Origin of the sequence: Paenibacillus haidiansis, assembly GCF_036553665.1 — a bacterium.
Lineage (GTDB): Bacteria > Bacillota > Bacilli > Paenibacillales > Paenibacillaceae > Fontibacillus > Fontibacillus haidiansis.
Genome location: NZ_JAZHPZ010000007.1, coordinates 55637 through 170979, shown reverse-complemented (window position 1 = coordinate 170979; position 115343 = coordinate 55637). Strand labels below are relative to the sequence as shown.

At 53.8% G+C, this 115343-nt stretch carries 106 protein-coding genes, 1 pseudogene and 1 riboswitch (2 of these 108 running past the window's edge); of the genes and pseudogenes, 84 read left to right on the top strand and 23 right to left on the bottom strand.

Going from position 1 to position 115343, the window contains the following annotated elements:
• The 3 genes from V3851_RS15830 to V3851_RS15820 all read right to left on the bottom strand — a co-directional run.
• Window positions 1-620: the 5' portion of a glycosyltransferase WbsX family protein gene (locus tag V3851_RS15830; protein WP_331847524.1), read on the bottom strand. 445 nt of this gene lie to the left of the window's left edge; 620 of the gene's 1065 nt are visible here — the first part of the coding sequence; the start codon lies at window positions 618-620; its stop codon lies beyond the left edge, outside the window.
• A gap of 135 nt (window positions 621-755) precedes the next feature.
• Window positions 756-1925: a MalY/PatB family protein gene (locus V3851_RS15825; protein WP_331847523.1), complete on the bottom strand. Its 1170-nt coding sequence runs from the start codon at window positions 1923-1925 to the stop codon at window positions 756-758.
• Between the two features lie 85 nt (window positions 1926-2010).
• On the bottom strand, window positions 2011-2574 hold the full coding sequence (locus V3851_RS15820; RefSeq protein WP_331847522.1) for a beta-class carbonic anhydrase: 564 nt from the start codon (window positions 2572-2574) through the stop codon (window positions 2011-2013).
• A 143-nt stretch (window positions 2575-2717) separates the two neighbouring features.
• Here V3851_RS15820 and V3851_RS15815 point away from each other — a divergent pair, with 143 nt between their 5' ends.
• The 22 genes from V3851_RS15815 (at window position 2718) to glnA (ending at window position 31152) form a co-directional block, all read left to right on the top strand.
• A complete protein-coding gene (locus V3851_RS15815) occupies window positions 2718-4235 on the top strand; it encodes a carboxypeptidase M32 (RefSeq protein WP_331847521.1) in 1518 nt (505 codons plus the stop codon).
• Window positions 4236-4385: 150 nt separating this feature from the next.
• Complete coding sequence (locus tag V3851_RS15810; protein ID WP_331847520.1) at window positions 4386-5384, top strand: ABC transporter substrate-binding protein; 999 nt, start codon at window positions 4386-4388, stop codon at window positions 5382-5384.
• A 35-nt stretch (window positions 5385-5419) separates the two neighbouring features.
• Complete coding sequence (locus V3851_RS15805; protein WP_331847519.1) at window positions 5420-6205, top strand: ABC transporter ATP-binding protein; 786 nt, start codon at window positions 5420-5422, stop codon at window positions 6203-6205.
• Between the two features lie 97 nt (window positions 6206-6302).
• Window positions 6303-7049 carry an ABC transporter permease gene (locus tag V3851_RS15800; protein WP_331847595.1) on the top strand — a complete coding sequence of 249 codons (747 nt, stop codon included), beginning with the start codon at window positions 6303-6305 and terminating at the stop codon, window positions 7047-7049.
• A gap of 1094 nt (window positions 7050-8143) precedes the next feature.
• The gene (locus V3851_RS15795; RefSeq protein WP_331847518.1) at window positions 8144-9127 is read left to right on the top strand and encodes an aromatic acid exporter family protein; all 984 of its coding nucleotides are present in this window, start codon (window positions 8144-8146) and stop codon (window positions 9125-9127) included.
• 167 nt (window positions 9128-9294) lie between these two features.
• On the top strand, window positions 9295-9843 hold the full coding sequence (locus V3851_RS15790) for an RNA polymerase sigma factor (protein WP_331847517.1): 549 nt from the start codon (window positions 9295-9297) through the stop codon (window positions 9841-9843).
• Window positions 9816-11489 carry a DUF4179 domain-containing protein gene (locus V3851_RS15785; RefSeq protein ID WP_331847516.1) on the top strand — a complete coding sequence of 558 codons (1674 nt, stop codon included), beginning with the start codon at window positions 9816-9818 and terminating at the stop codon, window positions 11487-11489. Before V3851_RS15790 ends, V3851_RS15785 begins: the two co-directional genes overlap by 28 nt.
• A 142-nt stretch (window positions 11490-11631) precedes the next feature.
• Window positions 11632-12177 carry an outer spore coat protein CotE gene (gene cotE, locus V3851_RS15780; RefSeq protein ID WP_331847515.1) on the top strand — a complete coding sequence of 182 codons (546 nt, stop codon included), beginning with the start codon at window positions 11632-11634 and terminating at the stop codon, window positions 12175-12177.
• Window positions 12178-12344: 167 nt separating this feature from the next.
• Window positions 12345-13805, top strand: coding sequence for a putative amidoligase domain-containing protein (locus V3851_RS15775; protein WP_331847514.1), 1461 nt, complete (start codon window positions 12345-12347; stop codon window positions 13803-13805).
• 73 nt (window positions 13806-13878) lie between these two features.
• Window positions 13879-16701 carry a DNA mismatch repair protein MutS gene (gene mutS / locus V3851_RS15770; protein ID WP_331847513.1) on the top strand — a complete coding sequence of 941 codons (2823 nt, stop codon included), beginning with the start codon at window positions 13879-13881 and terminating at the stop codon, window positions 16699-16701.
• Between the two features lie 354 nt (window positions 16702-17055).
• Entirely contained in the window at window positions 17056-19176 is a 2121-nt protein-coding gene (gene mutL, locus V3851_RS15765) for a DNA mismatch repair endonuclease MutL (protein ID WP_331847512.1), read from the top strand.
• A 16-nt stretch (window positions 19177-19192) separates the two neighbouring features.
• Entirely contained in the window at window positions 19193-19972 is a 780-nt protein-coding gene (locus V3851_RS15760; RefSeq protein WP_331847511.1) for a class I SAM-dependent methyltransferase, read from the top strand.
• Window positions 19962-20936: a tRNA (adenosine(37)-N6)-dimethylallyltransferase MiaA gene (miaA, locus tag V3851_RS15755; protein ID WP_331847510.1), complete on the top strand. Its 975-nt coding sequence runs from the start codon at window positions 19962-19964 to the stop codon at window positions 20934-20936. Before V3851_RS15760 ends, miaA begins: the two co-directional genes overlap by 11 nt.
• A gap of 25 nt (window positions 20937-20961) precedes the next feature.
• Window positions 20962-21201 carry an RNA chaperone Hfq gene (hfq, locus tag V3851_RS15750; protein WP_331847509.1) on the top strand — a complete coding sequence of 80 codons (240 nt, stop codon included), beginning with the start codon at window positions 20962-20964 and terminating at the stop codon, window positions 21199-21201.
• Between the two features lie 159 nt (window positions 21202-21360).
• Window positions 21361-24036 carry a transglycosylase domain-containing protein gene (locus V3851_RS15745; RefSeq protein WP_331847508.1) on the top strand — a complete coding sequence of 892 codons (2676 nt, stop codon included), beginning with the start codon at window positions 21361-21363 and terminating at the stop codon, window positions 24034-24036.
• Window positions 24037-24219: 183 nt separating this feature from the next.
• Window positions 24220-24795: a ribonuclease FAU-1 family protein gene (locus tag V3851_RS15740; protein WP_331847507.1), complete on the top strand. Its 576-nt coding sequence runs from the start codon at window positions 24220-24222 to the stop codon at window positions 24793-24795.
• Window positions 24782-25462 (top strand): YdcF family protein, encoded by a 681-nt coding sequence (locus V3851_RS15735; RefSeq protein ID WP_331847506.1) that lies wholly within the window; start codon window positions 24782-24784, stop codon window positions 25460-25462. The genes V3851_RS15740 and V3851_RS15735 overlap by 14 nt, the downstream gene beginning before the upstream one ends.
• A 105-nt stretch (window positions 25463-25567) precedes the next feature.
• Entirely contained in the window at window positions 25568-26545 is a 978-nt protein-coding gene (locus V3851_RS15730) for an AAA family ATPase (protein WP_331847505.1), read from the top strand.
• Window positions 26546-26563: 18 nt separating this feature from the next.
• Window positions 26564-27874, top strand: a complete 1311-nt coding sequence (gene hflX, locus V3851_RS15725; protein WP_331847504.1) for a GTPase HflX — start codon at window positions 26564-26566, stop codon at window positions 27872-27874.
• A gap of 111 nt (window positions 27875-27985) precedes the next feature.
• Window positions 27986-29239: a methionine gamma-lyase family protein gene (locus tag V3851_RS15720; protein ID WP_331847503.1), complete on the top strand. Its 1254-nt coding sequence runs from the start codon at window positions 27986-27988 to the stop codon at window positions 29237-29239.
• Between the two features lie 155 nt (window positions 29240-29394).
• Window positions 29395-29805 (top strand): MerR family transcriptional regulator, encoded by a 411-nt coding sequence (locus V3851_RS15715; protein ID WP_331847502.1) that lies wholly within the window; start codon window positions 29395-29397, stop codon window positions 29803-29805.
• Between the two features lie 18 nt (window positions 29806-29823).
• Window positions 29824-31152, top strand: coding sequence for a type I glutamate--ammonia ligase (gene glnA, locus V3851_RS15710; protein ID WP_331847501.1), 1329 nt, complete (start codon window positions 29824-29826; stop codon window positions 31150-31152).
• Between the two features lie 90 nt (window positions 31153-31242).
• Here glnA and V3851_RS15705 read toward each other — a convergent pair whose 3' ends face one another.
• Window positions 31243-31428, bottom strand: coding sequence for a YjfB family protein (locus V3851_RS15705; protein ID WP_414859326.1), 186 nt, complete (start codon window positions 31426-31428; stop codon window positions 31243-31245).
• A 380-nt stretch (window positions 31429-31808) separates the two neighbouring features.
• Complete coding sequence (lexA, locus tag V3851_RS15700) at window positions 31809-32435, bottom strand: transcriptional repressor LexA (protein WP_331847500.1); 627 nt, start codon at window positions 32433-32435, stop codon at window positions 31809-31811.
• 282 nt (window positions 32436-32717) lie between these two features.
• On the opposite strand from lexA, the gene V3851_RS15695 reads away from it, so the two are divergent.
• The 24 genes from V3851_RS15695 to V3851_RS15580 all read left to right on the top strand — a co-directional run bounded on the left by V3851_RS15695 (window position 32718) and on the right by V3851_RS15580 (window position 56794).
• Entirely contained in the window at window positions 32718-32993 is a 276-nt protein-coding gene (locus V3851_RS15695) for a LysM peptidoglycan-binding domain-containing protein (RefSeq protein ID WP_331847499.1), read from the top strand.
• 156 nt (window positions 32994-33149) lie between these two features.
• On the top strand, window positions 33150-33323 hold the full coding sequence (locus V3851_RS15690) for a DUF896 domain-containing protein (protein WP_331847498.1): 174 nt from the start codon (window positions 33150-33152) through the stop codon (window positions 33321-33323).
• A gap of 56 nt (window positions 33324-33379) precedes the next feature.
• Window positions 33380-33916: a hypothetical protein gene (locus tag V3851_RS15685; protein WP_331847497.1), complete on the top strand. Its 537-nt coding sequence runs from the start codon at window positions 33380-33382 to the stop codon at window positions 33914-33916.
• Between the two features lie 53 nt (window positions 33917-33969).
• Window positions 33970-34764, top strand: coding sequence for an HAD family hydrolase (locus tag V3851_RS15680; protein WP_331847496.1), 795 nt, complete (start codon window positions 33970-33972; stop codon window positions 34762-34764).
• A 76-nt stretch (window positions 34765-34840) separates the two neighbouring features.
• On the top strand, window positions 34841-35257 hold the full coding sequence (locus V3851_RS15675; RefSeq protein ID WP_331847495.1) for a FixH family protein: 417 nt from the start codon (window positions 34841-34843) through the stop codon (window positions 35255-35257).
• 151 nt (window positions 35258-35408) lie between these two features.
• Window positions 35409-38846, top strand: coding sequence for a methionine synthase (gene metH, locus V3851_RS15670; protein WP_331847494.1), 3438 nt, complete (start codon window positions 35409-35411; stop codon window positions 38844-38846).
• Between the two features lie 123 nt (window positions 38847-38969).
• Complete coding sequence (gene rnz / locus V3851_RS15665; RefSeq protein ID WP_331847493.1) at window positions 38970-39899, top strand: ribonuclease Z; 930 nt, start codon at window positions 38970-38972, stop codon at window positions 39897-39899.
• A gap of 204 nt (window positions 39900-40103) precedes the next feature.
• Window positions 40104-40910 carry a TIGR01457 family HAD-type hydrolase gene (locus V3851_RS15660; protein WP_331847492.1) on the top strand — a complete coding sequence of 269 codons (807 nt, stop codon included), beginning with the start codon at window positions 40104-40106 and terminating at the stop codon, window positions 40908-40910.
• Window positions 40911-40945: 35 nt separating this feature from the next.
• Entirely contained in the window at window positions 40946-41764 is an 819-nt protein-coding gene (locus V3851_RS15655) for an Fpg/Nei family DNA glycosylase (protein ID WP_331847491.1), read from the top strand.
• The gene (locus tag V3851_RS15650; protein ID WP_331847490.1) at window positions 41754-42608 is read left to right on the top strand and encodes a deoxyribonuclease IV; all 855 of its coding nucleotides are present in this window, start codon (window positions 41754-41756) and stop codon (window positions 42606-42608) included. Before V3851_RS15655 ends, V3851_RS15650 begins: the two co-directional genes overlap by 11 nt.
• Before the next feature lie 37 nt (window positions 42609-42645).
• Entirely contained in the window at window positions 42646-42987 is a 342-nt protein-coding gene (locus tag V3851_RS15645; RefSeq protein WP_331847593.1) for a cyclic-phosphate processing receiver domain-containing protein, read from the top strand.
• A 2-nt stretch (window positions 42988-42989) separates the two neighbouring features.
• Complete coding sequence (locus V3851_RS15640; protein WP_331847489.1) at window positions 42990-44087, top strand: SAM-dependent methyltransferase; 1098 nt, start codon at window positions 42990-42992, stop codon at window positions 44085-44087.
• A gap of 185 nt (window positions 44088-44272) precedes the next feature.
• Window positions 44273-45811 carry a serine/threonine protein kinase gene (locus tag V3851_RS15635; RefSeq protein WP_331847488.1) on the top strand — a complete coding sequence of 513 codons (1539 nt, stop codon included), beginning with the start codon at window positions 44273-44275 and terminating at the stop codon, window positions 45809-45811.
• Window positions 45812-46717, top strand: coding sequence for an SAF domain-containing protein (locus tag V3851_RS15630; RefSeq protein WP_331847487.1), 906 nt, complete (start codon window positions 45812-45814; stop codon window positions 46715-46717).
• The gene (locus V3851_RS15625) at window positions 46714-47409 is read left to right on the top strand and encodes a hypothetical protein (RefSeq protein ID WP_331847486.1); all 696 of its coding nucleotides are present in this window, start codon (window positions 46714-46716) and stop codon (window positions 47407-47409) included. Before V3851_RS15630 ends, V3851_RS15625 begins: the two co-directional genes overlap by 4 nt.
• A complete protein-coding gene (locus V3851_RS15620) occupies window positions 47406-48266 on the top strand; it encodes a hypothetical protein (protein WP_331847485.1) in 861 nt (286 codons plus the stop codon). The genes V3851_RS15625 and V3851_RS15620 overlap by 4 nt, the downstream gene beginning before the upstream one ends.
• A gap of 2 nt (window positions 48267-48268) precedes the next feature.
• On the top strand, window positions 48269-50143 hold the full coding sequence (locus tag V3851_RS15615; protein ID WP_414859325.1) for an ATPase, T2SS/T4P/T4SS family: 1875 nt from the start codon (window positions 48269-48271) through the stop codon (window positions 50141-50143).
• Window positions 50144-50423: 280 nt separating this feature from the next.
• Window positions 50424-52220, top strand: a complete 1797-nt coding sequence (locus V3851_RS15610) for a hypothetical protein (RefSeq protein ID WP_331847483.1) — start codon at window positions 50424-50426, stop codon at window positions 52218-52220.
• Window positions 52221-52250: 30 nt separating this feature from the next.
• Window positions 52251-52742: an ABC transporter permease gene (locus V3851_RS15605; protein ID WP_331847482.1), complete on the top strand. Its 492-nt coding sequence runs from the start codon at window positions 52251-52253 to the stop codon at window positions 52740-52742.
• A gap of 22 nt (window positions 52743-52764) precedes the next feature.
• The gene (locus V3851_RS15600; protein WP_331847481.1) at window positions 52765-53253 is read left to right on the top strand and encodes a hypothetical protein; all 489 of its coding nucleotides are present in this window, start codon (window positions 52765-52767) and stop codon (window positions 53251-53253) included.
• Window positions 53254-53270: 17 nt separating this feature from the next.
• Window positions 53271-53825 carry a hypothetical protein gene (locus V3851_RS15595; protein WP_331847480.1) on the top strand — a complete coding sequence of 185 codons (555 nt, stop codon included), beginning with the start codon at window positions 53271-53273 and terminating at the stop codon, window positions 53823-53825.
• Window positions 53812-54801 carry a hypothetical protein gene (locus V3851_RS15590; RefSeq protein ID WP_331847479.1) on the top strand — a complete coding sequence of 330 codons (990 nt, stop codon included), beginning with the start codon at window positions 53812-53814 and terminating at the stop codon, window positions 54799-54801. Before V3851_RS15595 ends, V3851_RS15590 begins: the two co-directional genes overlap by 14 nt.
• A 145-nt stretch (window positions 54802-54946) precedes the next feature.
• On the top strand, window positions 54947-55978 hold the full coding sequence (locus V3851_RS15585) for a thiazole biosynthesis adenylyltransferase ThiF (protein ID WP_331847592.1): 1032 nt from the start codon (window positions 54947-54949) through the stop codon (window positions 55976-55978).
• 141 nt (window positions 55979-56119) lie between these two features.
• Window positions 56120-56794: a response regulator transcription factor gene (locus tag V3851_RS15580; protein WP_331847478.1), complete on the top strand. Its 675-nt coding sequence runs from the start codon at window positions 56120-56122 to the stop codon at window positions 56792-56794.
• Window positions 56795-56889: 95 nt separating this feature from the next.
• On the opposite strand, the gene V3851_RS15575 is transcribed toward V3851_RS15580, so the two are convergent.
• Window positions 56890-57396: a C40 family peptidase gene (locus tag V3851_RS15575; protein ID WP_331847477.1), complete on the bottom strand. Its 507-nt coding sequence runs from the start codon at window positions 57394-57396 to the stop codon at window positions 56890-56892.
• Window positions 57397-57676: 280 nt separating this feature from the next.
• On the bottom strand, window positions 57677-58318 hold the full coding sequence (locus tag V3851_RS15570) for a thiamine diphosphokinase (RefSeq protein WP_331847476.1): 642 nt from the start codon (window positions 58316-58318) through the stop codon (window positions 57677-57679).
• Between the two features lie 132 nt (window positions 58319-58450).
• Between V3851_RS15570 and V3851_RS15565 the strand changes: the two genes are divergently transcribed.
• Together V3851_RS15565 and V3851_RS15560 are read left to right on the top strand one after the other, a co-directional pair.
• Complete coding sequence (locus V3851_RS15565; protein ID WP_331847475.1) at window positions 58451-59086, top strand: trimeric intracellular cation channel family protein; 636 nt, start codon at window positions 58451-58453, stop codon at window positions 59084-59086.
• 143 nt (window positions 59087-59229) lie between these two features.
• Window positions 59230-60717 carry an IS1182 family transposase gene (locus V3851_RS15560; protein WP_331847474.1) on the top strand — a complete coding sequence of 496 codons (1488 nt, stop codon included), beginning with the start codon at window positions 59230-59232 and terminating at the stop codon, window positions 60715-60717.
• Window positions 60718-60835: 118 nt separating this feature from the next.
• Here the strand turns inward: V3851_RS15560 and V3851_RS15555 are convergent, their stop codons facing one another.
• Window positions 60836-61564, bottom strand: a complete 729-nt coding sequence (locus V3851_RS15555) for an alpha/beta hydrolase (protein WP_331847473.1) — start codon at window positions 61562-61564, stop codon at window positions 60836-60838.
• A 255-nt stretch (window positions 61565-61819) separates the two neighbouring features.
• Here V3851_RS15555 and pdhA point away from each other — a divergent pair, with 255 nt between their 5' ends.
• The 5 genes from pdhA (at window position 61820) to V3851_RS15530 (ending at window position 67557) form a co-directional block, all read left to right on the top strand.
• Complete coding sequence (gene pdhA, locus V3851_RS15550) at window positions 61820-62887, top strand: pyruvate dehydrogenase (acetyl-transferring) E1 component subunit alpha (protein ID WP_331847472.1); 1068 nt, start codon at window positions 61820-61822, stop codon at window positions 62885-62887.
• A 35-nt stretch (window positions 62888-62922) separates the two neighbouring features.
• A complete protein-coding gene (locus V3851_RS15545; protein ID WP_331847471.1) occupies window positions 62923-63900 on the top strand; it encodes an alpha-ketoacid dehydrogenase subunit beta in 978 nt (325 codons plus the stop codon).
• Window positions 63901-63940: 40 nt separating this feature from the next.
• Window positions 63941-65251: a dihydrolipoamide acetyltransferase family protein gene (locus tag V3851_RS15540; RefSeq protein WP_331847470.1), complete on the top strand. Its 1311-nt coding sequence runs from the start codon at window positions 63941-63943 to the stop codon at window positions 65249-65251.
• A gap of 6 nt (window positions 65252-65257) precedes the next feature.
• The gene (lpdA, locus tag V3851_RS15535; RefSeq protein WP_331847469.1) at window positions 65258-66673 is read left to right on the top strand and encodes a dihydrolipoyl dehydrogenase; all 1416 of its coding nucleotides are present in this window, start codon (window positions 65258-65260) and stop codon (window positions 66671-66673) included.
• A gap of 185 nt (window positions 66674-66858) precedes the next feature.
• Window positions 66859-67557 carry a hypothetical protein gene (locus V3851_RS15530; protein WP_331847468.1) on the top strand — a complete coding sequence of 233 codons (699 nt, stop codon included), beginning with the start codon at window positions 66859-66861 and terminating at the stop codon, window positions 67555-67557.
• A 68-nt stretch (window positions 67558-67625) separates the two neighbouring features.
• Here V3851_RS15530 and V3851_RS15525 read toward each other — a convergent pair whose 3' ends face one another.
• Entirely contained in the window at window positions 67626-68804 is a 1179-nt protein-coding gene (locus V3851_RS15525; protein WP_331847467.1) for a GGDEF domain-containing protein, read from the bottom strand.
• A 113-nt stretch (window positions 68805-68917) separates the two neighbouring features.
• Here V3851_RS15525 and V3851_RS15520 point away from each other — a divergent pair, with 113 nt between their 5' ends.
• Window positions 68918-69265, top strand: coding sequence for a cupin domain-containing protein (locus V3851_RS15520; protein WP_331847466.1), 348 nt, complete (start codon window positions 68918-68920; stop codon window positions 69263-69265).
• 62 nt (window positions 69266-69327) lie between these two features.
• Here V3851_RS15520 and V3851_RS15515 read toward each other — a convergent pair whose 3' ends face one another.
• Both V3851_RS15515 and V3851_RS15510 read right to left on the bottom strand, forming a co-directional pair.
• Window positions 69328-71847, bottom strand: coding sequence for a DsrE/DsrF/DrsH-like family protein (locus V3851_RS15515; protein WP_331847465.1), 2520 nt, complete (start codon window positions 71845-71847; stop codon window positions 69328-69330).
• Window positions 71844-72134, bottom strand: coding sequence for an ArsR/SmtB family transcription factor (locus tag V3851_RS15510; protein ID WP_331847464.1), 291 nt, complete (start codon window positions 72132-72134; stop codon window positions 71844-71846). Before V3851_RS15510 ends, V3851_RS15515 begins: the two co-directional genes overlap by 4 nt.
• A 195-nt stretch (window positions 72135-72329) precedes the next feature.
• Here V3851_RS15510 and V3851_RS15505 point away from each other — a divergent pair, with 195 nt between their 5' ends.
• Window positions 72330-73184, top strand: coding sequence for an undecaprenyl-diphosphate phosphatase (locus V3851_RS15505; RefSeq protein WP_331847463.1), 855 nt, complete (start codon window positions 72330-72332; stop codon window positions 73182-73184).
• 57 nt (window positions 73185-73241) lie between these two features.
• Here V3851_RS15505 and V3851_RS15500 read toward each other — a convergent pair whose 3' ends face one another.
• Together V3851_RS15500 and V3851_RS15495 are read right to left on the bottom strand one after the other, a co-directional pair.
• The gene (locus V3851_RS15500) at window positions 73242-73877 is read right to left on the bottom strand and encodes a LysE family translocator (protein WP_331847462.1); all 636 of its coding nucleotides are present in this window, start codon (window positions 73875-73877) and stop codon (window positions 73242-73244) included.
• 28 nt (window positions 73878-73905) lie between these two features.
• Window positions 73906-74334: an Lrp/AsnC family transcriptional regulator gene (locus tag V3851_RS15495; protein ID WP_331847461.1), complete on the bottom strand. Its 429-nt coding sequence runs from the start codon at window positions 74332-74334 to the stop codon at window positions 73906-73908.
• A 203-nt stretch (window positions 74335-74537) separates the two neighbouring features.
• Between V3851_RS15495 and V3851_RS15490 the strand changes: the two genes are divergently transcribed.
• The 6 genes from V3851_RS15490 to V3851_RS15465 all read left to right on the top strand — a co-directional run bounded on the left by V3851_RS15490 (window position 74538) and on the right by V3851_RS15465 (window position 81012).
• On the top strand, window positions 74538-74999 hold the full coding sequence (locus V3851_RS15490; RefSeq protein WP_331847460.1) for a GNAT family N-acetyltransferase: 462 nt from the start codon (window positions 74538-74540) through the stop codon (window positions 74997-74999).
• A gap of 38 nt (window positions 75000-75037) precedes the next feature.
• On the top strand, window positions 75038-75466 hold the full coding sequence (locus V3851_RS15485; RefSeq protein WP_331847459.1) for an NUDIX hydrolase: 429 nt from the start codon (window positions 75038-75040) through the stop codon (window positions 75464-75466).
• Window positions 75467-75590: 124 nt separating this feature from the next.
• On the top strand, window positions 75591-76385 hold the full coding sequence (thyA, locus tag V3851_RS15480) for a thymidylate synthase (RefSeq protein WP_331847458.1): 795 nt from the start codon (window positions 75591-75593) through the stop codon (window positions 76383-76385).
• Window positions 76386-76432: 47 nt separating this feature from the next.
• A complete protein-coding gene (locus V3851_RS15475; protein ID WP_331847457.1) occupies window positions 76433-76933 on the top strand; it encodes a dihydrofolate reductase in 501 nt (166 codons plus the stop codon).
• A gap of 138 nt (window positions 76934-77071) precedes the next feature.
• Window positions 77072-78559, top strand: coding sequence for a glutamate synthase subunit beta (locus V3851_RS15470; protein WP_331847456.1), 1488 nt, complete (start codon window positions 77072-77074; stop codon window positions 78557-78559).
• A gap of 182 nt (window positions 78560-78741) precedes the next feature.
• The gene (locus V3851_RS15465; RefSeq protein ID WP_331847455.1) at window positions 78742-81012 is read left to right on the top strand and encodes a type IA DNA topoisomerase; all 2271 of its coding nucleotides are present in this window, start codon (window positions 78742-78744) and stop codon (window positions 81010-81012) included.
• Between the two features lie 83 nt (window positions 81013-81095).
• Here V3851_RS15465 and V3851_RS15460 read toward each other — a convergent pair whose 3' ends face one another.
• Window positions 81096-81872: an HAD family hydrolase gene (locus tag V3851_RS15460; protein ID WP_331847454.1), complete on the bottom strand. Its 777-nt coding sequence runs from the start codon at window positions 81870-81872 to the stop codon at window positions 81096-81098.
• Between the two features lie 39 nt (window positions 81873-81911).
• Window positions 81912-82826, bottom strand: a complete 915-nt coding sequence (locus V3851_RS15455) for an ArsR/SmtB family transcription factor (RefSeq protein ID WP_331847453.1) — start codon at window positions 82824-82826, stop codon at window positions 81912-81914.
• Between the two features lie 271 nt (window positions 82827-83097).
• Between V3851_RS15455 and V3851_RS15450 the strand changes: the two genes are divergently transcribed.
• From V3851_RS15450 to V3851_RS15430, 5 genes are read left to right on the top strand one after another with little or no spacing between them, the layout of a single operon-like run.
• The gene (locus tag V3851_RS15450; RefSeq protein ID WP_331847452.1) at window positions 83098-83832 is read left to right on the top strand and encodes a phosphonate ABC transporter ATP-binding protein; all 735 of its coding nucleotides are present in this window, start codon (window positions 83098-83100) and stop codon (window positions 83830-83832) included.
• A 10-nt stretch (window positions 83833-83842) separates the two neighbouring features.
• Window positions 83843-85105 carry a hypothetical protein gene (locus V3851_RS15445; RefSeq protein ID WP_331847451.1) on the top strand — a complete coding sequence of 421 codons (1263 nt, stop codon included), beginning with the start codon at window positions 83843-83845 and terminating at the stop codon, window positions 85103-85105.
• 36 nt (window positions 85106-85141) lie between these two features.
• Complete coding sequence (locus V3851_RS15440) at window positions 85142-85840, top strand: response regulator transcription factor (protein ID WP_331847450.1); 699 nt, start codon at window positions 85142-85144, stop codon at window positions 85838-85840.
• Window positions 85837-87288 (top strand): sensor histidine kinase, encoded by a 1452-nt coding sequence (locus V3851_RS15435; RefSeq protein ID WP_331847449.1) that lies wholly within the window; start codon window positions 85837-85839, stop codon window positions 87286-87288. The genes V3851_RS15440 and V3851_RS15435 overlap by 4 nt, the downstream gene beginning before the upstream one ends.
• On the top strand, window positions 87285-87827 hold the full coding sequence (locus V3851_RS15430; RefSeq protein ID WP_331847448.1) for a GNAT family N-acetyltransferase: 543 nt from the start codon (window positions 87285-87287) through the stop codon (window positions 87825-87827). The genes V3851_RS15435 and V3851_RS15430 overlap by 4 nt, the downstream gene beginning before the upstream one ends.
• A gap of 54 nt (window positions 87828-87881) precedes the next feature.
• Here V3851_RS15430 and V3851_RS15425 read toward each other — a convergent pair whose 3' ends face one another.
• Complete coding sequence (locus V3851_RS15425) at window positions 87882-89102, bottom strand: glucose-1-phosphate adenylyltransferase (RefSeq protein ID WP_331847447.1); 1221 nt, start codon at window positions 89100-89102, stop codon at window positions 87882-87884.
• 194 nt (window positions 89103-89296) lie between these two features.
• On the opposite strand from V3851_RS15425, the gene glgB reads away from it, so the two are divergent.
• Window positions 89297-91228, top strand: coding sequence for a 1,4-alpha-glucan branching protein GlgB (gene glgB, locus V3851_RS15420; RefSeq protein WP_331847446.1), 1932 nt, complete (start codon window positions 89297-89299; stop codon window positions 91226-91228).
• Complete coding sequence (gene glgA, locus V3851_RS15415) at window positions 91225-92664, top strand: glycogen synthase GlgA (protein WP_331847445.1); 1440 nt, start codon at window positions 91225-91227, stop codon at window positions 92662-92664. Before glgB ends, glgA begins: the two co-directional genes overlap by 4 nt.
• A gap of 70 nt (window positions 92665-92734) precedes the next feature.
• Here the strand turns inward: glgA and V3851_RS15410 are convergent, their stop codons facing one another.
• Entirely contained in the window at window positions 92735-94480 is a 1746-nt protein-coding gene (locus V3851_RS15410; protein WP_331847444.1) for an alpha-glycosidase, read from the bottom strand.
• Window positions 94481-94857: 377 nt separating this feature from the next.
• On the opposite strand from V3851_RS15410, the gene V3851_RS15405 reads away from it, so the two are divergent.
• The 4 genes from V3851_RS15405 (at window position 94858) to V3851_RS15390 (ending at window position 98182) form a co-directional block, all read left to right on the top strand.
• The gene (locus V3851_RS15405) at window positions 94858-95688 is read left to right on the top strand and encodes a transporter substrate-binding domain-containing protein (protein WP_331847443.1); all 831 of its coding nucleotides are present in this window, start codon (window positions 94858-94860) and stop codon (window positions 95686-95688) included.
• A gap of 99 nt (window positions 95689-95787) precedes the next feature.
• The gene (locus V3851_RS15400; RefSeq protein ID WP_331847442.1) at window positions 95788-96450 is read left to right on the top strand and encodes an amino acid ABC transporter permease; all 663 of its coding nucleotides are present in this window, start codon (window positions 95788-95790) and stop codon (window positions 96448-96450) included.
• The gene (locus V3851_RS15395; RefSeq protein WP_331847441.1) at window positions 96437-97159 is read left to right on the top strand and encodes an amino acid ABC transporter ATP-binding protein; all 723 of its coding nucleotides are present in this window, start codon (window positions 96437-96439) and stop codon (window positions 97157-97159) included. Before V3851_RS15400 ends, V3851_RS15395 begins: the two co-directional genes overlap by 14 nt.
• Window positions 97160-97318: 159 nt before the next feature.
• A riboswitch (cyclic di-AMP (ydaO/yuaA leader) is annotated at window positions 97319-97498 on the top strand.
• Between the two features lie 3 nt (window positions 97499-97501).
• Entirely contained in the window at window positions 97502-98182 is a 681-nt protein-coding gene (locus V3851_RS15390; RefSeq protein WP_331847440.1) for a 3D domain-containing protein, read from the top strand.
• 49 nt (window positions 98183-98231) lie between these two features.
• Here V3851_RS15390 and V3851_RS15385 read toward each other — a convergent pair whose 3' ends face one another.
• The gene (locus tag V3851_RS15385) at window positions 98232-99071 is read right to left on the bottom strand and encodes a polysaccharide deacetylase family protein (protein WP_331847439.1); all 840 of its coding nucleotides are present in this window, start codon (window positions 99069-99071) and stop codon (window positions 98232-98234) included.
• A gap of 178 nt (window positions 99072-99249) precedes the next feature.
• Between V3851_RS15385 and V3851_RS15380 the strand changes: the two genes are divergently transcribed.
• The 5 genes from V3851_RS15380 to mobB are packed head-to-tail and all read left to right on the top strand — an operon-like array spanning window position 99250 to window position 103080.
• Complete coding sequence (locus V3851_RS15380; protein ID WP_331847438.1) at window positions 99250-99945, top strand: dihydroorotate dehydrogenase electron transfer subunit; 696 nt, start codon at window positions 99250-99252, stop codon at window positions 99943-99945.
• Complete coding sequence (locus V3851_RS15375) at window positions 99942-100874, top strand: dihydroorotate dehydrogenase (RefSeq protein WP_331847437.1); 933 nt, start codon at window positions 99942-99944, stop codon at window positions 100872-100874. Before V3851_RS15380 ends, V3851_RS15375 begins: the two co-directional genes overlap by 4 nt.
• A 39-nt stretch (window positions 100875-100913) precedes the next feature.
• Entirely contained in the window at window positions 100914-101255 is a 342-nt protein-coding gene (locus V3851_RS15370; protein WP_331847436.1) for an aspartyl-phosphate phosphatase Spo0E family protein, read from the top strand.
• Complete coding sequence (locus V3851_RS15365; RefSeq protein WP_331847435.1) at window positions 101252-102529, top strand: molybdopterin molybdotransferase MoeA; 1278 nt, start codon at window positions 101252-101254, stop codon at window positions 102527-102529. The genes V3851_RS15370 and V3851_RS15365 overlap by 4 nt, the downstream gene beginning before the upstream one ends.
• A complete protein-coding gene (mobB, locus tag V3851_RS15360) occupies window positions 102526-103080 on the top strand; it encodes a molybdopterin-guanine dinucleotide biosynthesis protein B (protein WP_331847434.1) in 555 nt (184 codons plus the stop codon). Before V3851_RS15365 ends, mobB begins: the two co-directional genes overlap by 4 nt.
• A gap of 60 nt (window positions 103081-103140) precedes the next feature.
• On the opposite strand, the gene xerS is transcribed toward mobB, so the two are convergent.
• The 3 genes from xerS to V3851_RS15345 all read right to left on the bottom strand — a co-directional run bounded on the left by xerS (window position 103141) and on the right by V3851_RS15345 (window position 105541).
• Window positions 103141-104223: a tyrosine recombinase XerS gene (gene xerS / locus V3851_RS15355; RefSeq protein ID WP_331847433.1), complete on the bottom strand. Its 1083-nt coding sequence runs from the start codon at window positions 104221-104223 to the stop codon at window positions 103141-103143.
• A gap of 20 nt (window positions 104224-104243) precedes the next feature.
• Window positions 104244-104903 carry a spermine/spermidine synthase domain-containing protein gene (locus V3851_RS15350; RefSeq protein WP_462686685.1) on the bottom strand — a complete coding sequence of 220 codons (660 nt, stop codon included), beginning with the start codon at window positions 104901-104903 and terminating at the stop codon, window positions 104244-104246.
• Between the two features lie 227 nt (window positions 104904-105130).
• A complete protein-coding gene (locus tag V3851_RS15345; protein ID WP_331847431.1) occupies window positions 105131-105541 on the bottom strand; it encodes a MarR family winged helix-turn-helix transcriptional regulator in 411 nt (136 codons plus the stop codon).
• A gap of 150 nt (window positions 105542-105691) precedes the next feature.
• On the opposite strand from V3851_RS15345, the gene V3851_RS15340 reads away from it, so the two are divergent.
• Window positions 105692-106927: an MFS transporter gene (locus tag V3851_RS15340; protein WP_331847430.1), complete on the top strand. Its 1236-nt coding sequence runs from the start codon at window positions 105692-105694 to the stop codon at window positions 106925-106927.
• Between the two features lie 152 nt (window positions 106928-107079).
• Here V3851_RS15340 and V3851_RS15335 read toward each other — a convergent pair whose 3' ends face one another.
• Entirely contained in the window at window positions 107080-107355 is a 276-nt protein-coding gene (locus V3851_RS15335; RefSeq protein WP_331847591.1) for a (2Fe-2S) ferredoxin domain-containing protein, read from the bottom strand.
• Window positions 107356-107707: 352 nt separating this feature from the next.
• Here V3851_RS15335 and V3851_RS15330 point away from each other — a divergent pair, with 352 nt between their 5' ends.
• The 3 genes and pseudogenes from V3851_RS15330 (at window position 107708) to V3851_RS15320 (ending at window position 111476) form a co-directional block, all read left to right on the top strand.
• Window positions 107708-108799 (top strand): DUF3900 domain-containing protein, encoded by a 1092-nt coding sequence (locus V3851_RS15330; RefSeq protein WP_331847429.1) that lies wholly within the window; start codon window positions 107708-107710, stop codon window positions 108797-108799.
• Window positions 108800-109683: 884 nt separating this feature from the next.
• A pseudogene (locus tag V3851_RS15325) lies at window positions 109684-111230 on the top strand (2-isopropylmalate synthase).
• 24 nt (window positions 111231-111254) lie between these two features.
• Window positions 111255-111476 (top strand): hypothetical protein, encoded by a 222-nt coding sequence (locus tag V3851_RS15320; protein WP_331847428.1) that lies wholly within the window; start codon window positions 111255-111257, stop codon window positions 111474-111476.
• A gap of 57 nt (window positions 111477-111533) precedes the next feature.
• On the opposite strand, the gene V3851_RS15315 is transcribed toward V3851_RS15320, so the two are convergent.
• On the bottom strand, window positions 111534-112460 hold the full coding sequence (locus V3851_RS15315; RefSeq protein ID WP_414859324.1) for an L-lactate dehydrogenase: 927 nt from the start codon (window positions 112458-112460) through the stop codon (window positions 111534-111536).
• 342 nt (window positions 112461-112802) lie between these two features.
• On the opposite strand from V3851_RS15315, the gene V3851_RS15310 reads away from it, so the two are divergent.
• The 3 genes from V3851_RS15310 to V3851_RS15300 form a co-directional block, all read left to right on the top strand.
• The gene (locus tag V3851_RS15310; RefSeq protein ID WP_331847426.1) at window positions 112803-113669 is read left to right on the top strand and encodes a polysaccharide deacetylase family protein; all 867 of its coding nucleotides are present in this window, start codon (window positions 112803-112805) and stop codon (window positions 113667-113669) included.
• A gap of 65 nt (window positions 113670-113734) precedes the next feature.
• Window positions 113735-115030 (top strand): WD40/YVTN/BNR-like repeat-containing protein, encoded by a 1296-nt coding sequence (locus V3851_RS15305; protein WP_331847425.1) that lies wholly within the window; start codon window positions 113735-113737, stop codon window positions 115028-115030.
• 168 nt (window positions 115031-115198) lie between these two features.
• A protein-coding gene (locus V3851_RS15300; protein ID WP_331847424.1) for a hypothetical protein crosses the window boundary here: on the top strand, window positions 115199-115343 show its 5' portion. The gene runs 47 nt beyond the window's last position; 145 of the gene's 192 nt are visible here — the first part of the coding sequence; it begins with the start codon at window positions 115199-115201; its stop codon lies beyond the right edge, outside the window.

Below are 115343 nucleotides of genomic sequence, written 5' to 3'. Positions count from 1 at the left end.
GGATTTGTCAGGGGGAAGCCGCCCAGGGTCCGGACAAAATAAATCCCGTTCAGCCCGTTTTGCCGGGCCAGCCGGTTCCAGCAGTCGAGCATCTCCGTGCAGCGCGGAATATCTCCCGGCCTGTAAATGACAAAGAGCGGCTTACCGTCGACGCGGATATATCGTTCGTCGCGGAATGCGGTGAGCAGCTCATAGAAATGCTGTGTCCACTCATTTTCATCGCCATAGGTTTGCTCCATTAAGATTTGATGCGGTCCGCCGTCCCATTTGCGGGTCCAGGATTCGTTGGCCCAAGACAGGCAAAAGGGGAGATCGGGGGCACCGAGCCGGAGTATTTGCTTTAGCGGCTGCTCCAGCAGCTGCTTGCCGTTAAACCAATAGTGATAATAGCAGAACCCGTAAATGCCGTAGCTTTGGGCAAGAAGCGCCTGCCAATGCCGTGCCGACGAATCGGTCAGGTTATAATAATAATTCTCGTACGGCACCTTTGGCTGCCGGTGGCCCGGATAAAGCGGCCGGGCTTTGCTGGTGTTGGTCCACTCGGTAAACCCGGTTCCCCACCAGGCATCATTTTCGACAATGCGATGAAACTGGGGCAGATGAAAAGCGATGAGCTTCAAGCCGTGAATCACCTCCAGGTGCGTTGATTCTGGATATTTTATGTGCCCGGGAAATATTTGTATCGGACAAATGTACAGCACGCCAAAAAAAGATCAATCCGTTTTCGGATTGATCTTTCTTACGCTTGGCTTGCTTTAATTGGCTCGGGATTGAATCGCGGAGGCAAACCGGTTAAGCGCCTCGGCAAGCAGATCGCGCGGGCAGGCCAGATTGATGCGCAGAAAGCCTTCGCCTTCTTTGCCGTATTGGGACCCTTCGTTGAAGGCGATTCTCGCCTCCTTGTACATCAGCCGCTTCAATTCGGCCGGGGGCAGGTTCAGCTCACGGCAATCCACCCACAGCAAATAAGTGCCTTCGGACACAATCGGGGTAAGTGCCGGCAGTTGTTCGGACAAGAAGGAGACGGCGTATTCCTGATTGGACTGAACATAGGCCAGCACGGCTTCGAGCCAAGGCTCGCTTTCGTTATAGGCGGCGATCGTCGCCGGAGGGCCGAAGAAATTGACGGAACTTAGCGCCAATGCTTGAATCCGGTCATCGAATTGCCGCTTCAGCTTCGGATTGGAAATGACCGCAAATGAAGTGGACAGGCCCGGAATATTGAAGGTTTTGGACGGAGCCAGGCAGGTGATCGTAATGTCCGCAAAAGCTTCCGAGAGCGAGGCGAACGGATAATGCTTGTGCTCCGGAAACACGAGATCGCAATGAATCTCGTCGGCAACGACTTTGACGCCGTATTTGACGCACAGGTCGCCGAGACGTACAAGCTCTTCTTTGGTCCATACGCGGCCGCCGGGATTTTGGGGGCTGCAGAGAAGGAGAAGCTTGGCTCCGCCCCGCATCAGAGCTTCCAGACGCCCATAATTCATCTCATAGCGTCCGTTCGACAGCAAGAGCGGACTTTCGGCCAGTTTGCGGCCATTTTTCAGGATCACATCATAAAAAGGGCTGTATACCGGAGATTGCAGAATGATTTCATCTCCGGGATTCGTCAAGGACTGTACGGCGAGGCTTAGTGAAGGGACGACACCCGGTGAATCGGTAATCCAGCCTGCTTCGATATTCCAGTCATGACGGCGCCGGAACCATCCGGTAATGGCATTTTCATATTCATCGGTACGGATCGTGTATCCGTATATCCCTTCCAAGGCGCGTTCGCTTACCGCCTTAACGATCGCGGGCGAACATTTGAAGTCCATATCGGCGACCCAGAGCGGCAGAACATCCGGATCACCAAACCCCTGATCCCATTTCAGGGACTGGGTTCCCCGGCGCCGGGGAAGTTCGTTCAAATCTATCGTCATGTCTATCTGTTCTTCCTTTCGGGCTAAGTTTCAAAAAAGGACGCGAGCCGCTAATGGCCCGCGCCAAGTAGAAAGAGATGTCCAATTAAGAATCGTAGCCGTCAACGACGAGCTCAAGCTCTCCGGTAGTGGAGTCGATAAGCAGGCCATGAACGGGTACATTGGGGGGAAGTAGTGGATGATTTTTAACAATCTCCACAGTATGGATTACCCCTTCTTTCTCGTTGTCAAACCCGCGCAGCCACTTCTTCAGTCGAATTCCCGAATGCTCCAGCGTATTCAGAACATCATCGGAAATGCCGCGCTCTCTCATGGAACCGATCATATGGTCGGCGTTCAGCGACGCCATCCCGCAGCCGGTATGGCCGATAATGAAAACTTCCTCCGCCTGAAGCTCGTAAAGTGCGACAAGCAAAGAACGCATGACGCTCCCGAACGGCTGCGAGATGACGGCGCCGGCGTTTTTGATAATTTTGGCGTCTCCATTGCGCAAATTAAGGGCTTTAGGAAGCAGCTCGACCAGTCTTGTGTCCATACAGGTGACGATCGCCATTTTTTTCTGAGGAAACTTGTCCGTAATATATGCCTCGTATTCCTTTTTGGCTACAAAATTGCGGTTAAATTCTAAGATGGTTTGAAGTCTGCTCACGCTGATCTTCCTCCTTTGTGATTATTGTGGCATGTTTCCTTGATGAAATTCAAAAAAAGTTCATCTTAAAATTTGATTATACGTTTTGTAAAAAGTATCATCAAGAGGAATGGGTAATTTCATCAATGGAGGTGGAACTTGTCATGAAACAAGAAACGGCTGACAAATGGAAATCATTTCTAGAGCTGCTGCGCAAAATTCAAGGCTATCAAGAAGCGGTAGCGCTCATGCATTGGGATCTTCGTACAGGCGCCCCCAGAAAAGGGGCTGAAGCGCGTTCGGAAACGATCGGCCTGCTCTCGACGGAAGCTTTTAAATTGCAGACCTCCGCGGAGATGGGGCAATATTTGAGCTATCTCAATCACGATACGGTTCTGGGGGAATTGGACGAAACGGGACGGCGGCTGGTGGAGCTGGTCCAGAAGGAATACGACCTCAATGTGAAAATTCCGCCTGCCAAGTATCAGGAATATGTGGAATTGACGGCGCATGCCGAAACGGTGTGGGTCGATTTCAAGGAAAGCGGCGACTTTGCCGGCTTCGAGCCTTATTTGACCCGGATTATCGAGCTGACTCAGGAATTCATCGACTATTGGGGACCGAAAGAAACGCGCTACGACACGCTGCTCGATATGTATGAGCCCGATTTGACCGTAGCCAAGCTCGACCAGGTGTTCGGTCAATTGCGCGACCGCCTTGTCCCGGTTGTCGATGCCATCACGTCGGCGCCACATCAGCCGCAGTTTCCGTTCCTGAATCAGCTCTATGACAAAGAGCAGCAGAAGAAGTTCGGCATTTACCTGCTGGAGCAGATCGGATACGATTTCGAGGGCGGACGGCTCGACGAGACGATGCACCCGTTTGAGACCACCCTGAATCAAGGCGATGTGCGCATTACCACGCATTACCATCAGGATGATGTCTTGAGCGCGATTTTCAGCAACCTACATGAGGGCGGACACGCGCTGTACGAACAAAATGTCGGCAAGGAACTGGCGGGAACGCCGTTGAGCCAAGGGACGTCGATGGGGATCCACGAATCCCAGTCGCGGTTCTGGGAAAATTTCGTCGGCCGCAGCCGTCCTTTCTGGGACCGCTACTACGCCAATATGCAGCAGCATTTCCCGGAACAGCTCAAAGATGTGACCGCGGATGAATTTTATCGCGCCGTCAATCGGGTGGAAAATTCCCTGATCCGCATCGATGCGGACGAACTGACCTACAATTTGCACATCATCATCCGCTATGAAATCGAAAAGATGATTTTCAACGAAGGGCTCCCGGTCAGCGAACTGCCGAGAGTATGGAACGAGAAGTATCAGGCCTACCTTGGGCTTACTCCGCCGAACGACGGGCTCGGCGTGCTGCAGGACGTGCACTGGTCGGGCGGCAGCTTCGGTTATTTCCCTTCATATGCGCTCGGCAATATGTACGCGGCACAAATCACGAACACGCTCAAGAAGGAATTGCCGCAGTTTGAAGGCTTTATCGCCGAAGGAGACTTCGCGCCGATCCGGGAATGGCTGACTGAGAAGATCTACAAATACGGAAAATGCCTGAAACCGGCTGAAATCATTATGAACGTGACCGGGGAAGAGCTGAATCCGGACTATTTGGCCGATTACCTGGAGCAAAAATTCAAAGGCATTTACGGACTGTAAGCCACTTCCGGCTTGCTGTCCGGCATTAGAGGCTGTCCCGCCCGGGGCAGTCTCTTTTTGCGTTGTGATCGCGCCCGCTAACCTTTTGTTAGGCCCCCGCATACATTGTAAACAAACACTTATAATTTTTGTATGAAAGAGGTGAGTGGCATGTTGTTTAAGCGAATTTCGGTGCTGGGGCTGGCGCTGGTGATTCTGCTTGCGGGCGCATTAAGCGGCTGCGGCGGAAAGGATGCGAAAACCGTCAAGATCGGCGAGGTTACCCGCTCCGTCTTTTATGCTCCGCAATATGTGGCGCTGGAGAAAGGCTTCTTTAAGGAGGAAGGCCTGGACGTGGAGCTGCAAACTACGGCGGGCGGCGATAAAACGATGACCGCCTTGCTGTCGGGCGCGATCGATGTGGCGCTGGTCGGAGCGGAAACCTCGATCTATGTTTTTCAGCAGGGGGCCGAGGACCCGGTCATTAACTTCGCCCAATTGACCCAAACCGACGGCACATTCCTGATGGCAAGGGATCAGGAGGCGGGGGATTTTGACTGGGAGGATCTGAAGGGCAGTGTGTTCCTTGGCCAGCGTAAAGGCGGCATGCCGCAGATGGCGGGCGAATTTACGCTCAAAAAGCATGGCATCGATCCCCAGGCCGATCTGGAATTGATTCAAAATATCGAGTTCGCGAATATCGCCGCGGCGTTTGCCTCCGGCACGGGACAATATGTGCAGCTGTTCGAGCCGCAGGCCTCGATCTTCGAACGGGAAGGCAAAGGGCATGTGGTCGCTTCCTTCGGAACGGAGAGCGGCAAGCTTCCATATACGGTGTTTATGACCAAACAGAGCTATATAAACAAAAATAAAGAAACCGTGCAGAAGTTCACGAATGCGATATATAAAGCGCAGCAGTGGGTGCAGACGCATACGCCGGAAGAAACGGCGGAAGCGATCGCTCCTTATTTTAAGGACACGGATAAAGATATTCTGGTCAGCTCCGTCAAGCGCTATCTGGAACAAGGGACTTATGCCGAATCGCCGGCTCTGGACGAAGAAGCCTGGAACAACCTGCTCGATGTCATGGAGAGCGCGGGCGAACTCCAGGAACGCGTCGAACTCGGCAAGCTGGCGGACAACGAATTTGCCGAATCGGCTGTCAAATAGTCCTTAACCGGTCATTGGAAGGAGCGTGAGCAAAAATGAACTCAGTTCCCGTCGTAGAACTGAAGGACCTGGATCTTGTGTATGTGACGGACCGGGAGGCGGTGCTTGCCTTGACAGGGCTGAATTTGACGGTGAGTCCCGGTGAATTTATCAGCTTGGTCGGTCCCAGCGGTTGCGGCAAAACCACGCTTCTGTCCGTCATAGCCGGTTTGCTTCCGCCATCGAGGGGAGAAGTTCTACTGCACGGCAAACCGGTCCCGGGACCGACGCCGGAGGTCGGTTATATGCTGCAGCAGGATTATTTGTTTCCATGGCGGACGATTCTGGAAAATGCCCAGCTCGGGCTCGAGCTGACCGGCCGGCTAAACGATGCCGCCAGACAGTCGGTCCTGGAGCTGCTCGGCGGTATGGGGCTGGAGAATACGGCGAACCTGTATCCCCACCAGTTGTCCGGAGGCATGCGCCAGCGGGTGGCTCTGGTCCGCACGCTGGCGACCAATCCTGATTTGCTGCTGCTGGATGAGCCTTTCTCAGCGCTGGATTACCAGACCAAGCTGCAATTGGAGGATCTGATCGTGGATACGCTGCGTCAGCGGGGGAAGACGGGCGTGCTCGTCACCCACGACCTGTCGGAAGCGATCGCGGTCAGCGACCGTGTCATCGTGCTGGCGGCGAATCCGGGGAGAATACGCAGCACCTATGAAATCCCGGACAATATCCGCCGGGCGCAGCCGTTTTATGCCCGGGATGAAGCCGGGTTTAACGACCTGTTCCATGAAATCTGGCGGGATCTCGAAACGCTGGAAGGAAAGGGGGAGTAACGCTTTGGCGGAACAAACGGCAAACCGGAACCCGGGCGGCGGGAGCGGCGATTGGACCCGGGAGAAATGGCTGCAGCACCGGAAGAAGAAACGGCGGATGGGCCGCCTTGTTTTGGCCACGCAGTTGTTTATCCTTGCGGCATGTATCGGCTTATGGGAAATCGCTGGACGGTTAAGATGGGTGGATGTGCTGATCTTCAGTTATCCGTCCAAAGTCGGCAGACAGATTGTCAAAGATGCTCTAAACGGCGAATTATGGCCGCATCTGGCGATGACGGTGGGCGAGACCGCGGTGGGTTTTATACTGGGGACGCTGATCGGAACTCTGCTCGCGGTGCTGATCTGGTGGTCGCCTTTCTTGTCGCGGGTGCTTGATCCTTACATGGTCGTGTTCAACAGCATGCCGAAAGTTGCGCTTGGCCCGATCTTTATCGTCTTGTTCGGAGCGGGATTCACCGCTATCGTGGTGACGACGCTGTCGATCACGGTCATCGTAACCACGCTTGTGGTCTACAATGCCTTCAACGAGGTCGACAGCAATCTGATCAAAGTTATCCGCACCTTCGGCGGGAACCGGAGAGACATTTTCCTCAAGGCGATTCTGCCCGCTTCCTTTCCCGCGATCGTCTCGACCTTGAAAGTCAATGTCGGAATGGCCTGGGTCGGCGTCATCGTCGGCGAGTTCCTCGTCGCGAAGATCGGCCTCGGCTACCTGATCGTCTACGGCTTCCAGGTGTTCAACTTCACGCTGGTGTTGTCCAGCCTGGTCATTATCGCCGTGGTCGCGACCGCGATGTACCAGCTCGTCGTCTACGTGGAGCGAAAGCTGCTGAAGCAACGATAGGCGGAACCATTGCGCTCGGCTCTCCTCGGGATAGAGGAAGCCTTGGCGTGATGGACGCTCTCTCGGCATACTGGCTTGAGTCGGCTTGATTGGATTTTTCCAATCAAGCTTCCAGTTCACGTGGACAATCTTAGCTTGATTGGATGATTTCCAATGAAGTGTCCTGCGTGTCCAACTCTGTAGCCAGTTAAATCTGATTTCATTGGATTTAATCCAATGAAGCCTTTGAAATAGGCCGGAACTGCCGGGGTTCGTTGGAATTTCTCCAACGAAGGATGTATTGGCGGGGGGTAGAAGTAGATATTGGCGGGTCTCGCCCCGATATTTGGGCTCCCATTGGAAATTTCCAATAGGGAGGTGCAATTAGCCAAGATTAGATCGCCCTATTGGATTATTCCAATGAATATCCGTCAATAAGCGGCTGATGAGCCGATATGAGGTTTCTTCATTGGAAATATCCAATTGATTTTCCAGTAAGCCAGGCTGTTAGACGTTTTAATTGGAAATATCCAATGAGCCAGCTGCTTGGGCGTTTATACCAAAACAAATGACGGTCAACCATGCGCACTAATGCACTATAATCATCAACAAATCAACCTATCGCCAACTAACTAGTAGTACATGTACAGACCAACAGCACTCAACTTACCACCGACTAACCGGTAGACAGCCCATACCAGCCAGCACCCCTTTCCTCCTCCAGTAGCAAATCTACTAACCAATAACGCATCCTCTTACCACCGACTAACCAGTAGGCAGTTCATTACTAGCAGCATTCCACTTAACGCCCACTATCGGTAGTACATCTACTTCCAATGATTTATCAACTTGCCGTTCACTAAATAGTAATCCATCTCCCTAACGATCGGTACCTCAGCCTTTCAGTAACACTGATCAATCAGGATCAATCAGGATCAATCAGGATCAATCACCAATACTCCTCCAAAAACAGTACTCCAATCAGCGAAGGGGACGTTACACATCAAGTCTTGACATGAGATAGTTCATATTGTCTGCCGCAACGAAATCAAGTACGATGAAGGTTAGATTTGTTGCTTTTCATTTGACGCATACGGAATAGGTAGGGTGGTTTCATGGGTTTCAGAATAATTAAGACGGCGATCGCTACATTGCTGGCAATTATAGTCGCGGACGCGGTCGGAGTCGAAGGGGCTTTATCGGCGGGACTCCTGGCGATCATGGGCGTGGATGTCACGCGGAAGCGGAGCATCATATCGATTTCCTCCCGGTTTTTCGCGTCCGTACTGGGCTTGCTTCTGGCGTATACGCTTTTTTACCTGCTGGGATTCCATATTTGGGTATTGGCCATCTATATCCTGATCGCCTTCCCTTTAATCACCAGGGCTCATTTCAAGGAAGGCATCATTACGAGTTCGGTCGTGGTATTCCGCGTATTCGGCGGAGAGACGTTAAGCTTCGGCGTGCTGCTGACGCAAATTGAACTGCTGGTCATCGGCCTCGGTTCCGCCATGCTGGTCAACTTCGCCTACATGCCCAAAGCGGAGGACAAGCTGCTGGAAATCCGCCGGAAAGTGGACGGGCTGTTCTCGGTCATCTTCGGCCATATCGCCCGCTCGCTTCGCGATCCTTACCATGTCTGGGACGGTAAAGAATTGATCGAGGCGGAGAAGCTGGTTGAGAGCGGGCTCTCCGCCTCGAAACGCGCCTTGGAAAACCAACTGATCGCGCCGAGCGAGGCTTGGTCCGTCTATTTTTATATGCGAAAAGAACAACTTGTCCGGATTGAAAGCATGCTTGAACTCATCTCCTTGGTCTATCAGCGGATGCCGCAGGGGGAAATTACGGCCGTTCTGTTCGACCGCCTCAGTCAGGACGTGAACAGGGAAGAATACATGGGCGAAACGGAAAAAATGCTGGCCGAACTGGAGCTGGAGTTCAAGCATATGGAGCTTCCGGCAACCCGCGAGGAATTCGAAATGCGCTCCGCAATTCTTCAGCTGTGTCGCGAGCTGTCGCATTTTTTGAATATTTCCAAGAAGAGCAAAGCGCCGGCCTCGCTAAAAAAGAAGGAGAGAATGCAGCTCGAAAGCCGGTGAATCCGGCCTTTCGACGATTCCCGGAACAGCGCGTCCGCACATGGATTTGCATGATCTTATCGCAGCAAGCATTCATACGATTGCTTGCTTTTTTTATTGAGAATGAACCTTTTTCGGGCCTTAACGATCGTATATGTTGAAAACCACGAACGATGAGGGGTGAGCGGGTGAACGACCGCGAGATGTTCGAAGCCCACAAGGAGCAGATATTCCGACTGTGTTACTGCATGATGCAAGACCGGTCCGATGCGGAGGACATTTGCCAGGAGGTGTTTGTGAAGGCCATTCTGGCAGATAGATCGCAAATCCGTGACCTGAGGCCATGGCTGCTCAAGATCGCTTCGAATGAATGCCGGAAGGTGCTGAAAAGGAGAAAAAGCGGCCTGGCCAAAGAAAAATTTGCCTATCTCTTGGCGCCGCCCCAGCACGGTAATCCGGTAGAAGAAGGCTATGATCGCAAAGAGAAGGAAGACGAAGTAAATATATGGTTGAACCGGCTGCCGGAAAAAGTGAGGGTTGTGGTGGTCTTGCGTTTTGTGAACGAGTTGACGCTTCGGGAGATCGCCGAGGTGATCCAAGTCCCAGAGGGTACGGTGAAGTCCAGATTGAACAAGGGAACGAAATTGCTCAGAAGATGGATCGACCCGGATATTGAGCTCAAACCGCCAGTAAAGGAGAGGAAAGGCAAATGGACCGAATTTTTAAGAGTAAAATAAACGAGAGTATCGAGGCCCAGGTTGCGAAAACGGATTTTGAATCGATGTGGAACGAAATCGAGCGGGAAGCGTCATACCGGAAAGCGATGACGAACAACTCTTCGGCCAAGGGGAAAAAAATATTCAACCGGAAATGGGCCCCGGCCGGTCTTGCGCTTGCCTGCTTCATGTTTATCGCTGTTCCGGTGTTTGCTGGGGTGGCGCTGAACTGGAATCGGATCATGGGCTTCACGGGAATCCATAATGCATTGGCCAACGGTTACGGACAGCAATATGAAGCAAGTGTGACGAATGCCGGGATATCCATGGGTCTTCACGCGGTCGTCACGGACGGTGAAAAATTTAAAGCCCTGGTTTCCTTTGATGCCGACAGCGACCTAAGCCGGTATGACGCGTACGGAATCGGAGAAAGCGAAATTTCCGACGACCAAGGAAACGCGGAACCCGTACGGAGCTACCTCTACTATGATCGGGAGAGCGGCAAGCTGCTCGGCATTTTTGAAACGAAGGATATGCTACGGCAGTCCGAAAAAAACTTGTCGCTTACGGCCGAATCCCTGATTTTTTACAAGTACAAAGAGATTCCGTTGACGCAAGAACTGCGCGAAGGAGCCGTTATTCCTACCGGTACGGCGGAGTACCCGGAAATGACGATTCAATCTCTCATGCAGGATGAGGACCGGTTCACGATCCGTTATATTTTAAAGTCGGCTTCGGGTCATCCGAAGGGCTTGGACCCTCATTTGACCATCCATGGCCGGCAGCAGGGCGAAGAGAACAGGGGACAAATGACCGTATTGCCCTACGATGGAGAGGGGATGTTCATCGAACAAGTGTTTGAAGTGTTTGAACAGCCCGAAATGGACTTCTCGGATCCCGGAGTACTGAATTTTAAATATTTGAAAGAAGCTAAGACGACGGAGGGCAGCTGGTCTCTTGCGTTCAAAGCGGACGGCAAAAGAGCGAGCAAGCCCGTCTACACGCGAACATTGGATAACGGCGGCGAACTATCGGAGCTTACGGGAATCAATTTGACCAAGCTCAGCGTTTCACCTCTGAAAATAACGCTCGATATCGATGAAGATCATTCCATGGAACGATTCAAAAAAGGGGTCGTTTGGTACGATTCGGTTACGCTTATGGCCGGCGGCAAAGAAATTCGCGGAAACTACAATATCGAAGGCGATCGTCCGGAACAATATCAGCATGTTTATCAATTCGAGCCGTCGGTTTGGTATGAAGATTGGAGCGAAGTTCCGATGAAATTGATTTTAAAAGACGCCGAAGTAACAAAGCGGGATACCGGAAACCACTGGATGAAGCTGAACACGCCGACGGAGGCGAAGCAGCTTGCGAATATGAACGTGGACGGTTACTTGATCCATTTCAGCTATTATCTGGACGGCGGCGACCTCATTGTTGAATCCTGGTCCGATAGCCCCGGATTTCAAGGGGTCGGCCAAAGCATGCTTCGGGTAAACGGCGTCGATATATATCCGGAACCGGGCTCCGGAAGCCCGGTTTATACCGGAAAGACCGTGGAACGGTATAAGGAAGGGGCCGAATTTAAAGATATCCAGATCAATCCCGGTTTCTACAGCTTTAGCGATCCCGGCCTGGATATGGAAGTTGATTTAAAGGAATAAGACGATGCGTAAAAGCCCGGGAAACACCCGGGCTTTTATATGTATATATGAATTTCTCACTCGCATACATTTATTTTAGTGGAACATTAGCCCAGTTCCTGCATACATATGTAATGAATGATGTATGGAGGAGGTTTAAATCATGTCATCGAAATATCAAAGTAGAGAGATCATAACGAAAGCGATCTGCGGAAAAGGTCGTAAGTTCTCTACCGTAACACATACCGTGACTCCGCCTCACAAACCGTCCAGCATTCTGGGGGCCTGGATTATCAACCACCAGTATGAAGCGGTAGCAGCCGGTGACGGAATTGAAGTTATTGGTACTTACGATATCAACATCTGGTACTCCTATGACAGAAACTCGCAGACCGAAGTAGCCAAAGAGACAGTTTCTTATGTGGAAAATGTGCCGCTGAGCTATCTGGATTCCAGACATCGCGCCTCAACGGTGGAGGTTACTGCGGAGGCAACGCAGGAACCGAGCACCGTCGAAGCAAGCGTAGCGGGCGACGGCCGCGTTCTGATTCGCGTGGAACGCGAATTTGCGGTTGAACTTGTGGCCGAAACCAAGCTGAATGTTCTTGTCGTACCCGGCGGCGAGGACGGATACAAAGACTTTGATTTTGGATCCGAGCTCGGCGACTACGAAGATCTGGATCCGGACCTCCTCGACGACGAACTGTAAGAGGCTGTGGCTGTTTCAACCTTCCCGGCTATTTTGATTGGGTAGTTATGGTCTACTATATGCGGCAGGGGCGTCGTCGTCGAGGGCGGCTGCCCTCTTTTTGTTTCATTGGCGGAAAAAATTCGGCATAGCTTGGTTTTATTCCTTGAAACCGGGGAGGCGGCAAATTGGACACAAATCATGTTCTGAAAATAAATTTGCAACGAGGCCCGTTCCGCAGCAGGCTGCTGCGGGCGCTGGAGGCACTAGGGGGGGCTTACGGCGTGCTCCGCGAACCCGCGGCCGCGTCAAAGCGCGCTTCGGCTTCGGGCGGCAGGCACGGAACACACACCGCGGAGATCGTATTCGGAGCACCGGAGGCCTATGTTGGACAACATGTCGTGGAGTGGCGCATCAACGAACATTTGGACAGATTCCTAGCCGCTTCGGCTAACAATAAAATTGCCCGCCTTGAAGCGGCTGGAATCCCGGCCTCTCTCGACGGACAGGGCGGGCGGGGGAGAAGAGGGTTCCAACGCCGCTACGCGGTCGCCGTCTTCCATTTGCAGGCGCTGGAAGCGATCCCGATTCAGCCGGGGGGAGCGGCGCTCCCTTATCACCGCGGCGAGCCGGGACTCGATCCGGAATCTCCGCTCTGGAGAAGGCTGGCGAGAGCCGCGGTCAAAGCGCTGTACGCGTTCGGGCTTGATCTGGGCGAAGTCGTGATCCGGGCCGGGGAAGAGGGGAAATTTACCGTAGAGGAAATTCACCCGGTTCCGGTATACGGAGAGACGCATACCGCGGGAAAAGTCGCCGCCGCCATGACCCGGATGCTTGCCGGGCTGGAAGCCTCGGACGGCCGGCCGGACGAGATCCTGCTAGGCATGGATCCCGAGTTCCTGCTCTATGACGGCGGAACGGGAAAGGTGGTGCCGGCATCGCGGTATTTGGCCCGCCGGGGCATCGCCGGTTGCGATGTGCTGCGCTACCGCGGGCAGCGGCTGTACCCGCTCGCCGAGCTGCGGCCCGAGCCGGGCAGGGAGCCGCGCGACCTCGTGCGCCACCTGCTGCGCGCCTTCCGGGCCGCGCAGGAGGCGATCCCCGCCGGCGCGCTGCTCTGGCAAGCCGGCGCCATGCCGCAGCGCGGGTTCCCGCTCGGCGGGCACCTGCACCTAAGCGGCGTACCGCTGACCGGCGAGCTGCTTCGCACGCTTGACAATTATCTCGCGCTCCCGGTGGCCCTGCTCGAGGCCAAGGGAAGCGGCCGCCGCCGCCCGGCGTACGGCTTCCTCGGCGATTTCCGCCTGCAGCCCCACGGCGGGTTCGAGTACCGCACCCTGCCGAGCTTTTTGATCTCGCCGCTCGTGACCAAAGGCGCCGTCGCGCTGGCCCGGTTAATCGCCGAGGAGTACCGGGGGCTGACGAAGCGGCCGCTGCAAGAGGACCGGCTGTTCCATGCCTTTTACTCCGGGAACAAGGGGCCGCTGCGCCGCGTATGGCCGCAGTTGGCCGAGGACATCAAAGCTTTGCCGGGTTATTCCCGTTACAGCGAATACATCGAACCTTTGCTGCTTGCCGTCGAATCCGGCCGGGCCTGGGACGAATCCCGGGATATCAGACGAGTGTGGAGACTGCAATTAGACTCGTAAGCCCTTGTTCATTTCTGGTATAATAGTAGCTATTGGAGTTCCGAGATGGAATCGTAATTTTGGAGGTTGCACAATGGCTACATATACGCCGATGATTCAGCAATATTTGAGTGTCAAAGCCCAGGCGCAGGATGCGTTCCTTTTTTTCCGGCTGGGCGATTTTTATGAGATGTTCTTCGATGACGCGCTTTTGGCGTCGAAAGAATTGGAAATTACCCTGACCGGCCGGGACGGGGGCGCGGAGGAAAGAATTCCGATGTGCGGCGTTCCCTATCATTCGGCCGACACCTATATCAACCGGTTGATCGAAAAAGGCTACAAAGTCGCAATCTGCGAGCAAGTGGAGGACCCGGCCGCCGCCAAAGGCGTCGTCCGCCGGGAAATCGTGCGGGTCGTCACGCCGGGTACGGTCATGGAAGGCAAAACCCTCGGCGAACGCGTCAACAACTACATATTGTGCGTGACGGAGCGGAACGGCCTCATGGCGCTCGCCACCTGCGATTTGTCCACCGGCGAGCTGTACGTCACCTCGGCGCCGAGCAGCGAGGAATGGCTCCGGGACGAGGTCGGATTGTACGATCCTTCCGAAGTGATCGGAGACGAGGCGCTGCTTGCCTACATTCGGGAGCAAGCCGCCCCGCTCGGCAAAACGGTGGTGTATACGCCTTGGAGCAAGGGAAAGGACGAGGACGGCCGCAAGCAATTCGGCGAAGCGGTCTGGATCCGGCTGGAGAGCGAGCGGCGGGATTGCATCGCGCTTCTGGTCGGTTACCTCGGTGAAACGCAAAAACGCTCGCTCGGACAGCTCACGAAGATTTCCTCCTATGAGCCGGAGCAGTACATGATCCTTGATCCGTTCACCCGCCGCAATCTGGAGCTGGTAGAAACGGTGCGGGAGCGGTCGAAGAAGGGCTCGCTGTTATGGCTGCTCGACAAGACCGAAACCTCGATGGGCGCGCGGCTCCTCCGCCGCTGGATCGACAAGCCGCTGTTGCAGCGGAGCCGGATCGAAGAGCGGCTGGAGGCGGTGGAGGCGCTGTATAACGGGTTTATACTGCGCGAGGATCTTCGCCTATCGCTGCTGGAAATTTACGATCTGGAGCGCTTGACCGGACGCATCGCCTACGGGAGCGCCAACGGCCGGGACATGATCGCGCTGAAATCTTCCCTGCGCCAGGTTCCGGCGATCAAGGATCTGTGCGCGTCGTCCCCGTCTTCGACGCTGCGGGCGCTTGCGGAGAGTATGGATACCTGCGCCGATCTGGCCGAGATGATCGAGGCGGCGATTGCGGACGAGCCTCCGGTCTCGGTGCGGGACGGCGGCATTATCAAGGGCGGTTATCACGCGCGTCTGGACGAGCTGCGCGAAGCCGGCAGCAACGGCAAACGCTGGATCGCCGAGCTGGAAGCGGCCGAACGCCGGGCGACCGGCATCAAGTCGCTGAAAATCGGCTACAACAAAGTGTTCGGTTACTATATCGAAGTCACGAAAGCCAATTTGCCGTCGCTGCCGGAAGGCCGCTACGAGCGGAAGCAAACGCTCGCCAACGCCGAGCGCTTCGTGACGCCTGAACTGAAGGAGAAGGAAACGCTCATTCTGGAAGCGGAAGAGCAGATGGCCGACCTCGAATACCGGCTGTTCAACGAGCTGCGGGAAAGAATCGCGGGCGAAATTCAGCGGTTGCAGCACTTGGCGGAGAAAATCGCCGAGGTCGACGTGCTCCGTTCCCTGGCGGCCATCGCTTCGGAGGGCGGATTTGTGAAGCCGGTTTTGAGCGACGGGTTCGATCTGGTCGTCGAGCAGGGCCGTCACCCGGTCGTCGAATCCGTGATGAAGGATACCTCTTTTATTTCGAACGGTACCGATTTGAAAAAGGACGGCGCGTCGATATTGCTCATTACCGGACCGAATATGGCCGGGAAAAGCACCTATATGCGGCAGGTGGCCCTGATATCCATCCTGGCGCAAATCGGCAGCTTCGTGCCGGCCGCGAAGGCGGAAATCCCGCTCGTCGACCGGATCTTCACGCGGATCGGCGCGGCAGACGACCTCATCGGCGGGCAGAGCACCTTTATGGTCGAAATGGCCGATATTCAGGTCATGACGGAAAAGGCTACGGCCAAAAGCCTGATCATCATCGATGAACTCGGCCGGGGCACCTCGACCAGTGAAGGGATGGCGATCGCTCAGGCGGTTATCGAATACGTCCATGATCATATCGGCTGCAAAGCACTGGTCTCGACCCACTTCCACGAGCTGGCCCATCTCGAGAACAGCTTGTCCGGCCTGCGGAATTACCGCATGGCGGTGCAGGAGAGCGGGGACAAGGTGCATTTTCTCCGCAAGCTCATTCCGGGCGCGGCCGATACGAGCTACGGCATCTATTGCGCTCGGCTCGCCGGACTGCCCGAAGGGATCATCGATCGGGCGTACGGCTTGCTACAGGGCTTCGAGCAAGCCGCCTCGGCCGTGACCGCCGGCGGGCCGCCACGCGAGCCGGCGGAGAGCGGCGCCGCCGAAGGCGACTCGGGCAGCGCCGTTGATGGCGCGGATCGGGCGCAAGCTTTCGCCGCCGGCGAATCCGCGGCGGTCGCAGCGGGGATTGCGGCCAAGGAGGCCGCGGCTTCTGCGTTAGTCGATCCAACCGAGTCTCGGACCGAGGCGACTGGGCTATCCAGCTTTGGCGAGGATCGGGAGGAGGATCGGGAGCCTGAGGTCGTTCAGCTCTCGATTTTTGCGGACGAGCCACCGGCTAAGAGGCCGAAACCAACCCAGGAAGATGCCGGGATGCGGCAGATCGTTAATATGGTGAAGAATGCGGATTTGATGAATATGACGCCGCTTGAAGCGATGCAGCTCATCAATGAACTGAAGCTGAAGGCGAAGCATTTGTAAATGGGTCTACGGCAATAGCTTCCGGGGCAAAAGAAGTTTCCGAAAACTGCAAAAGTGCATCTTTTTTCGTGATTAATCGCTATCTGGGGCTAAATGCCTGCAAAAATACATCTTTTTTACGTTTTAAGTTATGAAAGCTTGATTTCGGCCGTTAAAAACTGCAGAATTGCAGGTTTTTACTTTGACGGGAAGGCCCGGATGTAAATTCCTACACTTTTGCAGGTTTGCATTGTTTGATCGTTAAGGAAGCTGCGGAAATTGCCGGCAGTTGGCAGATGGTAGGCGGCACTTCGTCAACCGGCATATCAGCTAACTAGCAATGTCCGACTAACGGGTTTATAGGAGGGACAAATCATGGCAAAAATCACTGTGCTGGACGAGCATATCGCGAACCAGATTGCGGCGGGGGAAGTGGTGGAACGGCCCGCGTCCGTCGTCAAAGAGCTGGTGGAAAATGCGGTCGACGCCGGGGCGACGAAAATCGAGGTGCTGGCGGAAGAAGGCGGGCTCGAGTTGATCCGGGTGACCGACAACGGCTCCGGCATCGAGCCGGACGATTGTGAGGCCGCGTTTTATCGTCATGCTACCAGCAAGATCGGATCGGGCCGGGATTTGTACCAAATCCGCACCCTCGGTTTTCGCGGCGAGGCACTGCCGAGTATCGCCGCCGTCGCCAAGGTCCGGCTCGTTTCATCCAGCGACGATACCGGGCTGGGCCGGGCGATCGTCATCGAGGGCGGAACACTGAAGGAGAATGAAGATACCGCCGCGCCGCAGGGTACGGAAATGACGGTGAAAGAATTATTTTACAATACACCGGCAAGGCTGAAATATATGAAAACGATCCAGACGGAGCTCGGGCATATTTCGGATGTGATGTACCGCCAGGCGCTGGCCCATCCGGAGATTGCCTTCAGTCTGAAGCACAACGGAAACACGCTGCTGCAAACCCAGGGGGGAGGCGACCTGCTGCAGGTGATCGCCTCCATTTACGGAATCAATACGTCCAAATCGATGATACCGATCTCGGGGGAGAATTTGGACTACCGGATTTCCGGATTCATCGGACTGCCGGAGCTGACCCGCTCGAACCGCAGCGCGATGTCGACGATCGTGAACGGCCGCTTCGTCCGCAACCAGGGGCTCCAGCAAGCGATTCTGCGCGCGTATCATACGCTGCTGCCGATCAACCGCTATCCGCTGTTCGTGCTGTCGCTGGACATGCACCCCTCTTTGGTGGATGTCAATGTGCATCCCGCCAAGTTGGAGGTGCGGTTCAGCAAGGAAGCGGAGCTGAACGCATTCGTGGAGGAGACTGTGCGGGCCGTGCTGTCCGAGCAGGTGCTGATTCCGCAGGTCGTCAAGCAGCAGATTGGGAAATCGGGTTCCGGATCGGTGATCCAGGAACAGTTCCATTTCCCGGCGCGGCTGGAGGCGGCCCCGGCGAGCGCGGCGCCGTATGAAGCTGGAGGAGCGGGCGGCACCGGGCCTCGGCCGGGCGCGGGCTCGCCTGCGAGCTCGTCAAGCGCGCCGGGCGGCCCTAGCGGCGGCGGCCTTGACGCGGCCGCCGGCGGCAGTGCTGGCGCCGGCACGGCTCGCGGCGCCTATGGCGCGCCCGGTGCGCCGCGCCCTGTGGACGGCGCCTCCAGCGGCTTCGCGCTGCGCGAGCAGGCCGCGCCCGCTTACGGCGCCGGCGCCAACGGCAGCGCGCCAGGCGCATCGGGCGCCGCCGCGTCCGGCGCGCGCGGCTATGCGCAGCCGCAGCAGCGCCCGCCGCTGGCGGGCCAGCCCGGCAGCGCGCCGCAGGGCGGCTACGCATCCGCCCAGGCGCCCGCCGGCTCGGCCGTGCCGGAGGCGCTCTACGGTGCGCCCGCCCAGGCGCCGGAGCTGCCGGCGTTCCCGGAGCTGTCCCTGATTGGACAGCACCACGGCACCTACCTGATCGCCCAGAACGAACAAGGGCTCTATCTGATCGATCAGCACGCCGCCCATGAGCGCGTGAATTATGAATATTACTACGAAAAATTCGGCAATCCGGCCGACGCTTCGCAGGAGCTGCTCCTGCCGATTACGCTGGAATTCACGGCGGCCGAAAGCGAGAAGCTGAAAGAGCGGCTCTCCTGGTTCGAGAAAGCCGGGGTCATTCTGGAGCACTTCGGCGGCGGAACCTTCCGCGTCGTGTCATATCCCTACTGGTTCCCGCAAGGGGACGAGGCGGATATCATCCGGGAGATGGCCGAATGGGTGCTCGCCGAGCGGGCGATCGACCTCGCGAAGCTGCGCGAGAAATCGTCGATCCTCGTCTCCTGCAAGGCCTCGATCAAGGCCAACCAGAAGCTGACCAAGGAGGAAGCGGACACCCTGCTTCAGCGGCTGGCGGCGTGCAAACAACCGTATACCTGCCCGCACGGCCGTCCGATCGTCATCTCCTTCTCCAATTACGATTTAGAGAAATTGTTTAAACGGGTAATGTGAACGGAGGAAAGTACTTGTGATTATTACAACGGGGGATCATGCCGCCCCTGATGCGGTTCGCAGAGCCGCGGCTTTGGCACAAGAAGCCGGCGTGCAATATGTTCCCAGAAACCGGACTTCACTGAATAAGCTGGCGTCGAGATACAATGACCGGGACATTCTGGTCATTCTTGAAGGCGGAGCAAGACTATTCCGCTCGGGAGGCGAGGCCATGCTGTTTCATCCGAGCATGGCGTTCGTCCGGGCCAAGCGCCTGCTGAAGGGCGAAAGCGACCCCATGCTGGAAGCCGCTCGGATTCGTCCCGGCGACGTAGTCGTCGACTGTACGGCGGGCCTGGGCGCGGACAGCGCGGTGTTCGCACTCGGTGCGGGACCGGAAGGCCGCGTGCTCGCCCTGGAGGATTCGCTCCCGCTGTGGAGTCTGCTTAAAGAAGGTTTTGCTTACTATGTATCCGGGGTAAAAAAGTTTGACGACGCGCTGCGCCGCATCACGGCGAAGCGCGCGGAGCATTTGCGGGCGCTGCGGGAGATGCCCGACAAGAGCGCGGACGTCGTCTACTTCGACCCGATGTTTCGGAATCCGGTCGAGGAGTCCTCGGCGATCTCGCCGCTCAGAACCTATGCGAACGCGAGTCCGCTCAGCCCGGAGGCGGTTGCCGAAGCTTGCCGGGTGGCCCGCAAGACGGTGGTGCTCAAAGAAAAGAAGGGGAGCGGCGAATTTGAACGGCTAGGATTCGAGTCCGATCCGCGGCCCCATACGAAAATTGCGTACGGAGTGATTTCGCTTGACAAGTAACGAGAAACCGAAACTGCTGATCCTGCTAGGTCCCACCGCCGTCGGCAAGACCGCTCTCAGCATCGAGATCGCCAAAACATTCTCCTGCGAGATCATCTCCGGGGATTCCATGCAGGTTTACCGGGGAATGGACATCGGAACGGCGAAGATCACCCCGGAGGAAACGGAAGGTGTCCGACACCATCTGATCGATGTGCTTGAGCCGGACGAACCATTTTCCGTCGCCTTATTCCAGGAATGGTGCCAGAAGCTCATTCCGGAAATCCACGATCGGGGTAAGCTTCCTTTCATCGTAGGCGGTACGGGACTTTATATCGAATCCGTCTGTTATGAATTCCAGTTTACCGAAGCGGGCGCGGATGAAGACTTCAGGGCGAAGCAGCAGCGAGTGGCCGAGGATCAAGGGCCCGAAGTCTTGCATGCCAAGCTGGCGGAAATCGATCCTAAATCGGCGGCCCGGCTTCATCCCAACGATATCCGAAGAGTGATCCGCGCGCTGGAAATTTTTCACCTTACGGGAGATACACTATCTTCCAGTCTTGAACGCCAAAACAGACAATCTCCATACGATCTTTGCTTCATCGGTTTGACAATGGACCGTCAAATGCTTTATAACCGTATTGAACGGCGCATCGACGGAATGATCGAGGCCGGGCTTGTCGACGAGGTCAAGAGACTGCTGAACCGCGGGTTCTCCAGGGACCTGATTTCCATGCAGGGTCTGGGATACAAGGAAATCGCCGAGCATCTGCTGGACGGACTACCGCTTGAGCTAGCGGTGGAGAAGTTGAAGCGGGATACCCGCCGGTTCGCGAAAAGGCAGCTTTCCTGGTTTCGCCATATGAAGGATATCTCTTGGGTCGACGTGGGCGACGGCAAAAATTTTTCCGCGAATTTCGCGGCCGTGCGTGCTATAATAGCAGGAAAGTTTCCAACTGATCTTGAATATAATTCTAAACACTAATTGATTCCTATTGGGGGTACGGCTAATGAACAAGTCCATTAACATCCAAGATACATTCCTGAACCAGATGCGCAAGGAAAGCATTCCGGTGACCGTCTTTTTGACGAATGGCTTTCAGATCAGAGGAACGATCAAAGCGTTTGACAACTACATCATCGTTATCGATAGCGACGGCCGTCAGCAAATGGTGTACAAGCACGCGATTTCGACCTTCCAGCCGCAGCGCAATGTGTCGCTGATGCAGGATTCCCAGAATGAAGCTTAATCCGTGTTGAAACTTTTTTTGAATTAGTACGTTTAATGGTATAGGAAACGGAGCGGAGCAACCTGATCAGAGGTTGTTCTTTTCTTTCCTGGCCAAAAGGGTATTGGTCTAGTGATCAGAACTTGAATCCGAGACTGGTACGAAGGGAGTCAGAAAACCATGCCTACAAACAGACCGTCCAGATTGGAGCGGAACAGTAAAAGTAAAGCATCGCATAAATCGAATTCGCCGAAAGGTCCCAAAAAGAAACGGCTGACGGCGAAGCGGGTGCTGTGGACTTCGTTTTTCACAATCGCCTTTGCCGTGTTCTGTGCGATAGCGGGATATATGTACATTACGATCAGCGGCGAGAAAATTCTGGCCGAGAACGAGGATAAGCTTTTTATTTATGAAACGTCCAAAGTATATGATCGTACAGGTAAGCTGATGGGCGAGTTGTCCGTGAACCGCAGCGAACCGGTGGAACCGGAGGAGATTCCGAAGCTCCTCAAGGAGGCGTTTATCGCTACGGAGGACAGACGGTTCGAGGAACATAACGGGGTCGACCTGTGGGCGATCGGCCGGGCGGCGGTCAAAGATATTATGGCCCGCTCGCTCGTCGAAGGCGGCAGTACGATTACCCAGCAGCTCGCCAAAAATATGTTCCTGGATTTCGATAAGACCTTTTTCCGCAAAGCGACCGAAATGTCGATCGCGATGGCGCTGGAGCGCCACAAGACGAAGGATGAAATTATCACGCTATATTTGAACCGGATCTTTTTCGGCCAAGCATCTTACGGAATCAAGGCGGCATCCCAGCGGTACTTTGGCGTCAGCGACTTGGATGAGCTGGAATTGTGGCAAATGGCCACGCTGGCGGCCATTCCGAAAGGGCCTTCCAAATACAACCCGGTCGCCAATCCGGACCTGTCGAAGCAGCGCCGCGCCGTTGTGCTTGAGCTAATGTATCAGGAAGGTTATATTACCGCGGCCGAACGCGATGAGGCCAAGGCGGTCGATTATGACTATACGCCTCCGGCAAGAAGCGACAGCTATCAGGCGTTCAAAGACTATGTTATTAATGAAGCCGAAGAGAAATACGGCCTCACGGAGGATCAGCTCAACCGCGGGGGCTACAAGATTTACACGACGATGGATGCCCAAGCGCAGAAAGCGGTCGAGAAAGCGTTCGCCAATGACGATTTCTTCGAAAAGAGCGTCGACGACCAGCAGGTGCAAGCCTCGATCGTCATTCAGAATCATGCGAACGGTAGCCTTGTGGCGCTGCTCGGGGGCCGCGATTATGAACGCAAAGGCTTTAGCCGTATCAATAGCAGACGGCAGCCGGGATCGGCGTTCAAACCGATCGTCTCCTATGCGCCTGCTTTGGAAACGGGCAAATTCACACCGGATTCGCTGCTCAGCAATGAGAAGCAGTGCTTCGGCGATTACTGTCCTAAAAACTTGCACGGCTATTCCAAAACGATCGATATGACCACGGCGATAACGAAGTCGGAGAATATTCCGGCCGTATGGCTGCTGAATGAAATCGGGGTTAAGACCGGACTGAAATACGCGGAAGAAATGGGTATCACGCTGGACAAGAACGACCGCAACCTGGCCATCGCCCTCGGCGGCTTGACCCAAGGGACGAATACGCTGGAAATGGCCGGGGCTTACAGTGTGTTCGCCAATGGCGGGAAGTACAACGCTCCGTATTCGATCAAGATGATCGTCGACCACGACGGCGTAGAGAAATACACGTACAACGCGCCGAAAGCGAAGCAGGTGCTTAGCGAACAGACGGCATATAACATGACGGAAATGCTGCAGAACGTCGTCAACGACGGGACGGGGAAACGGGCGAAGCTGAACCGTCCGCTCGCGGGCAAGACGGGCACGACCCAGCACGGCATCAAAGGCCTGACCAGCAGCAAAAACCGCGACGTCTGGTTTGTCGGCTATACGCCGGAATGGACGGCGGCGATCTGGATGGGTTACGATACGCCGGATAAGAACCATCTGCTGAACGGCAGCAGCGGTCAGGCGGCCGCCTTGTTCTCGACGGTGATGACGGATGCGCTGCAAGGCGTGCCGGTGAAAGACTTCCCGGTTCCTTCAAACATGCAGCCTACTGAACCTCAGCAGGAAGAGGAAGAAGTTGTGGAGGTTCCGAGCGGACTTAGCGCCGCTTACAGCGAGGAGACCGGAACGGTCTTGCTGAACTGGACCGGCGTCAGCGATCCGGCCGCTTCGTACCGTATTTACCGGCGCGAAGCTTCGGAAACTGAGTTTACCTATTATATGGATGCTTCCGAGACTACGGCGGAGGATATCAGCGTCGGCATAGGCACCGGGTATGAATATTATGTAGCTGCGTACGACGCGGTGAACGATAAGGAAAGCGAGCCGTCGAATGTCGCCTCGGTCATGATCATGGTCGATGAACCGCCGATGGATGACATCGACCCGGATCAAAACGGGAACGGCGACTGGAATGGCGGACCGGGCAACGGTTCCGGCAATTCCGGTTCGGACGGCGGCGAAGGGACATTCCCTCCCGGGAACAACGGGAACAACGGACCGGGGAACGGCGGCGATAACGGCAACGGCCAAGGAAACGGCCAAGGCACTGGCAATGGTAGTGGCCAAGGCAACGGTCAAGGTCCGGGAAACGGCAACGGACCGGGGAACGGCTCCGGCAGTGATCAAGGCGGGGCCATTCCGGGAAATACCGGGGACGGCTCCGAAGGAACCCCGGAAACCGGCCAGCCGAGTAATTCCGGAACCGGAGACCAGGTCGAAGGCATTATAGTGAATCCGACGGGCGAAGCCGGAACGGATTCAGGAGTTTAAACAAGCAGGGATTTTGCGGCGGTTGCCGCCGAGAGAGTTTTTCCTTAAGCGGTAGCTTGGGAACAGCTCTTTTTTTTATCCGCGACCCGCGGCAACTTTTTGCCCTGATTCCGAATTCATTTTTGTGACTCACTATTAAATATGTTAAGCTGAAAGTACATTGTGTTGAAAGGGATCAGTCCTATGAAACGAAAATTCGGAGACCGAGCGAATTGGCGCCGCGTGACCCAGCGTCAATTCAAATCAAAGTATGTTGACAGCGAATCGTTTAAAGGCTATGTGACCTCATATACCATTCATGCGCTTAAAGACCCGTTGTGGAAGACTTATGGCGGCCATACCTTTCGCGTGGCCGACAAGGGGTATGTCTGGCTGCAATATTATCCGAAGGGCGCGCATTACGTGGTCACCGCCATGTTCGACGAGCAAGGCAGTATCGTAGAATGGTATATCGATGTATGCAAAACGCAGGGGGTCACCGATCAGGGAGTACCGTGGTTCGACGACCTGTACCTGGATATCGTCGTGCTCAAGAACGGCGAAGTATTCCTGCTCGACGAGGATGAATTGGACGAAGCGCTGGCCAAAGGCTTGATCACTGTAAGAGATTACGACATGGCCACCGAAACGGCCAATCAAATTCTCCAGGCGATCAGGGAGCAGAAATTCCCGTATTTCGCCATGTCGCTCGAACACTATCGGTCCGGATACGTGCAAACGGACTCGAAGCCACCGGGAGGGAAACATGGCAAGGTTTAGAGGAAGATCGCAAGTTTATTCGTTCGGCGGCAAAGAACGGAAGCGGCGCAGGCGTTGGCTATGGATTCCGGTCCTATGCATTGTTCTTGGGATAGGCTGGTGTCTATACGCACTTGCCGAAATTGGAAGCGTCGATCGGAACCCGGCGGCCGCCGAGACTTCCGTATCCGCGGAGCCGGCGGATGTCGGCATCGTGCTTGGCGCGTCGATGTGGGGCGACGAGCCGAGTCCGGGGCTGCGGGAAAGGCTTGAACTCGCTTTGCGGGGGTACAAAGCAGGCAAATTCCGCGTGTTTTTGCTCACCGGAGGGCTTGACCGCCCCGATTACCGCTATACTGAAGCGGAGGGCATGGCCAATTATTTGAAGGCAAACGGCGTGCCGGAATCCGACATGCTGCTGGAAAACAAAGCCACAAGCACCTACGAGAATTTAAAATTCAGCCGGGATATTATGGAAGAGAATGGGTATCGTTCGGCACTCATCATTACTCATACTTACCACGGCAATCGCGCCTATGAAATCGCCAAAACGTTGGATTACGACAACCCGCGTTTGTCGCTGATCGAGACGCAAGTTTTGAAGCCGTTCCAGACGACGATCCGGGAGGTTTTGGCGTATACGAAGTGGAAATTGGACCAGGCGGCCATCGCCTTCGGCTGGAAATGAAGAAAACTTCTAATAACGCGCAGGGAGAGAGAATACATTTTAAAAGAAGTTTAAGCCCTCCTTGGCAGATGGGGGTTCAAGAGCCCATAAAGAGGTGATTCATGGATGTCAGGGCGTGTGATGGCCAGAAGCGGTTCGCCCGAGGAAAGACCCTCCAGACAGATCAATGTGATTCTCCGCAGCTCCGAGCCGCCGGTAGTTTCGCAGAGCGTGCCCGAGAGCGAAGGTTTGACGAAGGCGAAGAGCACCCCGCAGCAAGGCTTGTTCGCCGAATTGCAAAAGGAAATGGACGGATTGGTCGGGCTGGATCATATAAAAGAGCTGATGTACGAGATTTTCGCCCTGCTGCAAATCGCGACGATGCGCTCGGAGGCGGGGCTGCTGTCCGGGGCGCAAGTCTATCATATGGTATTCAAAGGCAATCCGGGAACCGGAAAAACGACCGTGGCCCGCATTGTGGCGAAAATGTTCCAAAAGATGGGCGTGCTGAGCAAAGGGCATCTGATCGAAGTGGAGCGCGCCGACCTGGTCGGGGAGTATATCGGGCATACCGCCCAAAAGACCCGGGACCTGGTCAAAAAAGCGCTGGGCGGCGTGCTTTTCATAGATGAAGCCTACAGTCTCGCCCGCGGCGGGGAGAAGGATTTCGGCAAAGAGGCGATCGATACGCTCGTTAAAGCGATGGAGGATCAGAAAAATCAGTTTATTTTGATTCTGGCCGGGTATTCTGATGAAATGGATTATTTTTTGGCGACCAACCCCGGTCTGCCTTCGCGCTTTCCGATTCAGATGGATTTCCCGGATTATACGATCGATCAGTTGATTCAAATCGCCGAAGGGATGGTCAAAGAGCGCGATTATATACTGATGCCGCAGGCGATACTCAAATTGCAGCAGCACCTGCTGCGGGAAAAATGCGAAAGCGAGCATTTGTTCAGCAACGCCAGGCATGTGCGCAACATCATCGAGCGGTCGATCCGCCAGCAGGCGGTCCGATTGCTCAATCAATACAGCGGGGGTACTCCGGGCAAGCTGGAGCTGATGACGATCCGTACGGAGGATTTGAAGCTGGATAAGAAATAAGGAGCCGTGAACGATAGAATGCCAAAGACGCTATACGATACGAACTCGGTTATACCTGATCGGGCGGTGCTGGTCAGCCTGATTACGGCGGAGGTGGAGCAAAGCGGGCATAACCCGGAATATTCGCTGGAGGAATTGTTTCAGCTCGCCGAAACCGCCGGAGTCGAAGTGGCGGACCGGTTGGTCCAAACGAGGGACAAACCGGATCCGCGCTTTTTTATCGGCAAGGGGAAGGTGCTGGAGCTCCGCGATCTGATGGACGATTACGACGCGAATACGGCCATTTTCGACCAGGAGCTGTCGGGGGCCCAGGTGCGCAATCTGGAGGAAATTCTGGATGCGAAGATCATCGACCGTACCCAGCTGATTCTCGATATTTTTGCGCAGCGGGCCAAGACGCGGGAAGGCATTATCCAGGTGGAGCTGGCACAGCTCACCTATTTGCTCCCGCGCCTTGCGGGACACGGCCGCAATCTGTCCCGCCTCGGCGGCGGCATCGGTACGCGCGGTCCCGGCGAGAGCAAGCTGGAGACGGACCGCCGCCATATCCGCCGCCGGATCGGCGAGCTGAAGCGCCAGCTTGAAGAGGTGACCCGGCACCGCCGGCTCCACCGCGCGCGCCGTCAGGAAAACGGCGCGGTACAGGTTGCGCTTGTCGGGTATACGAACGCCGGGAAGTCCACGCTGCTGAAGGCGCTTACCGAGGCCGACGTGCTCGTCGAGAACCGGCTGTTCGCCACGCTGGATCCGACTTCGCGGGTCATGAAGCTGCCCGGCGGCAAAGAGGTCGTCCTGACCGATACGGTCGGATTCATTCAGAACCTGCCGCACGATCTGGTCGCCGCGTTCCGGGCGACGCTGGAGGAAGCGAACGAAGCCGATCTGATCCTGCACGTGGTTGACGCTTCCTCGCCGATGCGCCGGGAACAGATGGAGGTCGTCGGGCGGATCTTGGATGATCTTGGAGCGGGGGACAAGCCGCAGATCGTGCTTTTCAACAAGATCGATCTGTGCGGCCCGAAGCAGCTTGAGCTGCTCCCCGCAGGGAAGGATGCGCTGAAGATCAGCGCCCTGCGCGAACCCGATCTGGAATTGATCCGCGAGGCGGTGCAGCGCAAGCTTTCCGGGGGCCTTAGATCTTTCCGGATTCCGGCGGGTCGGGGCGACCTGACTCCGGTGCTGTATCGGGTCGGCGAGGTGATCGGCCAGAAGTACGACGAAGACGATATCGTCTATTCGATCGATATCAACCGCGGCGACTATGAGAAATTCGGTCATCTGCTGGCCCCCTACGCGGTTCCGGAGGAAGGGGAACAGCTTAGGCAATAGATAATACATGGTGGTTAGCGAATTAGCAAATTAGCGAAAAGAAACAGTTTGATAAGCCGGGTTGAAACTGCGGCTTTTTTGAACGCGTATATAAGGGAGAGGTAAGACAACATGACGGCATTTTCAGCGGAAATCGTAAAGTGGATCGAAGAGGCGGAGCGCCAGGCGGAAGCAAAATTCCGCGAAATCGACTCCATCGTCGACCGCAATCAATGGAAAGTGATTGAGGCGTTTCAGAAACATCAAGTGAGCGATTATCATTTTGCCGGGTCAACGGGCTATGCCTATAACGATCGGGGGCGTGAAGTGCTCGATCTCGTTTATGCCGACGTATTCGGGGCGGAGGCGGCGCTGGTGCGTCCGCATTTTGCCTCCGGCACGCATACGATCGCCACCGCTTTGTTCGGAGTGCTCAGACCGGGCGACGGTCTTCTGTACATCACCGGACGTCCTTACGATACATTGCACAAGGTGATCGGCAAACCTGGGGACGGCACGGGTTCCCTGCAGGATTTCGGCATCCGTTACAATGAAGCCGCGCTTCTGGAAGACGGGACGATTGATTGGGAGACGGTGGCTTCCAAGATCGACGAGCGGACGAAAGTCATCGGCATTCAGCGGTCGCGAGGCTATGATTGGAGGGATTCCTTCACTGTGGCGCAAATCGGTGAGATGGTCGCCAGAGTGAAGGAGCTGAAACCGGACTGCATCGTATTCGTCGACAACTGTTACGGCGAGTTTACGGAAGAGCGAGAGCCGACCCAGGTGGGGGTCGACCTGATCGCCGGTTCGCTGATCAAGAATCCCGGCGGCGGCCTGGCCGAGACGGGCGGTTACATTTGCGGACGCGCGAGGCTGGTGGAGCTGGCTTCCTACCGATTGACGGCCCCGGGAATCGGGGCGGAGGTCGGGGCGATGCTCGGCACGACCCGGGGCATTTATCAAGGATTGTTTCTGGCGCCGACGGCGGTGGGACAAGCCGTCAAAGGCGCGGTCCTCGCCGCGGCCGTATTCGAGCGCGCGGGCTTTGACAGCCGGCCGCGCTGGGACGCGCCGCGTACCGATCTGATTCAGGCGATCTCGTTCAGCGGTCCCGAGCAGCTGATCGCCTTCGTTCAGGGCATCCAGCGGGCCGCGGCGGTAGACGGGCATGTCGTTCCCGAACCTTGGGACATGCCGGGGTACGAACACCCGGTCATAATGGCCGCTGGTACATTTATTCAAGGCGGAAGCCTGGAACTGTCGGCGGATGCGCCGATCCGCGCGCCTTATACCGCATATATGCAGGGCGGGTTGACATACTCTCACGTCAAATTCGGCCTTTTGACAGCTTTGCAGACAATGAAAGACAGAAAATTGTTCTGAGAAGGACAGAGTTTTTCACTATATAATCCAGAGATTTCCTCTATCATATAATAGTCATGTAATATGTTCTGTAAGTTTTCTAACATAGGTCTTGACATGTTAGGATAGTTTACATAGAATATAATTATGATTATCTAACTGGAAGGTTGAGAGCGATGAGTGACGAAATTCGCAGAAATATGGCCTTGTTTCCGATTGGAATCGTAATGAAGCTTACGGATTTAACGGCTAGGCAAATTCGTTATTATGAACAGCATCAACTGATTGTACCCGCCCGTACTTCGGGGAACCAGCGGATGTTTTCTTTCAATGATGTCGAGCGCTTGCTTGAGATTAAAGGCTTGATCGACAAGGGCGTCAATATCGCCGGAATCAAGCAGGTCATGAACCCGATGACCAAGGACTCGCAAGAGGCCACCGTGATCACGAAGGATACGGAAGAGAAAAGAAAAGAGATGACGGATTCCCAACTTTATCGTATGCTTAAACAGCAGCTCGTAACCGGGAAGAGACCGGGTCAGGTCTCGTTGATCCAGGGAGAATTGTCCCGCTTTTTCAAAATATAAGAGATAGGAGAGGTTAGTTTGAGTTACTCAAAGGAAGATATTTTGCGTATCGCCAAAGAAGAAAATGTCCGCTTTATCCGATTGCAGTTTACCGACTTGCTCGGCACGATTAAAAATGTCGAAATTCCCCTCAGCCAATTGGAAAAGGCGCTTGATAACAAAATGATGTTCGACGGTTCGTCCATCGAAGGATATGTGCGGATCGAAGAATCGGATATGTATCTGTATCCGGACCTCGACACTTGGGTCATTTTCCCGTGGGTAACCGAAGACCGTGTCGCCCGTTTGATCTGCGACGTGTACATGCCGGACGGCACGCCGTTCGCCGGAGATCCGCGCGGTATCCTGAAGCGCGCTTTGAAAGAAGCCGAAGAAATGGGCTATACCGCGATGAACGTCGGTCCGGAACCGGAATTTTTCTTGTTCAAAACCGACGAGAAGGGCAATCCGACGCTCGAGCTGAACGACCAGGGCGGTTATTTCGACTTGGCTCCGACCGACCTCGGGGAGAATTGTCGCCGCGAAATCGTGCTGACTCTGGAAGAAATGGGCTTTGAAATCGAAGCCTCCCACCATGAGGTTGCCCCAGGCCAACACGAAATCGACTTCAAATATGCGGACGCGATTAAAGCGGCCGACCAGATTCAAACCTTTAAACTTGTCGTGAAAACGATCGCCCGTCAGCATGGCCTGCATGCGACATTCATGCCGAAGCCGCTGTTCGGTGTCAATGGTTCCGGAATGCACTGTCACCAATCCCTGTTCAAAGGGGACAAGAATGCGTTCTATGACGAGAGCGATGAGCTGGGTCTGAGCGTGGAAGCTCGCCATTACATGGCGGGGATCTTGAAGCATGCCCGCGCTTTCGCGGCTGTGACGAACCCGACGGTCAATTCGTACAAGCGTCTCGTACCTGGCTACGAAGCCCCTTGTTATGTGGCTTGGTCCTCGAGCAACCGCAGTCCGATGATCCGTATTCCGGCTTCCCGCGGTCTGAGCACTCGCGTCGAAGTCCGCAACCCGGACCCGGCGGCCAACCCGTACCTTGCTTTGGCGGTCATGCTGAAAGCCGGTTTGGACGGCATCAAGAAAGAGCTGCCGCTCGTTGCCCCGATCGACCGCAATATTTACGTAATGTCCGAAGAAGAGCGCGTGGAAGAAGGAATTCCAAGCTTGCCTGCAGATTTGAAGGAAGCTCTTGATGAACTTATCCGCAGCGAGATTATTACCGAAGCGCTCGGCGATCATGCGCTGACTCATTTCTACGAACTGAAAGAAATCGAATGGGACATGTTCCGCACGCAAGTGCATCAATGGGAACGCGACCAATATATGACGCTGTATTAATCGAGGAATCCCTTGGGGCCGTAGGCTTCAGGGGATTTTTATTGCAAGGGTGAAAAATAAAGGCTTCTCCGGAAGCCTTTATTTTTCTTTTTAAGCCTTGATATCGATATTTCCGCCCAGGTTGGGCTGGACGCTCTGCTCCATCATTTTGGTCAGAGCCTGTCCGTCGACCGCCGCCATCTCCGTGGACATCTTTAATACGGAAATGCTGACGGCCTGCTGAATCCGGCTTTGCGACAAGCCTATGGAAAGTGCGGGAATATCCAGAATGCACACCTCCTTGCGCGTATGTGAACTACATATTTGTTATCGGCAAGTTGCCGCAGAAACATAAATAGCCAAAGAACAATAGACAAAGAATATTACATAAAATTCCATACCATGATTTGGTTGCGATTGGGGAAGATAAGGTCAAGGAGCTGATGGAAATGGTGCTTGCCCTGAAGAAATACCATAGACGCAGATTATGGCTAAAGAAATTATGGCGCGGAGAACGGGTAGGGATGAATCGGAATTGGCTAAAAAACAGATGCGGCTGATTTTTTCAAGTGTCTTAAGCATTCGGGGAGTTAAAAGATTAAAGGAAAGGTCATTTGCAGACCGACAAAAGAGGCTGCCTTCGGAATAAGGAAGCCTCTTCGTTATGGATTATTCAATTAGTGCAAATCGCGGAACAAGCCGACGACCTTGCCGAGAATAGTAACTCGCTTCAAACGAAGCGGCTCCATGGTAGGGTTCTCCGGTTGCAGGCGGATATGGTCTTTCTCTTTATAGAAAGTTTTGACCGTCGCCTCGTCGTCTTCCGTCATCGCCACCACGATGTCGCCGTTGTTGGCGGTTTGCTGTTGTCTTACGATGACGTAGTCGCCGTTATGAATCCCGGCCTCGATCATGCTGTTCCCCACGACGGAAAGCATGAATATTTCCCCGTCTGCGGCGTAATGCTGCGGGAGCGGGAAATAATCTTCTATGTTCTCGGTCGCCGTGATCGGCATACCCGCTGTGACCTTGCCGACGACAGGGACCCGTGCCACGCTATGCGTGAACAATCCGGCCGAATCTTCGTCGTCTTGACCCAAGAGTTCAATGGCTCGCGGTTTCGTAGGGTCGCGGCGGATGAAGCCTTTCTTCTCTAAGCGGTCAAGATGGCCGTGTACGGTAGAGCTGGAAGCTAGTCCAACAGCCTCCCCGATTTCGCGTACGGAAGGAGGGTAGCCTTTCAATCGGACTTCATTGCGTATGAATTCTAGTATAGCCTGCTGACGGCTGGATACCTTGGACATAACAATTATCAACCCCATTAGTAACGTTTGGAAAAATTATAACATAGAACTGCAGTTCGTACAAACATAAGTTCTAGAAGAAATCCTTACTTGTCAAAAAAAGTGGGAACAATTGTTCGAAAAAGATATTGTCACAAACAAGTGTTCGTGTTATTATTGAGAACAAGAAATAAGAACATTTGTTTGGAGTGATGCGAAATGCTTAAATATAGTACATACCAAAGTATCTATGATCAACCGAAGTCGACTAAGATCTTGAGGGAGCGCTTGGCGGGCAAGGCCATGAGCAGAAGATTAATCACGTTTGCGGTGCTGCTGGTTGTATTGACGGTAACGGGAACGGGGGTTGTGACCGCGTTTGCTTCGTCATCGGAGAATCATAGCGGTACTGAGGAAGCCAGAATCGTAGTGGTTCCGGGCGACACTCTATGGGAAATCGCCGTAGACCACAAGCCGCGCGGGAAGGACACCAGAGTTTATGTTGAAGCCATTAAGCGGTTTAACGGTCTAACTACCAGCGATATTAAAGCGGGAGATACCCTGATTTTGCCCGATTAATCCGTCATAGTTATTCGGTGTCAGCATATTACTGTTTGAATGCACGATGAAGAGCTTGGTTTCAAGGATAACTCGCCTTGACAAGCTCTTTTTCTCATGTCAAAGTAAGAATTGTTGCCTAGTTTAAATATTATTCGAAGAAACAGGAGGAAAACCATGGATATAGATGCTTTGGTCAACCGCATCAATGAATTGGCCCGCAAGAACAAACAAGAGGGATTGACGGAGGATGAGAAGCTGGAACGGGCCCAATTGCGGGAAACGTATTTGCAAAATATACGGAAGAATTTCCGCCAGCAGCTCGAATCGATTGAAATCGTGGATAAATAACAAGCTGGCCGCAAGGCCCGCATACATAACCTAACATTTTTCTAGGAGGAAAAAGCATGGCTTCGTTTGACAGAAAGGTAGAACGCAATCAGATTCGAATGAACAAAAAAGGAAAAGGCCCCAATGTGACCCGGGGACGCAGCGGTCAAAATCCTCGTACGGCGCTCGGACCCAAAGGGGACGGCGAAGTATTTAAGGGGCGCAACCTGATTCTGCCGGTTGTGTTAGTGCTGCTGGCCGCCCTGTATGCCGTCGTCGGCTTAATGGGCAGCGCTTCGGAAGTCAATTCGGTCATCTTTTGGCTGACGATTGTTTTGTATCTCATTTTGGCCTTGACGCTTTTCCTCAGACGGCCTTATCTTCGGATCAACAAAGGTTGGCTTTACACCTCCAAATACAATCGGGACAAACTTCTGGAAGCGGCCAATGTCAGCAAAATCACGGTCGACCGCAGCAAAGTGACGATCGTGCCGAAGAGCAAAGACAGCAATTGGGTGTTCTATCATTTGCGGAACCGGTTTGATACGGAAGCTATGGGCGAGCGGCTGGAGCAATATGCCAAAGTGCATCATGTTCCATTTGAGCGGAAATAACCGATAGAGATTTTCACGGTTTACGATTAACTTTTTTGGAAAGGGAGAAAGAGATGGCGATCCAGGCGGTATGTTTTGATTTGGACGATACTTTGTTATGGGATGAGAGAAGCGTAAGAGAGGCGTTCGAGGCTACTTGCTTTACCGCACGGGACGCGGCCGGTATCGACCCGGACAAGCTGGAGACGGCGGTTCGCAAGGAAGCGAGAGAACTGTACGAATCATATGAAACTTATCCATTCACGCAAATGATCGGGATTAATCCTTTTGAAGGCTTGTGGGCCAATTTCTCCGCCGGCGAGCAGCCGGAGTTCCGCAAGCTGGAACAGTTTGCCCCGATCTACCGTAAAGAATCCTGGCGCCGCGGGCTGCTCGCCCTTGGCGTGGATGATGAAGAACTGGCGGGCAATCTGGCCGAGCAGTTCGGCAGAGAGCGGCGGGCGCGGCCGCATGTATATGAAGAAACTTTTACAATTCTTCAGGAGCTGAAAGGGACCGTAAAACTGCTGCTGCTCACAAACGGCTGCCCGGCCCTGCAGCAGGAGAAGCTTGACGGCGTACCGGAATTGGCCGGATATTTTGATGAGATTGTCATCTCCGGCACTTTTGGCAAAGGAAAACCGGACGTCTCGATTTTCCGACATGCGCTGGAACGGCTAGACGTCAAGCCGGAAGAAGCCCTGATGGTTGGCGACAAGCTGACGACCGATATCCGCGGCGGACTCAGCGTGGGAATGACAACAATTTGGGTCAATCGCGAAGGAAAGACGCGCAATGATGAAATCGTGCCCGATTATGAAATAAAGCATTTGTCGCAATTGCACGAGATCATTAAAGAGCTTTCGTAATTACGATCATTGGATAATTCATCGGATTAATTAAAAAGCGATAGTTTTGCAAGAAGATGATGAGAGGAGGAGCAGCGTGAAAAGGTTCAATCTGTTGCTTGCCGGCCTGGCGTTGCCGTTACTGCTTCTGAGCGGATGCGGCAAGAACGGGAGCGACTCGGCAAGCGCATCCGCCAATAATAATTTGGAGCCGATCAAGGTACAGCTCGAAGTGGCTCCGCAAGAAATTCAAACCGGCGAGAAAGTGAAATTTACGGCTAAAGTCACTTATCAAGGCGAGGAAGTGGACGATGCCAAAGAAGTGATGTTTGAATTTTGGAAGGATGGAGACAGCGAGGACGACCACAGCATGGAATCTGTACAAAGTGCCGGAGAAGGCAATTACGTTCTGGAAGCCACCTTCGATGATCCGGGAACCTATCACGTTATCTCCCATGTCACCGCCAAAGATCAGCATTCGATGCCTTCCGCCGAGTTTACGGTTATTGAATAGATACAAGAATTAATACGATAACGGCAAATAAGGCTGTCCTCTGTCCGCCCGGATGGATGCGATGGCCTTTTTGCTATTTCAGATTGTCCCTTTCCTTCAACGCTTTATTCTGATAAACTAATTCTTAACGTTTTACGGGAGGGAATCGATCATGAGTAAGCCAAGTCTCGAATCCATAATGCAAGAACGAATTTTGATCCTAGATGGAGCAATGGGCACCATGATCCAACAGGAGAACCTGACGCCCGACGATTTCGGCGGGGAAGAGCTGGACGGCTGCAATGAAATATTGGTCCTGACACGCCCCGATATTATACAAGCTATCCATGAAAAATATCTCGAAGCCGGAGCCGATCTGATCGAGACGAACACCTTCGGCGGCACTTCCGTGGTGCTTGCGGAATACGGGCTTTCGGACCGGGCGCGCGAAATTAATCTCGCGGCGGCGCGGCTGGCGGTTGCGGCGGCGGACAAATACAGCACCCCCGAACGCCCGCGGTACGTGATCGGGGCGATGGGTCCGACAACGAAGACGCTCTCCGTTACCGGCGGGGTTACGTTTGCGGAATTGATTGACAGCTATGAAGAGCAGGCCGCGGCATTGATTGACGCCGGCGTGGATGCGCTTTTGCTCGAGACGTCGCAGGATACTTTGAACGTAAAGGCCGGCAGCATCGGGATCAGCCGCGCTTTCGACGCGGCCGGACGGAAGCTTCCATTGATGATTTCCGGCACGATCGAACCGATGGGAACGACGCTGGCCGGGCAAAACATCGAATCCTTCTATATTTCACTGGAGCACTTAAAGCCCGTGTCGGTCGGTTTAAACTGTGCGACAGGCCCGGAATTTATGCGCGATCATATCCGTACCTTGGCCGAAATGGCGAAAACCGGGGTAAGCTGTTACCCCAACGCCGGACTGCCTGACGAAAACGGGAATTATCACGAATCCCCCGATTCGCTGGCCAGCAAGCTGGCGGCTTTTGCGGAGCAGGGCTGGCTGAATATCGCCGGAGGCTGCTGCGGTACGACCCCGGCGCATATCGCGGCGATGGCCGACAAGCTTAGGGAGTTCAAACCGCGCGTCATCGCGGGGACCCATCCGCCCGCCATCTCCGGGATCGATCCGGTATACGTCGAATCGGCCAACCGGCCGTATATGGTCGGAGAGAGAACAAATGTTCTTGGATCGCGGAAATTCAAACGGCTGATCGTCGAAGGCAAATACGAGGAAGCGTCGGAGATCGCTCGTGCCCAAGTCAAGAACGGCGCCCAGGTCATTGATGTCTGCGTCCAGGATCCCGACCGGGATGAGGCCGAGGATATCAAACGTTTTCTCGAACTCGTGGTGAAGAAGGTGAAAGTGCCGTTAATGATCGACACGACCGACCCGCAGGTACTGGATCTGGCCTTAAGCTACTGTCAGGGCAAATCGATAATTAACTCCATTAATCTTGAGGACGGGGAAGAGAAGTTCGAGAAAGTGACTCCGCTGATTCACAAATACGGCGCCGCCGTCGTCGTCGGCACCATCGATGAACGCGGCCAGGCGATCAAGCGGGAGGACAAGCTCCAAGTAGCCCAACGCTCACATGACTTGCTTGTGAACAAATACGGTCTGAATGCGGAGGATCTGATTTTTGACCCGCTGGTATTTCCGGTTGGAACCGGGGATGAACAATATATCGGCTCCGCCAAAGAGACGATCGAGGGCATCCGGCTCATTAAGGAGGCGTTGCCTTCCTGCCACACCGTCCTGGGCATCAGCAATGTGTCTTTCGGCCTGCCGGAGGCCGGGCGCGAGGTGCTGAATTCCGTGTTTTTGTATGAATGCACAAAGGCCGGGCTCGATTATGCGATCGTTAATACGGAGAAGGTGGAACGGTACGCCTCGATTCCGGAAGAAGAACGGCGGCTCGCCGAGGAATTGATTTACAATACGAATGACGAGACGCTGGCGGCGTTTGTGGCGGCGTTCCGCAATAAAAAGGTGGAGAAACAGGAAAAGACGGTCAACCTGTCACTCGAAGAGCGGCTTGCCTCGTATGTTGTGGAAGGGACGAAGGAGGGGCTTATTCCCGATCTGGATGAGGCGCTGACCCGTTACAGCCCGCTCGAGGTCATCAACGGGCCGCTCATGGCGGGGATGGAGGAAGTCGGCCGCCTGTTCAATAACAATGAGCTGATTGTGGCCGAGGTGCTGCAAAGCGCGGAGGTCATGAAGGCTTCTGTGGCCTACCTGGAACAGTTCATGGAAAAGAACGAATCCTCCGTTAAGGGTAAAATACTGCTCGCCACCGTCAAGGGCGATGTGCACGATATCGGAAAAAATCTGGTGGAGATCATTCTCGCCAACAACGGATACCGGATTATGAATTTGGGCATAAAAGTACCACCGGAGCGTATTATCGAAGCGTGCCGCGAGGAACTGCCCGACGCGGTCGGTTTGTCGGGGCTGCTGGTCAAATCGGCGCAGCAGATGGTGACAACCGCGCAGGATTTGCGCAACGCCGGTATCGAGGTGCCGATTATGGTCGGCGGAGCGGCTTTGACGCGCAAGTTTACCAGAACGAGAATCCGCCCCGAATATAACGGGCTGGTCGTATATGCCAAAGATGCGATGGAGGGACTGGACCTGGCGAACAAGCTGATGGATCCTTCCCATCGAGAGCAAATCCGCAAGGATATCGAGGCCGAGAAGTCGGCGGACGCGAAGGAAGCGCCGGCGGCTCCCCTGCCGGAATTGAGCCGGGCCGTCCGGTCCAACATTTCGGCCGACGCGCCGGTGTTCGTTCCGCCGGACCTTGAGCGCCATGTGCTGCGGGATTATCCGATCAATCATATTATTCCTTATATTAATATGCAGATGCTGCTCGGCCATCATTTGGGTCTGCGCGGTTCGGTGGAGCAATTGCTCGCCCAGGGGGACGAGAAGGCGCTGCATTTGAAAGAAACGGTCGACCGGATTTTACGGGATGCGACCGAAAAAGGGATATTACGGGCTCAGGCGATGTACCGGTTTTTCCCGGCCCAGTCTTCGGGTAATGATATTATCATATACGATCCCGAGGATACGAGCCGGGTACTGCATACGTTTACCTTCCCTCGCCAGCGGGTCGAACCGTTCTTGTGCCTCGCCGATTTCCTGAAATCCGTCGACAGCGGGACCATGGACTATGTCGGATTCCTTGTCGTCACGGCGGGACAAGGGGTCAGCGAGCTGGCGGCAAAGTGGAAGGAAGAAGGAGATTATCTCCGCTCCCATGCGCTGCAGGCGGTGGCTTTGGAAACGGCGGAAGCGCTGGCGGAACGGGTACATCATATTATGCGCGATATCTGGGGCTTCCCGGATCCGCAAGAGATGACGATGAAGCAGCGCCATGGCGCGCGCTATCAAGGAATTCGCGTGTCTTACGGCTATCCGGCCTGCCCGGACCTGGAATACCAGGGACCGCTGTTCGAGCTGATGAAGCCGGAGGATATCGGAATTCAGCTGACCGAAGGCTTTATGATGGAGCCGGAAGCGTCCGTATCGGCGATGGTATTTGCCCATCCGCAGGCGCAATATTTTAATGTGGACAAAGCTTGAGCAAATCAGGGACAGGATTAGAAGGACTAGAAGACACTTCAGCGGGCAAAACCCTCCGAATTATCGGAGGGTTTTGGCAATGCTGATGGGATAAACAGATTACATAGACGGGAGGTTAGTGCGATGGAATTGTATTTCATGGGAACGAACGCCGGGGTGCCTTCCCTGGAAAGGAATGTGACCTCGCTCGCGCTCAGGATGCTGGACGAGCGCCGTTCGTTTTGGCTGTTCGATTGCGGCGAGGGCACGCAGCACCAAATCCTGCGCTCTCCGCTGAAGCTGAGCAAGCTGGAGTGCATTTTCATCACCCATTTGCATGGTGATCATCTGTTCGGCCTACCCGGCCTGCTCGCCAGCCGAGCCTACCAAGGCGGCGACACGCCGCTCGCGCTGTTCGGCCCTCCGGGATTGAAGAAATTCGTAAATACCGCGCTCGATCTCAGCGAGTCGCGTATTAACTACAAGCTAAATATCGTGGAGCATGAAGGCGGCACCGTGTTTGAAGACGAGATCTTCCGGGTGGAGTCGGCGAAGCTGGATCACCGCATCGCCAGTTACGGTTACCGCATCGTCGAAAAGGATTTGCCGGGCAAGCTGGACACCGACCTGCTGGCGAGAAACGGAATCCGCCCCGGGCCATTGTACGGCAAATTAAAACGCGGCGAGAGCATCGTGACTCCCGAGGGCAACATATTGTCTCCGGCGGATGTCCTCGGCAAACCGAAGCGGGGCAGGGTCGTTACGATTCTGGGCGACACGCGACCTTGTCCGGCGGAAATTCCGCTCGCGGAAGGGGCCGATGCCCTGGTGCATGAAGCGACATTTTTGCATGAACTGAAGGAAACGGCTTATGATTATCATCACACCACGGCCAAGCAAGCGGCGGAAATCGCCAATGAAGCGGGAGCCAAAAGTTTGTATCTGACCCATTTCAGTTCCCGCTATAAATATGAGGATCAATTGCTGCTTTTGCTCCGCGAGGCCGAGGCGGTGTTCCCGAATACACGGCTTGCAAGGGAGCATGAACTCTATCCCGTAATGAGAAGCTCATGAATTATTTTCCGGGAAAGCGCAGGAAGTGACAGCCGGCTGCAAAGTTTGCTAATGAAATATAACATGAATTTGGCCGGCTTCGATGCTTTTCGACGCATACCTGCGCTCTAGTTTCCGCTTCTGACACGAAATGTTGAAAGTCCGGGCGGGAAATTTGCCTGCCCTTTATTATTATTTGTACAATGGTACAAAGAAGGTGCAAACATGAATACAACACTCGCATCCTGGAAGGCGTATTTGATCGACCTGGATGGAACTTTATATCAAGGCAGCCGGATGATCCCGCAAGCGGACAGGCTGATTACCGAGCTTCAGAGCTCTGGAATTCCCTATTTGTTCGTCACGAACAATTCGTCGCGAACGCCCGCCGAAGTGGCCGCCCATTTGACCGGCATGGGTATCCCGGCCAAGGAGGAGGAGGTATGCACCTCCGCCGTAGCGGCTGCGGAGTATGTGGCCGAGTTGCGGCCGGGAGCCAGAGTGGCTCCGGTCGGAGAAGCGGGGCTGCTGGACGCGCTTCAGGGAGCGGGCCTTATCCTAGATGAGGAACGTCCCGATTTTGTCGTACAGGGAATCGACCGAACATTTACATATGACAAACTAGCCAAAGCGGCGTGCTGGATTATCGGCGGAGCCCGTTATGTGCTGACGAATCCGGACCTCCTGCTTCCATCGCAGGAAGGGCTGATGCCGGGAGCGGGCACGATTTCGGCCGCCATTCGAGCGGCCTCCGGCGTGGAGCCGATCGTAATCGGCAAGCCGTCCGGCATTTTGATGAAGCATGCCATCGATCGGCTGGGGCTAAGGAATGAAGAGGTCGCCGTAATCGGCGACAATATGCTGACCGATATCACGGCAGGGATAAATGCCGGCTGCGGGACGATACTGACGTTGACGGGCGTAACGACCGAGGCCAATTTGCCGGACTTCATCGCCTCCTCGGGGGTCCATCCCGACTTAACCTGCCGTACGCTTGACGAAGTCCGAGAACTCATTGTCCGCCGCGGATGATATTTACTTTGTACAAATGAAAGGAAAGATGAGCCATGCCGGAATTGCCGGAAATGGAAAATTACAGAATCCAGTTATCGAAGCATATTTTGGATCTCCCGATCACCGGGGTAACCGTAAACCGGGAAAAGTCGCTGAACTTATCGCAGGCTGATTTCATAAACGAATTAATCGGCAGAAAAATTATCTTTGTGGAGCGCCGGGCCAAGCATCTGCTGTTCCACCTGGACAACGGGGGCCGTCTGCTGCTGCATCTGATGCTCGGCGGACTGCTTTATTTGGGTTCGCGGGATGACCGGCCTTCGCGGTCGACGCAAATCGAGATCTCGTTCGCTTCGGGCCAGGTGCTTTATTTTATCGGTCTGAGACTCGGATATTTGCATTTGCTGAGCGCCAAAGAAGCGGAGGATGCGCTGTCCCATTTGGGGCCCGAACCGCTGGGACGCAAGATGAACGAAGCGTTGTTCATAAGCCTCTTGTCCCAACGGCGCGGCAGCCTGAAGACCGCGCTCGTCAATCAGGATCTCATCGCCGGCATCGGCAATTGCTACGCCGATGAGATCGCCTTTGCCGCCGGACTGAGACCGACGGCAAAGCTGCAAGATCTGAACGCGGAAGATTTGTCCGGTCTATACCGGGCCATGCGCGACGTCCTGACCGAGATGACCGACGCGGGCGGTTATATGGAAATGCCGCTCACGAAGGACGATACGTTGACGGGCGGAGCGAATGAGCTTTGCCGCGTTTACGACCGGGAAGGTGAATCTTGTCCCCGCTGCGGGGACAAGATTGTGAAAAGCGAGATGAACGGGCGGAAAGTTTTTTATAGCCCGGGCTGCCAACATGAGCGCTAAGCCGAAGATCGGGGGGCATTTGAGCATCCGAGCCGGATACGCGGGGGCGGCCGAGGCCGCTCTCCAGCTGGGGGCCGGAGCGTTTCAGTATTTTCCCAAGAACCCTCGAAGCCTTACGGTCAAGACCTTTGATCCGCGGGATGCCGAACGCTGCCGCCGGTTATGCCGCGAGCATGATATCCTGAGCATCGCCCATACGCCTTATCCGAGCAATCTTGCGGCAACCCCCGGTGAAAAAGGCGGGCAGTTCGAGCGCACGGTGCTGTCTCTGCGCAACGATCTGGAGATCGCGGAGGCTTGCGGATCGGTGGGAATCGTTGTTCATTTTGGCACATATAAGGATAGAAACCCCTTACAAGGTTACCAAAATATTATACAATGTATAAATGAAGTGCTCAGCGGTTGGAAGGGCAAGGCCAAATTGCTGATCGAAAACCAGGCCGGGGACCATGGCGGAATGGGCATGACGTTGGAGGAGCTTGTTCAGATCCGCAACCTGTCCATAGCGCCGGATAGAATCGGTTTCTGCCTGGATACATGCCATGCGTTTGCCGCAGGGATGTGGGGCGGCGCAGGAGATGACGCTTTCGTTCCAAAGGCCGAACAACTGGGCTATTTGGACGCTATGGCCGCGGTTCATTTGAACGATTCCAAATACCCGCACCTATCCCGCAAAGATCGTCATGCCCGGGTGGGCCAAGGGTATATCGGCGAGAGCGGTTTTCGCCGGCTGCTGGAAACCGAGGCTATCCGGGAGAAGCCGCTCATATTGGAGAGCGAAACCGGTGCAGACGGAACCTATAGAGAAGATATAGAACTGGTAGGGCGTTGGATGGAAGCTTAGACGCTGGGAATATTCGCGGAAAGGAAGAAATGATGTGATTCATGTTTATATGGACGACTTCAGGCGTTGTCCGGTCGGTTTTACGTTAGCCAGGTCGGTGGACGAATGCCTGGAATTGCTACGGCTTGCGGAAGTGGATATTTTATCGCTGGATTTCGATATGGGTCCCGGGGAGAAAACGGGGTCGGACATTGCAGCCGCCATGGTACGGGAAGGGCTTTATGCCCGCGAAATCTACCTGCATACCTCAAGCATGTACGGCAAAAAAAGCATGTATGAAATTTTATATCAGAACAAACCGGAACATGTCATCCTGCACAACGGGCCGATTCCGTTCGACCGATTGGATGAGATTGAACGTAAAGCGGGAGGTTGCTAGGGTTGAATTCAGACAACGGGATTCTGCAGGAAACCCCGGCCGAATCCGAGGTTTCCTCCAAATATATATGTACAGCCAATCACGGGTTCGCTCCATACGCGCAGGAAGAGCTACGCAGAGCCTTTGGTTCGGTGAAAAGCACGCTGCTTGTACCGGGTGAAGTGTTCGCCGCAACGCTCAAAGCCTCCGCCTTCCAAGTCGCCGAACAATTAAGCCGCCGGGAACCGATGTTTTTGCGGCATCTGTTTCTGGTCGAATGGGAATGGCAGCTTCCGAATGAAAGTGAGCGCTCCGACACGCCGATAACCCAAGGGGAATGGCTCGCAGATTTGTTGCAATTTTTGCTGGCCGATTCCAGGCTTGCCGGGAAGAAGCTGGCCATTCAAACGCGAAAAGCCGAAGGCTCGCTATGGAGCGGCAGCGCGGCGGAACTAAAAGATGCGATCCAAGAAGGGCTTGCGGAGCTTGACGCGGAGTTCGCGGTGAGAGCTTCCGATCTCATTGTCTCCGTATTTGCGGCTAAGGACGCGGTTTATGCCGGAGTGAACGTACCCGAGGCGAATTTGTCCGATTGGAATGGCGGGGCGATCCGCTTTCAAAGGGAAGAAGGCCAAATATCCAGAGCCAAATTCAAGCTTTTGGAGGCGGAAGCCGTGTTCGGCATCGATTTCGCGGCTTTTCATGAAGCGCTGGATATCGGAGCCGCTCCGGGGGGGTGGACTTCGTTTCTGCTGGAGCGCGGCTTAAAGGTCACGGCGGTGGATCCGGCGAAGCTGCATCCGGATGTACTGGCTTCTCCGCGCCTGACTCATGTGCGGAAGAATGCGGCCAGCGTGAAATTCCGGGAGAACCAGTTCGACCTTTTGGTTTGCGATATGAGCTGGAGTCCGAAATTGACGGCGAGGATGGTCGCGGATTTGCTCTATGCGCTCGTCCCCGGAGGTACGGCCGTGGTGACTGTGAAGCTGCTGGGCAAAAAGCCGATGGCGCTGATCCAGGAAGTGACCGGCATGTTTCAGGAGGCGCGGCTACAGGTGCAACGGGCCAAGCAATTGTTTCACAACCGCGATGAGATTACATTATATATGATTAAATATTAACGTCATGAATTAAAATTTGCGAAAAAAATGCTTTACAGCGGCTGCACATTTGTTCTATACTGATTCCAAAATTATACAAATCAATTTGACGCAAGGGAAAGTATCCCCTGTCGGTCTTTCGGCTTATTGCCGGAGGGAGACATCGGAGACTTTCCCTTTTTTGTGTCCGGAAAGGGGGAATTGCCTTGGCGTTTAAGCCCCGATATGAACGCGGGGGAATATTGGCGGGCCGGTACAAGATAGAACAAATCATCGGGGAGGGAGGCATGAGCCGGGTATATCTTGCATCGGATTTGAAGCTGCCCGGTAAGCACTGGGCTATTAAAGAAAGCTCGATCTCGGCCGAGCTTGTAGCCAGGCTGGCGGAAGAAGCCGCGCTCTTGATCGCCTTGAATCATCACCGACTGCCGCGGATCGCCGATTTTTTCCGGATAGAGGACGGTGATTGCGCGTACATGGTGATGGATTATGTGGAGGGAGAGCATCTCGACCGATATGCGATGAAGCTGGGGAAAGCACTAAGCCCGCTGATGCTGGCTGGGTTCGGCAAGCAAATCTGCGAGGGACTCGATTATTTGCACGGTCTTCGGCCGCCGATCATCCACCGGGATTTGAAGCCTTCCAATCTGCTGATCGACGGCAAAGGCGAGATCCGGTTCGTCGACTTTGGTATTGCGCGCAGATACAAACGGCAGGTGACGGAGGATACGGTGAAGCTCGGAACGATCGGCTTTGCTTCGCCGGAGCATTACGGGGGAAGGCAGACCGACGGGAGGGCGGATTTATATTCGTTAGGCGCCGTGCTGTTGTATTTGGGAACCGGGTGCAAATTTACCTCCTGGGGCGACGAGTCGAAAGCGGAATTCCGCCGAAGAGGATTCCTGCCGTTGGAACCGGCCGTTTCGCGGCTGCTTCAAACCGAACCCGAGTGCCGTTTTCAAAACGCGGCGGAGACGAGGGAGGCGTTCGGGCGGATCGCCGCCTCCCTGGCTGCGGGCGGATCAAAGCAAGAGGATTTTGCGGCGAAACGTCCGGTAAACGGAGGAACCGCACCCGCACGGTCTTCCGTCATCGCGGTGATGGGAGCCGCTCCGGGGGCGGGTGCAACGCATACCTCGGTTGTTTTGGCTCATACGCTGTTGCGCCGCGGCGGCAGGGTCTGCACGGTTGAGATGGACGCGAAATCCGGCGCTTTTCGGCGTATCGCACGGCTTGCGGAAGAGGGATTCGCCGCAGAAGAAGCTGCGGGAATGCGGCGCTTTCGCTTTCGCGGCGTCGATTATATACGGGCTCCATCCCGTGCGGAGCTACTTACGCTCTTCTCCGAAGGATATGCATTCATTATTTTGGATTTGGGGTCCAGCGGACGCAAAGAGCTTGCGGAGGAGTTCGCCCGGGCCGATCTTTCCATTCTTGTCGGTTCGGCGGCGGAATGGCGGCGCGAGGATTTGACGCTCCGTACGGACGGGAGCGGTACGGTATCCGGCCGGCGCAATTGGATATGCTGCATCCCGCTTGCTTCGCCGGAAACGGTCAGGACGATGCGTAAACTTATGGGAACGCGACACATATACGCCCTGCCGGTCGAATACGAGCCATTCGCTCCCGGAAGGGAGACGGAGGAGGCGCTTGCTGAAGCTTGCGGAGCCGTATTGCCGCAACTTATGTTCCATGAGAGAAGTCGTTTGCGATGGAAGCGAAGAAACAGGAAAGGAAGCGATTGAATGTTCCGACTCAGGCGGCGGACCAAACAGCTGCTCTATGCCGGACTGCTCGGCGCCCTGATTGCGGCGCTGGCAGTCGGCGGATATACATTTGTGCATAACAAGGAGATGAATGCGGCCGGACTGGAAGTTCGGCAAAGGCTGGAAGAGGAAATCCGGGGGCTCAAGGAAGCCAAGGACCGTCAGACGGTTCAAGGCTGGGCACCCGCCCGAGAGATTAAGGCAGGCCATGTGATTGGGAGCGGAGATGTCATTCCGGTTGAACTGCCGGAAGGCAGCGTTCCGGCGGATTTGGTGAAGTCGCGGGACTCGATCGCCGGAAAAATAGCGAAGCTGACCCTCGCCCCGAATACATTGCTCACCGATACGCTGCTCTACGAAGAGGAGCCGGCATCCGACGATCTGCGCTACCGGGAAATGGGATTTATCCAGCTTCCGGCGGCGCTGCGGGAGCAAGATTTTATCGATATCCGGATCCAGTTTCCGACCGGACAGGACTATATTTTGCTGTCCAAGAAAAAGGTCGGCAAGCTTTCCTCCTCCGGTACGGTTACGACGACATTAAACGAAGCCGAAATCTTGTCGCTCTCGAGCGCGATCGTCGATGCATACATGCATAAAGCTTCGATATACGCATTGCTGTATGTGGAGCCCGGATTGCAGGTCGAGGCGGTTCCGACCTATCCGGTCAATGAGGCGGTGTTGCAGCTGATCAAGAAAGATCCGAATATCGTGGAGCGTGCCGAGCATGCTTTAACCCAATCGGCTCGTGCCGGATTGGAAGCCGATCTCGCCGGGATGTCGTCCCAGGCGGCCGCCGAGTTTGCCGGACTCCAGGCGGAGGCCGCGGCATCTCCGGGTAATGGCGGCGATGATGGGCAATTTGTCATGGATGCCCCGGAATGAAAGGAGCGGATGAATTGAAGAGCTGGATTTTTGCCGGAAAGAGCGATAAGCGGGATCTTTTGCTCTATATGTGCAAGGTGCTGTCCGGTGCGGGGAGGAAGGCTTTGCTGGTCGATATGACCGACGGTAGAAAGTACCGGATCTTGACGGGAAACGGAAAACCCGCTTTGCCTGTGACGGAGTTTGGCGGCTTTGATATTGCGGACGGTATCGGCGCCGCGGACACGGCATCGTACGACTTTTGCCTGTATGATACGGAAATGCTGCAATTCGGGTCTTGCGGGCTTTGGGAGCGTGCCGACGCTGTCTTATGGGTTACGACCTACGATCGGTATGAAGTGGAGTGCAGCGCCCAATGGTTCGGTCACCTGCTGAACAGATGGCCGCAGCTTGCGAACATGGCCGTTCGGCCCGTGTTTGTCCGCACGTTGGACAGCTTTCTCACAGCCGATTATATCTTGGGTTACATGGAGGAACTGCCGATCCGGTGGAACAGGGACTATATCAAAATCCCCTGGAGCGAGTCGAACGAGGCGCTGCAAATGGAAAACGAGCATGCACAAACGATCAGCATCGGCCGGATTTCCAGAGCTTACAAAAATGCGCTGCTGACGCTGGTCGCCGACCTCGCGGGCTGGAGCGCTCCCGAAACGAAACGGGCGCTCAGGCACGCGGAAAGGAGGAGGGCATGAGCAAGATCGTCTGCTGGGATTACGGGCACGGCAGTTCGGCGGAGCTGGCCGCTTCCGCCGCGATCTGTACGGCGCTGATGTTCGCGGGCAGGGTTCTGCTGGTCAATGAAGAATCGGCCGGAAAAGGCGTCGAGGCGGGGGTTGGCAGCCGCAGCGGGAGCCGGTATGCAGGCGGGAGCACCGATTCCGCTTCCCCGGTGGCCGAATCCGGCATGGATGCGCTGCTGCGTCTGGCCGCCAATCAGCGGCTAAGCAAAGGGAATTTCCAGGATTACACCTACCCGGCGATCGCCGGCAAATTGGACCTTGTGCCCGGCTTTTCGCCTGAGGGGCGGCAGGAGCGGGAAATCGCCGAACGTAATGGAAGCCTGTCCCTGCTATATTCGGTTGCCGAAGAGGCCTATGATTCCGTCTTTACCCGGTCGGATGCGTCAGAGCTAAGGGAGCCGGAAAGGGCCCCGTATAGGGAGGGCAAGGAAATGCACTTTCCCGTGCTGCGCCAAAACCGGCTTGAGCTGGAGCGGTTCTTTGAAGAGTATAGGGAGCGGAACCGGGAGATAACATTTGCCGACGGAATTCTGCTTCACCATTATGACCCGGCTTCCCACTGGACGGCCGGAAATATCAAGCGGCGCTTCGGCTGCAAGCTTCCGATCTACGGCATTCCCTACAGCACCGAATTTATGGATGCCTGGAATAACGGTAATATTTTGAAGCATATCCGGTTAAGCAGTCTTATCCACCGCAAAGGAAAACCGAAAGACGGGCCGCTGGACGGGCTGAGCAAATTTTGCCTGGGCTTATATGAGATGGCGGGCCGCAAACCGGGATTGCTCCGCAGCGAAAAGGGGGCTTGATTTTGGATCAATGGGCCGAGAATGCGTTAGGAATTGTAAGTTTGCTTGCCATTTGTCTGATTTGCTTATGGTTAAGAGCACGCAGTTCGAAGGAAGGTGCGGTGAAGCCGCCACCGTCCCGCGATCCGTATGCCTTCGGCGAACTGGTGGACTATGTCAAGCATCAAATCCACGAATTAAGCCGCAACCCGACGAATGAATGGGGGATGAGCGAGGAGGCGTGGACGAGGAAAGTGAAGGCCAGGGCCGAGCTCAGACAGGCGCTGCGCGGCTGCACCTTCGGAGATCAGAGGGATAAACAGTACGTAAAGTCCTATATTCGCGATCTCCTGGTTAGCGGATACGGCATTACCGAACATAATATCGATCATATCATTCCTTTTCGTAACCGGGAGAAGCTCTCGCCGCAGGACCGTTTTGAAATCGTGTTGTATTTGTATGGACAAAGACACGGAGCCGAAGCTCTTACCGCTTTGATCGAGGAATATGAACTCGATTCGCCTAAACCGTCGCCGGATGAGGAGGAGGCGGATATCTATGAAATCAACGCCGATGATGTGGATGTTGTATTTTACCGTGAATACCGTCTTCTCTCTTTTCAGGAGAAGCTGGACCTGGTTGTGCAGCGAGTCTACCAAATGTATAAAGGCTTCTCGGTGATCGACGTCATCCGCGAACAGCGGATCGACGGAGTCAGCGGAGGAGTCAGCGGAATTCCGGGCGACAGCTCGATATGGTTAGGCTCGGCCGCGGACGATGAACCCGGTCGCCATGAAACCCGATGGGATGAAGACGGCAGGCAGGTATCCCGTTCATGGGACAGCATTTGGATATTTTACAAGGGGAAAAGCATCCGTTTGTCGTTTTTGTCCTTCGGCAGCGAGGCCGAATTGAAACGGGTCTGCCAAAATATTTATAAGTTCAATCTGCCCGGCCAATTGTCCGAGGCGAACGGGTATAAAGTCAACGAAATGAAGGACGGCTCCAGGGTTGTTGTGGTACGCCCGCCTTTTGCGGAAACCTGGGCGTTCTTCGTCCGCAAGTTCGATGTTAAGAGCGCCGTGCTTGAAAGCTTGATCCAAGGGGAGAACGCCGATCTGCCGATCGGGCTGCTGAAGTACTTGATGAAGGGGAGTCGGATCACGGCGATTACCGGCTCGCAAGGGTCGGGCAAAACGACGCTGATGATGGCGCTGGTCAAGTACATCTACCCCTCCTATACGCTCCGCGTTCAGGAGATGTCGTTTGAGCTGCACTTGCGGAACATGTACACCGCGCGCAATATTTTGAGCTTCCGAGAAACGGAGTATGTGTCCGGGCAAGCCGGGCTGGATTTGCAAAAAAAAACCGACGGCACCGTCAACATCCTGGGGGAAGTGGCGACCGATGAGGTGGCCGCCTGGATGGTGCAGATGGCCCAGGTAGCCAGCTTGTTCACATTGTTCACCCACCACGCTAAGACATTCCGCGATTTGATCGAATCGCTGCGCAATTCGCTGCTCAAGACCGGCGTCTTTCGGGACGAAGCAATGGCCGAGATGCAGGTGGCCGGCGTGATCGATTTCGATATTCATCTGCGCAAAGACCATCTTGGGAACAGATACATCGAACGGATTAGCGAGTGCTGCCCGGATGAGGACGAAAATCCGATGCCGCCCGGTGTCGATAACCGTTCTTATCGGCATAAAGCGGCCGCGGGCCTCAAAAGCGGTTATCGGGAACGGGTAATCGTCGAGTACAGAAATGGAGCCTATATTCCGGTCGAGCCATTATCGCACCGCAGCCGGAAGGAGATGTCCGGCGAGATGACGCCGGAAGATGCCGGACGTTTCGACAGCTTCTTGGCCATGTACTGGGGGGAGACCGTTGGAGCTTAAAACCGTACTATTGTGGCTTTCCGGCCTGTCGCTTTGCCTTTTTCTTTTGTTATACAGTTTGGGACGATGGTTCGGTCGGCGGGACGGCGATAACGGTTATGGCGATCAAACGGAAAGTCGGGGGGGGATTCGGCTAGTCCGCGCAGTTGTATCCTCATCTCTTTTAAGAGGCTACGCCATAGCGCTGAAATTCCCTCCGTTGCGCCACTACGTGCTTAAAGTCCGAAGCAGGCTATCCCTGCTCCAAATCTATGATGAATTTGCGTTAAGGCGTCAAACGATGAAGTTTGTAACTCTAATCTCAGGCGCTTTTACCGTTGTTATCGGTTTGCTGACGGCTATGAATCCGAATCCGGTCTTTGTTCTGTCCTTATTGATCGCGGCGGTTGTCACTCAAGATTTATTGTTGGACGGATACATCAACCGGATGGATATCAAGCTGCTTACGCAAATGCTGGGCTTGTTTACGGCCGTGCGGCATGCTTATCACCGCCACGGCATGGTCAGCGATGCGATCGACGAAGCGATGGAAACCGCCGGAGAAGAGATCGGCCCGCATGTGGGCCGGATATATGAAGCGCTGGGTGACAATCGGCCGGATGAAGCGCTGGATAAATATTATGAAACCGCGCCGAACCGGTTTTTAAAGGTGTTTGCAGGCATCTCCCGCCTGGTGATGGAATTCGGGGATCGGAAAAAGGAGAAAGGGTCGTTGTACTTGCGGGGACTCGGCAGTCTCGCGGAGGAAATTCAACTTGAACTGATTCGCCGCGGCAAGCTCGATTATTTGCTCAAAGGCTTGAATTTTATCGCATTGGCCCCGGTTTTCTTCACGAAACCGATCGAGATGTGGGCCCGGAGAAATTTTCCCTTGATGGATCAGTTCTATTTAAGTAAAGCCGGAGTGCTGATCAAAATCGGCCTGTTCGTCGTTATTTTTGTCTGCTATATCCTGCTGCAAAAGATGAAGCGCGAAGAGGAGACGTCCTACCGGGCCGGGAGGAATAAAATACACTGGCTTGCCGGTGTCGGGCAATGGTTCATGCTGCGGAAAATTGCCGCCTGGTTTACTCCGCGACCCGGCACAGCGGCATTTGACCGGCTGCGGCAGCTGCTCAAGGATACCAATCGTGAGCTTCGGGTGGAAATCTTGCAATTACGGCGGCTTGTCTTGTTTGCGATTTGTTCGCTTGTTACGGTAACCGCCTTGCTGGTTCTTCATTGGCAAAGCAGAAACTGGATTATGGCGGAGCCTCCGGCAAGCTATGTTTTTTTCGGAACATTGTCCCAAAAGGATGCCGAAGCGGCGGCGAAGACGGCCGAGCTGGACAAGCGTGTGATCAAGGAAATCGGCAACGCGGCGGACAACGATCCCGACGGAATCTCCGCTTCCGTTCGTTCGGCTTGGAAGGATAATTCTAGCGGAGGACAAATGCCGGACGAGCAGCAGCTTTCCGCCACCGTTCTGCGGATCATGAACAAACTGAGCCGGATCGGCGGCGAATATCTAAAATGGTGGGAATTGCTTATCTCCCTGTTTGCCGGTTACATCGCTTATCATCTGCCGGTATGGGTTCTGATGTTTCAACGAAGGATGAGGCTGATGGACATGCGGCAGGAAGTATATCAATTCCAGACGCTGATTACGATTTTACGGGATTTGGAGCGGATTTCCGTCGAGGAAATTTTGGAATGGCTGCATTCGTATGCCGTAATCTTCAAAGCCCCGCTGCAAAAATGTCTGCTTCATTACGGCCACGGCGGGGAGGAAGCGCTGCGGCAGATGAAGGAGGAGGCGGGGCTGGACGAATTCCGCGAGCTCGCGGACAGGCTGCTGTCGGCCGCCGAGAAGATCACGATCGCGGACGCGTTCGACGAACTGGAGAGTGACATGTCCTTCCATTTTGAGCGGAGGCGGCTTGATTACGAGAAGTCGCTGGAGACGAAAGCGGAGCTGGGCCGATTTATCGGGTTCGCCCCGATGTACTGTCTCGTATTTGCGTATTTAGTCATTCCGCTAATCTGGATGAGTTTTCAGCAGATGGGCATCTATTTTGAGCAAATTCAAAATATTTGATCAATCCATTAATTAAAGGAGGCATTACATATGAACAATGCATCTTCCGCGTTGAAAGTCGCGGCGGGCATATTTTTGACAATCGCCTTGATTACAATCGTGGTCATCCTGTTCGTTTCGGCGCAGGAGGCGACGAAGACCGCCCAGAACAATTTCTCCGATATTCAAACCGAGCTGTCGCAAGCGTCGTTCACGGTGTATGACGATACGACGGTGAGCGGCTCGCAAGTGACGAACGCCCTGAGGAAATTCCGGGATCGCGAAGAATTCGGCATTCAGGTGAAAACCGGGAAAAACAGTTCGGGAGAGTGGTACGGGGACATCCTTAAAATCAGCGGAACGCTCTCGGCCGAAGAGTACGGCTCGGTCAGCGGTTCCAGCGGCGCGGACATCAGCGATACATGGAATGAGAAGCTGGATGAATACGTCAACCCAAGCGGCAAGTTCAAAGCGAAAGTGATCAAAGACAATTCCAATGTGGTGCGGGGAATCACCTTTACCCAAACTACCGTCGCAAAGTAATTCACTTGGGGAGGAAGCGAAAATGCAAAATAATGCGAAGAGTCTGCTGTGGTTATGTACGGCAATATCTTTGTGCCTGGGCGCTGTCTTCTTGACTCTGGATCTACTTGCACGGCATGACCAGGCTCTGCGGAGCCTGATTCCATTCCTCCAAAATCAAAAACGGAGCTTAACGGACCTCGCGGAATCAGGGCAAGGATGGGGAAGCGGTGCAACCGGCTCGGTCGGAGCGCCCGGCGAGGGCTGGGCCGTCACGGATGGGAGCGGCAGATTCAGCGGGCTGGAAATTTTGTACGGCCTGCGGAATTGGGAAGCGGAGGGGGCAACGGTGAGCATCGACGGTACGGTCATTCCTTTCGATGACGGGCTGTCGACCGATCCGGGCGGCGAACAATTCGACCGGGATCTCCGCTTTGCTTTATCTCTGCTTGACTTACGGGGCCAATACACGGCTGACACCTCCTTCGATATGGAAGGGACGCTGACGTCACTGGATTTTCACAGCGATTAGGACAGGGAGGCGGAACATTGAGCAATGTATTGTCCCATATCACCGCGGCGTTGCTCGCAGTACTGCTGTTATTCTTGTTCCCGGCAATGCAATCTGCGCAGCGGGAGGAAGATTTTCGGGCGCTTGCGGCCTATAATTCGCTGATGCAGTTTACCGATGCCGTCAGAAACAAAGGGTATATTTCACCGGATATGTACGAGGATTTTGCTGGCGAATTAGAAGCCGCGGGTGCGGTATATGATATCGAATTGGAACACCGCCACAAGAAATACCACCCGGAGTACGATGATCCCGCCGATTCCGGGACCTTTAAGGGCGACTTTACTGTCGTTTACGACGCCTATTATACACAGGACATCCTTCCGGTGATCTTTCCCTCTTCATCCGCTGCAAGCGATCCCGGACTGCGGCGATATAAGCTGGAAGCGGGTGATTATTTGAAGGTGACCCTGGAACGCCGTTCGCGTTCCTCCTTTGACGTGTTCTCCGATGTTCTGTACGGGCTTACGCCCGGAAGCGGAATTACGCAGCATCTGTCTTACGGAGGGATGGTGCTGAATGAAGATTACTGATTGGGCGATTATCTTCGTACTGATCGCAGGTCCGTTGATCTGGATTTCCGGGTGGAACACGGAACAGGCCAAGGAAGCAAACCGCCTGCAAATCGAGTATACGGCGGCATTGAGAACGGCCGCCCAGGATTCCGGGGCCGCGCTTAACCTGAATGAGCTTCAGGCCAAAGAAACCGGTTACGGATCGGATAAATTTATGCGGGCCGACAAAGCGGAAGCGCTGAAGGCGCTTCTTAATACACTTGCGTTAAACTTCGGCATCGCCGACGACCCGCTCGCTTTGCGGACGTTCATGCTGTACATACCGGCGGTCGTCGTTGTCGATTATGACGGCTATTCCATATATGCATTGGTGGAAACGGCCGGGGAGGACGGGACTCCGCTGGTGGAACATCGCTGGCGCCCCAAAAAGCCGTACGTATATATGGATGGCGAGGGAAACAGCTTGTCATTCACCTTTGACAGCCGGATTACGGCCATCGACGGGATCACTGGAAGCGAGACTACCGGACTCCGCGAGGAATTGGCCGCTGGTTTACATATCCCGCTTCTGCAGGATGAAGCTGTCTTCGATCGGGTCAGGCGTTCGGTCATCGTGCGGAGCATCGAGGACGACCTTGCCGGGACGATCAACCGGCATAATACGTTGGCTCGGCGATTGGGCGTAAACTACACCTTTACATTACCGCTGATCCCCCAGGAAGAATGGAACAATACGATCGACGACACGGGAGTGCTGGTGTTTTTGCAGGGAATTCCCGTAGGCAACAGGTATTACAATAATTATGCGCTTGGAGGCGGCAGGCTGGTGAAGGGGCGGCCGGTTTACGGCGGGACAGACCCGTCCACGGGGATCAAATACACTTTCGGCGGAAATTGCGTCTGGACCGGAGAAGCGGAGGAAGTGTTCGCCAGCGCCAAAGATGCGGCGGCGGCCGGGTATTTTGAGAAGTCATGCCTGCAGACAACCCCGTGAAATCAGTTAAGGTTACCCGTAAGGCCGTTACCTATGAACGTTCAATATCATTTTGGCCATGGAGGTTACTTAAGCCGTCCCTCTATGCTAAAATTAACTCTTGAATGTTCAGCTAGGAGCTGTCGAAAGGATCGTGAGTCACAAGATGAATGCGAATCAAAACCGTTATTCCCGCCAGCAGCTGTTTGCGCCGATCGGCCCGGAAGGCCAGAAAAAGCTGGCGGAATCGGCGGTCCTGATTATCGGCGCGGGCGCCTTGGGCACGGGGATCGCGGAGACGCTGGCCAGGGCGGGGGTCGGGCGTTTGATCCTTGCGGACCGTGATTATGTGGAATGGAGCAATTTGCAGCGTCAGCAATTGTATACGGAAGCGGACGCGCTAAACCGGATGCCGAAGGCCGCGGCGGCCGGAAAACGGCTTGCGGAGATCAACAGCGAGATAGAAATCGAGACGCATATTATGGATGTGACACATGAAGAAATCGAAGGGCTGGTTCAGGGAGTACAGTTGGTGCTTGATGCGACCGACAATTTCGATACCCGGCTCCTGATTAACGATATATCGCAAAAATACGGGATTCCCTGGATTTATGGCGGATGCGTCGGCAGTTACGGCATGACGTTTACGATCCTGCCGGGGGAAACCCCCTGTTTGAACTGCCTGCTCGGCACCATCCCGCTTGGCGGCGACACTTGCGATACCGTCGGGGTCATTCCGCCGGCCGTGCAGCTCGTCGTCGCTCATCAAACCACGGAGGCACTGAAGCTGCTCACCGGCCATCCGGAGGCGCTGCGGGGAACACTGCTGACGTTTGATGTATGGCGCAACGAACAGAGTTCGGTTAAGGTAGGTGCGGCGAAACGGAACGATTGCCTCTCTTGCGGAGAGCAGCGGACATATCCGTTCTTGTCCGCGGCGCATAACCGCAAATCGGAAGTGCTATGCGGGCGTGATACCGTCCAGATCAGACCCGCCGCAAAACGCAAACTGAATCTGGCGGAAATCGCCCAAAAGCTGCGGCGGCTTGAGGAGGGCCGGGTGGAGGTTAATCCGTTCCTGCTGTCCTTCTCGCTCGGGGAGAATCGGCTTGTCTTATTCGAAGACGGAAGAGCGCTGGTTCACGGAACGAAAGACACGGCGGAGGCCAAAGCGATTTACGACAGATACTTGGGATAAACCGCAAACGGTACTATTCGAAAGTCATTTAAGACAAGGCAAACCTTTTCGCAGGTGTTTTTGCGGAATGGTTTGCTTTTATTTTGACCATCTTAATTAGTACGATAGTTCAGAAGCTGGAGCAAGAGGCGGGAAGTGGATATGGACAGCGTATTGCTGATACAAGAAGATCCGGCTGCGGGCTTGAGCCGGAGTATGGAATTGGAGCAGGCCGGGTTCGAAGTGACCCTGAACGGGGAGACAGACAATATCGGGGAAGCGCTGTCCCGGGAAATGCCCGGGATTCTGATCCTGATGGTCAAGGCGACCGGCCGGGGCTATTATGAACAGTTGGAGCGAATGGGGAAGGACCTTTCCTTTCCGGTGATGGTCTTGCTGGAGGAATGGAGCACCGATGAAGCGGTGGAGGCGCTGGAGGCCGGGGTCAATGAAGTGGTCGACGCTTCCGTGCCCCTGCGCGAACTCGCGGCCCGGATCGTCAGTTTAACCTCGCTGTACCGGCGGTTTTCCGACGGTTATATTAACGACCTGCAATATGAGGACCTCCGCATGGAAATCAAGGGCCGTAAAGCCTTCCGTGGCGATGAGGCGATAAAGCTCACGCCCAAGGAATTCGACTTGCTGCGATATTTAATGAAAAGAGCGGAGCAGGTTTGCCAACGCGAGGCGATTTTGCAGGAGGTATGGGGATACGATTTTTCCACCGGAACGAATGTGGTCGACGTGTATATCCGCCATCTGCGCAAAAAGATCGATAAGGGGAGATCGCGCAAATTAATTCATACTGTCCGCGGAACAGGTTACATGATCAGATAGCCGGTAGGGTATATAAAAAATAACCCGATAGAGAGGCTATCGGGTTTTATATCAGGTATGAGGTTGAATAAGTGAATAAGACGTAAGTTTAGATACTAAAGTACGCGACGGGCTTTCAGATAAGTTCTTTTCCAGTTGCCGGAGTTCAGATTGGAGATCGTTACGCCCGGTTTGCCGTAGGTGTGCATAATTTTACCATTACCGATGTAAACCGCCACATGCGTTACATTTTTGCCGTTTGCCCGGCTGCCGCTGGAGAAGAACACCAGGTCGCCGGCTTTCAGATTCGATTTGGATACGGCTTTGCCGACTTTCGATTGCGCGGCGGAAGTACGCGGAAGCGATACGCCGTATTTCCCGAAAATACGTTTCATAAAGGAAGAGCAATCAAATACTCTTGTTGTCGAAGTAGATGCGCCGAATTTATAAGGGGTACCCATAAAAGTTTTACCGTAGTTTATGATTTGGGATGCCTTCGATGTGGCCACGCTTTCTGCAGTTTGGGCCGGTGCAGCTCCAACACCGCTGGCCAGCAGGGTGCTGAATCCGATAGTCGATGCTATACCTACCGTCAATACTTTTTGGAATAGTTGCGTTCTCATGTTGTTTATACCTCCAAAGTTATTGTTTTAGTTGACCGGTTCGATATGAAGTATAACAGCTTTTTAACTGCCTAAATTATGGCAGACTGGGTCTAGAGCCTTGTCCCGCAACGGATTAAGGTCGATTATTAAAATACAATTAAAGTTTACAAAAAAGTAAGAACTTCAAATTTCAAGTGCAAAAAAACATGAAAAAACCCTTGATTTTTCAAGGGTTTTTTCATGTTTAATAGCGCAACCAAAATCGTAACAAATGGTTACAATATTGTTTTATTTACGATTAATCTTTGCTCTGAATAATAAGCAGAAGTCCGCTCTCAATCCGGATGGTGCCTCGCTTGCCCTTCAGCCGGTTGCTCACCCCGAGCGACTGGCCCATCTTTAAGGTGGCGTCGTCGAGCGGATACATGAATCCTTCGAGATGAATACCGGTGACTTCCGTCGTTAGCGGAAGCAGGGATACGTAGGTGTACCCGCGATCTTCGATCTCGCAACTCGTGCCGGTAAGCGTAACATAGTTGTTGGTGTCCCAGATCACACTGTTGATTTGGTGCTGCATTCCCCGCAGCATCATCTGGATGTTCGCCAGCGTATGGTCCAGCCGGGAGCCGAGAACCCCGATCATCACGATTTCGCCGGCATGCCGTTCGATCGCCAGGTCGAAAGCCAGCTCGGTGTCGGTCAAATCTTTGTTTACCGCGTCGCATGCGATTATTTCTTTACTATTGTTTTTAATGCTGTCCAATTCCTCTTGGGTCACGGAATCGAAATCACCGACCGAAATATCCGGACGAATTCCATGCTCTACCAGGAACAAGGCTCCGCGATCCGCGCCGATAATCATATCGTCCTGCCGGATGTCCTCCAAGAAGGCGGGATCGATTTTACCGCCGGCAAAGATAAGCACTCGATTCGCTTCCATGCAAAAACTCCCTTTCTATTCAATAAGCCCGCATATTACCAGTATAGTTTAGTTTTAAGGCTTGCACAATTGAGCGGCCCGGGAATACAATGGACAAGGATATCAGGGGAGAGAGGGCAGGGAAGAGATAAAATGCATTTGTTCGATATCTTTAGCATTATCGGCACCATCGCCTTTGCGATGTCGGGGGCGTTTGTCGCGATGGAGGAAGAGTACGATATCCTGGGGGTTCTCGTGCTGGGCCTGGTCACGGCATTCGGCGGGGGGATTATCCGCAATGTGTTGATCGGCGTGCCGGTTACGACGCTGTGGTCGCAAGGCGATTTGATTGCGCTCGCGATATTTTCCGTGATCGTAGCCTTTGTTCTGCCGATGTCCTGGATTCACCATTGGAAACGGACGGAGGCGCTTTTTGACGCCATCGGCTTGTCGGCCTTCGCCATCCAGGGAGCGCTCTACGCGAGCGATATGAAGCACCCGATCAGCGCGATCGTTGTGGCGGCCGTGTTGACAGGCATCGGCGGCGGAATTATTCGCGACTTGCTGGCCGGGCGGAAACCGCTTGTGCTGCGGGACGAAATTTACGCCGTGTGGGCGATACTCGCCGGTCTGGCCATCGGGGTAGGCCTATTCAAGTCAACGCTAGGGCTGCTGCTGCTGTTCGTCTTTGTCGTATTCTTCCGGATGCTGTCCGTACATTATAAATGGAAGCTTCCGAGCCGCTCGCTCCAAACGGGCAAAATAGAGACAAAATCCGAAAATCTGTAAAAAAGGGCTGTCCTGACGGAGATCACTGAAAAACGGTTACAGAATATGTAAGTGAGACTGATGAGCAATCATCAGTCTTTTTTGTCCCGTGCATTCATCGATTCACCGCGGTAATCTGATATAATATTGTAGAGGTGAATTTCGTGTTAGAACTGAACAAACAACAAACGCTCTCCTTTCATAGTGAACTCTATAAATTGATCCCTCAAGATCACCTTCTTATTCGCATTCATCAACTGATCGATTTCTCCTTCATTCTTGATTTCGTCCAAGGTCATTACAATCTCTTTTACGGACGTCGTGCGAAAGATCCTGAGATGTTATTCCGACTGATCTTTATTCAAAAGCTGTACAACCTCTCTGATGAGAGGGTCATTGAGGAGACGAAAGTGAATCTGGCGTATAAGTGGTTTGTTGGTCTAAATCCGGAAGACCCTTTGCCCGATCCTTCTCTGCTTTCTCTTTTTCGTGTTCATAAGATTGGAGCAGGCGAAGTGGAGAACCTGCTGACTGAGGTGGTCAAGCAGTGTGTGGCAAAAGGACTCATTAAGTCCTCGGCTGTGCTCATTGATGCAACTCATACGCACTCCAAATATGAGGCTTCAAAACCGCTACAAGTTCTCAAACAAGCGGCTAACCGTTTGCAGCGAGCAGTAAAAAAGCACAATAGCAAACTGCTGAAGCAACTACCCAAGATGCCTGAGTTCGAAGGAGAGATCAGGGAACAGGAAAAACAAGCACTCGCTTACCTCGCTCATCTGGGAGAGACTGTTGAAGAACTGCTCCCCGATGCAGAAGGCCAAGTACAATCTCGACTTGAGGAAACAAAGAAGATTGTGAGCGATGAGCGTCTGTTGGCTTGGAAAGGCGTTCAGTCAGCGATTGATCCAGATGCCCGATTCGGCTGGAAAAGCGCCACAACTTCATTTTTTGGCTACAAAGAGAGCATAGCGATGACCGAGGATGGCATTATAACGGCGATAAAAGTGGAGCCGGGCAATGTGAGTGATCCCAAGGCATTTCCAGAATTAATGAAACACACGAGCGAAACAGGACTGGTTGTAGAAGAAGTACTTGCGGACAAGGCTTATGGCAGTTTTACAAACCTGAAATTGCTTGAAAGGGATGGCATTACGCCAACGATTCAACTAAACGAAATGATGCTCTATGGACATCAGGACGAGCACCGGGATAAGTTCGTTTACCATAAAGACAGCGAGACCGTGGAATGTCCAGCGGGGCAACACAGTATTCGAAAAGCCAAGATGGGTCCAAAGGACGGCAATGAGTGCCAACGGTTGACCTTCTTCTTTGACGTGGAGAAATGCAAAGACTGTCCATTGCAAGAGGGCTGCTACAAGCCAGGAGCCAAATCCAAGACCTATTCCGTTCCGATTATACCGGAGTTTAAACAAAAAGCGGTAGAGTACCACAACTCCGAAGCGTTCAAGCAGCGATACCGAATGCGGTACAAAATTGAACAAAAGAACCATGAGCTCAAAAACCATCATGGCCTGGCAAATTCACAGTATAGCCGAGGTCTAATTGGCATGCGCATACAAGCGGTTCTGACGGCCATTGTTGTAAATGCGAAACGGATGGTGAAATTAGCATCCCCCAAAATGGCTTAGAAAGGAGTCTTCTTTTCTTTCTAAAGAGAAAAAAGTCGTTGTTCTGTTACTCGCGGCAACAAAACAACGACTTTTTCAGTGCTCTCCCTGACGGGCAGCCTTTTTTCGTGTGTCGTTTTCACTTCAAGAAATGGATGAGCGCATCCGGCAATTCCTGCTGCCAGAAGCCCCAAAGATGCTTCCCGTCTTTTTCGAAATATTCGACCTTGGCTCCGCGTTCTTCAAGCAGTTCCTTGGCACGACGGTTCAGCTCCACAAAATTGTACGTGCCCGTATCGGTCGTGTAGTTTTGCTCCTGCAAACCGACGACCATATAGAGGGAAAGACGGGACAAGTCCGCTTCCGTGGCGATCAATTTGAGGGACGGCTCGTAAAAAGCGCCTGACAGGCTGATGATTTTGGAAAACAGTTCGGGATTTTTCATAGCCAGATGGAGCGAAAACGATCCCCCGAGCGAATCCCCGGCCAAAATACGCTCGTCCGGCTCGCTCCGAACCGGATAATTGCGTTCCACAAAGGGTATAATTTCTTCAGTAATAGAGGCGCAGTACGCCTCAAACCGATTGCCGAAAGGAGCGTATTCTTCCGTCCGGACCGACGTGTCGACCTCAATGCCGACGATAATGAAAGGTTCGATCCCTTCGTCCAGAATCAGCCGGTTACTGTGGGTGGCAATCCGTCCGAAATTAAAAAATTCTTCCCCGTCCTGACAGTACACGACAGGATAACTTAGAATTTCGTTGTAGCCGGGGGGGAGATAGATGCGCAGTTTTCGTTTTTCTCCAAGGCTGTTGCATTCGACTTCCTCTTTAATAATCGTCCGTTTCAAATAGCGCGAGTCGGTCATGCTGGGCACGCTCCTTATCGTTCTGTTTTTTGCTTTTACTCCTGTTTAAATGGTAGGATAACCCTTGGAGGAGTAAACGCATACACTTCCAATACGCAAAACTGTTACATAATCAAGTTTCGACTGTTATACAAACATGTGATAAAAAATTTGGTCAAATCAGCGCAATTCCTTTGACTTAATGACTGAAACAGATGTATAATAATTCTATAACAGCGGAACATGATAATCAAATTTTTTGTCGAGGTGAAGAAAATGAGCAAAGTTCCTTATGAAGTATATACGGAGGAAGTCGAGGCTCTGTCCGTACTTTCGCCGGACGGTGAAATTGTAAACAAAGATAAAGTCCCGAACCTGACTGATGATCAATTGAAAGAATTAATGTACCGTATGGTATTTACCCGTACTTGGGATGAACGCGCCATTAACCTGGGCCGCCAAGGCCGCCTTGGATTCTATGCTCCGGTCTCCGGGCAGGAAGCAACAATGGTCGGCAGTGAGTTCGCGCTGGACAAGAACGATTTCGTTTGCCCGGGTTACCGCGATATGCCGCAGCTCGTATGGCACGGCCTTCCGCTTTATCAAGCTTTCCTGTATTCCCGCGGTCATCAACACGGCGGCGAAATTCCTGAAGGCGTCAACGTACTTATGCCGCAAATCATTATCGGCGCGCAAGTTCTCCATGCCATGGGAATTGCGATGGGCTTTAAATTGAAGAAACAAAAACAAGTGGCCATTACTTACACCGGGGACGGCGGTTCCTCCGAAGGCGATTTCTACGAAGCGCTGAACTATGCCGGAGCTTTTAAACTTCCGGTCATCTTCTTCGTGCAAAATAACGGCTATGCCATCACGACTCCGTTCGCGAAGCAAACGGCTGCGCTGTCCATCGCGCACAAATCGGTCGCTGCCGGTATCCGCGGCGTGAAGATCGACGGCATGGACGTGTTCGCGGTCATCAGCGCGGTGCAAGAAGCCGCGGAACGCGCACGCAACGGCGAAGGCGCTACTTTGATCGAAGCGGTAACTTACCGGTTCCGTCCGCATTCCTTGTCCGACGATACGAGCAAATACCGGACCAAGGAAGAAGAAGGACAATGGAGCGAAAAGGATCCGATTGCCCGTCTTGCGAAATATCTCGAGAAGAAAGGGCTTTGGAGCGACGAAGATACCGCACGCGTCAAGGAAGAAGCCAAAGCGAAAGTGAACGAGCAAATCAAGAAGGCTGAACAAACCGAGAAAATGACGATTCCCGGCCTGATTGACAGCATGTTTGAACAAACGCCTAAACATTTGGAAGAACAAAAAGCCGATTTTAAATAAGCCTTGAGACGTTCTAAAGAGGAGGATATGAAGCAATGGCACAAATGAATATGAAAGAAGCAATTCGCGATGCGATGCGCGTTGAGTTGAATCGGGATCCGAACGTTTTGATTTTCGGGGAAGACGTAGGTCATGTCGGCGGTGTATTCCGCGTGACGGAAGGTTTGCAGAAAGAATTCGGCGAGGAGCGCGTGTTCGATACGCCGCTGGCCGAGTCCGCTATCGGCGGTATGGCGGTAGGTTTGGGGATTCAAGGATTCCGTCCGATCGCCGAAATCCAGTTTGTCGGTTTTATCTTTGAAGCGCTCGATCAAATTCTCGTGCAAGCCGCACGGATGCGTTACCGTTCCGGCGGCCGCTATCATGCGCCGATCGTGTTCCGTACTCCTTACGGCGGCGGCGTAAAGGCAGCCGAGCTGCATACCGACGCCCTGGAAGGTTTGATTGCGCAAACTCCGGGTATTAAACTGGTAATCCCTTCGAATCCGTACGACGCCAAGGGCCTGTTGATCTCCGCGATCCGCGACAACGACCCGGTGTTCTTTATGGAGCATCTTAACTTGTACCATGCGTTCCGTGCGGAAGTGCCGGAAGGCGAATATACGGTAGAACTCGGCAAAGCCAATGTCGTCCGCGAAGGTTCAGACGTGACGATCATCGCTTACGGCATGATGGTCCACACTGCGGTGAAAGCGGCTGATGAGCTTGAGAAGAAAGGCGTCAAAGCCGAAGTCATCGATCTGCGCACCCTGGTACCGCTGGATATCGACACGATCCTTGCTTCGGTCAAGAAGACCAACCGTGCGATTGTTGTGCAGGAAGCGCAAAAATCCGCGGGCATGGCTGCTGAAATCATCGCTCAAATCAATGAAAAAGCAATCCTGCATTTGGAAGCTCCGGTGCTTCGCATCACGCCTCCGGATACCGTTTATCCGTTCGCGCAAATCGAGGATCAATGGCTTCCTACGCCGGCCCGCATCATTGAGGGCGTAAACAAAGTTCTCGAATTTTAATCTTAACGTTAATCCATATTGAAAACAGGAGGTCTTCCAGGTGGCAAAATTTGAATATCGCTTCCCAGAGCTGGGCGAAGGTTTGCATGAAGGCGAAATTATCAAAATGCATATCAAAGCCGGCGACAAAGTTACAGACGAAGATATCGTAATGGAGGTACAAAACGACAAGGCGGTCGTTGAGGTGCCATGTCCGGTAAACGGTACGGTGCTTGAAGTGTTCGGTACCGACGGCGCCGTGTTCCGCGTAGGCCAAGTGGTGGCCGTCATCGACGCGGAAGGCGACATTCCGGAGCAAGAATCCGCGCCTGAAGCGGCTCATGCGCAAGAAGCGGACGCAGCTCAAGGCGGAGCCGAAACGAAGGATTCCCCAGCGGCTGCGAGCCCGGCCGATGCCAAAGAAGGCGGCGCGGCGGCTCCGGCAGCTCCGAACCGTGAAGTACTGGCTACGCCAAGCGTGCGTAAATTCGCCCGCGAGCAAGGCATCGATATTGCCCAAGTGAACGGAACAGGCAAAGCCGGCAAAATCACCCGCGAGGACGTCGAAGCATTCAAGAACGGCGGCGCGGCAGCGGCTCCGGCGGCGGCGGCAGGCGAGAAGGCCGCAGCGGCAGCTCCGGCGGCAGCGGCTTCCGCAGCAAGCGTGCACGCGGAAGAAGAACGCGTACCGTTCAAGGGAATCCGCAAAGCGATTTCCAATGCGATGGTGAAATCGGCTTACACCGCTCCTCATGTAACGATCATGGACGAAGTCGACGTTACCGATCTGGTGGACTTCCGTACGCGGATGAAACCAATCGCCGAGAAGAAAGGCATCAAAGTCACTTACTTGCCGTTCATCGTTAAAGCGCTCGTGGCCGCTTCCCGTCAATTCCCGGCGCTTAACGCATCGATCGACGAGGAAAACAACGAAATTGTATACAAGAAGCATTATGATATCGGGATTGCCACCGATACGGACAACGGCTTGATCGTTCCTGTCGTCAAGGACGCCGACCGCAAGAGCATCTGGATGATCGCCGAAACGATCAACGATCTGGCTGTCCGCGGACGCGAAGGCAAGCTGTCTGCGGCCGAAATGAAAGGCAGCACGATTTCGATCTCGAACATCGGCTCCGCCGGCGGCATGTTCTTTACGCCGATCATTAACTACCCTGAAGTTGCGATCCTGGGAACAGGCCGCATTAGCCAAAAACCGGTTGTGAAAAACGGCGAAGTCGTTGTCGCTCCGGTCATGGCCCTGTCGCTCAGCTTCGACCACCGTCTCATCGACGGCGCGACGGCTCAAAACTTCATGAACTATATCAAACAGCTGCTCGGCAATCCTGAGCTGCTCGTTATGGAGGTGTAATACAACATGGTAGTAGGAGACGCTTCTCTGGATATTGATACATTGGTTGTAGGTGCCGGTCCCGGCGGATATGTGGCGGCCATTCGTGCCGCCCAACTGGGCCAAAAAGTAGTCATCGTGGACAAATCGGAACTCGGCGGCGTGTGCTTGAACCGCGGCTGTATTCCTTCGAAAGCCCTGATCTCGGCGGCACATGCTTACGAGAACGCACAGCATGCCGATGCTTTCGGCGTAACCGCTGAAAACGTGAAGGTCGATTTCACGAAAACCCAAGAATTCAAAAGCGGTGTCGTGAAAAAAATGACCCAAGGCGTTACCGGCCTGCTCAAAGGTAACAAAGTGGAAGTGTTCAGCGGTGAAGTAATGTTCATCAACGAAAACGAAGCCCGCGCCTTCAACGAACATGAATCGCCGCGCTACCGCTTCAAACATTGCATTCTGGCCACCGGCTCCCGTCCGATCGAGCTGAAGCCGTTCCCGTTCGGCGGACGCATCCTGTCCTCGACGGAAGCGCTGGAGCTGCAAGAAATTCCAAGCAGCCTGATCGTTATCGGCGGCGGCTACATCGGCGCCGAGCTGGGTCAAATGTTCTCGAAATTCGGTACGAAAGTAACAATTATCGAAGGCATGGACACCGTGCTTCCTGGCTTTGACAAAGACATGACCCGTCTTGTGGCGAAGAGCATGGAAAAAACCGGCATCGAAATCGTAACCAACGCCAAAGCGGAAAGCGCAGAGCAAACCGACAAGAGCGTTACGGTGAAATATTCCGTAAATGGCGAAAGCAAGGAAGTTACGGCCGATTACCTGCTCGTAACGGTAGGCCGTCGCCCGAACACCGACGGCGACCTCGGCCTGGATCTGGCCGGCGTTGAACTGACCGACCGCGGTCTCGTTAAAGTCGACCACCAAGGCCGTACCAGCAACCCGAACATCTTCGCCATCGGCGATATCGTAGCGGGCCCTGCGCTGGCCCACAAAGCTTCTTACGAAGGCAAAGTGGCCGCAGAGGTTATCTCCGGACTTCCTTCCGTAGTGGACTACAAAGCGATCCCGGCCGTTGTCTTCACCGATCCGGAATGCTCGAGCGTAGGCTACACGGAAAAAGAAGCGAAGGAAAAAGGCTTCAACGTCAAAGCCGGCAAGTTCCCGTTCGCGGGCAACGGCCGCGCGACTTCGCTGAACCAGCCTGACGGCTTCATCAAGATCGTGGCTAATGCCGACAACAATGTCGTGCTTGGCGCGCAAATCGTCGGCATCGAAGCGTCCAACCTGATCGCCGAGCTCGGCCTCGCGATCGAAATGGGCGCAACACTGGAAGACATCTCGCTGACGATCCACGCTCACCCGACGCTGGGCGAAATCGTGATGGAAACGGCTGAACTCGTGGAAGGCCATCCGATTCACGTCATCTCCCGTTAATTCTTGATTTCTCACTTCCGTACCGGTCATGCCGGTACGGAAATTCTCCTAAGCATTGACAGGGCAAGGCCACTTTATCGGCCTTGCCTTTTTTTTATAAAATGACAAAAAAATCATCTCCCCGGGCCATGAGGCTGGTACAATAGTGCTAACGACACTACGGATCGAGGGGAAGGACGCGGGGAATGGGCAAACAATCCGGATGGAAGGCGTTAGGAATCATTCTATTGTTGGTCGCAGGGACTTTGTTGCACGGGTCGGTACAAGCCGAACCCAATAACTCTGATAAGACAACCCTGGATACGGAGACACTCATTTACGAACAGGTAGCCGATTGGATCACCCGGCAAGGACTGGAGGAAGTGAAAGAGCTTTACCTCGAAGCGTTATCGTATGTTGAAGTCCAGCTTGATGAGGACGCGGAGCTCGAAGTGATTGCCGGAATCGACGGCGGGGTGCATTTGGGCCGTTTTTTTATTTTCGATCAGACCTCTAACGGAGCTTTCACATTGGTGGCTGAGAGGGATTGGAAGGTCGAAGAGCTGGATCCCGGGATGGAGAAGGACGTAGAACTTAAAAAGGTGTTCGAGACGGTGGAGCGCACGGGCGGCACCGGAATTGACGTATATTACGCCCATTTGTGGTACTTGGAGAACGGGGAAATGAAGGAGGCCTGGCAGGGGACGTTGAAGATGAGGAACGCCATGCTTCCGGGAGAGCATTCTTTATTGGCCGGCGGGTATCAAGTCATAGAAAATACCCTGTACAGTTGGGAGACGATCACCAAGCTGGCTGACGATGATGAGACCCCCTTGGCCGGGCCGGAAACAATGTTGAAAGTATACCGTTTTGACGGAAGCAAATTTGCGGAAAACGATAACTAGTGAATGAAAAGGACAACCGCTCGGTTGTCCTTTTCATATGATCCGGTGCATGTCGTGACTGATGTTATTTACGCTATTCGAATTTTGTTTCTGCCCGCTTCTTTGGCTTTATATAACGCCTGATCAGCCGATTCATACATCGTTTTCCGGCTCTGGCATTTGGGGGAATAGAAGGCCAGTCCGGCGGATATCGTCAGCATGAGCGGCTCTGAATTTTCGGCGGTTGTAAAGGGGTGGGCCTCGATTTTTTCCCTTAGCCGCTCTGCCTCCTCGATCACGGATTGTCTGTTTTTATGCGGAATCAATATGGTGAATTCTTCTCCCCCGTTGCGGGATACGACTGCTTTAAAGCTTTTAAAATGGCCTTTTAGCAGCCCGGCAAGCTCGGTAAGTACGCGGTCTCCCGAAGGATGTCCATAGGTATCATTGATGCTCTTAAAATGATCCAAATCCACGATTATGAGCGCGAGCCCGCTCTTTCGGCGTTCGGTATCGGATATCATCTTGGGGAAAATATAATCAAAATATCTGACATTATAAAGCCCTGTCAGGCTATCCGTAAGTGCGTTCTGTTTCAGTCTTTTCATGGAGTCATTTGCGTTGTACATATACATGATAAAAAAGCCGATTAAAGATGCGCCCGTCAACTCGATCGCGGTGCGGACGAATGTCGAGGACAAATCGCCGTTTTGCATCATGAACAGATATATTTGATAGAGCACATTGAGAAGCAGCCAGATTTTCCATTTCTTCCACGGCAGCAACCAAAAGGCGATCACGACAAGGACCGTAAAACCCATTAGACCCAGCATATGAAAATTGAACAACGGGCTTCCTTCAAGAGAGGTGGGGCCAAATCCGATGGAGCCGGGATCCGGCGGGGGAGCGAAATCGCCTCCATTACTTCTGCCGTGCGGCCGGCCAAACCGGTTTGGCAGATCCGGCACTTCATCCATAAGCCATTGAATCACACTCTGAAATGAGGAGGCCGTAAAGGCGGCAATGCCTCCCCCGAACACCGCGGCTGTAATGAATGTGGTTCCGCCCATGAATATGGAGGTGTGCGTACCGGGCAAGTTGATCGGAAATTGGTAATAAATATATTGAACAAGACCGAATCCGATCCCGAGGACTAATTGCTTGGCGATATTGGATTTCCAATGTTCGCAATACTTGAAGTATAATTGATAGAACAAAAACATGGTCAAAAAGATCATGGATACATTTAAAAAAATGGTTTGAATCATGACTTACCCCCGATGTCGGATACTACCCTCTTATTTATATCGTCCATAGATAATGACAAAATAAGATATGTTTCGACAAAATTCGTCAATTTTCACTGGAAGGGAAAATTTACATGATCAATAAGATAAGCAAAAAGAACGCGGGGCATTATATTTGGGGCGGAAGCTGCGACGGCTGGCGGCTGGTGGATGAAGCGGAACGCAGCATTATTCATGAACGGATGCCGGCCGGTATGCAAGAAAGCAGACATGTTCACAGGCGGTCCAGGCAGTTCTTCTTCGTACTGTCCGGTACGATGAATATCGAAATCGACGGAACGGAACATATACTGCGGGAACAGGAAGGGATTGACGTACCGGCGGATATTCCGCATCAGGTATTTAACAAATCCGCGAACGACCTGGAATTTCTGGTGATTTCGCAGCCCAATACCAAAGGGGACAGATTTCCGGCGGAATAAAAAAGCAAGCTCATCGGCGATGATCATCGCTGGAGTGAGCTTGCTTTTTTGTTTCAGGTAAGTTAAATAAACAGATTAATGCCGGATTGGTCCGCTTTGCCGAGGTAGTAGCCAACCCCGCCGATTTTGACGCCGTCGATCAGCTCTTCCCGCTTGATGCCCATCACATCCATCGACATTTGGCAGGCGACGAGCTCGACGCCTTGCGCCAGGGCGCTTTGCATCAATTCCTCCAGCGAAGCGATGTTGCCTTGCTTCATGACGCCGCGGATCATTTTCGCGCCCATTCCCATCATGTTCATTTTGGACAGGGACAGCTTGCGGCTGCCGCGCGGCATCATGGCGCCGAACATTTTGCCGATGAAGCTCTTCGGCACATCCACTTTCTCGGGTTTACGGATGACGTTCAGCCCCCAGAAGGTAAAGAACATCGTGACCTTTTTGCCGCTGGCCGCCGCGCCGTTCGCTATGATGAACGAAGCGATCGCTTTATCCAGATCCCCGCTGAAGACGACCATGGAGGTGCCTTCGGGAGTTTCTGCCTGAACTGTGGGGCGGGAAGGGGAGGAGGATTGCGTTCCCGCACCTTTACTTAGATATGCCTCGATGATTCCGTCATCCCGTTTGCCGACCTTTAGCATCGAATTTTTCGACATTGTCGCCCAGGCTTGCACATCTTCATAAAAGCCCGGGTCCGAGGCGGTCACGCGCAAAATTTGCCCCTTCCCAAGCCCGTCCATGGCCTGCTTGACCTGAATCAGCGGGCCGGGGCAGCAGAGGCCGCAGGCATCCAACTCGCTATCTGCCCGCAGCTCTGCGGGCTCAGGCATCGGGGAGGCGGAGGTCGCGGCGGTTTCCCGGGCGGCAATGTTGTTCAAGGCTGTCGCCGCCGTGGATACCGCGCCGTCACTACCGCCTTGTACTTGCCTTTGACCGGGCCGGTACTTCGCCATTTGGTACGTTTTGTACCCGCCCGTCAGATTGCGGACGCGGATTCCTTTTTGCTGCAATATTCTTGTGGCCGTGTATCCGCGCAGCCCGACCTGACAGTAGACCCAAATCTCCTTGGCGGGGTCCAGTTCGGACAGCCGTGAGCGCAGCTCATCAACCGGGATGTTCAAGGAGTCCGGGATATGGCCGTTCACATGCTCGATTTCCGACCGGACGTCGACGAGGACGGTCGTTTGCGCGTCACGCGCCTCCAGGTCTTTCGGAACAAACACGGCGGTCCGTCCGGTCAGCACGTTCTCCGCCGTATACCCGGCCATATTCACGGGATCTTTCGCCGAGGAGTAGGGAGGGGCATAGGCCAGCTCCAGCTCGGTGAGATCGGTTACCGTACCGCGGAACCGGATCGTCGTTGCGATATCGTCGATGCGTTTGTCCACGCCGTCAAAGCCCACAGCCTGGGCGCCGAGTACCGTACCTTCTTCATCAAACAGCAGTTTGATGGTCAAAGGCGTGGCGCCGGGATAATATGAGGCATGAGAATTAGGGTGAACGTACGTGACATGATACGGCTTGCCGAGACGCTGCAGCGTTTTTTCGTTGTTCCCCGTGGCCGCTCCGGTCATACCGAACACCTTGATGATCGACGTTCCCAGGGCGCCCTTGTAGGTCGTTCCGAGGCCGCACACATTGTCCGCCGCAATCCGGCCTTGCTTGTTCGCGGGTCCGGCCAGCGGTACAGCCACCTTATTACCGTTGACGTAATCCCGGATTTCGATGGCATCGCCTGCGGCATATATCCCGCTTTGGCTCGTTTCCAGCCGATCGTTGACCACGATATGCCCTTTGGGCGTAAGCTCGATGCCGCTGCCGCGCAGAAACGCCGTATCGGGCGCCACGCCAATGGCTAGAATCACCATTTCCGCAGAAAGGGTCACTCCGGCGGAAGTTTGCACCCCGATCAAATCGCTTTGGTCGGCGAACCCTTGTACACTTTGCGATACAAGCAGGTTTACGCCGCGATCCTCGAGCTCCTTCGCCAGCACACCGGCCATTTCGGGATCGAAAGGAGCGAGAATTTGCGGACCGCCTTCGATCAAGGTAACGGCAAGGCCAAGCTCGCGCAAATTTTCCGCCATCTCCACGCCGATGAACCCGCCGCCGATCACGATGGCCGACGAAATGCGGTCTTCAGTCACCCGCTGCTTGATCCGGTCCGTGTCCGCGATGTTCCGCAAGCTGAGAATTTTCGGATTGTCGATGCCCGGCAGGTTCGGACGGATCGGTTTGGCTCCGGGCGACAAAATGACCGCGTCATAAGTTTCCTCATACTCGCCGCGCTCTTGACTGCGGACGGTCACCGTTTTGGTTGCGGGATTGATTCCTGTTACTTCACTATGGATGCGAATATCGATATTAAAACGCTTATACATCGCTTCCGGCGTCTGTACCAGCAGCTTCGACCGGTCTTTGATTCGGTCCCCGATATAGTAGGGGAGGCCGCAGTTGGCGAAAGAGATATACGAATCGCGCTCGAACATAATGATCTGCGCATCTTCATCCAGACGCCGGAGCCTTGCCGCCGCGGACGCGCCTCCGGCTACGCCGCCGACAATAATAACCTTTTTACTCATGATGTTTCTCCCTCCAGAAGCACGGTTATCAGCCGTTTGATTTTTTCATTGGCGATGCGATAGTTGACCTCAAGCCCGCTCCGCTCGGCGACCACGATGCCCATGCCGCGCAGTTTCTGCAGGTGCTGGGATACGGTCGATTGCGGCAGGTCCAAACATTCCTGCATATAAGAAACATTGCATTCCCGTTTTTGCATCAGTCCCCGGACAATGCATAACCTGACGGGGTGGGCGAGCGCCTTTAATATTTCAGCCGCTTCTTCATAAGCCTTGAAATTGTTGTCCAACGAAAATCCTCCTTTACTCAAATCTTAATATCGCAATATTACGATATAACGATAAAAATGTCAAAGGCTTGCTTTTCATAAAACCGGGACAACCGCATACTTATTAGTTGATTTCATGTACAAGGAACTGTTAAAGTTATTAAGTGCAAAAATTGAAGTTTGGAAGTTTGATGGGGAAAAGGAGAGCTTGTTGGCATGGAAACGATTTTTTCAATCATTAAGTCGATCATCCTCGGGATTGTCGAGGGGATTACCGAATTTTTGCCGGTCTCTTCCACCGGCCACCTTGTTATTTTTGAAAATTTATTGGGCTTTAGCGGAACGACTCCGTCTTATGTAGAGATGTATACTTATGTGATTCAGCTTGGGGCGATTCTGGCCGTAATCGTACTGTATTGGAAAAAAATCAAGGACACGCTGATCAACTTTTTTCCGCAAAAAGTCGGGTTTGAGCGTTCGGGCTTTCGCTTTTGGCTGATGCTGGCGATCGCCTGCATTCCGGGCGGCGTGTTCGGGATTCTGCTGAACGATTGGTCGGATGAGCATTTATTCTCGCCCGTCGTCGTGGCGTTTACGCTCTTTTTCGGCGGTCTGTGGATGCTGTATGCCGAGAAGAAATTCCGCAACAACGGCCTCGGCAACAGTGGAGACGAACTGAGCGTCACGGTGAAGCAGGCGCTGATTATCGGTTCGTTCCAAGTGTTAGCCATTATCCCGGGTATGTCGCGGTCGGCTTCGACGATTATCGGCGGCTGGGTTGCCGGTCTGAACACGGTAGCTGCGGCGGAGTTTTCGTTCTTCCTGGCGATTCCGGTTATGGTGGGCATGAGCGGGCTGAAAATTTTGAAGATCGGCGGCTTTTCTACGATGACGTCCGTCGAACTGATTTCGCTGGCGGTCGGCTTTATCGTTTCTTTCGTGGTCGCGCTCGCCGTCATCAGCAGGTTTATCGCCTATTTGCAAAAGAAACCGATGAAAGTGTTCGTCTATTACCGGATGATATTCGCGGTGATCGTGTTGATCGCCGGGATCGCCGGATTGTTCCACTAAAAACCGAGAAGCCCCGCGCCTTGAGAGCGCGGGGCTTTTCTATTGTGTTTATGCAGGCTATATCAGAATACTTAGGGCTGAATAGAGACTCCAGACGCCGAATCCGAGCAAAATCAATCCGGAGACGATATCGACCGCCCGCAGGGCGGCCGGGGTCAGCATTGCTATGCGGAACAGGCTGACGGCGGTCGACAAAAATAACCACCAAATGGCCGAACCCAGCAAAACGCCGGCGGTAAACATTGCGGCGCTCCCGAAGGATCCCGTAAGCGACGGCCCGCCGATGCCGGCTGCAAGCGAGGCAAAAGAAAGAATCGTCATCGGGTTGGTAAGCGTGAGCAGGAATGTGGAGGCAAAGGTGGTAAGCCTCGGACCGGTTTCGGCCTCATGGGCAGGGGGCGGCGATGAAGGTTTGCGGTGGATCACGTTATAACCGAGCCAGCAAATGGCGACTCCTCCGATGACACGGATTAATCCGTCGTACCGGATCAGGAAGGAAGCGATGGCGGTGATTCCGAAAGCCGCCACGGCCGCATAACATGCATCCGCCGCCGCGGCTCCCAGGCCGGCCGCAAGGCCGGAGCGCCTGCCCTTGGCGAGCGTGGTCCGGATGCAGAGCATCCCGATGGGGCCCACGGGAGCGGCCACGGCGATGCCGGTCAGAATGCTTTGAAACAAAATGAAAAGGCTCATGGGCAATTTCTCCTTTACGACGACAGGGTTATTCCTCTTTGACCGTCGACAATACGATCGTCGTTTTTGTTTTCACGACGCCCGGCCATTGTTTGATATCCGAGATAAATTGCTCCAGGGCGGGCATATCCGGAACTCCTATTTTCACCAGGTAATCGTAATCTCCGGCAAGGTGATGGCATTCCAGGACGGAACTTTCTCTTAGTACCTGTTTCTTAAACCCTGCGATATGCTCTGGCCGCTCCAAAATGACGGAGATGAAGGCGAGCAGCCGTTGGCCCGCCGCTTCGCGGTTTAACCTTACGGTAAATTTCTCGATAACGCCTTTCTCCTCCAGTTTGCGGATTCTTTCCGTCACGGAAGGGACGGACAAATGAATGTCCTTGCCGATGTCCGAACTTGTCATGCGTCCGTTTCGCTTCAGCAGCTCGATGATTTTCAGATCAATGGCATCCATAGGGCATTACTCCTTTCCGGCTGTTCGCAACATGTTTTCTATCTAGATTATAAACTCGCGTTTAAATATTTTGGTGATTTTATTTAAATTCATAAATTATTAAACAGAAAGATTGAAATAGGTTAAAATTATTAAATTGCCTTTGCTTATTTAGCCGAATAGCTTAAATTATTTAGAGGTGATGATGAAAAGAAAGGGGTTAAATGATGCATTCATCGGTACATATTCGCCCGGCTTCGTTCGCGGACCTGGGTCAGGTTTCCTCCTTATTTGATCAATACCGGGTATATTACGGTCAAGCCAGCGATCCGGCCGGGGCGAAGCAATTTTTGTTTGATTTGATGGAGCGCCGGGAATCCGTCATTTATTTAGCTATAGATAGCGAGCGGGAGAACGTCGTCGGATTCGCCCAAATGTATCCTGTGTTTTCTTCGCTCTCCATGCGAAGGGTCTGGATTTTGAACGATCTGTTTGTAGCGGGGGATCTCCGCGGTCAAGGAATCGGACGAAGGCTGCTGGCTGCTGTTACCGAATATGCCGCGCTAACGAAGGCGAAAGGCATTCAATTGGAAACCGGCGTCGAAAACAAAGGAGCGCAAAAGCTGTATGAGCGCCTGGGCTTTGTCCGGGACGATGAATTCTATCATTACTTTCTGAATTTATAGATTAGTATAATAATCCACTGTAAAGGATGGGCCTGGCTATGAAAAGAATCGATATCGTCTACGCGCTGATCGTCAATTCCGACAAGACAAAGGTGTTGATGGTGCAAAACCGGGACAACCTCGACACCTGGACGCTGCCGGGCGGTACGGTCGAAGAAGGAGAAACGCTGACCGAGGCGCTGATCCGCGAGGTGAAAGAAGAAGCGGGCGTCGATATCGCAGTCTATGGCGTGCTCGCGGTAAATGAAATGGTCGTGCCGGACAGAGGCGAGCATTATGTACTGCTGACGTTTCGGGCGGAGATTACCGGCGGCAGGGAGGCGACGAACATCCCGGAGGAAATCTCCGCGGTATCCTGGGTGGAACTGGCGCAGGGAGACCGTTTGATGCCGTATTATGAGGACGGGATCAGCGGACTGGTGAAGAGAGGACAGGAAATCCCGTACCTTGATGAAGGCAAGGAGTAGCTTTTTTTGCGGAGAAATCATGAAGAGAGAAAAGTTCTTTTTGAATGATCGGCCGTACAATCCTTGGGCTTATTTTGCTATAATAGTCTAGATATCAGAATAATGATTCGGGGTGTGAAGATAAATGCGCAACTATTTGGATTTGCTGCAGGATATACTGGACAATGGGACGCCGAAGGAAGACCGTACGGGCACGGGGACGATCTCCGTGTTCGGAAGACAGTTGCGGTACGATCTTAGCAAGGGTTTTCCGCTGGTGACCACGAAACGGATTCATTTGAAATCGGTGATTCACGAGCTGCTTTGGTTCCTAAGCGGGGAAACGAATATCGCTTATCTCAAAGAGCACGGCGTCCGCATCTGGGACGAATGGGCGGACGAGAACGGTGAACTCGGGCCGGTCTACGGATCGCAGTGGCGGGCCTGGGAGGCGCCGGACGGCCGCCATATCGACCAAATCGCGGGGGTGATTGAGTCGATCAAGAAAAATCCCGATTCCCGCCGGCATCTGGTCAACGCCTGGAATGTGGCCGAGATCGATAATATGAAGCTGCCGCCTTGCCATTTCGCGTTTCAGTTCTATGTGGCGAACGGCAAGCTGTCCTGCATGCTGACGATGCGGTCGGTGGATACATTCCTCGGGCTGCCGTTCAACATCGCCAGCTATTCGCTGCTTACACATATGGTGGCCCAGCAATGCGGGCTTGAAGTGGGCGAATTTATTTGGTCCGGCGGGGATGTGCATATTTACTCCAACCATCTGGAGCAGGTGAAAACGCAGCTTCAGCGCGAGCCTTATCCGCTGCCGAAGCTGATCATCAAGCGGAAGCCGGAAACGATTTTCGATTACGTCTATGAAGACTTTGAATTTGAAGGCTACCAGTATCATCCGACCATCAAGGCGCCGATTGCGGTCTAATGGACCAAGCGATGTCTTACGGAGAATGAAAAAAGGGGCGAATATGGATGGGAATCACGCTGATTTGGGCGATGGCTCGCGGCGGCGTCATCGGCAAGGATAACAAGCTGCCGTGGCGGCTGCCGGCCGATTTGAAATTTTTCAAGGAGCAGACGACCGGCAAAACGATGCTGATGGGCCGCAAAACATGGGAGTCGATGGGCTCGCGGCCGCTGCCGAACCGGCGGAGCGTCGTCCTGACGGCCGATCACGCTTATGCGGCGGAAGGGGCCGAAATCGTTCATTCCGTGGAGGAAGGTCTTAAGTATGCGGAGCAGGGAGAGCTGATGGTCATCGGAGGCTCGGGAGTGTTTCGGCACTTTTTGCCTTTCGCCGACCGTCTGCTCGTCACCCGGATCGACGAAGATATCGAGGGGGATGTTTTCTTCCCGCATTTCGACTGGTCCGAATTTGAACTGGTGACGGAAAAACAGGGGATTCGTGATGAGAAGAATCCTTATGATTACCGCTTTTTGACTTATAACCGCCGCCGCTTTGCTGCGCAATAGTGCAAATTATCATATCATTAATCCATTAATAACGAATCTCCCGGATGCTAACATCAAGATACACTGAAATGTGAGGCTTTTAATAATATAGATATATTATTAGAAAGCTTTGCTTTAAACGGATGGGGGAAGTTATACATGTCTACACCAATGGGGTTTATGGAATATAACCGCCAGCTTCCGGCGGACCGGAGCCCGTCCGAGCGCGTACGGGATTGGCAGGAATTTCACAAGCATATGTCGGACGAAGAATTGCGGACACAGGGCGCCCGCTGTATGGATTGCGGCACGCCGTACTGTCATACCGGATTGGATATGGTGGGCGGGACTTCCGGATGCCCGGTGCACAATCTGATTCCGGAATGGAACAACCTGGTGTATCGCGGACTTTGGAAGGAAGCGCTGGACCGCTTGCACAAAACGAACAATTTCCCGGAATTTACCGGGCGGATTTGTCCGGCGCCGTGCGAAGGATCCTGTACGGTCGGTCTGATCGGACAGCCCGTCACGATCAAGACGATCGAGCAAGCGATCATCGATAAAGGCTTTGAAGAGGGCTGGGTCGTTCCCGAACCGCCGGAGCAGCGGACCGGCCGGAGAGTCGCCGTCGTCGGCTCGGGCCCGGCGGGACTCGCCTGCGCCGCGCAGCTCAACAAGGCCGGTCACGAAGTGACCGTGTTTGAACGGTCCGACCGGATCGGCGGCCTGCTCATGTACGGGATTCCGTCGATGAAGCTCGACAAGGCCGTCGTGCAGCGGCGGGTCGATCTGCTCGCCGCGGAAGGGATCAAATTCGTGACGAATACGGAGATCGGCAAGGATATTCCCGCGCAGCAGCTGGTCGACGAATTCGATGCCGTCGTACTTTGCGGCGGGGCGACCAAGCCGCGCGAGTTCAACATTGAAGGCAGCGGCCTGAAAGGCGTTCACTACGCGATGCCGTTCCTGAACGGAACGATCAAGAGCTACCTGGATTCCGGGCTGAAGGACGGACAGTACCTGTCGGCGGAAGGCAAGGACGTGATCGTCATCGGCGGCGGCGATACCGGTTCGGACTGCGTGGCTACCGCGCTCCGCCACGGCTGCCGCAGCGTTACCCAATTCGGCACGCACGCGATGGCGCCGCTGGAACGCGACACGATCAACAATCCTTGGCCGCAGTTCCCGAACGTATACACGCTCGACTATGCGCAGGAGGAAGCCAAGGCGCTGTTCGGCAGCGATCCGCGGGAGTTCTCGATCATGACGACGAAATTCGTCGGCGATGAAGAGGGCAATCTGAAGGAGCTGCACACCGTGCAAATTCAACGGATCGTCGACGAGACCGGCCGGAAAATTTATCAGCCGATTCCCGGAACGGAGCGCGTCTTTCCGGCGCAGATGGCGCTCGTCGCCATCGGTTTCGACGGACCGGAGCAAGGGGTTATCGGCGAGCTGGGCCTTGAAACCGACCGCCGCTCCAATGTGAAAGCCCGTTACGGCAAATTCAATACGAACGTGGATAAAGTGTTTGCCGCCGGGGATATGCGCCGCGGGCAAAGTCTGGTCGTCTGGGCCATCAACGAAGGACGGGAAGCGGCCAAGGAAGTCGATAAATATTTGATGGGGGCCACGGTGCTGGCATAGCCTGCGAAGAACGGTTCGCATGTGCAACCAACGGATTATTCAGAACCCGCCAAAAATATGATATAATAGTTTTCAGCTACAGGGCTGCGCGGAGCGCGGCCCTTTTTAATCTTCCGAATGTTGTGCTTAGAATGCAAGGAAGCTAGGAAGCTAGAAAGCCAGAAAGCGGGGCCATTGAATCTATGAAAACGCTCGTAATCGCCGAGAAACCGGATATGGGGCGGACGATCGCCGCGGTCATCGAGCCGAAGGCGAAAAATAACCGGTCTTATTTGGAGGGGGAGCGCTATATCATTACGTGGGCGATCGGCCACCTGCTCGGCCTTGCCGAACCCGATGCTTACGACGAAAAGTACAAAAAATGGAACTTCGGCGATCTGCCGATCATGCCGGAGAAGTTCAAAATCGTGCCGAACCCGAGAACGAAGGACCAGCTCAAAACGATCGGAGAGCTGGCCAAGCGCTGCGAGGCGATCGTGAATGCCTGTGACGCCGGGCGGGAGGGGCAGTACATATTTGCGTTAATCCAGCAGCAGCTAAAATTGACCCAGCCGGTCAAGCGGCTGTGGATTTCCGACCTGACGGCGGAGAGCATCGCCAAAGGCTTTGCCGGGCTGCACGACAGCTCGGAATTCGAGAATCTCACCATGGCTGCCAGAGCGCGCAGCGAGGCCGATTGGCTCGTCGGCATGAACGCTTCCCGCGCCTTCACCACCAGGCACCGGACCCTGCTCTCGGTCGGCCGGGTGCAAACCCCGGTGCTTGCGCTGATCTACGATCGCCAGAAGGAAATCGAAAACTTCGACTCGCTGACCTACTACGAGGTCAAGGCCGATTTCGAGCAGGAGGGCCGCAAATACACGGGAACTTGGCAGGGCGAGCGGCTGACCGACGGGGAGAAAGCCGCCGCGATCGCGGATAAGGTACGGGGCAAAACAGGGAGGATCGCGGAATACGAAGTCAAGGATACCCGCGAGTATCCTTACAAGCTGTACGATTTGACCCTGCTGCAGCGGGAAGCGAATGCGAAGTACGGATATTCGGCCAAGAAAACGCTGGATATCGCCCAGGCGCTGTACGAGAAGCATAAGGTCATTACCTATCCGCGGACAAGCTCCAATTATGTCACCGAGCAAAACATCGACGGGATGCACAAAACGCTGCATATGCTGAAGTCGACTCCTTACAAGGACTTGGCCGAGGGCGGCAACCCGCGCATCGTTCACGTCGGCAACAAAGCGGTGTGCAACCCGTCGCGCGTCGAGGATCACCATGCGATCTTGCCGACCTTAAGACGGCCGGGCACGCTGAGCAAAGAAGAGCAGCACATCTATGATCTCGTCGTCCGCCGGTTCCTGTCCCATTTCTATCCTCCGGCGGAATACAAGCAGCATACACTGCTGACCGAAGTGGAATCGGAAACGTTCAAGACGAACGTCAAGGAGCTGTTGTCGCTGGGCTGGAAAGTGTGCCTGCCCGGCGATGACGGCAGCGGCGGCAAAACGGGCGGCCGCGCAAAGAAGCAGGAGGATGAGGAAGAAGCGGAGGAGCTGGTGAGCGAGCCGTTTTCGATCGACCGGGACGCTCCGGTGAATTGTACGGATGCCCTGGCGAAGGAGAAGGCCACTCAGCCGCCGAAGGCTTATACCGAGGGTACGCTGCTAAAAGCGATGGAGAGCGCCGGCAAGCAGCTAGAGAACGAGGAGCTGCGCGATGCGATGAAGGACGCCGGGCTCGGAACGCCGGCGACCCGGGCGGCGACCATCGAGCGGTTGAAAAAGGTCGGCTACATCACGATGCAGGGCAAGAAAATCACGGTGACGCAGAAAGGCCGGACCGCGGTCGAATTGATCCGGCATGCCGGGGTCGAACTCTTGACCTCGCCGGAGATGACGGGGGCATGGGAGCGGCGGCTGCACCAAATTTCCAAGGGTGAAGCCGAACGCGAGAAGTTTATGGAGAACGTCAAGCGGTTTACCGTGTCCATCATCGACAAGGTGCGGAAGCAGCCGAAGGCGGATGCCTCGCTGTTCGAGCCCGGCGAAGCCGAGAAGGGCGGCGGACGCAAACGGGGAGCAAAGGCGAGCGGCAAAGCGGCAGGGGAAGGCGGCGGGAGAACCGACGGCAAAGCCAAAGCGGCCCGGCGCCCGGCTTCCGCCGGTTCCGGCGGCGGACTGATGCCGCTCGCCCCGTGCCCGCGCGAGGGTTGCGGCGGCCAATTGATCGAAGGCAAGCGCGGCTACGGCTGTACGCATTTCAAGCAGGGCTGCGGCTTCGTGATCTGGAAGGAGTTTTCGGGCAAACAGATCTCCCATGCGATGCTGAAGACTTTGCTGGAAAAGGGCCAGACCCAATTGCTCACCTTCAAACGGGATGAAGGGGATTATAAAGCGCGGATTTCGCTCGCGGACCGTTCGACCGGCAAGCTGGATGTGCAGCGCGCGGAAGTGTGATGAACGGGGTTTCATAAACAACGGCAGCCAAGGACTTGAGTAGAACCCGTCCGGCTGCCGTTTTGTTTTTGTTGCGTATTTGGTTAGCGCTCCGAGCCTGTTTTCTTTTTGGCGCGGCTCATCGTCAGACTCTCGACAATGATGCCGGGAACCTCTTCCAGCGAAGAGACGGTATACATCGAGGTGTCGGTCGTTTTTTTCAAATCCACGATATTATAAGACCATTCGTTCGGACGCTTGATATAAATCGCGTTGATTCCCGCGGTCAGGGCCGGCTCGATGTCCGTGCGCAGGCTGTTGCCGATCATCCAGGTGCTCTTCCGGTCAAATGTGCGCGAAGTCAAAATTTGCTCCAGCGCTTCGATGTTTTTGTGTCTGCGGATATAGATCCGGTCCTGAAAATAATCGGCCAGCCGCATCTGCTCGATCTTGCGCTGCTGGATGATGGTCTCGCCGCCGGTGTACAAGTACAGCTCGTGCCCCTGGCTGCGCAGCAGATTCAAGGTCATGGCCATGCCCGGATAAGGTTCCACTTCGCGTTCATAAACGCTCATCCCCAGCTTCATCAGCTTGTCCTCTTCGGCGAGATTCGGCTCTTTGCCGAGCAGCCGGTAAAAATAGCGGTAAGTATCGATCAGCGATTGTGGAAAATGCGCGCTGACAAAGCCGATTTGCTCCACGCCGGCGACATCGATCTCGATTTGCTTGGCCCGGATCTCATCGGCCGTAATGCGGGAATCGCTTAGCCAATCCACCAGCAGCTCGGCGAATTCGTCGAGGATTTGATCAAAATAAATATTGCAATGGACGAGCGTATCGTCCATATCGAAAATGATTTGCTGCCGCAAAGGCATATTCAAAGCGGGTCACTCCTTTGGCGAAAACAAGTTGTTGGGATGTTACAGCCGGATATAGGATTCGAGAAACATTTGCAGCTCGGCGGCGCCGTCCGGACGGATGCTGAATTTCTCGGTGTCGCGGTCCACCAGGTGGACGCGAAGCAATCCGGCCACGCGCAGCCGCATCAGATGATGCATGAGCTGTTCCTCGGATTCGTGCAAATCGGTCACGAGATCCTGCAGCGATTTGGGCTGGTCCGCGACATACCGGAGCAGGCGCAGGCGCTCGGGCTGGACGAGGGCCCGGGTGAGGCGAAGCAGGCAGATCGGCGGCTCGTCTTCATCCAGCTCCGGCAGATCGAGCGGGTACTGGATCAGCAAGGCGCCTTCATAGAAACAGTATGTATTAATCGGCCGGAAATGAATCGAAGGCGTCAATACCACTTTTTCGATGGGCAGACTGGCTTCCAGCACCAAACCGCCGGACGCGTATTCCACCAGGGCGTCGGGATCCATTTTCTGAATCAGCGCCCGCTTCTCCTCGGCATCCTCCTTCAGCAAAGCGACGTATTGCTCCTCGATAGGACGGAAGTAAGTCTCATACCAAATCCGCAGTAAAGGAACATAGCCCTTAAGCCGGGGGATATCCTCACTATTCGTAGCGGGAATGTAGGTTTTGAGTTCGCGAAGAAGCTCGCCGTCCTCGCCTTCGGCAAGGTCGCGCAAATAGGTTTCGATCGTGGCGTCCGGTCTCTGCTCCACTGCCAGCGCATAAAGCAGATCGTAATCGGAGAAGGGCAGCTCTGCGGCTTCGGCAAAAGCTTGACGCTCTTTCTCTCCGAATCGCGCTTCTACGGAATCGATCCATTCCGTGCCGACATCCAAATTGTTGACCCATTTCCGGGTCGTGTATATGATAAAGCTGCTCAGAAGCTCGTAAACCGGCGAAACGTCGATTTTAACGTCATAGTACATGACTAAACCTCCCACAAGTCAATGCATACATATTCATTATGGCTTGTTGGGGAGGAGATTGTCTACTATAATGTTTATAGATGTAGGCAAAAAACAACAATTGTTTGCAAAAAACTAACATGATTGTCATCTTGCGGAAAGTCGCCGGGTTCACCTGCGATTTTCTTTATTTATTACAGACAAAATATGAAGATGCTGTAATGGATTTTCAGCGCTTTTTCCAATAAACTTAAAGATAGAGCACGGAACAGTCAAAAGGAGAATCGGACAGATGATAAAAGTGGACCACTTGACAAAAATGGTGGATGGCAATAAAAAGGAAGCTCTGCGCGGCATCAGCGTTCAGTTTGAGCCGGGAGAGATGATCGGGGTCGTCGGGCCGAGCGGCAGCGGCAAGAGCTTGCTGCTTCGCTGCCTTGCGCTGCGCGAGAAGTGGAGTGCCGGAGAATATACTTGGGAAGACAAAATGGTGATTCGCGGCGGGGGAAAAGGCTCGCAGAAATACCGTTCCCAATGCGCTTATTTGGAGCAGAACCCCTCGCTGTATCCCGATAAGACCGCGCTGAAAAATGTGCTGATCGGACAAGCGGGTCAGACGTCGGCGCTGCGGCGTGTCACCGGCATGGTCCGTTCCGACGATTATATGGGCGCGATGGACGAGCTGGAGAAGTTCGGTCTGCTGGACAAAGCGCATGTCAAGGCGGGGAAGCTTAGCGGCGGTGAACGCCAGCGTGTGGCGATCTGCCGGGCGCTGGTGCACGGCGCGAACTTCATCGCGGCGGACGAACCTGTCGTCGGTTTGGATCCGCATTCCGCGGAACGGGTGTTGAATACGCTGCGCTCCCTGTGCGCCGAGCAGGGCAAAACGGTCGTCGCCGCGCTGCCGATTGAGCTCGCCGAGCGCTATTGCACGCGAATTTGGGGACTGGAAGAAGGGAAACTTAAGCTCGATGTCACGGGCAGACGGCTGACCGCCGCGGAAAAGCGGTCGGTCGACCTGGTATAAAGAAAGAGTGATGAAATTGTTCCACAAAAACTGGATTACCGCGGCCGTTGGAGGCTTTCTGCTGATGACGCTCAGCGGCTGCAATATTATCAAGGATCCGAAATCGTTGATGGAGACGCCGCAGCTGACCTCGGACAAGGAGTCGCTGATCAGCGTCATCAACGCGGAGATCAAGGGAGCCCAGATCATCCGGCCCCGCGATGTCAGCGACATCAGCCCGATCCGTACGCCGGATCTCGATAACGACGGTGTAAACGAGGCGATCGTCTTCTATGAGACACCGGATGAAGCGGTACGGATTCACGGGATGATTCTGGAGCGGACGGAGGACACCTGGACGGTACAAGTGCGGTTCGACGGCGAGGGCCAGGTGCTGGAGACGTTCGATCTCCGCGACATTACCGGAGACGGCAATCTTGATATCATAACCGGCTTCTCCAACGGGGAAGAAGACCCGCAAAAAGGGTTGACCGTCTATTCGTACAACGGGACGGAGGTCGAAAGCCTGTTGTCGCTGCCTTACAACGATTTCCTCATCGACGATCTCAATCAGGACGACCGGCTCGATCTGACGGTCGTCAATTTGAAACGGGATCAGAACGCGGTGGTCACGACTTATCAGTACGGCGGCGAAACGTTCCAGGAGCTGAGCCATATCCAGCTCGACGACCCGATCAAGGAATACTACAATGTGGTGAGCGGAAGCATTACGCCGGAGCTGAAGGGCATCATTCTGGACGCTTCCTTCGGCACGCATTACGCTTATTCCCATATGGTCGTGATGAAAGAAGGCAAATTGATCGATCTGCTTCCTTCCCAGGACTCCACGTTCAAGAATTATCCTGTTCTGAGCGGGGACACGGACGGCGACGGGATTCTTGAGGTCGGGCGTTCCGAAAAGCCGAAGGGCTGGGAAGACCGGTCGTATGACGATATCCCGCTATTTTCTTATTACCAATGGGATGAAGATCAAGGTCTGAAATTTGTCATGCAGCAATATATGGATTTAGCGGGCCGCTTTTATTTCAATTTCCCGAAAGACTGGTGGGGGAATGTCACGATCGATCCGAAATCGGATCAGAACGAGCATATCTGGTTTACCACGATCGATTCCGGAAAAACGGTGGCGGAAATCGCCTTCTTCTCCTTGACGGAATGGGAACGGCACAAAGGGGATTGGGAGCTGCTCGCCCGGGACTATGATAAAGTGATCGGTTTCCTGAGCCACACCGATTTGGAGATCAATAAAGGCGAGAAAGAAATCAAGAGATAAGGATAAGGATTGACCAATTCGAGGGAGGAGAGCAAATTGAGTAAAGTTTTGATATTGGAAGACGAGGAATCCATCCGCAGCTTCACGGTCATTAATCTCAAGCGCAACGGCTTTGAGGTAATTGAAGCGATCGACGGGAACGAGGCGCTCGCCAAGCTGCAGTCCCACCCCGACATCGACATCGCGCTGCTCGACGTGATGGTGCCGGGGATCGACGGGTTCGAGGTGTGCCGGCGGATCCGGGAGACGAACGAACGGATCGGGATCATTTTTCTGACCGCCAAAGTGCAGGAGCAGGATAAAGTCTATGCGCTGTCCGTCGGCGCGGACGATCACGTCAGCAAGCCGTTCAGCCCCACCGAGCTGATCGCGCGCATCCAATCGCTGCTCCGCCGCGTCAATGTGTACCGGGAAAGCAGCGCCAAGGTCTCCTTTACGTCCGGTCCGTTCACGCTGGACCTCATTTCGAAACAGTTCAAAAAGAACGGCAGTCTGATCGAGCTGACCCCGACGGAATTCTCCCTGATCCAGTACTTCCTGGAGCAGGAAAACACGCCGCTCAGCCGCGACTTGCTGCTGGATCACGTATGGGGCAAGGATTATATGGGCGATCCGAAGATCGTCGACGTAAATATCCGCAGACTCCGGCAAAAGATCGAGAGCAATCCGTCCGAGCCGGCTTTTCTGCAAACCGTGTGGGGACACGGCTATAAGTGGAAAGGCGAGGGACAATGATCAAGAAAGGCATCGGCCGGCAAATCGTTTTAAATTATTTTATCATCGTATTCGTAACCCTGTTCATGGTCGAGATCATCTTCTCGCTGGCTATCCGGGTTTATTATTACGATACAATATATAATCATATGTATACCCATTCGACCTGGGCATCCGACTTCTTTCAAAAATTCGTCCGCCTGAGCGCGGAGCGGGACCCCGACTACTTTACGGAAATGCTCCGCACGTTTGAACTCGACAATACGGAGCTGATGATCCTGAATCTGAAGGGCGACGTTAAGGCTAGCAGTAACGCGTTCCAGGCGGATAAAGCGATCCAGACGAGCGATGTCCTGCAGGCGGCCGCGGGCGGGGTCGGCAAATGGATCGGCCGGCAGACGTCGACCGGAGAGATGGTGATGGCCGTTTCCACGCCACTGCAGGTACGGGGGGAGAACAGGTATATCGTCAGGTTCGTCACCTCGCTGGAAGCCGTCAATTCCAATCTGACGAAGCTGACGCTGCTGTCCACGGCCGTTTGCCTCGCCGTACTGGCGCTCGTTACCCTGTTCAGTATCGGGCTCGCCAATTCCATCGTGAAGCCGATTAACAATATCAGGGCCGTGTCTGCGCAGATGGCCAGGGGCAAATTCGACGCCAGGATCAAGGGGGATTACAAGTACGAGCTTGGCGAATTGGCGTCAACGCTGAATTACATGGCGGAGGAGATCGTGCGCAGCAACCAGATCAAGGACGAATTCATCTCTTCCATTTCCCATGAGCTCAGAACACCGCTGACTGGCATCAAGGGCTGGAGCGAAACGCTGACGATGGGCGGCTTCGACCCGGAAGAGACGAAGCTCGGCATGGGGATTATCTCCAAAGAAACCGACCGGCTGATCGGGCTCGTAGAGGAAATGCTCGACTTCTCCAAGCTGCAGCAAAACGAGATGAAGCTCGTCATCGGGCGGGTCAACTTGAAGGAGCTGCTGCAGGAAACGATGCTGAATGTATGGGCGAAAGCGGAGCAGCGGGGCATTCAGATCAAACTGGACGACAAAACGCTGCAGCCGGTCACGGTCGTCGGAGACGGCAACCGGTTGAAGCAAATCTTTTTGAATCTGGTCGATAACGCGATCAAGTTCTCCCACGAGAACAGCTGGGTTCACCTGGTGATCAGCCGGGCCGAGCCGGGCCAAGTGCTCGTGGAAGTGACCGATACCGGGATCGGGATCAGCGAGGAGCATTTGAATAAGGTGAAGGACCGCTTCTTCCAAGTGAATAATCAAGGGGGCGGAACCGGCCTCGGACTCGCCATCACCCAGCAGTTGGTGGAGCTTCATCACGGAGATATGGACATACACAGCGAGCTTGGCGTCGGTACGACGGTGGCGGTCAAACTGCCGCTGGCGGAACCGGAGGACGAAGCGCAGCTTGCGGACGGCAACGGAAATGGGGACTTGGCATGAACATAAAGCTCGACAACATCGAAACGCAGGCCGGTGTTTTGGAGGTTTACCTCGCGGAGCAATCCGACGCGGAGCTCGTTCGCGAGCTGCTTCTCGAAGCCGCGAATTGGATGGAATCCGTTGGGATTAAGCAATGGAATCCCGGTCAGTTTACCGGTGAAGAAATCGCGTCTTATTTCGCGAAGCGGGACATTTATTTGTTTATGGGCAAAGACGGCCCTGTCGGCCTGTTCACGCTGCAGGATCGCGATCCCGATTATTGGGGGGCGCTGGATCAAGCGGGCTACAGCTATTTGCACCGCTTGACCGTGAGGCCGGCCTATCGGGGCCATGGTCTTGGCCGTGAATTCATATACTGGGCCGCAAAACGCAGCCGGGAATTGGGGCGCAGCGGCCTGAGATTCGACTGCTGGAGCGAGAACCGCAAGCTGAACCCGTATTATGAGGCGCTGGGAATGGAGAAGCGGGGAGTAGGCCAATTGAACGGCAGGCAGTATGTTTTGTATGAAATGGATCATCAGCTTTATCGGGAATTGTAAACAAGGGTGCCCGGCCGGAGCTTTTCCGGCCGGGCACCCTTGTTTATTTTCCGTTTATGACGACAATCCTTCCGCGCGTAAACGGGCCGTGTCATATACTTCCTTCAGCAGACGTGCCGGCTGCGTGCGCACGGTCGGTTTGGCATGCACCGTCTCATAAGGGCCGACGACCATGATTTCACCTTCCGCTCCCTTGATTACGGCGCCGTCGTGAATGATCGCGCCTTCGCCGATGATCGCCCGTTCGATCGATACGCCGCGCCCGATCCGGACGTTCGGCATGATTACGCTGTCCTTGATTTTGGAATAACGGCCGACCTCCGTTCCGCCGAAAATGACGGATCGCTCCGAATACCCTTCGAGCTCGCAGCAGTCGTGAATCATAGAGCTCTTGATCTGCACGCTGCGGTTTTTCAGTTGGCGCGGTTTGGTACGCTGATCTTCTCGCGTATACATCGGCCAGGCTTCGTTCATCAGCTTCCAGTCGGTATCTTTGGCCAGAAGGTCCATATGGGCTTCCCACAGGCTTTGCACCGTGCCGACATCGCGCCAATAGCCTTTAAATTCATAGGCGTGCAGCGGTTTTTCCCCGGCCAGCATTTTCGGGATAACGTCCTTGCCGAAGTCGTGGCTGGAATTCTCGTCCATAGCATCCTCGATTAAATGCCGTTTGAGGAAATCCCATTTGAATAAATAAATCCCCATGGATGCCAGGTTGCTCGCCGGATTTTCCGGTTTCTCGGCGAATTCGGTAATTCGGGACTGTTCGTCCGTAGACATGACCCCGAAGCGGTGCGCTTCCTCCCAAGGCACCGGCATGACGGAGATCGTCGCGGAAGCGTCGGACGACACATGGAATTTAAGCATATCGCGATAATCCATGTGGTAAATATGGTCACCGGACAGGATCAACACATTTTCCGGCCCGTGGCTGTCCACGTAGTCGATGTTCTTGAAAATGGCGTCAGCAGTACCTGCATATTCCTTCACGCCGGTTTCGTAAGAAGGGAGCAGCGAAATGCCGCCGTGTTCCGAGCGCGGAAGTCTCCATGCGTCCCCTTCTCCGATATGTTCATGCAGAGACTCTGCTTCATATTGAGTAAGTACACCTATTGTATCGATTCCGGAATTAACGCAGTTGCTGAGAGGAAAATCGATAATTCGGTAATGCCCGCCAAACGGAACGGCGGGTTTGGCCAGCTTGGACGTAAGCGGCGACAATCGTCGGCCCTCACCACCGGCCAGCAGCATTGCGATACAGTCTTTCTTCTTCATTTCGTTTTCCCTCCCGTAAGGTATCGTCTGTGTAGTACATACATAAACGAGATATAATGTAGTTGAAACTAGAATTATGGAAAACTGACGAAAATATTACATGAATTTTTTCATTTTTTTATTTTCCTGTTCAGTTTCGGGGAGAATTGGGTAAATATTTAAGTGGGACTATACATAAAAAAGCAGGTGATCCATTGTCTGATCCATTGAAACCGGGCTCCATATCGGAGACGGATATTTATTTATTCCATGAAGGAACGCTTTATTACAGTTACCGGACCTTCGGCGCCCATATTACCGAGGAAGACGGTCTGCCGGGCGTCAGGTTTACGGTTTGGGCTCCGGGCGCTTCCGGGGTCTCCATCGCCGCCGATTGGAACGATTGGAGCGGGGAGAACGATTTATTATATAAGATACCCGAATCGGGGATTTGGACTCGCTTTTTCCCGGGGTTACAAGAAGGAATTTTTTACAAGTACGAAATTACCGGGCCGGACGGCAGCAAATTCCTGAAGGCCGATCCTTACGCCTTTCATGCCGAGGTTCGGCCGAAGACGGCGTCAGTGGTGAAATCCCTGGAAGGCTATGCCTGGAATGACGGCGATTGGAGAAGGAAAAAGCGAGTTCCTTACAACCGTCCGCTGAACATTTATGAGCTGCATTTCGGCACCTGGAGACAGAAAGCGGACGGAAGCTTGTATACGTACCGGGAAATGGCCGACCTGCTAATTCCGTACGTTGCAAAAATGGGCTACACCCATATTGAAATCATGCCCTTGACCGAGCATCCTTTTGATTTATCCTGGGGTTACCAGACTACCGGATACTTCGCGCCGACCAGCCGTTACGGGGAACCGAAGGATCTGATGTATTTCATCGACCGCTGCCACCAGGCCGGAATCGGCGTCTTGCTGGATTGGGTTCCCGGGCATTTCACGAAGGACGCCCACGGTCTGCGCAGGTTTGACGGTACGCCGCTGTTCGAGTACGGCGATCCGGCCAAGGCCGAGAAGCCCGGTTGGGGTACGCTCAGCTTTGACTTCGGCAAGCCGGAGGTCAGGTCTTTCCTGATTTCGAGCGCGATTTACTGGCTCGATATATATCATTTCGACGGCCTGCGCGTCGATGCGGTGACAAGTATGCTGCGGCTCGATTTTGAAAAGCCGGAGGGAAGCTATACGCGGAATGAGCGGGGCGGGATCGAAAATCTCGAGGCGATCGCTTTCCTGCAGCAGTTGAACGAGGCGGTGTTCAGGTATTACCCGCACACGCTTATGATGGCGGAGGAGTCCAGCGCCTGGCCGCTGGTCACGGCCCCGGTGGATGACGGAGGGCTCGGCTTCAATTATAAGTGGAACATGGGCTGGATGAACGACACGCTCGCTTATGCGGAAACGCCGTTTTGGGACCGGCCGGGACGCCACAATTTGCTGACGTTTCCGATCTGTTACGCGTATGCGGAAAATTTTGCGCTTCCGCTGTCCCATGACGAGGTGGTCCACGGCAAGAAATCGCTGCTGGATAAAATGCCGGGGAGCTATGAAGAGAAGTTCGCCGGCCTCCGGGTACTGCTCGGCTACCAGATCACTTCGCCCGGCAAGAAACTGCTCTTCATGGGCGGTGAATTCGGGCAATTCATCGAATGGCGGGATCAGGCGGAGCTGGATTGGTTCCTCCTGGAGTACGATTCGCACCGGGCGATGCAGGAATATACGGCGGCCCTGAATCATTTGTATTTGCGGGAACCGGCGCTGTGGGAGCTGGATCATTCGTTCGAGGGCTATGAGTGGATCAATGCCGACGATGCGGGGCAGAGCGTAATAGGTTATTTGCGCAAAGGAAAAAAAGTCAAGGATACGCTGCTCGTCATCATCAACTTCCAGCCGGTCACCCGGGAAAATTACCGCATGGGCGTGCCTAAGCCGGGGGATTACGAGGAAATATTCAGCAGCGATCACCCGGCATACGGCGGAAAGGGATCGGCCCGCGCAAGGACGGTCAAGAGCGAGAAGCAGCCTTTCCACGGCCAAAAAGACAGCCTGTCTCTTACGCTGCCGCCGCTGAGTATATCCATCTGGAAAAAAAACGCGGCCAAATCCTCGCCGCAAAGGAGGAAGAAGAAATGAAAATTTTGTTCGCGGCCGCCGAAGTGGGACCGTTCATCAAAACCGGCGGATTGGCCGATGTCGTTGGCGCCCTACCTAAAGCACTGAAGCAGGCGGGACACGATGTCCGGGTCGTCCTGCCGAAATATAAGGATATTCCAAACGCGTATACCGATCAGCTCCGGCATCTTGGCGAAGCGGTGGTGCCCGTGGGCTGGCGCCGGCAATACGGGGGCGTCGAATATTTGGTCTGGGACGGGGTTCCCGTCTATTTTATCGATAATGAATATTATTTCGGGAAGCGGGAAGGCGTATACGGCTATTGGGACGACGGCGAACGGTTCGCCTATTTGAATCGGGCGGTGCTTGAAATATTGCCAGTGATCGATTTCTTGCCGGATGTGCTGCATTGCCATGACTGGCACACCGCGATGATTCCGCTGCTGCTGCGCGAGCATTACCGGGAGAATCCGGAATACGCCGGAATCCGAACCGTATTTACGATTCATAATCTGCTGTACCAGGGGATATTCCCCTATGAAGTGCTTGGAGACCTGCTTGGGCTGCCGCATACTTACTTTACGCCGGATGGGGTGGAGTACAACGGGAACGTCAGCTTTATGAAGGCCGGCCTGGTGTTTGCCGACCATGTGACGACCGTCAGCCCGACTTATGCCGACGAGATCAGGACGGAACATTACGGCTACGGTTTGGACGGTCTGCTTCGCTCGCTGGGCGACCGGCTGTCGGGAATCGTCAACGGGATCGACGTGAAGCTGTACAACCCGGCCACCGATCCGGAGCTGGCCGTAACTTACCGGAGCAGCCTGTCCAAGAAGCGCGAAAACAAGGCTCACCTGCAGCGCGAGCTGGGCCTGCCGGTGAAGCCGGATATTCCCCTGGTCGGAATGATTACCCGACTGGTCGAGCCGAAAGGGCTCGATCTCGTCATCCGGATCATGGATGAATGGCTGCATTTCGACGACGTTCAGTTTGTCGTGCTCGGCACGGGGGACCGGGCCTACGAGGATTGGTTCAAGGAAGCGGCTTACCGCCATCCCGAGAAACTGTCGGTGCAGATCAGATTCAGCGATGGGTTATCCCGCCGCATCTATGCCGGCAGCGATCTGTTTCTGATGCCGTCGCGCTTTGAGCCCTGCGGGATAAGCCAGCTGCTGGCGCTCCGCTACGGCAGTATTCCGGTCGTGAGGGAAACGGGAGGGTTAAACGATACGGTTCATGCCTACAATGAGTTTACGGGCGAAGGGAACGGGTTTACGTTTCACAATTACAATGCCCATGACCTGCTTCATACACTGCGCAGGGGCGTATCGTTTTATCGCCGGCCGGAGGATTGGAAGAAAATTACCGCCAGCGCTTTTGCGGGCGATTACAGCTGGAGCAAATCGGCAGAACAGTATATCGACATTTATAAACGCATCGCGCATCAAGCATAAGGCGCATAATACAAACACCGTCGCGGGATCAAGCTTCCCGCGGCGGTGTTTTCGGCTATGGCATAAAGCGCTATTTCAATTGGCGGTAAAGAATGCGGAATCCGTAAGGATCGAGGCCGATATGCATGACGCCGTCCTTCGGTTTGACGCGTTCTTCGGTAAGCGCGTCGCGCCAGTCCTCGGTTTCCATCGGATGGGAAAGCGTGCGCGGTTTGCCGGTATTGTTCATCCAGACGGTAAAATGCATACGTTCATCCATACGTTCGTAAACGATGCATGGATCATTGGCGTTCGCCTGCAGAAACCGGAACCGACCGTGCCTTAATGCGCCATGTTTCTTCCGCAGATTGATCATCATTTTATAGAAATCATATAGCTCCCGGTCCTGCTTCTTGGGATCCCACTCCATACATTTCCGGCAATCGGGATCGCCGCCGCCGGTGAGTCCGACCTCATCCCCGTAGAAGATGCACGGCGTCCCGATATACGTAAACAGAAAGACGGCGCACAGCTTCAGCTTGCGCTTGTCGCCGCCGACCCGGGTCAGCAGACGCGGCGTATCGTGGCTGCAGAGCATATTGAATATGACCTCGTTGGTTTGCTGCGGATAGCGCATAATCAACGAGCCCATTTCATTGGAGAAATTGTAGCCGTCCATCCCGCCGTTGAAAAACTCCAGCACCTTGTCGGCAAACGGATAGTTCATGACCGAATCGAACTGGTCGCCGAGCAGCCAGGTCAACGAGTCGCTCCAGACCTCGCCGATAATATAGGCGTCCGGATTGGCCCCTTTGACCACCTGCCGGAAGTCACGCCAGAAATGATGATCGATTTCGTTGGCGACATCGAGACGCCAGCCGTCAAGCTTGATTTCGCGAATCCAGTATTCGGCCACGCCGAGCAAATATTCCTTGACCTCGGGATTGGCCGTATTGAATTTCGGCATATTGCCGAAGAAGCCGAAGGTGTCGTATGTCGGGATCCCGTTTTTGATTTGGGCGGGAAATTCGTTGATATGGAACCAGTCGGCATATTTGGAATTTTTGCCGTTCTTCAGCACATCCTGAAACGGCGGGAAATGCTCGCCGCAATGATTGAACACGGCATCAAGCACAACGCGGATTCCGCGCGCGTGGCATTCTTTCACAACCCGTTTCAGCAGCTCGTTGTCTCCGAAATGGGGATCGACTTGCTTATAATCGACGGTATCGTATTTGTGGTTGGAAGGGGAGACGAAGAGCGGAGTAAAATAAATCGCATTAATGCCCAGATCGCATAAATCGTCCAGGTGATCCAAAACGCCCTGTAAATCGCCGCCGAAGAAATTGTCCCTCGTGGGCGGATTCCCCCAAGGCTCGATTTTCTCCGGGTCGTTGGCGGAATCGCCGTTCGCGAAGCGCTCGGGCATGATTTGATAAAATACCGCTTTCTTGGCCCATTCCGGTACTTTGATCACATCGATCTCATGAATATACGAAAATTCATATAGTTCTCCCGGCGGAGTCGGGGCTTCGTGCTGAATCCCCGTATCCAGCATATATACCGTTTCCGTTCCGGCGGTCAGCTTGAAGGCATAGGACAATCGCTTGAAACGGGGTTTGACGGCCACCTCCCAATAATCGAACATCCGGTCGTGGGCCGCTTTTTCCATCGGGATTTCCTGATAAGTGCCATTCCAATCGTATTTGTCCCCGGTCATTGCATATACATTCTTCACATCGTCGCGCTTGGTCCGTACGCGCAAATGGATCGTTTCGGAATCATAGGCATAGGCCCATTTATCCCGGGGGACGTGATATAGTGCTTCCAACAGCATATGGGGCCACCTCCTATAGTCAGCCTGACAAACAAGCAGTTTTAGCTAATTAATAACCAAATGAGAACCGATATGAACCATTATTCCCACACTTTATTCTTGTATGAATCTTTCCCCGCAAGCGTTCGTTTATGGAAAAATAATCATTTCAATTTTCAACCTTAATACTTTGGGTTATTGAAACGCATAATAATAGTGCCACATTTATTTACATTTATTTGCATTAAAATTCTGTTGGATATGGCTTGGGAAATATGAATAAATGATGAAATGCGGAAAATTAGTATAAAATGACTTTGCATATATATACAGTTTGCTTTATAATTAGCCCAGTAATCGAATGATGGTCAATATTTATACCGACGGGAGAGAGACAGATGAAAAAGTGGGGTATTTTGATTGTAGCGCTAATTATGGTCACGAGTGTGCTTGCCGCTTGCGGACAAAACAAAAATAATGCCGGAGGCAACGCGCCTGCGACCGAAAATCAAGGAGCGGCCGATAACGGGGGCTCGAACGGCGGCGCCGGCAAAAAGCTGATTCTCGGCCTGAGCGCGGACTTCCCGCCTTATGAGTTCCGGGACAGCAAAGGCGAAATCGTCGGCTTCGACGTCGAAATCGCCAAAGAAATCGCCAAGGATTTGGGCGCGGAGCTGGAAATCAAGGATATGTTGTTCGACTCCTTGTTGAATGAACTGGAAAGCGGCCGCATCGATCTGGTCATTTCCGGACTGAGTCCGACTCCGGAACGGGCCGAGCAAGTGGACTTGTCCAAAATTTATTATAAAGCGGAGCAGGCGGTCGTAACCGTCACCGAGAATAAAGATAAGTATGCCACGATGGAATCGCTCGAAGGGGTGAAGATCGGCGTACAGAAGAGCTCGATTCAAGAGGATATCGCCAAAGAGATCGCCGGTGCCAAATTGACGTCGCTCGGCAAGATCTCCGATATTATCATGCAACTGCAGACGGGGCGCGTGGACGCGGCGATTATTGAAGGTCCCGTCGCCGAGTCGTTCGTCAAGAACGTGGACGGCATTACGATCACCGACGCCAAACCGGTAACGGAGGACGAAGGTTATGTCGTCGGCGTGAAGAAAGGCAACACGGAGTTGCTCGATCAGGTAAATACGACGCTTGACCGTCTGATTGAAGACGGGTCGATCGACAAGTTCGTCACCGAAGCAAGCGAACTCGCCGAGCAATAAGCAAGGAACCTGATTTAAGCGGAAAATAGCGAAGCCGATTCGCTATTTTCTGTTTTTTTGTCAAAGGTTTTGAGGTAAAATAGGAGGAATGATTGGTACATGGAGCTTTTTTCGATGTTTTGGGAGTACCGCGGCTACTTTTTGACTGGCGTGCAGTACACGCTGCTGCTGGCGGCGATCGGCGTGCTGTGCGGGTTTGTGCTCGGTCTTATCGTCGCGCTGCTGCGCATGACCCCATGGGCGATCGTGCGTTTTATCGGCCACGCCTGGGTGGAATTTTTGCGCGGAACGCCGATGCTGGTTCAGCTCTTAATTATTCACTACGGGTTTTCCACAGCGTTCGACATTAATTTTTCCGCTATCCAGTCCGGGGCGATTACGCTCTCGATCAACAGCTCGGCGTATCTGGCGGAAATTTTCCGCGCCGGCATTCAGGGCGTGGACCGGGGTCAAGGCGAAGCGGCACGTTCGTTGGGCATGACCCGCGGAATGTCCCTGCGGTTCATCATTATCCCGCAGGCGATCAAATCGGTGCTCCCGGCGATCGGGAACGAGTTCGTCACGATTATCAAAGAATCGTCGATCGTGTCCTTTATCGGCATCACGGAGCTGATGTTCCAATCCGGGGCCGTCGTCGGCATTACGTATGACGGAATGACGCCATACTTGATCGTTGCGGTAATCTACTTTATTTTGACATTTACATTGTCCCGTATTCTGGGTCTGTTCGAAAGGAAGTTGAAGGCCAGTGATCACCGTTAAAAATTTGCACAAAAAATTCGGACAATTGCATATTTTGAAAGGCATCGATCTGGAGATTTCCAAGGGTGAGGTCGTCGTAATCATCGGCCCGAGCGGCTCGGGGAAGAGTACGTTTCTGCGCTGCCTGAACTTGCTGGAGGAGCCGACGGAAGGGGAAGTTACCTTTGAAGGCGAATCCATCACCGACAAGCGCCACAATATCAATAAGACGCGCGAGAAGATGGGCATGGTGTTCCAGCAGTTCAACCTGTTTCCGCACAAATCCGTGATCGACAATATTACGATGGCTCCGATCCGCGTCAAAAAAATGGATAAGGCCAAAGCCGAAGCGATCGCAATGGATCTTTTGCAAACGGTGGGCCTGGCGGACAAGCGCGACGCCTACCCTTCGCAATTGTCCGGCGGACAGAAGCAGCGGATCGCCATTGCCCGTGCGCTCGCGATGGAGCCGCATGTCATGCTGTTTGACGAACCGACCTCGGCGCTTGACCCGGAAATGGTCGGCGAGGTGCTGGAGGTCATGAAGAGCCTGGCCGATAAAGGAATGACGATGGTGATCGTCACCCATGAAATGGGCTTCGCCCGCGAGGTGGGGGACCGGATTCTGTTCATGGACCAAGGCGTGATTATGGAGCAGGGCACCCCGCAGCAGGTGTTTAATTCTCCACAAAATCAACGCACTCAGGACTTCCTCAGCAAGGTGCTGTAACCACATCTTTATAAAGCCTGTAACCGCTCGGCGAATACGCCGGCGGTTTTTTTATTTTTACGAATTTGTAATCAATATCATAACCAAAAAATGCTGATATACCGCTGTTTTATAGATTTTGGCAACATTTGCATCATCTACTGGTTACAAAATTGTGATATATTGAATGAGCCAAAACCTGTCATAACAGGTGCGGGGGACGATTCTTTGAAACAGCCGCTTAACGGCCGGTTCGCCAAAGCGCTGCTTTCTTGGGGTGAAGCGCAGAATAAGAGCGCCGGGACTATTCCTTTGTTCCGAATCCGACAACTAACTCCGCAGGCGATATTAAAGGAGGAACTTATGAATAAGCATTTGAAATGGGCACGCGCCGTAAAGGCGGCAATCATCGCGATTGGTTTGGCAGGAGCGCTGCAGGCGGTTCCGGCGCATGCGGACTCGGTACATAAAGCGAAGGAGGGCGACACGTTTTACCTGCTCGCGAAGGAATACGGCGTGAATTTGGACAAGTTGATGAGCGCCAATCCGAGTATTAAGGCCAACAATATTTATGCCGGTTTGGATATCGTAATTCCGGGCGCCCAGTCGAACGCAATGGTAATGAAGGCTTCGGCAAGCCCGAGCAAAGCGGCGGAGATTTTGCCGACCTTTAAAGTGTCCTCGGTCGATAAAGTTGTGGAAGCCTGGGGCAAAACTTTTAATTATTCGAAAACGATCAATGTCAAAGCCACGGCTTATTCGTCCGCGGCCAGCGAAAACGGCGGATGGGGCCCGGTGGATTATTTCGGCAACCCGCTCAAGCTCGGTACGATTGCCGTAGACCCGAGCGTCATTCCGATGGGCACGAAGGTGCTGGTGACCGGTCATAGCCACGCCAATCTGCCGAAAAATGCGTTTGTCGCTACGGCAACCGACCAGGGCGGGGCGATTAAAGGCAACCGCATCGATATCTTCATTCCCGGAAGCCAGGCGACGGTTAATCAGTTCGGTTTCCAGGACGTTACTCTATACGTCATCAAATAAGGCATGTATAAGTCAAAAGCAGCTCCTCTTGAAGGAGCCGCTTTTTTGTTTACCTATATTTCGGGATGTTCAGCAGCTCCGGCACGGTTACGAAATGGTAGCCCTTGGCCCGCAGCGTATGAATGATTTCCGGCAGCGCCTCAATCGTTCCGGTGAGGTTGGAGCCTGTCCCGCCGCCCGCATGCTGCAAGACGATAGAACCGGGGCCGACCGTGCCTAGCACGTTCTGTACGACTTTTTCCTGGTCGAGTCCTTTCCAATCGAGGGAGTCGACGTTCCAATTGACGATCGTGTACCCATGTTGTTTGGCCCATCTCACCTGTTCTTCATTGATCTCGCCGTAGGGCGGGCGAATGAGCTTGGGCCGGTAGCCGGTAATACCTAAGATAATTTTCTCGGTTCGCAATATTTCGCTTTGAAACTGCTTCAAGGAGCGTTTTTTGAACACCGGGTGGCTGAAGGAATGATTGCCGATGATATGTCCCTCTGCATGGATTTTCCGGAGCAATTCCGGGTATTTCTTGGCCCTGTGGCCGACGACGAAGAAGGTCGCTTTTACTCCTTCTTTGCGCAGTACCTGCAAAACTTGCGGCGTAAAGCGAGGATCCGGAACGTCGTCAAATGTCAGGGCAACCTGCTTCACCCTTGGCCCCTGGAATTTGAAAGTCTCCGAATACTTCCGGCGCAGCTCTCCGAGGCCTAACGGTTTAGTCCCCGTTTCGACCGCGTCGGGGGAGCCTGGGTGTCCGGTCTTTTCGGGTAAGGGCGCGATGATGAGCCCGCTGCCAGCGGCTTGGGCGGTGTCTACACCAAATGCGCAAAAAAACAAAGCCGTGATCAGGCAAACGGCTCCGGCAATTCGGATCGTTTTTTTTCTTTGTCGGAACATGCGATTCTCTCCCTTCAGCCAAAACAATCTTATCTACTGGTATGTCCAAATAACAGCAAAACTATGAGTTGCATTAATCTGTGACATAAATCACAGACTTAAACTCTGAAAAATTGCATCTTTAGATGAAGTATGGAGCAAACCTAACGCGCCAGTTTGGTGGAGAGGAGAGAGAGCATTGTCAGAAGTATTGGCCAATGAGCAAATAGCTCCCGGGGTATTCCGGCTTTCCGTATCCGGCCGGTTCGCCGGAGAAATGGGGCAATTCTATATGCTGCGGTCATGGGACCGTTATCCGCTGCTGAGCAGACCGCTGAGCATTTTTAATGTAACGGAACAGTGTATCGAGTTTGTATATCTAGTAACCGGTGAAGGGACGACCATGTTTTCGCGTTTAAGAAAAGGGGATTCCATCGTTCTGGAAGGTCCGCTCGGTAACGGATTTGCCGAGCCGGAAGGGAAAACGGCATTTATCGGCGGGGGAATCGGGATTGCCCCGTTTTATTATGCCCTGAACCGGATTCCGGACGCGGACGTGTACTTGGGCTTCAGCAAGACGCCGTACCTGTTGGACGAGTTCCGCCGCAAAACGACGGGGGAAGTAGTCGTGAATGTCGGGGGATTGATTTTGGATCTGGTCGATTTCAACGCTTACGACACGATCTACGCTTGCGGTCCGCATAAAATGCTGGAGGCGGTGCAGCGCAAGCAGGCGGAATTGGAAACGAGGGCGAATGTCTACGTATCGCTGGAAAACCGGATGGCGTGCGGAATCGGAGCCTGTCTCGTGTGCAGCGTCAAATGCAAGGACGGCCGGAAAAAAGCTTGCGCCGACGGCCCCGTATTCCGAGCCGAGGAGGTGGTGTTCTCATGATCGACATGTCTTGTACGATCGCCGGGGTCACCTTCAAAAATCCGGTCGTCATGGCATCCGGCACCTTCGGTTTCGGCAAGGAGTACGGCGCTTACTACGATTTGAACAAGCTGGGCGGCATTTCGGGCAAGGGCTTGACGCTGGAGCCCAAGGAAGGCAATTCGGGGCTCAGGGTCTATGAGACGCCTTCCGGCCTATTGAACAGCGTCGGCTTGGAAAATCCGGGCATACCGGCCTTTCTGCGGGACGAATGTCCGCGTTGGGAGCGGCTGGATCTGGCCCGGATCGTCAATCTGGGCGGCAACACGCTGCAGGATTATGTGGACGGCGCGATATTAATCGAGCGGGATGCCGCCGAAAGGAAGAAGAAAGGCAATACCGCGGTCGACATGATTGAGCTCAACATCTCCTGTCCGAATGTGAAAGCCGGGGGGATGGCGTACGGGATCAAGACGGAAACCGCCCGGGAAGTCGTAAGGGAGATCCGCGCGGCGACCACGCTGCCGCTCATTGTCAAGCTGTCGCCGAATGCGGAGGACATCGTCCAAATGGCGGCCATGTGCGAGCAAGAAGGGGCGGACGGCATATCGCTGGTCAATACGTTCTCGGCGATGAAGATCGACATCTACAAACGCCGCAGCGTATTTGACAATTTGTATGCCGGCTTGTCCGGCCCCGCGATCAAGCCGATCGCTCTCCGCATGGTGCACCAGGTCAGCAAGGCGGTCACCATCCCCGTCATGGGCATGGGCGGAATAACAAGTCCCGAGGACATGGTGGAATTCATTATGGCCGGAGCGGCCGTGGTTCAGGTGGGCACTTATAACTTTATGAATATAAGGGCGGGTCTTGAGCTTGTCGAGGGTCTGGAACGATTCATGGCCGAGCAGGGTCTGACCTGTTTGGACGAAATTCGCGGTATCCTTTAAAATAGTTATCAGGCTATGTAAAGGAGGAGCATTCCGCGAATGAACGGCTTTACGGATATTAAACTTAAGGAACTGCAGGTGGGCCGTGATCTGCTGCTTGTGATTACGGGCGGAGCCGCTCATATCGGCGCCGCTTCGACTGCTTATAACGTGAACGGGGCTATTGAGGTTCAGACGTCGGCCGTTCCGGGGCATAAAGAACATACTTTAACCGAGGGTTTGGCCCGCCGGGCCGCGGAGGAGCTGAGACGCACCGTCACAGTGGTCATGGGCATTCATTACGATCATCTCAGCAAAGAGGAGATCCTCTTCATTTCGCAACAGATCGATAAGCTTCTGGAACAATATATAGCCGCGAACAGAATGGGGGATGCTTTGTGATAACAGCGGATCGCAACAGCAATGATGACAAATTCCGCCGGAAGGCGATTTCGGTCAAAGAGGGACAAGCCAAAATTTTGCCGTACGCCCGCCGGATCGAGACCGAATACGTTTCTTTGCCGATGGTGGAGGGCCGGATATTGGCCGAGGATATTAAAGCGCCGCACCCGTTTCCGCATTTCCGCCGCTCCGGGATGGACGGCTTTGCCATTATCAGTTCGGATACGGCGGGCTGCTCAACGGAGACGCCGGTCTATCTGGAGGTCGTCGATGAAATTCCGTGCGGCAGCCTGCCTTCGGTCGCGCTGTCACCCGGTACGGCCGCAAGAATAATGACTGGGGCCAAGGTGCCGGATGAAGCCGACGCCGTGGTCATGTTCGAGATGACGGAAGCGAGCGCCGGCCAGGGCAAGGATTATATCCAGCTCAAAAGGGAGATCAAACCGGGCAGCAATATTACCCCGGTCGGACTCGAACTTGCTGAAGGCGATTTGATTCTGGAAAAGGGCCGTCGCCTGTCCGCCGGGGAAATTTCCGTATTGGCGACATTCGGCATCTATGATGTGCCTGTCGCCAAACGACCGCGGGTGGCCATCTTCTCGACAGGCTCGGAGCTGCTTGGCGTGGAGGAGCCGCTGCAGGACGGCCGAATCCGCAACAGCAATACTTATATGCTGGCCAGCCAAATCCGGAACGCCGGGGGAGAGCCGCATATTCTCGAAGCGATCGCCGATGACCTGACGACCGCACGGCAGAAAGTGGCGGAAGCCTTTGCGCTGTACGACGTCGTGATCACGACCGGCGGCGTCTCTGTCGGCGATTTCGACATTATGGCCGACCTGGTGTCCGGCGAAGATGTGGAAATGCTGTTTAACAAAATCATGATGCGGCCGGGCAGCGTCACGACCGCCGCGGTGAAGGACGGCAAGCTGCTGTTCGCGCTGTCGGGCAATCCGGGCGCCTGCTTCGTCGGATTCGAGTTGTTCGTCCGCCCGGCGCTCGGAACGATGCTTGGCATGAAGTCGCCGTTCCTGCGGGAATTCCAAGCGGAGCTCGGCAAGGACTATGCGAAGATCAACAATTTTACCCGCTTTGTCCGGGGCCGGCTGGATTTTGCTGATGGCCGACTGATCGCTAATCCGGCGGCGCTGGATGAATCCAGCGTCATGGTCACGATCAAGGACAGCGACGTCCTGATCGTCGTTCCGCCGTCCAACCGCGGCTTGGCCGCCGGGGAAACGGTAACGGTGCTGCAGCTTCCGGGGGCGCGATGAAGCCGCCGGTGCTGCAAATCTGCGGCTATAAAAACAGCGGGAAAACGACGCTGATCGCCCGCTTGCTGGCAATATTTAATGGCATGAATATTCGCGTCGCCGTCATCAAGCATGATCTGCACGGCTTTGAAGGAGACGTGGAGGAGACCGACACGTATAAACTGAGGGCGGCGGGTGCGGCGGCGACCGCGATTACCTCGCCCTGGCGGACGGCGGTCGTCGAGGAGCATGAAACCCCGCTGAGCGGTTTGATCGAACGGTTCCGGTCGTACGATCTGATTCTGGTGGAAGGCTTCAAAGAGGAGCCGTATCCCAAGCTGGTGATGGTTAACAAGCCGGAGGATATGGAGCTGGCGCAGCGGCTAAGCGGTGTCGTTGCCATGATTCGGCGCGGCGATGGCTGCGAGGACGCGGAAGAAGCCGGGGGATCGGCCGAATCATCCGTCGTTCTAAGCGCCGAAGCGCCGAATGGCGGCATTCCCGCGTTCCGCGCGGACGAGGCGGAGGAGATCGCGGGGTTTATCCTCCGCTACTGTCAGCGGGGACGTTAATTAAAAAGGTGGTTGAGCGGATTGCTATCCCTCAACCACCTTTTGTTGATTCGTACCCGATTAAGCCTCGTTTCTCCGCTCGATCGCTTCCGACATCGTTTTGTCGGTTAGATGGGCATAGACCTCGGTCGTTTCCGTCGAAGCGTGCCCGAGCTGTTCTTTGGTCTTATAAATATCATTTTGCAAATAATAATCCGTGGCAAAGGAATGCCGGAGCTTATGGACGGTTAAATAAGGCTTCCCGAACCTTTTTGCGTATTTGATAATCATCGCCTGGATCGCCCGTTTCGTCATTCGTTTCCCTTCTTTTTGCCCGTTGGGAATCGTGACGAACAGAGCCTTTTCCCGTTTCGGCGTCCGGTAGCGGGTTTGCCGCAGCGTCAAATAATGTGCAAGATCGTCCTTGGAGCGCTCCCGGAAATAAACCGGCGTTTTGAACGTCTCGTCGTTATTCCCTTTTCGGAATACGTAGAGGAGCTTGTTCGCCAGATCCAGGTCGTCGACGTTCAGGTTGACCACTTCCGAGACGCGGAGGCCGGAATTGAGGATCAGGCTGGCGATGCACGCATCGCGTTCCTTATTCAGCTCATAGGAATGGAGCGCCTGCTTGTTGTTCTGGATGTCGTGCCCGTAGCCCTCGGCAATGTAGGCGATAAATTCGTCGATCTCTTCTTCCTCCAGAATTTTGCCCTTCAGCTTGGCGGCGGTGTCCTTGGGCTTGTGAATCCGCTTGATCTCCACCTTTGCCATGATATTCCGCTTGAGCAAAGGATAAAAATTCTCGTCCTCGGCGATTTGGCTCAAATAATGGAACAGGGAGCGGAGCGAGGACATCTTGCGGGAAACAGTAATTTTGGCGTTCGTCCCTTCGGTCCGGGTGGTCAAATGCAGCCGGTAACCGACGATGCTCTCCATATGCAGCACTTCCAGATCGTGCAAAGTGATTTGCGCGTTGCTCTCCGCCTCGGACAGTCCTTCCGCCCGCAGCCAATTGAAAAACTGCTCATAATCCCGGACATACTCTAGCAGCGTGGAAGGGGAGAGATCCGGCAGCTTGTAATCGATGAACTGCTGTACGAACCAGGGCATAAACACAGTACGCTCGTCGAGCTTTTTGCGGTCGATCGCTTTTTGAATATTCATCATCACACCTCCACCCGCATTTAAACTTGGATCAAAAATATGTAATCCGGATCTCCGTTGCTTTGCGGAACCTCTAAAACTTGGGTATTCCCGAAAAAATCTTCCAGTCTGGCCGCAAAATCCGGCGAAGGCGTCGCGCTCCAAAATGTAATGCAGCCCCCGGGATTGACCCGATTTTGCAACAGTACGAGGCCTTGATCGTCATAGAGGGAGCCGTTGGCGTCGAACACTTTCCAGTCCGGCCCGTTATCGATGTCGAGGCAAATCAAATCGAAGGTTTGCGCCGTTTCGCGCAGCCATTGGATCAGGTCGGCATGCACGAGATTCGTCTTCGGATCGGCCAGTGCATGTCCGGAAACCTCCGCAAGCTCCGCGCGGTTCCATTCGATCACCTTCTGTTCTATCTCGATGACGGTCACCCGCCGGACCCGAGGGTCTTGAAGCGCTTCATGCAGCGAGAAGCCGACGCCAAGCCCGCCGATCAGCACTTCCCCGGGCTTTGCGGCGCACCGCAAAGCGCTATTCACGAGCAGACGCTCCGATTCCCCGTTATAGGTCGCCATCAAAAATGTGCCGTTGCTGATAATCTCGTAATACGCGCCTCTCCGTTGAAGCTGAATTTCGCCGCGCGGCGTGACGGCGCGTTCAATCACAAACACCGGTTCATCGCTATAATTCAATTCCAGCACCTCCAACTCATTAAACGATTCCCAAACAAGCGGTACCCAGGTTCGGTTCGAAATAAGCCAAACTTGCATTCTATATATTTGAAAATTACAACGTATGAAAAATTCACAACAGTAAATCCCAAAAAATGTACCTAGTTCCGCACAGCATATAACTCAACAGTATTTTTTAATTATATCATTCCCATACTGAAAAAGAGCAGGTTCAATCGAACCCTAGATTAAAAAGTTCGGTTTAATCTGGTCAGCAGTTCGGCAAAAATACGCTTCTCTTCCCCGGTCCAATCCCGGATTAAATAGCCGATCCGGTCGGCGCGGGCTTGCTTGGAGATCAGCAATTCACGCTTGCCTTGCTCGGTAATTTGCAGGGAGTAGGCTCTTCCGTCCGTAGGGTCGGGAATTCGGGTGACGTATCCTTTATGCTCCAATGCGGCCGCTTGCCGGCTCACCGTCGACACGTCCAGGTGGGATTCTTCAGCCAAGGCCTTAACTCCGGCAGCCCCGTAGGCATCGATTTGGTGAAGCAGCAAGTAGGCGGACCGGTCCAAATTTCCGTGCTTCCGGTTTGCAATCCGCCGCCACAGTATGGCCAATTCCACTTCAATCGTATCCAATACTTGGTTATCCATCATAGTAAACCTCTCTTTTTAATGTCATTTCATATTGACATGTTCAGATATAGTTGTATAATACAATAATGTACTTTCATCATACAACTAATTTGGGTGGAAGTAAAAATGGGTCAATATTTTATTATAGAGATAAGAGGGAGAGATTATCAAATGTCGAAACAAGCACAAACCGGTTCCGGTTTGGGATCGGCTACACTGGAAGAAGGCAGCTTATTAAGGCAGCCGCGGTCCGTATGGGCTGTTTTTTTTGCCGGAATTATCGCATTCATGGGCCTCGGTCTGGTCGATCCGATTCTGCCGGCCATCTCGGAAAATTTGCACGCCTCCCAGAGCCAGGTCACTTTGCTGTTTACCAGCTATAATGCGGTTATGGCCGTGGCCATGCTGATCACCGGCGCGATCTCTTCGCGGCTGGGCATGAAGTGGACGCTGCTTCTCGGAATTATCATCATCGCTATATTTTCCGCCGCGGGCGGTTTATCGGATAATATCTGGACGATTATCGGCCTTAGAGGCGGTTGGGGCCTGGGAAATGCGCTGTTTGTAGCTACGGCGCTGTCCGCAATCGTATCGTTGTCGAATAGCGGCACCACCAAAGCGGTAATCTTGTACGAAGCCGCGGTCGGTCTGGGCATATCGGTGGGTCCTTTGCTCGGCGGCTGGCTGGGCGCGATCACCTGGAGAGGGCCGTTCCTTGGTGTAGCGGCGCTTATGGTTATCGCCTTCATCGGACTAATTACCTTGATGCCTAAAGCGGATGCTTCATCGCGCAAAGAAACGCGGAAACAATCGATCCTCGATCCGTTCCGGGCGCTTAGACACCGTCCGCTCGTAATTTTCGGCTTGACGGCGTGCCTGTACAATTTCGGTTTCTTTACTTTGATGGCTTACGCGCCGTTCGTTATGCATCTCGATGAGCACGGGCTGGGCTTTGTTTTCCTGGGCTGGGGCGTATTGCTCGCCTTCACCTCGGTCTATATGGCGCCTAGACTGCAGCAAAGATTCGGGACGATCAAATCCATGAGTGCGATGCTGCTGCTCTTTGCACTGACCCTGCTCGTGATGGGTATCTGGACGAACGTGCAGTGGGCGGTCATCGCGGCCGTTGTGTTTGCCGGGGCTTTGCTGGGGAACAATAACACGTTAATTACCGCAGCCGTGATGAACGCCGCTCCGGTGGAACGCTCCACCGCTTCCGCGGCCTACAGCTTCCTGCGCTTCCTCGGCGGCGCGATCGCTCCGTTCCTGGCCGGTAAACTGGCCGAATGGTTCAATCCCCACGTTCCGTTCATCGTCGGCGCGGGGTTCGTACTGTTGTCCGTCATTCTTATTGTGACCAATCAAATTCATGTGAAGCATGTGGATGAGGTTGAATCGGCGCATTAAGACTTAATTATTTCAACATGGCTCCATGCTGAAAGTTCCATAATAATAGTTATGTAAACCATAAGGTCATAGAGAAATATTCAGGATAAATATGAAACACCCCAATATCGACTTTTGTGATGAACACAAGTAGCATATTGGGGTGTTTAGCATTAGGCGTTCATTTTCAGCATCACAAGCTCTTCGACCGGTTCTCCGTTGACCAGATGCTCCAATGTAATCCGCGGGACATCGTCCTCAGTTAGGTTGTAGTACCATACCCCGTCCGGATAAACGATGACAAAAGGGCCGTTGCCGCATAAACCGAGGCAGCTGGTTTTGTTGATTTTCACTTCTTTGTGAATGCCGAGCTCCACAAGCTGTTCTTTGAAAGCTTCCATCACATCCTCGACCTGCTGATTGTTGCAATGCTCGCTGCAGCAGAACAGCAGGCTTCTTCATTGCTCTAAGCCGCATATTCATTTTTTAACGCTCCTTTATGCGAATTTTACTAACGTAATTTTGGGTAATTATAACAATAATTTCGGCACCTACAAGCCCCGAAGCTCAATGTTCTGTTAAATGTAACAAAAACCAAATTTTGTGTAATATAAATTAACGTTTGTTGTTGATTATCACTAGGAGTTCACAAAGGAGAATGGAGCTCAATACGGGCATAATTTAAATAATAAATATTATGTAAACTTAAATTCGTATAAGAAAAACAGCTTATGGGAGATTCGCGGCCATGGTATAATGAATCAGCACAGCAAGATTTTTTTACAAGAAAGGACATTATTCATGAGATTTACGATACAGTTTCTGTCTTTTTTTGTTATTCAAGTGGATGGCAAAGAAGGACAAGCCGCGAAATCCTACAAACATTATCAAACCATGGACGGGTACGAGTACGTTGACAGCGAAATCAAATCATTTCTTGACGGCGAATTTACCCGGATCGCCAAACGAAAGGCGGAGAAGAATCCGGCCTTGGAACAGGCACCGACAAAGATCGGCCGCTTTATCGTCGAGCCGGGATACGAACTGGACAGCAACCCGAACTTTAATATGTTCGCCCGTTTAAGGGCTGCCGATAACAAGGAAGATTACAAGAATGCTTGCGACGATCTCGTCCGCGGTTATCTCGATACAAGCTCCGTCAGGGGCGGAGCGCTGATCGTCGTTCAGGCGGTGCTGGCGACGCATTCGGAAGATCCGTTTATTTTTGTGCTGAAATGCGATTTCGAGCCGAAGATCGCCCGGATCTCGGATGAACGCAGCCTGATCAGCCAGGTGGAGATGGCGATCAGCGCCCGCAATATGAAGTCGATTATGTATCCTTATATGCTTGAAGAAGGGATGAATGAGGAGTGGGAGCTGAAAATTCATCAGTCTTCGCACGCCAAATATTTTGAGGATTTCCTTAGATTTGTCAGCTACGATATGTCCATACCGGAAATCGTCAATGAACAAGTGATGGAATTCGTTCAGACCTTTGTGGAAACGAAATGGCCCGATGAAACCCAGGAAGAACGCATACAGGTGGAGAAGGAGCTCGAACTGTGGGCCGCCAGCGAGAAGCGCGATATCCAGGCCAAGTGGGAGCCGGAGCAGGTCGAGGAAGCGGCGGAGAGGATCGTGGCGATCAAGCCGGAAATCGAACTAAAATTCCGGATCGGGGATACGCTCGTGAAGGGGAGACTGGCCGACTTCGGCGACCAGATTCATATCGCCCAATTGGACGGGCGGTATGCGGTCATTTTGGAGGGGGATTCCTTCACTTTCGATAAAGCCTTCTCGCCGGTGGAATTGCTTCAGCCCGATTCCTTTGAAGTCGTAGCCAAGCGGATATTGGAGAAAAAGCCGAGCGACGACGAGCTTCCGCCGTTTTAAGCAACCAAGATTAATGACATTAAATAAGTGTGCGATCATATATTTAACGCCGTTAATTCATGACATTAATTAAATGGGTCCAAATGCTTCGGTTCTATAGCCGACGGATAGAAGAGACGATTTAGAGCTTAAAAACAACTGTTGACTAAATTTTAAAAACTGGCATATAATAGCACCAAGTTTTTGGTTTTGATGACACAAAGGCAGTGAAAAGGAGCAGGCCATACCGGGCTCTTATGTCCAGAGAGCGGCGAATATGCTGAAATCGCCGTCTTAATCCCGAGCGCCGACTCGCCTTGGAGCCGCAGCCTTGAACCCTGAATAGGAGGGATAGAGGCAGCCGGATTTGCACCCGTTACCGTGCCGTGTCAAACGGAGTATCCGTTTGGCCGTGAGGCCGCGCCCTCAAACCTGGTTTGACTCGCGCGGCGAATATGGGTGGTACCGCGGAAGATAACCCCTTTCGTCCCTGAAGTGCGCCGGTTGGCGTGCGGGATGAAAGGGGTTTTTTGTTATAGGCAATGAAAAGGAGCAGGCCGATGGGCTCTTATGTCCAGAGAGCGGCGAACATGCTGAAATCGCCGCCTTAATCCCGGTGCCGACTCGCCTTGGAGCCGCGTTTCCGAACCGATGAACAGCATCGTCGCTGTCATGGATAAGAAACGCCGGATCGTACCCGTTACCGTACTGGGAACCGTGCAAGCTGCAGCTGCACGTAGCACGCCTCGGGTTCCCGCCAAGGCCGCCGGACTGAAGCCGGCGGTAAAATCAGGGTGGTACCGCGAAGAATGCCTCTTTCGCCCCTGCCGCAGCCAACTTTGGCCTGCGGCGGGGCGGAAGAGGTTTTTTCTTTTTTACAAATTCAAACAAAGGCGGGATGAATCATGCGAAAGATTTATGTGTTTGACACGACGTTGCGGGACGGGGAGCAATCCCCCGGCGTAAGCCTGACGGTAGAGGAAAAAACGGCGATCGCTTTGCAGCTGGAGCGGCTTGGCGTCGACCGGATCGAGGCGGGCTTTGCGGCGACCTCGCCGGGAGACCTGCATAGCATCCAGGAGGTGGCGAAGCGGGTCAAGAACGCGACCCTGTTAAGCCTTGCCCGCTGTCATTCCAAGGACATCGACGCGGCGGTAGAGGCGTTGAAGGGCGCGGAAGACCCTTGCCTGCATCTGGTGCTGGCCACATCCCCGATCCACCGGGAGTACAAGCTGCGAATGGATAAAGTGAAGGTGATGGAAACGGCCGAAGCGGCGATCCGCTATGGGCGGAAATTTTTCGGCAAGGTTGAATTTTCCGCCGAGGATGCGAGCCGTACCGAAATCGATTTCCTGTGCGAGATGACGGCGATGGCGATCCGCGCCGGGGCGACGGTCGTCAATTTGCCGGACACGGTCGGCTTCGCGACGCCGGAGCAGTTTGGAGCGATGTTCCGTACGATAAAAGCGAGCGTTCCCGGGATCGAAAAGATCCAGCTTAGCACGCACTGTCACGACGACCTCGGTATGGCCACGGCCAATACGCTTGCGGCGATCGCGAACGGGGTGGACCAGTTCGAGGGTACGATCAACGGCATCGGCGAACGCGCCGGAAACACTTGCCTGGAGGAGGTGGCGCTGGCCTTGGAAACGAGAAGCGATTTCTACGGGGCCAAAACGACGCTGAAGCTGAATGAAATTTATCACACGAGCCGGATGGTCAGCAAAATGACCGGCATGAGTGTACCGGGGAACAAAGCGATCGTCGGGGCCAACGCGTTCGCGCATGAATCCGGCATTCACCAGGACGGGATGCTCAAAAACCCGAGCACCTATGAGATCATCACGCCGGAGACGATCGGCGCCAGCTCCAGCAAGCTTGTTCTGGGCAAGCACTCCGGTCGGCACGCGTTCAAGGAAAAGCTGGCCGATCTCGGCTACTCTCCGGATGAAGAGCAATTGAATATCGCTTTCGCCAAATTCAAACAACTGGCGGACCGGAAGAAGAGCATTCTTTCCGAAGATATCCGGGCGCTGATGGAAGAGAATATGGCTGAGGGGCCGAAGCCGTTCGGGCTGGACAGCATTCAGGTCTCCTACGGAAACCGCTCGCTGCCGACCGCTTCCGTCCCGTCCGAATCGTCAAACAGGACGGAACCGTTACGGACGAAGCGGCTGTAGGCAACGGCTCTGTTGACGCCGTCTACCGGGCGCTGGTAAAGGCTACGGGGATCGAGGCGGAGCTGGAGGACTACTCGATCCGGTCCGTTACGCCGGGAACGGATGCGCAAGGCGAGGTCCATGTCGTTCTGCGGAATGAAACCGGCTCGGCGTCCGGCCGCGGAGTCAGCACGGATATCGTGGAGGCGAGCGCCAAAGCCTATCTCGACGCGGTAAATCGCTTGGTCGGCCGGGGCGCTAACGAGCGGAAAGGGAATATCGCGATTTATTAAGAAATTACAAAGGTGGTTTATGCCATGAAGCGAGATCAGGCAGCCAGCCGCGCGGTACTGACGGACTCCCGTGTTATCGACGCCCGTTCGCTGCAATCCGCGCATAAGCGGCTGGCAGAAATCTTGACCCCGGGGATGAGCGTGCTGGATGCGGGCTGCGGCAACGGAGCGATTACCTGCGGAATCCCAGCGGATGTATATACTATCTGTGGAAGGCGTAAAAGGATATTAATAAAACATCGCTAACAAAAACGAAGGCCCGTGGGAAGCTTCACCGAAAGTTTCCCACGGGCCTTTGTTATTTTACAAATCCAGCTTGGCAATTTCCGCTTTCAGCTTATTCCCCGAGTTTTGGAACTGGATCAGCTCCTGGTCGCTAAGCTGCAAATCCAGAACCTGGCGGACGCCGCTGCGGTCCACGATGCTCGGCACTCCGAGGTAGACGTCGGATACTCCGTTGTAATCGGTCAATAGGGTGGACACGTTGAGTACGGAGCCTTCGTCCTGAAGAATGGATACGATGATCCGGTCAAGGGCCAAGGCGATCGCATAGGAAGTGGCGCCTTTGGCGTTAATGATTTCGTAGGCGGCGTTTTTCGTGCTGTTGAAAATCTGCTCCCGGTCCTCCGGCGAGAATTCCAACCCGATGCCGGCCACGTTCGCCAGGCTCCAGAGCGGCAGCTCCGAGTCGCCGTGCTCGCCGACGATATGAGCGTGAATGCTGCGCGGGTTAATGCCTTTGTTTTGGCCGATCAAATAGCGGAAACGCGCGCTGTCGAGCAGGGTTCCTGAGCCGATCACGCGGTTGGAAGGGAAGCCGCTCTTTTTCAAAGATACATAGGATAAAATATCAACCGGATTGGTAGCTACGAGAATTATGCCATGATCGTTGTATTTGACGATATTTTTGATGATGCTGTCAAAAATGTCGGAATTCCGTTTAAGCAGATCGATTCTGGTCTCGCCGGGGCGCTGGGAAGCGCCGGCCGCGATGACGATAATATCGGCATCGGCACAGTCGCTGTAATCTCCTGCCCAGAGCTTGACCCCGCCGGTAAAAGGCAATCCATGATTCATATCAAGCGCTTCGCCGAGCGCCTTGTCTTTGTTGGCGTCGATCAGCACCAGCTCGGATACCCGCTCCCGCAAAAGCAGTGTGTATGCCGTCGTAGAGCCTACGGCCCCGGTTCCGATAATCGCTACTCTGCTGGAACGCAATTGGTTTTTCACATTTTCATCTCCCTGATGGTTTATTCTGTTACTTTCTACAATTGTACATGAAATAATCATAATTTAAAGAAAAAGATGGATATTTACTTTTAAATCTTAAAAAATATAACCTTTCAAAATAAAAGAAACATAACAATAATTATGTAAACTTAATAGATATATGAGAACTTTGTAACCGGTGATGTAACCATATTGTAAGGACGCGGGCTCTCTTTTTATATTATTCTAGTAATATCAAAGAGAGAGGAATTATGGTGATTCAATATGCCTTACATACGCAATGAGGATGAAGCGCAGACCCGGTCTGAACGGCATGACATAGATAAGAAGAACCCCGGAAGAATGAAATGGATGGTGATCACCGCCTTGGTATTGTCGTCCGCTTCGCTGGTTATTTCGGCTTTAGCGGCGAACACCGTTCTTGGCGGCCGCTCCGCGAATTACGGCTCGGCCTCCGTAAATATGCCCCAATTTATCGCCCCGAGCAAGGCTGTAACGACGGAAGCCGAACCGAAGACCGCTCCGTCCGCCGCCTCTCAGCCGGCCCTCGACAATTCGGCAAACGCCCCTGCTGCAAAGCCGGCGGAGGCCAAGGCGCAGAAGGTTATTTACCTGACTTTTGACGACGGACCCGGCAAGTACACGGAACAGATCGTGAATATTTTGAATAAAAAGGGTATTCACGCTACGTTCTTTATGATCGGAAACCAGCTAAAAGGAAACGAACAAGCGATTATAACGGCGCTGGACGCCGGCAATTACGTCGGTATGCACAGTATGTCCCATGATAAGAAGAAACTTTATAAAACCGGAAACTCCGATGCCTTCCTTAAGGAGTTTAAGCAGGAGCAATCCCTTTTGGAGAAGATTACCGGTGTGACGCCTTGGCTGATCCGCGCGCCATACGGCAGCAAGCCGGAAATCGATGCGGATTTCTACGATGACATTGCGGCTGATAACTTTAAAATGTGGGATTGGACCGTGGATTCCAAAGATTGGAATTACCCGGGCAAACCGGAGCGGATTGTGCAGGAGATCAAACGCCAGGTGCACCGGGATGTCGAGGTTATTCTGATGCACGAAAAAGCGCAAACCGTCCAGGCGCTGCCGCAAATCATCGAATGGCTGGAAAAGAAGGGCTATGCGTTCGCTGTTTACAAGCCGGAGCAGCATTTCCCCGTTAACTTCGGCAAGGACGAGCGTTTGTAGCCCGATATGCCGCCTATGCTATAATGAATCATAGACTGCGAGATTAGGAAAGAGAGGTGGACCCGATGAGATGGTGGTACAAGCTGACCGGATGCGCCATAGCGGCCTGTCTGCTGCTGACCGCTTGCTCATCCGAGCGCCCGAACGCCAATATGAATTCTCCCATGCAAGAGGAGGATCTTTCGGAGGAAGGACAGACCTTAACGGTCATCAACCCGGAAACCGTTAAGGATACGAAGTCGAATGCCCCCTCCGCCGAGGAAGGAAAGAAATATCAAATTCAAACGAGGCTTACCGATTTCCGGCTGCTCGGCACGACCAAAGGCTTGGCTTGGGGATCGACCAATAGTGAATTGCGTTTATATTTAACTCAAGATAGCGGCAAGACATGGACCAACATTTCTCCGGCGTCATCGGTCACATTCCCGAATAAACCGGAATACGGGAGGGATATATTCTTCCTCAATTCGGAGTACGGCTGGATCGTCCGCGATACGCTGGGCTCCGGCGAGGCTATCGTGCTGCGGACCGGTGACGGGGGAGCCACCTGGAAGATGGCTTCGCTTCCCGAAGCGGACGATGTGGCGGCGATCTATTTCCTGGACCAGGATCGCGGCTGGATTCTCACCACGGGCGGCGACCCCGACAGCAGCGAAGCGAAGGCCGTGTATACTACGACCAACGGCGGAGCCACCTGGAGGAAAATTATGAGCACGCCGATCCTGCCGAAGGACACCTCATCCGTCGACCACACGCTGCCGAAGCTCGGCGAACCGACCGGGATGGTATTTACCGACGAGAAGAACGGATATATCACGATGATGGAAGCAGGGGTTCCGTCCTTGTACGTCACCAAAAACGGCGGCAGCCGCTGGACGAAAAGCACCGCGTTCTTCGAGCGCGATAAGTTTACGACTTGCGAGCGATTTTCCTTAGAAGCGCCCGACTTTCATAACGGGGGCGGGAGTACGGGCTCGGTGCTGTTCGGTTGCGGCCGGGAAAGCGTTGTCAAGTATAACGGGTACTTCACTTCGGACGGGGGCCGTACTTGGACCCTTGCTCCGTTCGGATTGCCGTGGCAATCCGCGGATTCCGAAAATCCTTCAACGACGTTTCTGAACAGCAAAGAAGGCTGGTCTCTGCAGCAAGCGACCTTGTACCATACTTTAGATCAGGGCAGAACCTGGACTGTGCTTCCGGAAAGCGAGAAGCTAAAGGAAATTATGGCGGACTACCCGGAGGTGGTCAAAATCCAATTCTATTCGCCGAATGTAGGGTGGCTGCTGGTTGCTCAAAGCGACAAGAAACGGTCCTTGCTCATGCAGACGCAAGACGGCGGAGTCAGTTGGCGCGTGCTTTGATAGACGCGTCTTTTCGCTTTTTATTATGCATAAATTAATGTTCATTAATATGTGAAAATTATCACGTGCGTCTTCAAAACTTTGTGATATATTTAACTTGTAAGCAGGAAGTGCAAGAAAGTAATGAAGAAACAAGAGATTCATACTAATTTATAGGAGTGAGTCGTCATGAAAACAGCCAACCAAGACAATGTAACCCGTAACTTCCTCCAATTTTGCTACACTTGTGAAGATGCGCATCTGTGTACGACCGAAGAAGCTTGCCAAGCATGCTGGGCGGAGCATGGACTATGCGACGAAGCAAACGAGGGTG

Excerpts from the sequence above, each read along its gene's own strand:
- V3851_RS15400 (WP_331847442.1), top strand. The coding sequence starts at position 95,788 with ATGGAGCTTTTTTCGATGTTTTGGGAGTACCGCGGCTACTTTTTGACT.
- lexA (WP_331847500.1), bottom strand. The coding sequence starts at position 32,435 with ATGTCCAAGGTATCCAGCCGTCAGCAGGCTATACTAGAATTCATACGC.
- xerS (WP_331847433.1), bottom strand. The coding sequence starts at position 104,223 with ATGAATATTCAAAAAGCGATCGACCGCAAAAAGCTCGACGAGCGTACT.
- V3851_RS15470 (WP_331847456.1), top strand. The coding sequence starts at position 77,072 with ATGTCTACACCAATGGGGTTTATGGAATATAACCGCCAGCTTCCGGCG.
- V3851_RS15435 (WP_331847449.1), top strand. The coding sequence starts at position 85,837 with ATGATCAAGAAAGGCATCGGCCGGCAAATCGTTTTAAATTATTTTATC.
- mobB (WP_331847434.1), top strand. The coding sequence starts at position 102,526 with ATGAAGCCGCCGGTGCTGCAAATCTGCGGCTATAAAAACAGCGGGAAA.
- V3851_RS15520 (WP_331847466.1), top strand. The coding sequence starts at position 68,918 with ATGATCAATAAGATAAGCAAAAAGAACGCGGGGCATTATATTTGGGGC.
- V3851_RS15465 (WP_331847455.1), top strand. The coding sequence starts at position 78,742 with ATGAAAACGCTCGTAATCGCCGAGAAACCGGATATGGGGCGGACGATC.
- V3851_RS15730 (WP_331847505.1), top strand. The coding sequence starts at position 25,568 with ATGTCAGGGCGTGTGATGGCCAGAAGCGGTTCGCCCGAGGAAAGACCC.
- cotE (WP_331847515.1), top strand. The coding sequence starts at position 11,632 with ATGTCATCGAAATATCAAAGTAGAGAGATCATAACGAAAGCGATCTGC.
- thyA (WP_331847458.1), top strand. The coding sequence starts at position 75,591 with ATGCGCAACTATTTGGATTTGCTGCAGGATATACTGGACAATGGGACG.
- V3851_RS15630 (WP_331847487.1), top strand. The coding sequence starts at position 45,812 with ATGTTCCGACTCAGGCGGCGGACCAAACAGCTGCTCTATGCCGGACTG.
- V3851_RS15390 (WP_331847440.1), top strand. The coding sequence starts at position 97,502 with ATGAATAAGCATTTGAAATGGGCACGCGCCGTAAAGGCGGCAATCATC.
- V3851_RS15585 (WP_331847592.1), top strand. The coding sequence starts at position 54,947 with ATGAATGCGAATCAAAACCGTTATTCCCGCCAGCAGCTGTTTGCGCCG.
- V3851_RS15785 (WP_331847516.1), top strand. The coding sequence starts at position 9,816 with ATGGACCGAATTTTTAAGAGTAAAATAAACGAGAGTATCGAGGCCCAG.
- V3851_RS15605 (WP_331847482.1), top strand. The coding sequence starts at position 52,251 with ATGAACAATGCATCTTCCGCGTTGAAAGTCGCGGCGGGCATATTTTTG.
- V3851_RS15740 (WP_331847507.1), top strand. The coding sequence starts at position 24,220 with ATGAAACGAAAATTCGGAGACCGAGCGAATTGGCGCCGCGTGACCCAG.
- V3851_RS15805 (WP_331847519.1), top strand. The coding sequence starts at position 5,420 with ATGAACTCAGTTCCCGTCGTAGAACTGAAGGACCTGGATCTTGTGTAT.
- metH (WP_331847494.1), top strand. The coding sequence starts at position 35,409 with ATGAGTAAGCCAAGTCTCGAATCCATAATGCAAGAACGAATTTTGATC.
- V3851_RS15815 (WP_331847521.1), top strand. The coding sequence starts at position 2,718 with ATGAAACAAGAAACGGCTGACAAATGGAAATCATTTCTAGAGCTGCTG.
- V3851_RS15555 (WP_331847473.1), bottom strand. The coding sequence starts at position 61,564 with ATGACCGACTCGCGCTATTTGAAACGGACGATTATTAAAGAGGAAGTC.
- V3851_RS15610 (WP_331847483.1), top strand. The coding sequence starts at position 50,424 with ATGAAGTTTGTAACTCTAATCTCAGGCGCTTTTACCGTTGTTATCGGT.
- V3851_RS15525 (WP_331847467.1), bottom strand. The coding sequence starts at position 68,804 with ATGATTCAAACCATTTTTTTAAATGTATCCATGATCTTTTTGACCATG.
- glgA (WP_331847445.1), top strand. The coding sequence starts at position 91,225 with ATGAAAATTTTGTTCGCGGCCGCCGAAGTGGGACCGTTCATCAAAACC.
- mutS (WP_331847513.1), top strand. The coding sequence starts at position 13,879 with ATGGCTACATATACGCCGATGATTCAGCAATATTTGAGTGTCAAAGCC.
- V3851_RS15825 (WP_331847523.1), bottom strand. The coding sequence starts at position 1,925 with ATGACGATAGATTTGAACGAACTTCCCCGGCGCCGGGGAACCCAGTCC.
- V3851_RS15580 (WP_331847478.1), top strand. The coding sequence starts at position 56,120 with ATGGACAGCGTATTGCTGATACAAGAAGATCCGGCTGCGGGCTTGAGC.
- rnz (WP_331847493.1), top strand. The coding sequence starts at position 38,970 with ATGGAATTGTATTTCATGGGAACGAACGCCGGGGTGCCTTCCCTGGAA.
- V3851_RS15485 (WP_331847459.1), top strand. The coding sequence starts at position 75,038 with ATGAAAAGAATCGATATCGTCTACGCGCTGATCGTCAATTCCGACAAG.
- V3851_RS15625 (WP_331847486.1), top strand. The coding sequence starts at position 46,714 with ATGAAAGGAGCGGATGAATTGAAGAGCTGGATTTTTGCCGGAAAGAGC.
- V3851_RS15720 (WP_331847503.1), top strand. The coding sequence starts at position 27,986 with ATGACGGCATTTTCAGCGGAAATCGTAAAGTGGATCGAAGAGGCGGAG.
- V3851_RS15575 (WP_331847477.1), bottom strand. The coding sequence starts at position 57,396 with ATGAGAACGCAACTATTCCAAAAAGTATTGACGGTAGGTATAGCATCG.
- V3851_RS15455 (WP_331847453.1), bottom strand. The coding sequence starts at position 82,826 with ATGTACTATGACGTTAAAATCGACGTTTCGCCGGTTTACGAGCTTCTG.
- V3851_RS15490 (WP_331847460.1), top strand. The coding sequence starts at position 74,538 with ATGATGCATTCATCGGTACATATTCGCCCGGCTTCGTTCGCGGACCTG.
- V3851_RS15695 (WP_331847499.1), top strand. The coding sequence starts at position 32,718 with ATGAGCAGAAGATTAATCACGTTTGCGGTGCTGCTGGTTGTATTGACG.
- V3851_RS15680 (WP_331847496.1), top strand. The coding sequence starts at position 33,970 with ATGGCGATCCAGGCGGTATGTTTTGATTTGGACGATACTTTGTTATGG.
- V3851_RS15385 (WP_331847439.1), bottom strand. The coding sequence starts at position 99,071 with ATGTTCCGACAAAGAAAAAAAACGATCCGAATTGCCGGAGCCGTTTGC.
- V3851_RS15450 (WP_331847452.1), top strand. The coding sequence starts at position 83,098 with ATGATAAAAGTGGACCACTTGACAAAAATGGTGGATGGCAATAAAAAG.
- V3851_RS15370 (WP_331847436.1), top strand. The coding sequence starts at position 100,914 with ATGAACGGCTTTACGGATATTAAACTTAAGGAACTGCAGGTGGGCCGT.
- V3851_RS15500 (WP_331847462.1), bottom strand. The coding sequence starts at position 73,877 with ATGAGCCTTTTCATTTTGTTTCAAAGCATTCTGACCGGCATCGCCGTG.
- V3851_RS15650 (WP_331847490.1), top strand. The coding sequence starts at position 41,754 with ATGAGCGCTAAGCCGAAGATCGGGGGGCATTTGAGCATCCGAGCCGGA.
- V3851_RS15340 (WP_331847430.1), top strand. The coding sequence starts at position 105,692 with ATGTCGAAACAAGCACAAACCGGTTCCGGTTTGGGATCGGCTACACTG.
- V3851_RS15620 (WP_331847485.1), top strand. The coding sequence starts at position 47,406 with ATGAGCAAGATCGTCTGCTGGGATTACGGGCACGGCAGTTCGGCGGAG.
- V3851_RS15600 (WP_331847481.1), top strand. The coding sequence starts at position 52,765 with ATGCAAAATAATGCGAAGAGTCTGCTGTGGTTATGTACGGCAATATCT.
- pdhA (WP_331847472.1), top strand. The coding sequence starts at position 61,820 with ATGAGCAAAGTTCCTTATGAAGTATATACGGAGGAAGTCGAGGCTCTG.
- mutL (WP_331847512.1), top strand. The coding sequence starts at position 17,056 with ATGGCAAAAATCACTGTGCTGGACGAGCATATCGCGAACCAGATTGCG.
- V3851_RS15745 (WP_331847508.1), top strand. The coding sequence starts at position 21,361 with ATGCCTACAAACAGACCGTCCAGATTGGAGCGGAACAGTAAAAGTAAA.
- V3851_RS15320 (WP_331847428.1), top strand. The coding sequence starts at position 111,255 with ATGAAGCGAGATCAGGCAGCCAGCCGCGCGGTACTGACGGACTCCCGT.
- V3851_RS15430 (WP_331847448.1), top strand. The coding sequence starts at position 87,285 with ATGAACATAAAGCTCGACAACATCGAAACGCAGGCCGGTGTTTTGGAG.
- V3851_RS15570 (WP_331847476.1), bottom strand. The coding sequence starts at position 58,318 with ATGGAAGCGAATCGAGTGCTTATCTTTGCCGGCGGTAAAATCGATCCC.
- V3851_RS15305 (WP_331847425.1), top strand. The coding sequence starts at position 113,735 with ATGAGATGGTGGTACAAGCTGACCGGATGCGCCATAGCGGCCTGTCTG.
- V3851_RS15505 (WP_331847463.1), top strand. The coding sequence starts at position 72,330 with ATGGAAACGATTTTTTCAATCATTAAGTCGATCATCCTCGGGATTGTC.
- V3851_RS15810 (WP_331847520.1), top strand. The coding sequence starts at position 4,386 with ATGTTGTTTAAGCGAATTTCGGTGCTGGGGCTGGCGCTGGTGATTCTG.
- V3851_RS15410 (WP_331847444.1), bottom strand. The coding sequence starts at position 94,480 with ATGCTGTTGGAAGCACTATATCACGTCCCCCGGGATAAATGGGCCTAT.
- V3851_RS15330 (WP_331847429.1), top strand. The coding sequence starts at position 107,708 with ATGAGATTTACGATACAGTTTCTGTCTTTTTTTGTTATTCAAGTGGAT.
- hflX (WP_331847504.1), top strand. The coding sequence starts at position 26,564 with ATGCCAAAGACGCTATACGATACGAACTCGGTTATACCTGATCGGGCG.
- V3851_RS15715 (WP_331847502.1), top strand. The coding sequence starts at position 29,395 with ATGAGTGACGAAATTCGCAGAAATATGGCCTTGTTTCCGATTGGAATC.
- V3851_RS15310 (WP_331847426.1), top strand. The coding sequence starts at position 112,803 with ATGAAATGGATGGTGATCACCGCCTTGGTATTGTCGTCCGCTTCGCTG.
- V3851_RS15800 (WP_331847595.1), top strand. The coding sequence starts at position 6,303 with ATGGGCCGCCTTGTTTTGGCCACGCAGTTGTTTATCCTTGCGGCATGT.
- V3851_RS15565 (WP_331847475.1), top strand. The coding sequence starts at position 58,451 with ATGCATTTGTTCGATATCTTTAGCATTATCGGCACCATCGCCTTTGCG.
- V3851_RS15590 (WP_331847479.1), top strand. The coding sequence starts at position 53,812 with ATGAAGATTACTGATTGGGCGATTATCTTCGTACTGATCGCAGGTCCG.
- V3851_RS15375 (WP_331847437.1), top strand. The coding sequence starts at position 99,942 with ATGATCGACATGTCTTGTACGATCGCCGGGGTCACCTTCAAAAATCCG.
- V3851_RS15345 (WP_331847431.1), bottom strand. The coding sequence starts at position 105,541 with ATGATGGATAACCAAGTATTGGATACGATTGAAGTGGAATTGGCCATA.
- V3851_RS15445 (WP_331847451.1), top strand. The coding sequence starts at position 83,843 with ATGAAATTGTTCCACAAAAACTGGATTACCGCGGCCGTTGGAGGCTTT.
- V3851_RS15685 (WP_331847497.1), top strand. The coding sequence starts at position 33,380 with ATGGCTTCGTTTGACAGAAAGGTAGAACGCAATCAGATTCGAATGAAC.
- V3851_RS15425 (WP_331847447.1), bottom strand. The coding sequence starts at position 89,102 with ATGAAGAAGAAAGACTGTATCGCAATGCTGCTGGCCGGTGGTGAGGGC.
- V3851_RS15690 (WP_331847498.1), top strand. The coding sequence starts at position 33,150 with ATGGATATAGATGCTTTGGTCAACCGCATCAATGAATTGGCCCGCAAG.
- lpdA (WP_331847469.1), top strand. The coding sequence starts at position 65,258 with ATGGTAGTAGGAGACGCTTCTCTGGATATTGATACATTGGTTGTAGGT.
- V3851_RS15495 (WP_331847461.1), bottom strand. The coding sequence starts at position 74,334 with ATGGATGCCATTGATCTGAAAATCATCGAGCTGCTGAAGCGAAACGGA.
- V3851_RS15515 (WP_331847465.1), bottom strand. The coding sequence starts at position 71,847 with ATGAGTAAAAAGGTTATTATTGTCGGCGGCGTAGCCGGAGGCGCGTCC.
- V3851_RS15475 (WP_331847457.1), top strand. The coding sequence starts at position 76,433 with ATGGGAATCACGCTGATTTGGGCGATGGCTCGCGGCGGCGTCATCGGC.
- V3851_RS15530 (WP_331847468.1), top strand. The coding sequence starts at position 66,859 with ATGGGCAAACAATCCGGATGGAAGGCGTTAGGAATCATTCTATTGTTG.
- V3851_RS15735 (WP_331847506.1), top strand. The coding sequence starts at position 24,782 with ATGGCAAGGTTTAGAGGAAGATCGCAAGTTTATTCGTTCGGCGGCAAA.
- V3851_RS15405 (WP_331847443.1), top strand. The coding sequence starts at position 94,858 with ATGAAAAAGTGGGGTATTTTGATTGTAGCGCTAATTATGGTCACGAGT.
- hfq (WP_331847509.1), top strand. The coding sequence starts at position 20,962 with ATGAACAAGTCCATTAACATCCAAGATACATTCCTGAACCAGATGCGC.
- V3851_RS15795 (WP_331847518.1), top strand. The coding sequence starts at position 8,144 with ATGGGTTTCAGAATAATTAAGACGGCGATCGCTACATTGCTGGCAATT.
- V3851_RS15660 (WP_331847492.1), top strand. The coding sequence starts at position 40,104 with ATGAATACAACACTCGCATCCTGGAAGGCGTATTTGATCGACCTGGAT.
- V3851_RS15655 (WP_331847491.1), top strand. The coding sequence starts at position 40,946 with ATGCCGGAATTGCCGGAAATGGAAAATTACAGAATCCAGTTATCGAAG.
- V3851_RS15545 (WP_331847471.1), top strand. The coding sequence starts at position 62,923 with ATGGCACAAATGAATATGAAAGAAGCAATTCGCGATGCGATGCGCGTT.